The organism is Bradyrhizobium sp. ARR65, assembly GCF_000472385.1.
In the GTDB taxonomy this organism is placed as follows: domain Bacteria; phylum Pseudomonadota; class Alphaproteobacteria; order Rhizobiales; family Xanthobacteraceae; genus Bradyrhizobium.
The window spans coordinates 112,613-224,932 of sequence record NZ_AWZU01000005.1; the positions used below are offsets into that span (position 1 = coordinate 112,613).

At 63.4% G+C, this 112,320-nt stretch carries 104 protein-coding genes and 2 tRNA genes (2 of these 106 only partly in view); 43 read left to right on the forward strand and 63 right to left on the reverse strand.

What is annotated here, in order from left to right; all coding sequences use genetic code 11:
- From F758_RS0108360 to trxB, 3 genes are all read right to left on the reverse strand, one after another.
- Window positions 1-832: the 5' portion of a 4-hydroxy-tetrahydrodipicolinate synthase family protein gene (locus F758_RS0108360; protein ID WP_024507442.1), read on the reverse strand. 107 nt of this gene lie to the left of the window's left edge; only the first 832 of its 939 coding nucleotides appear in the window; it begins with the start codon at window positions 830-832; its stop codon lies beyond the left edge, outside the window.
- 480 nt (window positions 833-1,312) lie between these two features.
- Window positions 1,313-2,236 (reverse strand): LysR family transcriptional regulator, encoded by a 924-nt coding sequence (locus tag F758_RS0108365; protein WP_024507443.1) that lies wholly within the window; start codon window positions 2,234-2,236, stop codon window positions 1,313-1,315.
- Window positions 2,237-2,244: 8 nt separating this feature from the next.
- Entirely contained in the window at window positions 2,245-3,210 is a 966-nt protein-coding gene (gene trxB / locus F758_RS0108370) for a thioredoxin-disulfide reductase (protein ID WP_024507444.1), read from the reverse strand.
- Window positions 3,211-3,482: 272 nt separating this feature from the next.
- On the opposite strand from trxB, the gene F758_RS0108375 reads away from it, so the two are divergent.
- Complete coding sequence (locus F758_RS0108375) at window positions 3,483-3,962, forward strand: Lrp/AsnC family transcriptional regulator (protein ID WP_024507445.1); 480 nt, start codon at window positions 3,483-3,485, stop codon at window positions 3,960-3,962.
- Between the two features lie 54 nt (window positions 3,963-4,016).
- Here F758_RS0108375 and F758_RS0108380 read toward each other — a convergent pair whose 3' ends face one another.
- The 6 genes from F758_RS0108380 to F758_RS0108400 all read right to left on the reverse strand — a co-directional run bounded on the left by F758_RS0108380 (window position 4,017) and on the right by F758_RS0108400 (window position 10,025).
- Entirely contained in the window at window positions 4,017-4,421 is a 405-nt protein-coding gene (locus F758_RS0108380; RefSeq protein ID WP_024507446.1) for a DoxX family protein, read from the reverse strand.
- 182 nt (window positions 4,422-4,603) lie between these two features.
- A complete protein-coding gene (greA, locus tag F758_RS0108385; RefSeq protein ID WP_024507447.1) occupies window positions 4,604-5,077 on the reverse strand; it encodes a transcription elongation factor GreA in 474 nt (157 codons plus the stop codon).
- Between the two features lie 202 nt (window positions 5,078-5,279).
- A complete protein-coding gene (gene carB / locus F758_RS0108390) occupies window positions 5,280-8,744 on the reverse strand; it encodes a carbamoyl-phosphate synthase large subunit (protein ID WP_024507448.1) in 3,465 nt (1,154 codons plus the stop codon).
- 96 nt (window positions 8,745-8,840) lie between these two features.
- The gene (locus F758_RS49340) at window positions 8,841-9,008 is read right to left on the reverse strand and encodes a hypothetical protein (protein ID WP_198026446.1); all 168 of its coding nucleotides are present in this window, start codon (window positions 9,006-9,008) and stop codon (window positions 8,841-8,843) included.
- Window positions 9,009-9,172: 164 nt separating this feature from the next.
- A tRNA-His gene (locus tag F758_RS49345) sits at window positions 9,173-9,249 on the reverse strand.
- A 71-nt stretch (window positions 9,250-9,320) separates the two neighbouring features.
- Entirely contained in the window at window positions 9,321-10,025 is a 705-nt protein-coding gene (locus F758_RS0108400) for a class I SAM-dependent methyltransferase (protein WP_024507450.1), read from the reverse strand.
- 127 nt (window positions 10,026-10,152) lie between these two features.
- Between F758_RS0108400 and F758_RS0108405 the strand changes: the two genes are divergently transcribed.
- On the forward strand, window positions 10,153-10,680 hold the full coding sequence (locus F758_RS0108405; protein WP_024507451.1) for a Dps family protein: 528 nt from the start codon (window positions 10,153-10,155) through the stop codon (window positions 10,678-10,680).
- A 92-nt stretch (window positions 10,681-10,772) separates the two neighbouring features.
- Here F758_RS0108405 and F758_RS0108410 read toward each other — a convergent pair whose 3' ends face one another.
- A complete protein-coding gene (locus F758_RS0108410) occupies window positions 10,773-11,294 on the reverse strand; it encodes a cupin domain-containing protein (protein WP_024507452.1) in 522 nt (173 codons plus the stop codon).
- A 196-nt stretch (window positions 11,295-11,490) separates the two neighbouring features.
- Window positions 11,491-12,681 carry a glutamine-hydrolyzing carbamoyl-phosphate synthase small subunit gene (gene carA, locus F758_RS0108415; RefSeq protein WP_024507453.1) on the reverse strand — a complete coding sequence of 397 codons (1,191 nt, stop codon included), beginning with the start codon at window positions 12,679-12,681 and terminating at the stop codon, window positions 11,491-11,493.
- A gap of 243 nt (window positions 12,682-12,924) precedes the next feature.
- Here carA and F758_RS0108420 point away from each other — a divergent pair, with 243 nt between their 5' ends.
- Window positions 12,925-13,380, forward strand: a complete 456-nt coding sequence (locus F758_RS0108420) for a GatB/YqeY domain-containing protein (RefSeq protein WP_024507454.1) — start codon at window positions 12,925-12,927, stop codon at window positions 13,378-13,380.
- Between the two features lie 196 nt (window positions 13,381-13,576).
- Window positions 13,577-15,184: an acyl-CoA synthetase gene (locus tag F758_RS0108425; protein WP_024507455.1), complete on the forward strand. Its 1,608-nt coding sequence runs from the start codon at window positions 13,577-13,579 to the stop codon at window positions 15,182-15,184.
- A gap of 85 nt (window positions 15,185-15,269) precedes the next feature.
- Here F758_RS0108425 and F758_RS0108430 read toward each other — a convergent pair whose 3' ends face one another.
- The 4 genes from F758_RS0108430 to F758_RS0108445 are packed head-to-tail and all read right to left on the reverse strand — an operon-like array spanning window position 15,270 to window position 17,044.
- A complete protein-coding gene (locus F758_RS0108430) occupies window positions 15,270-15,782 on the reverse strand; it encodes an SRPBCC family protein (protein WP_024507456.1) in 513 nt (170 codons plus the stop codon).
- Window positions 15,783-15,784: 2 nt separating this feature from the next.
- Window positions 15,785-16,252 (reverse strand): SRPBCC family protein, encoded by a 468-nt coding sequence (locus F758_RS0108435; protein ID WP_024507457.1) that lies wholly within the window; start codon window positions 16,250-16,252, stop codon window positions 15,785-15,787.
- Window positions 16,249-16,737: an SRPBCC family protein gene (locus F758_RS0108440; protein WP_024507458.1), complete on the reverse strand. Its 489-nt coding sequence runs from the start codon at window positions 16,735-16,737 to the stop codon at window positions 16,249-16,251. The genes F758_RS0108435 and F758_RS0108440 overlap by 4 nt, the downstream gene beginning before the upstream one ends.
- Window positions 16,730-17,044 carry an ArsR/SmtB family transcription factor gene (locus F758_RS0108445; RefSeq protein WP_024507459.1) on the reverse strand — a complete coding sequence of 105 codons (315 nt, stop codon included), beginning with the start codon at window positions 17,042-17,044 and terminating at the stop codon, window positions 16,730-16,732. Before F758_RS0108445 ends, F758_RS0108440 begins: the two co-directional genes overlap by 8 nt.
- Before the next feature lie 120 nt (window positions 17,045-17,164).
- Between F758_RS0108445 and F758_RS0108450 the strand changes: the two genes are divergently transcribed.
- The 3 genes from F758_RS0108450 to F758_RS0108460 all read left to right on the forward strand — a co-directional run bounded on the left by F758_RS0108450 (window position 17,165) and on the right by F758_RS0108460 (window position 19,944).
- Window positions 17,165-18,622 (forward strand): LVIVD repeat-containing protein, encoded by a 1,458-nt coding sequence (locus F758_RS0108450; RefSeq protein WP_024507460.1) that lies wholly within the window; start codon window positions 17,165-17,167, stop codon window positions 18,620-18,622.
- Between the two features lie 11 nt (window positions 18,623-18,633).
- On the forward strand, window positions 18,634-19,185 hold the full coding sequence (locus F758_RS0108455; protein WP_024507461.1) for a hypothetical protein: 552 nt from the start codon (window positions 18,634-18,636) through the stop codon (window positions 19,183-19,185).
- Window positions 19,186-19,326: 141 nt separating this feature from the next.
- Complete coding sequence (locus F758_RS0108460; RefSeq protein ID WP_024507462.1) at window positions 19,327-19,944, forward strand: LysE family translocator; 618 nt, start codon at window positions 19,327-19,329, stop codon at window positions 19,942-19,944.
- A 158-nt stretch (window positions 19,945-20,102) separates the two neighbouring features.
- Here F758_RS0108460 and F758_RS0108465 read toward each other — a convergent pair whose 3' ends face one another.
- Entirely contained in the window at window positions 20,103-20,906 is an 804-nt protein-coding gene (locus F758_RS0108465; RefSeq protein WP_024507463.1) for an N-formylglutamate amidohydrolase, read from the reverse strand.
- A 394-nt stretch (window positions 20,907-21,300) separates the two neighbouring features.
- On the opposite strand from F758_RS0108465, the gene F758_RS0108470 reads away from it, so the two are divergent.
- The 4 genes from F758_RS0108470 (at window position 21,301) to F758_RS47415 (ending at window position 26,737) form a co-directional block, all read left to right on the forward strand.
- Window positions 21,301-21,699, forward strand: a complete 399-nt coding sequence (locus F758_RS0108470; RefSeq protein WP_024507464.1) for a gamma-glutamylcyclotransferase family protein — start codon at window positions 21,301-21,303, stop codon at window positions 21,697-21,699.
- 132 nt (window positions 21,700-21,831) lie between these two features.
- Window positions 21,832-23,820, forward strand: a complete 1,989-nt coding sequence (gene dnaG / locus F758_RS0108475) for a DNA primase (protein ID WP_024507465.1) — start codon at window positions 21,832-21,834, stop codon at window positions 23,818-23,820.
- Window positions 23,821-24,067: 247 nt separating this feature from the next.
- Window positions 24,068-26,203 (forward strand): RNA polymerase sigma factor RpoD, encoded by a 2,136-nt coding sequence (gene rpoD, locus F758_RS0108480; protein WP_024507466.1) that lies wholly within the window; start codon window positions 24,068-24,070, stop codon window positions 26,201-26,203.
- A 288-nt stretch (window positions 26,204-26,491) separates the two neighbouring features.
- On the forward strand, window positions 26,492-26,737 hold the full coding sequence (locus tag F758_RS47415) for a hypothetical protein (protein WP_084305167.1): 246 nt from the start codon (window positions 26,492-26,494) through the stop codon (window positions 26,735-26,737).
- Between the two features lie 157 nt (window positions 26,738-26,894).
- On the opposite strand, the gene F758_RS0108490 is transcribed toward F758_RS47415, so the two are convergent.
- Window positions 26,895-27,425, reverse strand: a complete 531-nt coding sequence (locus F758_RS0108490; RefSeq protein ID WP_024507467.1) for a hypothetical protein — start codon at window positions 27,423-27,425, stop codon at window positions 26,895-26,897.
- 353 nt (window positions 27,426-27,778) lie between these two features.
- Between F758_RS0108490 and F758_RS0108495 the strand changes: the two genes are divergently transcribed.
- Entirely contained in the window at window positions 27,779-28,165 is a 387-nt protein-coding gene (locus F758_RS0108495; protein WP_024507468.1) for a response regulator, read from the forward strand.
- A gap of 750 nt (window positions 28,166-28,915) precedes the next feature.
- Window positions 28,916-30,136, forward strand: a complete 1,221-nt coding sequence (locus tag F758_RS0108505) for a GGDEF domain-containing protein (RefSeq protein WP_024507469.1) — start codon at window positions 28,916-28,918, stop codon at window positions 30,134-30,136.
- Between the two features lie 95 nt (window positions 30,137-30,231).
- Here F758_RS0108505 and rpoH read toward each other — a convergent pair whose 3' ends face one another.
- Entirely contained in the window at window positions 30,232-31,131 is a 900-nt protein-coding gene (gene rpoH, locus F758_RS0108510; protein WP_024507470.1) for an RNA polymerase sigma factor RpoH, read from the reverse strand.
- A 216-nt stretch (window positions 31,132-31,347) separates the two neighbouring features.
- Window positions 31,348-32,361: an RluA family pseudouridine synthase gene (locus tag F758_RS0108515; RefSeq protein ID WP_024507471.1), complete on the reverse strand. Its 1,014-nt coding sequence runs from the start codon at window positions 32,359-32,361 to the stop codon at window positions 31,348-31,350.
- On the opposite strand from F758_RS0108515, the gene F758_RS0108520 reads away from it, so the two are divergent.
- Both F758_RS0108520 and F758_RS0108525 read left to right on the forward strand, forming a co-directional pair.
- On the forward strand, window positions 32,360-32,698 hold the full coding sequence (locus F758_RS0108520) for a hypothetical protein (protein ID WP_024507472.1): 339 nt from the start codon (window positions 32,360-32,362) through the stop codon (window positions 32,696-32,698). The genes F758_RS0108515 and F758_RS0108520 overlap by 2 nt on opposite strands.
- A gap of 237 nt (window positions 32,699-32,935) precedes the next feature.
- Window positions 32,936-33,010, forward strand: a tRNA-Glu gene (locus F758_RS0108525).
- Between the two features lie 674 nt (window positions 33,011-33,684).
- Here the strand turns inward: F758_RS0108525 and F758_RS0108530 are convergent.
- The gene (locus F758_RS0108530; protein ID WP_024507473.1) at window positions 33,685-34,620 is read right to left on the reverse strand and encodes a LysR family transcriptional regulator; all 936 of its coding nucleotides are present in this window, start codon (window positions 34,618-34,620) and stop codon (window positions 33,685-33,687) included.
- A gap of 108 nt (window positions 34,621-34,728) precedes the next feature.
- Between F758_RS0108530 and F758_RS0108535 the strand changes: the two genes are divergently transcribed.
- The gene (locus F758_RS0108535) at window positions 34,729-35,142 is read left to right on the forward strand and encodes a hypothetical protein (protein WP_024507474.1); all 414 of its coding nucleotides are present in this window, start codon (window positions 34,729-34,731) and stop codon (window positions 35,140-35,142) included.
- Window positions 35,143-35,346: 204 nt separating this feature from the next.
- Here F758_RS0108535 and F758_RS0108540 read toward each other — a convergent pair whose 3' ends face one another.
- Complete coding sequence (locus tag F758_RS0108540) at window positions 35,347-36,804, reverse strand: glycosyltransferase family 87 protein (protein ID WP_024507475.1); 1,458 nt, start codon at window positions 36,802-36,804, stop codon at window positions 35,347-35,349.
- A 663-nt stretch (window positions 36,805-37,467) separates the two neighbouring features.
- Between F758_RS0108540 and F758_RS49350 the strand changes: the two genes are divergently transcribed.
- Together F758_RS49350 and F758_RS0108555 are read left to right on the forward strand one after the other, a co-directional pair.
- Window positions 37,468-37,641: a hypothetical protein gene (locus F758_RS49350; RefSeq protein ID WP_157449910.1), complete on the forward strand. Its 174-nt coding sequence runs from the start codon at window positions 37,468-37,470 to the stop codon at window positions 37,639-37,641.
- Window positions 37,631-38,905, forward strand: coding sequence for a sensor domain-containing diguanylate cyclase (locus F758_RS0108555; protein ID WP_024507476.1), 1,275 nt, complete (start codon window positions 37,631-37,633; stop codon window positions 38,903-38,905). The genes F758_RS49350 and F758_RS0108555 overlap by 11 nt, the downstream gene beginning before the upstream one ends.
- A gap of 1,224 nt (window positions 38,906-40,129) precedes the next feature.
- Here the strand turns inward: F758_RS0108555 and F758_RS0108570 are convergent.
- The gene (locus F758_RS0108570; protein ID WP_024507478.1) at window positions 40,130-40,399 is read right to left on the reverse strand and encodes a hypothetical protein; all 270 of its coding nucleotides are present in this window, start codon (window positions 40,397-40,399) and stop codon (window positions 40,130-40,132) included.
- Window positions 40,400-40,593: 194 nt separating this feature from the next.
- On the opposite strand from F758_RS0108570, the gene F758_RS0108575 reads away from it, so the two are divergent.
- The gene (locus F758_RS0108575) at window positions 40,594-41,853 is read left to right on the forward strand and encodes a serine hydrolase domain-containing protein (RefSeq protein ID WP_024507479.1); all 1,260 of its coding nucleotides are present in this window, start codon (window positions 40,594-40,596) and stop codon (window positions 41,851-41,853) included.
- A gap of 40 nt (window positions 41,854-41,893) precedes the next feature.
- Here the strand turns inward: F758_RS0108575 and F758_RS0108580 are convergent, their stop codons facing one another.
- From F758_RS0108580 to F758_RS0108615, 8 genes are all read right to left on the reverse strand, one after another.
- The gene (locus tag F758_RS0108580) at window positions 41,894-42,478 is read right to left on the reverse strand and encodes a DUF6496 domain-containing protein (RefSeq protein ID WP_024507480.1); all 585 of its coding nucleotides are present in this window, start codon (window positions 42,476-42,478) and stop codon (window positions 41,894-41,896) included.
- A 92-nt stretch (window positions 42,479-42,570) separates the two neighbouring features.
- Window positions 42,571-43,200 carry a MarC family protein gene (locus tag F758_RS0108585; RefSeq protein ID WP_024507481.1) on the reverse strand — a complete coding sequence of 210 codons (630 nt, stop codon included), beginning with the start codon at window positions 43,198-43,200 and terminating at the stop codon, window positions 42,571-42,573.
- A gap of 37 nt (window positions 43,201-43,237) precedes the next feature.
- Complete coding sequence (locus tag F758_RS0108590; RefSeq protein ID WP_024507482.1) at window positions 43,238-43,708, reverse strand: NUDIX hydrolase; 471 nt, start codon at window positions 43,706-43,708, stop codon at window positions 43,238-43,240.
- Between the two features lie 9 nt (window positions 43,709-43,717).
- Entirely contained in the window at window positions 43,718-44,971 is a 1,254-nt protein-coding gene (locus F758_RS0108595; protein WP_024507483.1) for a DUF763 domain-containing protein, read from the reverse strand.
- 84 nt (window positions 44,972-45,055) lie between these two features.
- The gene (locus F758_RS0108600; RefSeq protein WP_024507484.1) at window positions 45,056-46,732 is read right to left on the reverse strand and encodes a GMC family oxidoreductase; all 1,677 of its coding nucleotides are present in this window, start codon (window positions 46,730-46,732) and stop codon (window positions 45,056-45,058) included.
- Window positions 46,719-47,369, reverse strand: a complete 651-nt coding sequence (locus F758_RS0108605; RefSeq protein ID WP_024507485.1) for a gluconate 2-dehydrogenase subunit 3 family protein — start codon at window positions 47,367-47,369, stop codon at window positions 46,719-46,721. Before F758_RS0108605 ends, F758_RS0108600 begins: the two co-directional genes overlap by 14 nt.
- A complete protein-coding gene (locus F758_RS0108610) occupies window positions 47,362-48,348 on the reverse strand; it encodes a hypothetical protein (RefSeq protein ID WP_035721335.1) in 987 nt (328 codons plus the stop codon). Before F758_RS0108610 ends, F758_RS0108605 begins: the two co-directional genes overlap by 8 nt.
- Window positions 48,345-49,373, reverse strand: a complete 1,029-nt coding sequence (locus F758_RS0108615) for an SDR family oxidoreductase (RefSeq protein ID WP_024507487.1) — start codon at window positions 49,371-49,373, stop codon at window positions 48,345-48,347. The genes F758_RS0108610 and F758_RS0108615 overlap by 4 nt, the downstream gene beginning before the upstream one ends.
- A 229-nt stretch (window positions 49,374-49,602) precedes the next feature.
- Between F758_RS0108615 and F758_RS0108620 the strand changes: the two genes are divergently transcribed.
- Window positions 49,603-50,100: a YciE/YciF ferroxidase family protein gene (locus F758_RS0108620; protein ID WP_024507488.1), complete on the forward strand. Its 498-nt coding sequence runs from the start codon at window positions 49,603-49,605 to the stop codon at window positions 50,098-50,100.
- Between the two features lie 51 nt (window positions 50,101-50,151).
- Here F758_RS0108620 and F758_RS0108625 read toward each other — a convergent pair whose 3' ends face one another.
- Window positions 50,152-51,489, reverse strand: coding sequence for an erythromycin esterase family protein (locus F758_RS0108625; protein ID WP_024507489.1), 1,338 nt, complete (start codon window positions 51,487-51,489; stop codon window positions 50,152-50,154).
- Window positions 51,490-51,877: 388 nt separating this feature from the next.
- Here F758_RS0108625 and F758_RS0108630 point away from each other — a divergent pair, with 388 nt between their 5' ends.
- The 5 genes from F758_RS0108630 (at window position 51,878) to F758_RS0108650 (ending at window position 55,656) form a co-directional block, all read left to right on the forward strand.
- The gene (locus tag F758_RS0108630) at window positions 51,878-52,762 is read left to right on the forward strand and encodes a class I SAM-dependent methyltransferase (protein ID WP_198026437.1); all 885 of its coding nucleotides are present in this window, start codon (window positions 51,878-51,880) and stop codon (window positions 52,760-52,762) included.
- A 111-nt stretch (window positions 52,763-52,873) separates the two neighbouring features.
- On the forward strand, window positions 52,874-53,317 hold the full coding sequence (locus F758_RS0108635) for a CBS domain-containing protein (RefSeq protein ID WP_024507491.1): 444 nt from the start codon (window positions 52,874-52,876) through the stop codon (window positions 53,315-53,317).
- Window positions 53,318-53,385: 68 nt separating this feature from the next.
- The gene (locus F758_RS0108640; RefSeq protein ID WP_024507492.1) at window positions 53,386-53,856 is read left to right on the forward strand and encodes a YbhB/YbcL family Raf kinase inhibitor-like protein; all 471 of its coding nucleotides are present in this window, start codon (window positions 53,386-53,388) and stop codon (window positions 53,854-53,856) included.
- 304 nt (window positions 53,857-54,160) lie between these two features.
- Window positions 54,161-54,697: an OsmC family peroxiredoxin gene (locus F758_RS43480; RefSeq protein ID WP_024507493.1), complete on the forward strand. Its 537-nt coding sequence runs from the start codon at window positions 54,161-54,163 to the stop codon at window positions 54,695-54,697.
- Window positions 54,698-54,777: 80 nt separating this feature from the next.
- Window positions 54,778-55,656 (forward strand): SDR family NAD(P)-dependent oxidoreductase, encoded by an 879-nt coding sequence (locus F758_RS0108650; protein ID WP_024507494.1) that lies wholly within the window; start codon window positions 54,778-54,780, stop codon window positions 55,654-55,656.
- A 5-nt stretch (window positions 55,657-55,661) separates the two neighbouring features.
- Here F758_RS0108650 and F758_RS46370 read toward each other — a convergent pair whose 3' ends face one another.
- Entirely contained in the window at window positions 55,662-56,450 is a 789-nt protein-coding gene (locus F758_RS46370; RefSeq protein ID WP_084305190.1) for a J domain-containing protein, read from the reverse strand.
- A 288-nt stretch (window positions 56,451-56,738) separates the two neighbouring features.
- Here F758_RS46370 and F758_RS0108660 point away from each other — a divergent pair, with 288 nt between their 5' ends.
- The 5 genes from F758_RS0108660 to F758_RS0108680 all read left to right on the forward strand — a co-directional run bounded on the left by F758_RS0108660 (window position 56,739) and on the right by F758_RS0108680 (window position 65,691).
- On the forward strand, window positions 56,739-57,137 hold the full coding sequence (locus tag F758_RS0108660) for a c-type cytochrome (RefSeq protein ID WP_024507496.1): 399 nt from the start codon (window positions 56,739-56,741) through the stop codon (window positions 57,135-57,137).
- A gap of 7 nt (window positions 57,138-57,144) precedes the next feature.
- Window positions 57,145-59,379, forward strand: a complete 2,235-nt coding sequence (locus F758_RS0108665; RefSeq protein WP_024507497.1) for a hypothetical protein — start codon at window positions 57,145-57,147, stop codon at window positions 59,377-59,379.
- Between the two features lie 132 nt (window positions 59,380-59,511).
- Window positions 59,512-62,226 (forward strand): M1 family metallopeptidase, encoded by a 2,715-nt coding sequence (locus F758_RS0108670; RefSeq protein ID WP_051386765.1) that lies wholly within the window; start codon window positions 59,512-59,514, stop codon window positions 62,224-62,226.
- A gap of 79 nt (window positions 62,227-62,305) precedes the next feature.
- Window positions 62,306-63,187, forward strand: coding sequence for a dihydrodipicolinate synthase family protein (locus F758_RS0108675; RefSeq protein ID WP_024507499.1), 882 nt, complete (start codon window positions 62,306-62,308; stop codon window positions 63,185-63,187).
- 176 nt (window positions 63,188-63,363) lie between these two features.
- Entirely contained in the window at window positions 63,364-65,691 is a 2,328-nt protein-coding gene (locus F758_RS0108680; RefSeq protein WP_024507500.1) for a xanthine dehydrogenase family protein molybdopterin-binding subunit, read from the forward strand.
- Between the two features lie 159 nt (window positions 65,692-65,850).
- Here the strand turns inward: F758_RS0108680 and F758_RS0108685 are convergent, their stop codons facing one another.
- From F758_RS0108685 to F758_RS0108700, 4 genes are read right to left on the reverse strand one after another with little or no spacing between them, the layout of a single operon-like run.
- Window positions 65,851-66,900 (reverse strand): HD-GYP domain-containing protein, encoded by a 1,050-nt coding sequence (locus tag F758_RS0108685; protein ID WP_024507501.1) that lies wholly within the window; start codon window positions 66,898-66,900, stop codon window positions 65,851-65,853.
- A 39-nt stretch (window positions 66,901-66,939) separates the two neighbouring features.
- The gene (locus tag F758_RS0108690) at window positions 66,940-67,164 is read right to left on the reverse strand and encodes a hypothetical protein (protein WP_024507502.1); all 225 of its coding nucleotides are present in this window, start codon (window positions 67,162-67,164) and stop codon (window positions 66,940-66,942) included.
- A gap of 42 nt (window positions 67,165-67,206) precedes the next feature.
- On the reverse strand, window positions 67,207-67,515 hold the full coding sequence (locus F758_RS0108695) for a PilZ domain-containing protein (RefSeq protein WP_024507503.1): 309 nt from the start codon (window positions 67,513-67,515) through the stop codon (window positions 67,207-67,209).
- Window positions 67,505-67,738 carry a hypothetical protein gene (locus F758_RS0108700; protein WP_024507504.1) on the reverse strand — a complete coding sequence of 78 codons (234 nt, stop codon included), beginning with the start codon at window positions 67,736-67,738 and terminating at the stop codon, window positions 67,505-67,507. The genes F758_RS0108695 and F758_RS0108700 overlap by 11 nt, the downstream gene beginning before the upstream one ends.
- A gap of 418 nt (window positions 67,739-68,156) precedes the next feature.
- Here F758_RS0108700 and F758_RS0108705 point away from each other — a divergent pair, with 418 nt between their 5' ends.
- Window positions 68,157-68,987, forward strand: coding sequence for a helix-turn-helix domain-containing protein (locus F758_RS0108705; RefSeq protein WP_245286443.1), 831 nt, complete (start codon window positions 68,157-68,159; stop codon window positions 68,985-68,987).
- A gap of 203 nt (window positions 68,988-69,190) precedes the next feature.
- Window positions 69,191-69,970 (forward strand): IclR family transcriptional regulator, encoded by a 780-nt coding sequence (locus tag F758_RS0108710; RefSeq protein ID WP_024507506.1) that lies wholly within the window; start codon window positions 69,191-69,193, stop codon window positions 69,968-69,970.
- A gap of 6 nt (window positions 69,971-69,976) precedes the next feature.
- Here the strand turns inward: F758_RS0108710 and F758_RS0108715 are convergent, their stop codons facing one another.
- From F758_RS0108715 to F758_RS0108755, 7 genes are all read right to left on the reverse strand, one after another.
- Window positions 69,977-70,741, reverse strand: a complete 765-nt coding sequence (locus tag F758_RS0108715; RefSeq protein WP_051386767.1) for an SDR family NAD(P)-dependent oxidoreductase — start codon at window positions 70,739-70,741, stop codon at window positions 69,977-69,979.
- Complete coding sequence (locus F758_RS0108720; RefSeq protein ID WP_084305177.1) at window positions 70,738-71,982, reverse strand: ABC transporter substrate-binding protein; 1,245 nt, start codon at window positions 71,980-71,982, stop codon at window positions 70,738-70,740. The genes F758_RS0108715 and F758_RS0108720 overlap by 4 nt, the downstream gene beginning before the upstream one ends.
- A 73-nt stretch (window positions 71,983-72,055) precedes the next feature.
- On the reverse strand, window positions 72,056-72,850 hold the full coding sequence (locus tag F758_RS0108725) for an acetoacetate decarboxylase family protein (RefSeq protein ID WP_198026438.1): 795 nt from the start codon (window positions 72,848-72,850) through the stop codon (window positions 72,056-72,058).
- Window positions 72,851-73,476: 626 nt separating this feature from the next.
- Window positions 73,477-74,172 (reverse strand): hypothetical protein, encoded by a 696-nt coding sequence (locus F758_RS0108735; RefSeq protein WP_024507510.1) that lies wholly within the window; start codon window positions 74,170-74,172, stop codon window positions 73,477-73,479.
- A 484-nt stretch (window positions 74,173-74,656) separates the two neighbouring features.
- Entirely contained in the window at window positions 74,657-74,911 is a 255-nt protein-coding gene (locus tag F758_RS0108745; protein WP_024507512.1) for a hypothetical protein, read from the reverse strand.
- A gap of 289 nt (window positions 74,912-75,200) precedes the next feature.
- Window positions 75,201-76,016, reverse strand: a complete 816-nt coding sequence (locus tag F758_RS0108750; RefSeq protein WP_024507513.1) for an MBL fold metallo-hydrolase — start codon at window positions 76,014-76,016, stop codon at window positions 75,201-75,203.
- A complete protein-coding gene (locus F758_RS0108755) occupies window positions 76,013-76,387 on the reverse strand; it encodes a Crp/Fnr family transcriptional regulator (RefSeq protein WP_024507514.1) in 375 nt (124 codons plus the stop codon). Before F758_RS0108755 ends, F758_RS0108750 begins: the two co-directional genes overlap by 4 nt.
- 275 nt (window positions 76,388-76,662) lie before the next feature.
- Here F758_RS0108755 and F758_RS0108765 point away from each other — a divergent pair, with 275 nt between their 5' ends.
- The 3 genes from F758_RS0108765 (at window position 76,663) to F758_RS50755 (ending at window position 79,658) form a co-directional block, all read left to right on the forward strand.
- Window positions 76,663-77,739, forward strand: coding sequence for a hypothetical protein (locus F758_RS0108765; RefSeq protein ID WP_024507515.1), 1,077 nt, complete (start codon window positions 76,663-76,665; stop codon window positions 77,737-77,739).
- A gap of 96 nt (window positions 77,740-77,835) precedes the next feature.
- Window positions 77,836-79,407 (forward strand): hypothetical protein, encoded by a 1,572-nt coding sequence (locus F758_RS0108770; protein WP_035721338.1) that lies wholly within the window; start codon window positions 77,836-77,838, stop codon window positions 79,405-79,407.
- A gap of 83 nt (window positions 79,408-79,490) precedes the next feature.
- Window positions 79,491-79,658 (forward strand): hypothetical protein, encoded by a 168-nt coding sequence (locus F758_RS50755; RefSeq protein ID WP_198026439.1) that lies wholly within the window; start codon window positions 79,491-79,493, stop codon window positions 79,656-79,658.
- A 171-nt stretch (window positions 79,659-79,829) separates the two neighbouring features.
- Here the strand turns inward: F758_RS50755 and F758_RS0108780 are convergent, their stop codons facing one another.
- The 6 genes from F758_RS0108780 to F758_RS0108805 form a co-directional block, all read right to left on the reverse strand.
- On the reverse strand, window positions 79,830-81,035 hold the full coding sequence (locus tag F758_RS0108780; protein ID WP_024507517.1) for a CaiB/BaiF CoA transferase family protein: 1,206 nt from the start codon (window positions 81,033-81,035) through the stop codon (window positions 79,830-79,832).
- A gap of 139 nt (window positions 81,036-81,174) precedes the next feature.
- Window positions 81,175-84,264 carry a bifunctional proline dehydrogenase/L-glutamate gamma-semialdehyde dehydrogenase PutA gene (putA, locus tag F758_RS0108785; protein WP_024507518.1) on the reverse strand — a complete coding sequence of 1,030 codons (3,090 nt, stop codon included), beginning with the start codon at window positions 84,262-84,264 and terminating at the stop codon, window positions 81,175-81,177.
- 139 nt (window positions 84,265-84,403) lie between these two features.
- Window positions 84,404-84,604, reverse strand: coding sequence for a cold-shock protein (locus F758_RS0108790; RefSeq protein ID WP_024507519.1), 201 nt, complete (start codon window positions 84,602-84,604; stop codon window positions 84,404-84,406).
- 266 nt (window positions 84,605-84,870) lie between these two features.
- Window positions 84,871-85,182, reverse strand: coding sequence for a SorB family sulfite dehydrogenase c-type cytochrome subunit (gene sorB, locus F758_RS0108795; RefSeq protein ID WP_024507520.1), 312 nt, complete (start codon window positions 85,180-85,182; stop codon window positions 84,871-84,873).
- Between the two features lie 12 nt (window positions 85,183-85,194).
- A complete protein-coding gene (gene sorA / locus F758_RS0108800) occupies window positions 85,195-86,394 on the reverse strand; it encodes a SorA family sulfite dehydrogenase catalytic subunit (protein WP_024507521.1) in 1,200 nt (399 codons plus the stop codon).
- A gap of 140 nt (window positions 86,395-86,534) precedes the next feature.
- Window positions 86,535-88,280: an adenylate/guanylate cyclase domain-containing protein gene (locus F758_RS0108805; RefSeq protein ID WP_051386770.1), complete on the reverse strand. Its 1,746-nt coding sequence runs from the start codon at window positions 88,278-88,280 to the stop codon at window positions 86,535-86,537.
- 205 nt (window positions 88,281-88,485) lie between these two features.
- On the opposite strand from F758_RS0108805, the gene F758_RS0108810 reads away from it, so the two are divergent.
- Window positions 88,486-90,066: a glycosyltransferase family 39 protein gene (locus F758_RS0108810; RefSeq protein WP_035721437.1), complete on the forward strand. Its 1,581-nt coding sequence runs from the start codon at window positions 88,486-88,488 to the stop codon at window positions 90,064-90,066.
- A gap of 152 nt (window positions 90,067-90,218) precedes the next feature.
- Here the strand turns inward: F758_RS0108810 and F758_RS0108815 are convergent, their stop codons facing one another.
- Both F758_RS0108815 and F758_RS0108820 read right to left on the reverse strand, forming a co-directional pair.
- Entirely contained in the window at window positions 90,219-91,247 is a 1,029-nt protein-coding gene (locus tag F758_RS0108815; protein ID WP_024507524.1) for a YcjF family protein, read from the reverse strand.
- Window positions 91,244-92,713 carry a YcjX family GTP-binding protein gene (locus F758_RS0108820; RefSeq protein ID WP_024507525.1) on the reverse strand — a complete coding sequence of 490 codons (1,470 nt, stop codon included), beginning with the start codon at window positions 92,711-92,713 and terminating at the stop codon, window positions 91,244-91,246. The genes F758_RS0108815 and F758_RS0108820 overlap by 4 nt, the downstream gene beginning before the upstream one ends.
- Window positions 92,714-92,895: 182 nt before the next feature.
- Here F758_RS0108820 and trhA point away from each other — a divergent pair, with 182 nt between their 5' ends.
- Both trhA and F758_RS0108830 read left to right on the forward strand, forming a co-directional pair.
- Window positions 92,896-93,591 carry a PAQR family membrane homeostasis protein TrhA gene (gene trhA / locus F758_RS0108825; RefSeq protein ID WP_024507526.1) on the forward strand — a complete coding sequence of 232 codons (696 nt, stop codon included), beginning with the start codon at window positions 92,896-92,898 and terminating at the stop codon, window positions 93,589-93,591.
- Between the two features lie 24 nt (window positions 93,592-93,615).
- Window positions 93,616-94,410: an SDR family oxidoreductase gene (locus tag F758_RS0108830; protein WP_024507527.1), complete on the forward strand. Its 795-nt coding sequence runs from the start codon at window positions 93,616-93,618 to the stop codon at window positions 94,408-94,410.
- 9 nt (window positions 94,411-94,419) lie between these two features.
- Here the strand turns inward: F758_RS0108830 and F758_RS43490 are convergent, their stop codons facing one another.
- Window positions 94,420-94,896, reverse strand: coding sequence for a MarR family winged helix-turn-helix transcriptional regulator (locus F758_RS43490; protein WP_035721440.1), 477 nt, complete (start codon window positions 94,894-94,896; stop codon window positions 94,420-94,422).
- Window positions 94,897-95,033: 137 nt separating this feature from the next.
- Here F758_RS43490 and F758_RS0108840 point away from each other — a divergent pair, with 137 nt between their 5' ends.
- Window positions 95,034-95,780: an SDR family NAD(P)-dependent oxidoreductase gene (locus tag F758_RS0108840; RefSeq protein ID WP_024507528.1), complete on the forward strand. Its 747-nt coding sequence runs from the start codon at window positions 95,034-95,036 to the stop codon at window positions 95,778-95,780.
- A 99-nt stretch (window positions 95,781-95,879) separates the two neighbouring features.
- Here F758_RS0108840 and mdlC read toward each other — a convergent pair whose 3' ends face one another.
- The 4 genes from mdlC to F758_RS0108860 all read right to left on the reverse strand — a co-directional run bounded on the left by mdlC (window position 95,880) and on the right by F758_RS0108860 (window position 100,746).
- Complete coding sequence (mdlC, locus tag F758_RS0108845; RefSeq protein ID WP_024507529.1) at window positions 95,880-97,505, reverse strand: benzoylformate decarboxylase; 1,626 nt, start codon at window positions 97,503-97,505, stop codon at window positions 95,880-95,882.
- Window positions 97,506-97,576: 71 nt separating this feature from the next.
- Window positions 97,577-98,431 carry an HTD2 family dehydratase gene (locus tag F758_RS0108850; protein WP_024507530.1) on the reverse strand — a complete coding sequence of 285 codons (855 nt, stop codon included), beginning with the start codon at window positions 98,429-98,431 and terminating at the stop codon, window positions 97,577-97,579.
- Window positions 98,428-99,558 carry a CaiB/BaiF CoA transferase family protein gene (locus F758_RS0108855; protein WP_024507531.1) on the reverse strand — a complete coding sequence of 377 codons (1,131 nt, stop codon included), beginning with the start codon at window positions 99,556-99,558 and terminating at the stop codon, window positions 98,428-98,430. The genes F758_RS0108850 and F758_RS0108855 overlap by 4 nt, the downstream gene beginning before the upstream one ends.
- 9 nt (window positions 99,559-99,567) lie before the next feature.
- Window positions 99,568-100,746: an acyl-CoA dehydrogenase family protein gene (locus tag F758_RS0108860; protein ID WP_024507532.1), complete on the reverse strand. Its 1,179-nt coding sequence runs from the start codon at window positions 100,744-100,746 to the stop codon at window positions 99,568-99,570.
- A gap of 97 nt (window positions 100,747-100,843) precedes the next feature.
- Between F758_RS0108860 and F758_RS0108865 the strand changes: the two genes are divergently transcribed.
- Complete coding sequence (locus F758_RS0108865) at window positions 100,844-101,767, forward strand: LysR substrate-binding domain-containing protein (RefSeq protein ID WP_024507533.1); 924 nt, start codon at window positions 100,844-100,846, stop codon at window positions 101,765-101,767.
- 213 nt (window positions 101,768-101,980) lie between these two features.
- Here the strand turns inward: F758_RS0108865 and F758_RS0108870 are convergent, their stop codons facing one another.
- The 4 genes from F758_RS0108870 to F758_RS0108885 all read right to left on the reverse strand — a co-directional run bounded on the left by F758_RS0108870 (window position 101,981) and on the right by F758_RS0108885 (window position 105,880).
- Window positions 101,981-102,571, reverse strand: a complete 591-nt coding sequence (locus tag F758_RS0108870; RefSeq protein ID WP_035721343.1) for a thiamine pyrophosphate-dependent enzyme — start codon at window positions 102,569-102,571, stop codon at window positions 101,981-101,983.
- Window positions 102,571-103,122 (reverse strand): phosphonopyruvate decarboxylase, encoded by a 552-nt coding sequence (locus F758_RS0108875; RefSeq protein WP_035721449.1) that lies wholly within the window; start codon window positions 103,120-103,122, stop codon window positions 102,571-102,573. Before F758_RS0108875 ends, F758_RS0108870 begins: the two co-directional genes overlap by 1 nt.
- Before the next feature lie 183 nt (window positions 103,123-103,305).
- Window positions 103,306-104,580 carry a cytochrome P450 gene (locus tag F758_RS0108880; RefSeq protein WP_024507536.1) on the reverse strand — a complete coding sequence of 425 codons (1,275 nt, stop codon included), beginning with the start codon at window positions 104,578-104,580 and terminating at the stop codon, window positions 103,306-103,308.
- A 28-nt stretch (window positions 104,581-104,608) separates the two neighbouring features.
- Window positions 104,609-105,880, reverse strand: coding sequence for a cytochrome P450 (locus F758_RS0108885; RefSeq protein ID WP_024507537.1), 1,272 nt, complete (start codon window positions 105,878-105,880; stop codon window positions 104,609-104,611).
- A 227-nt stretch (window positions 105,881-106,107) separates the two neighbouring features.
- On the opposite strand from F758_RS0108885, the gene F758_RS0108890 reads away from it, so the two are divergent.
- Window positions 106,108-107,280: an isovaleryl-CoA dehydrogenase gene (locus tag F758_RS0108890; RefSeq protein ID WP_024507538.1), complete on the forward strand. Its 1,173-nt coding sequence runs from the start codon at window positions 106,108-106,110 to the stop codon at window positions 107,278-107,280.
- Window positions 107,281-107,345: 65 nt separating this feature from the next.
- Here the strand turns inward: F758_RS0108890 and F758_RS0108895 are convergent, their stop codons facing one another.
- The 3 genes from F758_RS0108895 to F758_RS0108905 all read right to left on the reverse strand — a co-directional run bounded on the left by F758_RS0108895 (window position 107,346) and on the right by F758_RS0108905 (window position 110,187).
- Window positions 107,346-108,476, reverse strand: coding sequence for a patatin-like phospholipase family protein (locus tag F758_RS0108895; protein ID WP_024507539.1), 1,131 nt, complete (start codon window positions 108,474-108,476; stop codon window positions 107,346-107,348).
- A 273-nt stretch (window positions 108,477-108,749) separates the two neighbouring features.
- The gene (locus F758_RS0108900) at window positions 108,750-109,556 is read right to left on the reverse strand and encodes a DUF2927 domain-containing protein (RefSeq protein WP_024507540.1); all 807 of its coding nucleotides are present in this window, start codon (window positions 109,554-109,556) and stop codon (window positions 108,750-108,752) included.
- 64 nt (window positions 109,557-109,620) lie between these two features.
- Window positions 109,621-110,187, reverse strand: coding sequence for a L,D-transpeptidase (locus F758_RS0108905; protein WP_024507541.1), 567 nt, complete (start codon window positions 110,185-110,187; stop codon window positions 109,621-109,623).
- A 327-nt stretch (window positions 110,188-110,514) separates the two neighbouring features.
- Here F758_RS0108905 and F758_RS0108915 point away from each other — a divergent pair, with 327 nt between their 5' ends.
- Window positions 110,515-112,062, forward strand: coding sequence for an acetolactate synthase large subunit (locus tag F758_RS0108915; protein WP_024507542.1), 1,548 nt, complete (start codon window positions 110,515-110,517; stop codon window positions 112,060-112,062).
- Between the two features lie 146 nt (window positions 112,063-112,208).
- A protein-coding gene (locus F758_RS0108920) for a hypothetical protein (protein ID WP_024507543.1) crosses the window boundary here: on the forward strand, window positions 112,209-112,320 show its 5' end (the start). It continues 401 nt past the right edge of the window; only the first 112 of its 513 coding nucleotides appear in the window; the start codon lies at window positions 112,209-112,211; its stop codon lies beyond the right edge, outside the window.

Sequence of the window (112,320 nt, forward strand, 5' to 3'; positions counted from 1 at the left end):
GCGAACGCACCTCCGCGCTGTCGATCAGTCCCGTTCGCCACAGCCAATACTTGGCAGGCGCGGGACTAGGCTCTGCAAACAGCAGTCGGGTCAAGCCGGCCACATGCTCCCAGGCCGCGTTCGCCGCCTCGTGCCGGCCCGCCTTCAGTTCCGTACGCACGGCTGCAAAGCCTTCTGTCTCGACATGGGCAGAGAGCAGGATCGCGCCATCGGCGCCATCGCATAGCGCGTCGTGATATTGCGCATCCTCGCCGGTCAGCACCCGAAATCCGGCGGGCCTGTCGCGCAGCAGTGCGATCGATTGCGCGCGGTCGGCGCAACAGTCCTTGCACCCGACGATGTTGGGGTGTTCGGCAAGCGCGAGCAGCGTCTCGTTGGCAAGGCCGACTGCGGTCCGGTAGGGAATGTTGTAAAGCACGACGGGCCACGACGCGTGGTCGGCGAGCGCGGCAAAATGCTGCTGCAGCCCGCGCTGCGACGGCCGCAGGTAATAGGGGCTCGAGATCAGATAACCGTCGATCGGCCATGCTGCCGTCTCGTCGAGCCTGTCCAGCATCTCGGCTGTCGACGCGCCGGCGAGGCCGAGGCAGATGGGGAGATAGCGTCCCGTCTGCTCCAGAGCCGTCCGCACCTGATGCACGAGTTGCTCGAGTTCGCTTGGCGAGAGCAGCAGGCCTTCGCCCGAGGTCGCCGCCAGGATAAGTCCGTCCACCGGACCTGCAGCATAGTGCCGCACTATCCGGAAGAGCGAAGGCTGGTCGATCCCGCCATCGCGGAACGGCGTGATCAGGGGCAGCCAAAGGCCCTGCAAGCGGCTTCCCAGGTCGTTCATGGTCCATCTCCTTGAGGTTGAGTGCCGGAGACGGAGCAATAAAAAACCCCGCAGCTCGCGGCGGGGTTGTCGGATCGGTTTGGCGTTACGGTCTAGCGCGCGCGTCGATCAGAGCTCCCCGGACGGGAGAGCTTTTTTCGACTGCATATTTCTGCACGAATTTGCGACCATGCACGAATGATGAAGGCGACGTGTCCAACTGTCAACGGCGGCCAATTGCGTCACTGACATTGTCGTGTCAGTGAAATCGCCTCTCACGAAATCTTGTGCAAACGAAAAGAAGCCGGGCTCGAGCGAGCCCGGCTTGAGGTATTGGCCACGTGAGGCCGACACAATCACCTTCCAAGAGGGATTACTGAACGTTCGCGCCACTGGAGGAGGGGGACAAATGCGCAACGCGAATGCTCAGCGTAGAAACATTATGGTCCTCGCCACCGCCTCGCAGCAAGCATCCAGGTCGCATGTCAGACATGCGCAAAATCAGGACGGCCAGCGCTGCGCTTTGCTCACGACAAAGTCACGGAACACCTGCACCCGCGCCACCGTCTTCAGCTCTTCCGGATAGACAAAATAGGTGTCGAGCTGGATGGAATCGGACTCGCCGAACAGTTGTACGAGCCGATTGTTGTCTTCGACCAGATAATCTGGCAGCGCAGCGATCCCGAGCCCCTGCTGACAGGCGCGAACCAGACCGAGAATGTTGTTGACCTTGAAGAAGGCCTCGCGCGGCCCGCTTCCGTTGCGACCTGCTTCCACAAGCCAGTTGCGGTTTTGCAGATGCGGCGCGACCTGGCCGTCGGAGAGCGTGATGATCCGATGCGAGTCGAGATCATCGAGCGTGCGCGGCGTGCCGAACCGCTTCACATATTCCGGCGAGCAATAGGCATGGAAGCCGATCGAGAACAGCTTGCGCTGGATCAGGTCCGGCTGCGTCGGCTTGCGCGTGCGGATCGCGACATCCGCCTCGCGCATGGAGAGGTCCAGCTCCTCGTCGGTCACGATGAGCTGGATCCTGATCTCCGGATAGAGCGCGGTGAATTCGCCGAGCCGCGGTATCAGCCAGTTGATGCCGACGCCCGGCGTGGTCGTGATCTTCAGATCGCCGCTCGGGCGCTCGCGGCTGTCGGTGAGCTTGGCGCGCGCCGCCTGCAACTGCATGAAAACGTCATGCGCGGTGCGGAACAGAAGATCGCCCTGCTCGGTTAGAATGAGGCCGCGAGCATGACGATGGAACAGTGAGACCGAGAGCTCCTGTTCCAGCGCACTCACTTGTCGTGATACAGCCGACTGCGACAGTCCGAGCTGTTCGCCGGCATGCGTGAAGCTGCCCGCTTCCGCTGCTGCGTGAAACACCTTCAGCTTATCCCAGTCCATATCGCTAAATCCGTCTCGTGTCTTAGCCATGTTCGTCTTCATTCCGCCGCGGCGCGCTCGCTGGCCCGCAAGGCTAGAAAGCGTTCGGCTTCAAGGGCGGCCATACAGCCGAGGCCGGCGGCAGTGACCGCCTGCCGATAGGTTTCGTCGGCCACGTCGCCGGCGGCGAACAGGCCGGGCACGGACGTGGCGGTCGAGTTCGGCGCCACTTCAACGTAACCTGAGGGTTTCAGCTTGACCTGGCCCTGGACAAGTTCAGTCGCGGGCGCGTGGCCGATGGCGATGAACACGCCATCCGCGCGCAATTCGTTGTGCGCCCCGGTTTTCACGTTTTTCAACCTGATATGCGTGACCTTGGCGGGGTTTTCCTCGCCGCAGATCTCGTCGACGACGCTATCCCAGACCACCTTGATCTTGGGATGCTTGAACAACCGCTCCTGCAGGATGCGTTCGGCGCGGAAGTGATCGCGCCGGTGCACGATCGTGACCGTGGAGGCGAAATTGGTGAGGAACAGCGCCTCTTCGACCGCGGTGTTGCCGCCGCCGACCACCACCACGTCCTTGCCGCGATAGAAGAAACCGTCGCAGGTCGCACACGCCGAGACGCCAAAGCCCTTGAACTTCTCCTCCGACCGCAGGCCGAGCCAGCGGGCTTGCGCGCCGGTGGCCAGCACCACGGTCTCGGCGAGATAGACGTCGCCGCTGTCGCAGGTCAGGCGGAACGGCCGCCGTGCCGTCTCGAGCTTGGTGACGAGGTCGGTGACGATCTTGGTGCCGACATGGCGCGCCTGCTTCTCCATCTGCTCCATCAGCCAGGGGCCCTGGATGACGTCGGCGAAGCCCGGATAATTCTCGACATCGGTGGTGATGGTGAGCTGCCCGCCCGGCTGAATGCCCTGGATCAGCACCGGTTCCAGCATGGCGCGCGCCGCGTAGATCGCCGCCGTGTAGCCGGCCGGACCGGAGCCGATGATGACGACCTTGGCATGGATGGGCGCGGACATGAGGCGGATATCTCTTGCGATGCGGGGTTGATCAGCACTCGAGCGGAAGAGCGCCAGGAACGGCGTCGCGGCAGCGCCGAAAGTGTCAAATCCAAGTCTAGGACATCTGGCAAGCTATGCAAGAATTGCAATCCAACTCGGCGAATTTTCCCTTCACGAGGCCGAGATTGCGCAGTGCACGCGCAATAAAATTGCGCAAAGGGGCGAAGCTGCGCTACAGAGTGTTGCCGCCGGCGATGCCGGCTTTGCGAGTTCCAGGAACCCTAAATCCCGTGTCGAAGAACTTAGACGAGATCGACCTCAAAATCCTGAGCGAGATCCAGGCCGATGGCCGAATCACCAATGTCGAACTGGCCAAGCGCGTAGGCATTTCGCCGCCGCCCTGCTTGCGCCGTGTGCGCACGCTCGAGGAGGAGGGCTATATCCAAGGCTATCGCGGGCTGTTGGATCCGCGCAAGCTCGGCTTCGACGTCACCGTGTTTGCATCGGTGCACCTGTCGAGCCAGGCCGATGCCGATCTGAGGGCGTTCGAGGAGTTCGTGCGCGCCGAGCCCCTGGTTCGGGAATGCTGGATGCTGTCAGGCGAGGTCGATTTCATCCTGAAATGCGTCGCCCCCGACATGGCGACGTTTCAGAATTTCGTCACGCACCTGACGGCGGCACCGCATGTCCGCAACGTCAGGACCTCCTTGGTGCTGCACAATTCCAAGTACGACGCCGCTGTGCCGTTGGAGCTCAAGACGCGCGGCTGATGCCGCGCCGCCTGGAGGGCCGGCACGCGCTAGCATCGGCCCGGGGCGAGTGCGTCAGCTCTTCCTGCCCATCATCGCGTCGACGCTGATCGGGCCGCCACCCGCCGTCGCGAGATAAAGACAGCCGAAGCAGAGCGCTATCGCAAGACTCCCGCCGTTGATAATCGGATGGAGAACCGGCGAGCCGGTCTTGAACACGTGCCCGATGAAATAAGCGAAGGCCATTTCGCCGGACAGGATGAATGCGACGATCCGGGTGAACAGGCCGATTACCAGCAGGCCGCCAAGAATGAGCTCGATCCAGCCGGCGGTCTGGATCAGCGGCGGAATGTTCGCGAAGTAGGGGACGACGGGAAATTTGAAGATTTTGGCGACCCCGAATTGGAAGAGCAGCAGGCCGCTGATGAAGCGAAACAGGCTGAGCGCCTGCGGCTGCCACTTTGAAAAGATCTGGTCCATGTCAGTCATCCCCTGTTCGACACGCGCGAACTAAGCACTAGCGCAATCGCCGCCAGCGGTCATCGGGGTGCACATCGCGGCCCGCAAATTCGAGGCATGTGCCAAGTGCGGCGCAGCAAAAAAAGCCGCGTGCGGGACGCGGCTTTGTAGGCAAGCGTGGCGACGAGGCGATGACGCCCGGTCTAACGCCACTCGACTTTGGTGATCTCATAGGCCTTGGCGCCGCCAGGCGTGTTCACCTCGACGGAAGCACCTTTCGTCTTGCCGATCAGCGCGCGCGCGAGCGGCGAGGTGATGGAGATCTTGCCCTTCTTGGCGTCGGCTTCGACTTCGCCGACGATCTGCCACACCTGCTTCTTCTCGGTATCCTCGTCCACCAAGGTGACCGTGGCGCCGAATTTGATGGTGTCGCCGGAGAGTTTTGAAATGTCGATCACGTCGGCGCGCGCAAGCTTGTCCTCGAGCTCGGCGATGCGGCCCTCGTTGTGCGACTGCTCTTCCTTCGCGGCGTGATACTCCGCATTCTCCGACAAGTCGCCATGCGAACGGGCTTCGGCGATATGCTGGATGATGCGCGGACGGTCCACCGACTGGCGTTGCTTCAACTCGTTCGACAGCGCGGCATAGCCGACCGAAGTCATTGGAACCTTTTCCATCGTCTTTTCTGTCCTTCAGTCATGCGGGAACCATCGCAGGCCCGCATGAGACGCATTTTCATCAGAATGGCCCGTACCTGCGACGCGGCGCCGGACCCTTCCCCACTCCGAGCCGAAACAAAACAGCCGCATGGCCGGGAGGTTCCGGCCAAGTTCGCCTTTGCTACCAATTACTTAGCGGGACGCCCGACCCGGCCAGCAATCAGGTTTCGGAAAAATAGCTCTGCAGCGTGCGGACCTCAAGGTCCCCGTCGCGGTAGGCACGGACGCCCTGGGCCGCCGCTACGGCGCCTGAGAGAGTGGTGTAATAAGGCACTTTATGCAAGAGGGCAGCGCGCCGCAGCGAACGGCTGTCGGCCAGCGCTTGCGGCCCCTCCGTGGTGTTGAAGACGAGTTGGATGTCCCCATTGGTAATGGCGTCCACGATATGCGGCCGCCCCTCCAGCACCTTGTTCACCTTCTCGGCCGGAACGCCGCGGTCCGAAAGGTAGCGCTGGGTTCCGGAGGTCGCCATCACCTTAAAGCCGAGCGAGTGCAGCAGCCCCACCGCGTCCGTAATTCGGTGCTTGTCGCTGTCGCGCACCGAGACGAACACGGTGCCTTTGCGCGGCACGCGGGTTCCGCCGCCGAGCTGGCTCTTCGCGAACGCCACCTCGAAGGAGCGATCAAGGCCCATCACTTCGCCGGTGGAGCGCATCTCCGGCCCGAGCACGGTATCGACGCCGGGGAAGCGGGCGAAGGGGAAGACGGATTCCTTGACGCCGACATGCTTGAGCTCGCGCTTCTTCAGTTTGAAATCGGCGAGCTTCTCGCCGGCCATGATTCGGGCTGCGATCTTCGCCACCGGCGTGCCGATCACCTTGGCGACGAAGGGGACCGTGCGCGAGGCGCGCGGGTTGACCTCCAGCACATAGATCTCGCCGTCCTTGATCGCATATTGCACGTTCATCAGGCCGACCACGTCCAACCCAAGCGCGAGTTCGCGAGTTTGCCGCTCGAGCTCGGCGAGGGTCTTGGCATCGAGCGAGTGCGGCGGCAGCGAGCAGGCGGAATCGCCGGAGTGAATGCCAGCCTCCTCGATATGCTCCATGATGCCGACAACAAAGGTATCCTTGCCGTCGCTCAAGCAATCGACGTCGATCTCGGTGGCGTCGGACAGATAGCGGTCGAACAGCAGCGGGTTCTTGCCGAGGACGGTGTTGATTTGTCCGGTCTTGTCGTTCGGATAGCGCGCCTGAACATCGGCCGGCACGAGTTCCGGCAGCGTGCCGAGCAGATAATCGGAGAGCTGGCCCTCGTCGCGGATGATCTGCATGGCGCGGCCGCCGAGCACGTAGGAGGGGCGCACCACCAGCGGAAAGCCGAGATCGGCGGCGACGAGGCGGGCCTGCTCGACCGAATAGGCGATGCCGTTCTTCGGCTGTTTCAGATGCAGCTTGTCGAGCACGCGCTTGAAGCGGTCGCGGTCTTCGGCCAGGTCGATCGCATCCGGCGAGGTGCCGAGGATCGGCACTTCGGCGGCTTCGAGCGCCCGCGCCAGCTTGAGCGGCGTCTGGCCGCCGAACTGCACGATCACGCCGGCAAGCGTGCCGTTCTTGCGCTCGGTCGCGATGATCTCGAGCACGTCTTCCGAGGTCAGAGGCTCGAAATACAGGCGGTCCGCGGTATCGTAGTCGGTCGAGACCGTTTCCGGATTGCAGTTGATCATGATCGACTCGAAGCCAACATCATGCAGCGCGAAGCAGGCATGGCAGCAGCAATAGTCGAACTCGATGCCCTGGCCGATCCGGTTCGGACCGCCGCCGAGAATAACGACCTTCTTCTTGTCCGATGGCGCGCTTTCGTCCGTCGGCTGGCCCGCGAAAGGCGCCTCATAGGTCGAATACATATAGGCGGTAGGCGAGGCGAACTCGGCCGCGCAGGTGTCGATGCGCTTGAAAACGGGACGAACGTGAAGCGCATGACGTTTTGCTCTCACCTCGGCCTCGGTGGTCTCGCTCAAGACCGCAAGGCGCGCATCGGAAAAGCCCATCGACTTCAGCATGCGCATGGCATGGGCGTTATCAGGCAGGCCGTGCTTGCGGATCTTCTGCTCCATCTCGACGATGCCGCGCATCTCCGAGAGGAACCACGGGTCGATCTTGCAGGAATTGAAGATGTCCTCGTTGGACCATCCGAGCCGCATCGCCTGCGCCACCTGCAGGATGCGGTTCGGCGTCGGCGTGCCGAGCGCGGCGCGGATCGCGTTCTTGTCGTCGCCGCGGCCCAAGCCGCCGATCTCGATCTCGTCGAGGCCGGTGAGGCCGGTCTCGAGGCCGCGGAGCGCCTTCTGCAGACTCTCCTGAAAGGTGCGGCCGATCGCCATCACCTCGCCGACCGATTTCATCGAGGTCGTCAGCGTGGTGGAGGCACCCGGAAATTTCTCGAACGCAAAGCGCGGAATCTTGGTGACCACGTAATCGATGGTCGGCTCGAACGAGGCCGGCGTCGCGCCGCCGGTGATGTCGTTGGCAATCTCGTCGAGCGTGTAGCCGACCGCAAGCTTCGCGGCGACCTTGGCGATCGGAAAGCCCGTCGCCTTCGAGGCGAGCGCGGAGGAGCGCGACACCCGCGGATTCATCTCGATCACGACCATGCGCCCGTCGACCGGATTGACGCCGAACTGCACGTTGGAGCCGCCGGTCTCCACGCCGATCTCGCGCAGCACCGCGATCGCGGCATCGCGCATGATCTGATATTCCTTGTCGGTGAGCGTCAGCGCGGGCGCCACCGTGATGGAGTCGCCGGTGTGCACGCCCATCGGATCGAAGTTCTCGATCGAACAGACGATGATGCAATTGTCCTTCTTATCGCGCACCACCTCCATCTCGAACTCTTTCCACCCCAGAACGGATTCCTCGATCAGAACCTCGTTGGTGGGCGAGGCATCGAGGCCGCGCTCGATGATGTCGAGGAACTCTTCCTTGTTGTAGGCGATGCCGCCGCCAGTACCGCCCATGGTGAAGGAGGGGCGGATGATCGCCGGCAGTCCGACGTCGTTGAGTGCCATCAACGCTTCGGCCAGCGCCTGCTGCTGATAGCGCTTGCGCCGTTCACCCTCGCCGAGCGTCCATTGCCGCTCGAACTCTTCAAGCTCCGCCCCCGAAAGCTTTGCGCGGTCGGCGAGATATTTGTCGCGATCGGCCTTCTTGAGCGCGGAGGCGTTGGCCAGCCGCGATTTCGGCGTCTGCAGGCCGATCTTTTCCATCGCGTTACGGAAGAGCTGGCGGTCCTCCGCCTTGTCGATGGCATCGGCGGTGGCGCCGATCATTTCGACGTCGAATTTGGCGAGCGTGCCTTGCCGGCGCAGCGACAGCGCACAGTTGAGCGCGGTCTGGCCGCCCATGGTCGGCAGGAGCGCGAAGCCGCCGGGAATGACGTGGCGCTCCTTCTCGATGATCCTCGCGACGATGTCGGGCGTGATCGGCTCGATATAGGTCGCGTCCGCCAGTTCCGGATCCGTCATGATGGTGGCCGGATTGGAATTGACGAGGACGATCCGATAGCCTTCCTCCTTCAGCGCCTTGACCGCCTGTGTACCCGAATAGTCGAATTCGCAGGCCTGGCCGATCACGATCGGGCCGGCGCCAATGATCAGGATGGTGGATATGTCGGTTCGTTTGGGCATCAACTCTTTCGGGGCTTTGAATAGGCACAAAAAAAGGGCGCGCCTATCGCGCGTCCCTTACAGCCAAGGCGCGTGGTCGTCGCGCGCGGCTGGTCTTTAGACCAGTTTCTGCAGCCGCGAAAGGGCCTTGAGCCGCCTGTCAACCGGCAATTTGTAAAGTTTGAGCCGTTCCCGCCGCGAGCGCACGAGGAGGACCACCAGCGCGGCGCTGACGCTCAAGCCGCCGACCCAGCCGAGATCGGTCGGGCCGAGCAGCGAGAGCACGATGCCGCCGGCCGCCCCGGATGGAGCCCGCCTCCGCCCTTGGGCTGCGGCGAGGCAGCCTTCGCTCACTTCGCTACGACGGAGTAGGAACTGGCTCGCCCAGCCGAAGCTCGCGAAGCCAATGACTGGCTCGCCCAGCCGAAGCTTGCGAAGCGAGCGAAGGCTGGAGGCCCGGCCTGGATTTGAACCAGGATAAAGGACGATGCACCGCCCTCGCGTTGACGCGTTCCGCCACCGGGCCGAAGCGATCATCGCCGATCCAGCGGGAGCGGGCTACCCTAAGCGGATATTAACCCTAACTAATAGGCGTGATCAGGTCCGAGCCAAGGCGTGGTGCGCGACAAAGGTCATGCGCCAGGGGTTGTGGCCGATATTGTGGCCGGCGCGCGCGGCGGAAAACCCGCGTTTGGCGAGCTTGGCGATCATGTCGGCCTCGCCATAGCGCTGCAGTCCGACCCGTGAGCGCAATTGCCGATAGTCCGACAGCGCCGTCGCCAGCAGCCCGATCAGAGCATCCTTCAAGAAGCCGTGCCTGGCCGCAAAGCGCAACAGCGCGTAGATATCCATGGGCATGCCGACCTCGGGGCGGAGCACATCGCCGATGACCAGCCGCCCGGACGGTCTGAGCAGCTTGCGAACGACGTCGAGCGCGGAATCCAGCTCCTCCGGCGTCATGTACTGGACTACGGAATTCATCACCACCAGATCGACGGAATTTTCCGGCATTTTCCGCACGTCTTCCAGCGAGCGCACCCGGATCTTGGTGTTTGGGGCATAGCGCGCGATCAGCCGGCCACGCACGCCCGGCGCCGGCTCGGCGAGGATCAAGAGGCCACAGGCTTCCGCCACGTTGGCGGCGAACAGAGCCTCGCCGCAGGAATAGTCCAGCACCACCTGATCCTTCGCGGTGATGTAGCCGATGATGTCACGCGCAATCAGTTTAAAATGCAGGTCGCGATGCCGCTTGCTTGCATAAATCGTATGCGTGGAATCGTAATAATCGATCCAATCTTCCATGGCGTCTCGAAGTTCGGGAATGTGAGTTCCTGTCACGGAACCGGCGTATGCATAACGCGTTAACGGGTTCGCCGATCCGTGTCCATCGCCAGGTCCCAACAGGCAGGTCCTAACAGGAAGGTGTAACGTGAGCAAAGCCAAGCAAGATAGAATATCGCCCGATCTCGACACCCCCACCGACATGCCGAAGGAAGCGGTTGAGAAGATCTCGGCAGCCCTCAACACGCTGCTGGCCGACGCCTTCGCGCTTTACCTCAAGACCAAGAATTTCCACTGGCATGTCAGTGGCCGACATTTCCACGACTATCACGTCATGCTGGATGAGCAGTCGGACGCGATCTTCGCGACCACCGACCAGCTCGCCGAGCGCGTGCGCAAGCTCGGCGGCATCACGCTTCGCTCGATCGGCCAGGTCTCGAGGCTGCAGACCATCAAGGACAACAACGACGATTACGTGCCGCCGCGCGAGATGCTGCGCGAACTGATGGAAGACAACAAACACATCGCGGCCGCGATGCGCAAGGCGCACCAGCTATGCGACGAAAACGAGGATTCCGGCACCGCCGGCCTGCTCGAGACCTTCATCGACGAGACCGAGCGGCGCACCTGGTTCCTGTTCGAGGCCAGCCGCCAGGAAGGCAGCAACGCGGCCTAGGGCAGGGCGCCTGAGCGACGAAAGAAACCCGCGTCGTCCCGACCAAGCAAGCGCGGCGAGCGAGCGCAGAGCCGGGACGACGGCGGGCCTTGCTAGCGCCTCCACAGCCGCACCAGTGGTCCGTCTTTACCCATCACCGGATCCGTCTCCGGTACGCCCACTCGCGGGATCGTCTCCAACGCCTTCGCATGGTTCTCCGGTGTGGGACGGGTAATCTCCATTTTCTGTCCGGGCGGGTAGGCGCCGACCACGGAAAGGTCGCGGCTCGCCAGGATACATTGATGGCCCGTACCGGCCGGAAGGACCACGACATCGCCGACGGAGACCTCGATCTCCTTGCCGCGGTCGCCGCCGAAGCGCACCCGCGCATGTCCCTGCGCAACGCCCAGCGCCTCATGCGCAGTCGCGTGATAGTGCAGATATCCGAAGATGCCGTTGCGCCACATGTCGCCCCAGCGATTGGCCCCGAACAGCTCCTCGATGGCGCGCTCGGGCTCCGCTTTGACCACATCGACGGCATGCTTATAGATCAGGAACGGCAGGCGATTGTTCGGAACGAGCCCGTCATCCTGAAAGGCAATTGTGAGCGGCTCGATCTTTTCCTTGACGGCCATGGCTCGGCTCCCGCGAAAGACTCCTCGCGGCGTCAACCCGAAGTCGGGTGCCGATGTTCCACGGGACCAGTCGTAGGTTTCAGAATGCCGATTGTCTTGCACAGTCATTCCGGGGCGATGCCAACGGCATCGAACCCGGAATCTCGAGGTTCCGGGTTCGGTCCACCCAAGTCGGAGCGAAAGCCGGGAGCGTCCGTTACACCCGCTTCTTTTCCCGCATCAGATCGGCAAAACGCCGGAACAGGTAATGCGAATCCCGCGGGCCCGGCGAGGCCTCCGGGTGGTACTGCACGGAAAACACCGGCTTGCCCTCGAGCGCGATGCCGCAATTGGAGCCATCGAACAGCGAGATGTGGGTCTGCTTGGCGCCGGCGGGCAGCGTCGCCTGGTCCACGGCAAAGCCGTGGTTCATCGAGGTGATCTCGACCTTGCCGGTGGTCTCGTCCTTCACAGGGTGATTGGCGCCATGATGGCCCTGATGCATCTTCTTGGTCTTGGCGCCTACGGCCAGGCCCAGCATCTGATGGCCGAGGCAGATGCCGAAGGTCGGCGTGCCAGATTCGATCACCTTCTGAATAACCGGCACCGCATATTTGCCGGTCGCGGCGGGATCGCCGGGGCCGTTGGACAGGAACACGCCATCCGGCTTCATCGCCAGAATGTCTTCGGCCGATGTGGTGGCCGGCACCACCGTGACCTTGCAGCCGACACCCGCGAGCAGCCGCAGGATGTTGCGCTTGATGCCGTAATCGACGGCGACGACGTTGAACTCGGGATTCTCCTGCCGGCCAAAGCCTTCATTCCACACCCAGGGCGTCTCGTCCCAGGTGAAACGTTGGCCGCAGGTCACCATCGGCACCAGATCCATGCCCTCGAGCCCGGGCCATTCCCGTGCTTCTTCCTTGAGGCCATGCAGGTCGAACTTGCCGTCCTTTGCGTGCGCGATCACGGCATTGGGCATGCCCTTGCTGCGGATCAGTGAGGTAAGCGCACGGGTGTCGATCCCGGACAGGCCAATAATGCCGCGAGCCTTCAGCCACTGGTCGAGATGGCGGGTGGCGCGGTAGTTGGACGCATCGGTGATTGCGGTGCGCAGGATCACGCCGCGTGCGCCCGGCGTTGCCGCCATGTTCACCGTCTCGATGTCGTCCTCGTTGGTGCCGACATTGCCGATATGCGGGAAGGTGAAGGTGATGATCTGCCCGGCATAGGAGGGATCGGTGAGAATCTCCTCATAGCCGGTCATGGCGGTATTGAAGCAGACCTCGCCCACGGCGTGGCCCTCGGCGCCAAGGCCAAAGCCCTCCAGTACCGTGCCATCGGCGAGCACTAACAGCGCGGTCGGCTTGTGGTCCGGCCAGGCGGCATCGTTATCGATCGGGGTCATGATGCGCCCTACATAGTCCCCGCTTCCGCCGGCGTCAAAGCAAAGGGTGCCGATTCACATGCGTTTTCCGCATATTGGAGGGCCCAATGGCGGGTTTTGCGGGTGTGCCGCCGCCCATGGAACTTGGTTGTTTCGGAGAGGCGAACGGCCTAGATCAGGGACCCTGGAGCATGATCCGGAGAAGTGGATACCGGTTTTCCGAAAAGATCCCGCTCAATCGAAAAGCCTGAAGAGGACAAGCCGATGCTGCGCGACGACATCAACAACGCGGTGAAGGAGGCCATGAAGGCCAAAGACGAGCGCAAGCTCGGCACGTTGCGCATGGTCAATTCCAACATCAAGAACGCCGATATCGAGGCGCGCGGCCAGGGCAAGCCGCCATTGTCCGACGCCGAGCTGCTCTCGGTGCTGCAGAAGATGATCAAGCAGCGCCAGGAGGCGGTCGAGCTATACGACAAGGGCGGGCGCGCGGAGCTCGCGGCCCAGGAGCGCGAGGAGATCGCGGTCATCTCGGCCTATTTGCCGAAGCAGATGTCGGAGGAGGAGGTGAAAGCGGCGATTGCTGCCATCATCGCCGAGACCCATGCAGCCGGCATCAAGGACATGGGCAAGGTGATCGGCGCACTGAAGGCGAAATATGCCGGGCAGATGGATTTCGCCAAGGCAAGCGGCTTGGTCAAGGCGGCATTGACGGGCTAGCTGCAAAGTCCGTTCGTAAAGCTGGCGCCGGCGGTCTGCATCTCGATCGTCATGCCCGGGCTTGTCCCGGGCATCCACGTCTTTAAAACTGGCCGCAACGAAGAAAGACGTGGATGGCCGGGCCTTCGCCTCGCCGAAGGGGCTTCGGCCCCGCAGGCGGGAGGACCCCGGCCACGACGGAGGATACAGCCCTGCCATGCTCACACAAACATCCTCTTACGATGAGCTCTATCGCAACTTCCGCTGGGAGATCCCTGCGCAGTTCAACATCGCTACTGCCTGCTGCGACCGCTACGCCGACGGCTCCGGCCGGCTCGCGCTGATCTATGTCGACGAGGACGGCGTTGCGCAGCGCACGTCGTTTGACGAACTGCGCGGCCTTTCAAGCCGCTTTGCCAATGTCCTGAAAGCGGATAGCCTTGCGCGCGGCGACCGCATCGCGGTGTTTCTGTCGCAATCGCTGGAGCTGCCGGTCGCCCATCTTGCGGCGTTTCGCGCCGGGCTGATTTCGGTGCCGCTGTTCTCGCTGTTCGGCGAAGACGCGCTGCAATTTCGCCTGCACAATTCCGGCGCCAAAGTGGTGGTGACCGACGAAGCCGGCTTGCAGAAGATCGCTAGGATTCGCGACCGCCTGCCTGAGCTGAAAAACGTCTATGTCGCCGGCCGTGCCTCAGCCGGCGCCAAATCGTTCTGGGCTGAGATCGAGCGCGCCTCCGACCATTTCCCTACCGTCGACACCGCCGCCGACGATCCCGCCATCATCATCTACACCTCGGGCACGACGGGAAATCCGAAGGGCGCGCTGCACGCCCACCGCGTGCTGCTGGGACATCTGCCGAACGTCGAGATGGCGCATGATTTCTTCCCCAAGCCAGGCGACGTGATGTGGACGCCAGCCGACTGGGCCTGGATCGGCGGCCTGTTCGACGCGCTGTTTCCGGCCCTCTACCACGGCGTGCCCGTGGTTGGGCATCGGGCCAAGAAGTTCGAGCCGGAAGCGGCCATGGAGCTGATGGCCCGCTATGCGATCCGCAACGTCTTCCTGCCGCCGACTGCGTTGAAATTGCTGCGGCAGGCGGACGTGAAGCACGCGGGCGTGAAGCTGCGCAGCATTTTTTCCGGCGGCGAGTCGTTAGGGGCCGAGCTTCTCGACTGGGTGCGCGCCACCTTCGGCATCGAGGCCCATGAGATCTACGGCCAGACCGAATGCAACCTCGTGATCGGCAACAATGCAAAACTGTTTCCGATCATGCCGGGCTCGATGGGCAAGGCGACGCCCGGCTTCGACGTCCGCATCGTCGACGACAAGGGCAGGGAGCTGCCGCGCGGCGAGCGCGGCATCATTGGAGTACGCCAGCCGAACCCGGTGACCATGATCGAATATTGGCGCAATCCGGAGGCGACGGCGAAAAAATTTGCCGGCGGCTTGCTGCTCACCGGCGACCTTGGCCGCCAGGATGAGGACGGCTACTTCTGGTACATGAGCCGCGAGGACGACGTCATCACCAGCGCCGGCTATCGCATCGGGCCCTCGGAGATCGAGGATACGCTGCTCAAGCATCCGGCGGTGGCGCTCTCCGCTGTCGTCGGCATTCCCGATCCGATCCGCACCGAAGCGGTCAAGGCCTGGATCGTGTTGCGGCCGGGCTTCGCACCAAGTGAGCAGCTTGCGCGCGAGATTCAGGATTTCGTGAAGGTCAAACTCGCCGCTCACGAATATCCGCGCCACGTGCAATTCGCCGACAGCCTGCCGATGACCGCGACAGGCAAGGTGCTGCGGCGGGAGTTGCGGGTGAGGGGGTGAAGACGTTCGGAATCTCGAGGTTCCCCGATGCGCAATTGCGCATCTGAGGTTCGCGCTTACGCGTGCCCCAAAACGACGGTGCGAGCTACGGCGTCGCAATCCCCAGAGCCTTCAGCGCGTCCAGCATGCGTTGCGGCGGGGCCATCTTGATCACCAGCGGCTTGCCGGTCTCCAGGACGCTCTTCAGGCTGGAGAGGATCGCAGGCCAACCTTGGCGACCGCCGGACAGGATGTCCTCGCTCAGTGGACGGTCGTGCGACTGCAGCATCGTGAGCTTCACGACATCGTCGGCCGGTTCGATCTCGTAAGTCACGAGCGTCGGTCCCAGCTTTTCGATCAGTGCCGGCCAGTTGACGTTGAAGGTGACGGTCAGCTTGCGGTAGGGGACGCATTCGATCACCTCGCCCGAGATATGCAGCGAGCCGTCGGGCGCGCGCACGATGAAGGCGCCGCCGATCCGCAGGTCCACCTCGACCGCATTGCCGCCAAAATATTGGCGGCTGAACGCGGCACTCGTCAGCGCCTCCCAGACCTTCTCCGGCGTGGAGCCGATATAGATGGTGTAGACGATCGCCGGTTTGAACTGGGTGATATCGATCATCAGCCGACTCCCTCGATGCCGAGCGCGGAAAGTGGAATTGTCAGCGGTTCGCCCTGCTCCAGCAGGCTCTTGAGGTTGGACAGAATGGCCGGCCATCCCTTGGAGATGCCGTCGAGGAATTTGCTGCCTTCGGTGAAGCCTTCATGCGTGAGCGTCAGCTTCGTCACTTTGCCGTGGGGCTCGATCGTAAAGACGACTTTCGACGCCGGCTCCTTGCGCAGGTCTTCCTTGAGAACATGTTTGAACGTGTAGGCCAGCCGCCGCGGCCGATCGGCCTCGAGAATCTCGCCCTCATCGGTTGTTTGCCCATCCATGATCAGCGCAAAGGAGGAGCCCACCTTCCAGTCGGATCGTACTTCCGCGCCGAACCAGTAGCGCCGCGTGAACTCGCTGGAGGTCAGCGCGTCCCACAATTGTTCCGGCGTGGTCTCGATATAGGTGACGTAGACGAATTCTGGCTTGCTCATCGCACCGCTCCCGCCACCTTCTCCGGCACAACGGGCTGGTCCTCATACCAGGGTGCGTGCAGCACCTTGCCGCATTCGACATAGCTCTTTAGACTGGACAAAACCAGCGGCCAGCCCTTGCTCACTTTTTCGAGCACTTCGCTTCCGGGCTCGAACTGGTCATGTATCATTGTCAGCCTGACCTGATCCCGCTGGGGCTCCAATTCGAAGGTCACGCGCGAAGCCTTCCCGCCGTCCAAGTTGTCTTGCGCACGAAACGAATAAGACAGGCGCCTTGGAGGATCGCATTCGAGGACCTCGCCGGTGATGTCGTCTTTTTCATGCCGCACTAGCCGAAGCGCAAATGGAGAGCCGACCTTCCAGTCTGACTCGAGAAAATTTCCGTGCCAATAGCGCCTCGATGCTTCGGTGCTGGTCAGCGCTTCAAACACCTTCTCCGGCGTCGACGCGATATAGATGACATAGACGAATTGCGGTTTACTCATCGCGTTTCTCCAGTTGCCTTTTTAATTCGCTGAGCGCCGCGAGCTTGGCGCGCTCGAACTTCTTGATCCAGCGTTCGCCGATCTGATGGATCGGGACTGGGTTGAGGTAGTGCAGCTTCTCGCGGCCATGCCGAAGCGTGGTGACGAGATTCGCCTCCTCGAGGATCGCAAGGTGCTTGGTCACGGCCTGCCGCGTCATGTCGAGCCCTTCGCAGAGCTCGTTCAGCGTCTGTCCGTTTCTGGCGTGAAGCCTGTCGAGCAGCGACCGTCTCGAGGCGTCGGCCAGTGCCTTGAAGACCTCATCCATGGCTTGGATAATAGGCAACCAAATGGTTGCATGTCAAGAGCGTGTCTTTGGGCATGCATATGACCGTGTTAGGTTCCACGTCAGCCAACGAAGATTGGTTCGCAAAGGGTGGGTGGAAAGATGCCTCGCGTTGCCGTCGCACTGTGTTTCGCTGTTTCCTTCTTGATTTACTTCTTGGACGTCGCCGGTGTCGCGGCGGCGCAGCAGCAGGTGATCGGCGCGCCGCCGGAAGCCTCCAACATGCGGCTGGTCGGGTACAACGATCTGCAGGCGCGCAGCGCCTATCAGCCGACCATTCATCATCAGGGCGACCGCTGGATCGCCTATATCGGCCACCACGGCGGGACCGACGCCGTGCCCGACCCCGTCAATCCGATGACAGGCAAGGCCGAGCCCAACGGCACCTCGATCGTCGATGTCACCGACCCCGCGCATCCGAAATATCTGCACCACATTCCGGGGCAGGAGGGCAAATACGAATCCGGCGGCGCGCAGATGGTGCGGGTGTGCGACGGCAAGACCCTGCCGAAAGGCGATCCGAATGCGGTCTACATGCTGCGTGCGGTCGGCAGCGAAGGCCATGAGATCTGGAACGTCGCCGATCCTGCCAATCCCGTGCTGGTGACCCACATCGGTGAAGGTTTGAAGGACACTCACAAGAACTGGTGGGAATGCGACACCGGCATTGCCTACCTGGTCTCGGGCGCGCCGGGCTGGCGCGTGCGCCGCATGACGCAGGTCTATGATCTCTCCGATCCGGCGCACCCCGCGAAGATCAGGGATTTCGGCCTGGTAGGGCAGGAGCCGGGTTCGACCGGCCCGGTGCCGACTGAATTGCACGGCCCGATCTCGACCGGGCCGCAAGGCAACCGTGTCTATTTCGGCTACGGCACCGACAAGGGCGGCATCATGCAGATCGTCGACCGCGACAAGCTTCTGCATGGGCCGAAGGAGCCGACGCCGGAGAACCTGCGTTATCCCGAGATATCCCGCCTCACGATGAGCGCCTTCAACGGCGCGCACACGACCTTTCCGATGCCGGGCTTGCCGATCGGCGAATTCGCGCATGACAAGGACGGGCAGAGGCGCGACGTCGTCATGATCGTGGATGAGGCGATTCAGAACGAATGCGGCGAGCCACGGCAGATGGTTTGGTTTGCCGACGTCACCACCGAGACGCGGCCGATGATGATCTCGAGCTACACGGTGCGGGAGGCGAGCGGGAATTTCTGCGAACGCGGCGGCCGCTTCGGCTCGCATTCCTCCAACGAGAGCATGGCGCCGGTCTACTACAGGAAGCTCGCCTTTATCGCTTTCTTCAATGCAGGGGTGCGCGCGCTCGACATCCGCGATCCCTATCATCCCAGGGAGATCGGCTATTTCATCCCCTCGATTACGCCGGCCACCGACAAGCGCTGCGTCACCGTCGAGGGCGGCGAGCGCTGCAAGGTCGCGATCCAGACCAACAATGTCGAGACCGATGACCGCGGCTATATTTACGCGGTGGATCGCGCCAACACCGGCCTGCACATTCTGGAATTGACCGGTGAAGCGCGCGCGATCGCAGGCCTGCCGTGAAGGCAAAGGCCATGCGCCGCTTCTCTGCCATCGTGATCGCGGTACTGGCGTTTGGCGCACTGTCGGGCGTTGCCGCCTACCAGAAGATGCGGCCGCAAGCGGCCAGCGCCGGCGGGGATCATTGGCAGGAAGTCGCCTGGCCTTATCCGCGCGACGGCTGGCCCGCGGGCCGTGCCTTTCGCTGCGACGACTGCGGCAATGACATCGAGCTCTACGTCCGGCCGAAGATCGGCTTCTGCAATTGCGATACTGGCGTGGCCGACGATGACGAGGTCGACCGCGTCGCCGATCTCGATCTGATCAGCGAACGCTATGCTCCGCTCGCGCCGGGCAAGGTCATCCGCGTCGCCGACATGTCCGGGCGCTCGCGTGCCTATGATCTCGATATGGCCGGTGGCGTGCGCCATCGCGCGGTCGGTATCGCCGTGTCGCATCGCTGCGACGTGTTGGTTGCGGTGGTGCAGGGAAGGGCGCGCACGGACGAACTGCAGCACGCGGCCCTGCAGTTTCTGCAGACCGGCGAAATGAAGCACTGGATGATGGCCGCGTTGGGCGGAGGTTAGACCCGATCATCGCACCACGATCTCCGCCGTCGTCTCGGCTTTGCGCTCGCTTGGCCGGGACGACACCATTTATGTGGGGCTGGCTTCCGCTGTCCCTATGCTCGTGCATAATACCTCGGCCAACCATCTTTGAGTTCCGCCATGTCCCTTCAAGCCTATCTCGCTTTCGTCGCCGCCTGCATCGCGCTTGCGCTGCTGCCTGGTCCGATCGTCACGCTGATCATCGCCAACGGCCTTCGCCACGGCACCCGTGCGGCGCTGATCAACATCCTTGGTGCGCAGGCAGGGCTTGCGATCGTGATCGGCATCGTCGCCGTCGGGCTCACCTCGCTGATGGCGACCATGGGGTATTGGTTCGACTGGGTGCGCTTTGCCGGTGCCGCCTATCTCGTCTGGCTCGGCATCAAGCTGATCCGCTCTCCGGTCGAAGGCATTCACGCCGACGAGGCGCCGCCTCCGCCGCGCGGCGGCTTCTTCCTGCAGGGCCTTCTGGTGCTGCTCTCGAACCCGAAGGTGCTGATCTTCTTCGGCGCCTTCATTCCGCAATTCATGGACATGAACGGCGACCACGTCTCGCAGGTCGCGCTGCTCGGCGTCACCTTCATGGTGACCGCGGCGATGACGGATGCAACCTATGCGCTGCTCGCCGGCCGGGCCCGCAAGTTCTTTTCCGCACGCCGCACCCGCCTGCTCTCGCGCGTCTCGGGCGGCTTCATGATCGGCGGCGGCATCTGGCTCGCGCTGACGCGCGCGAAGTGAGCGAAGCTAAGGCTAGCGCGCGCCTGTGTTTAACCGTCATCCTGAGGCGCAGTCGCAAAGCGACGGCCTCGAAGGATGAACGGCCCCGCTGCGAGAGCCGGGCCGTCGCGCTTCGAGGCTCGCTTCGCGAGCACCTCAGCGTGACGGTGCGAACCATCTCAAGTCAGCCGGTCCGCGCGCAATTGCGCCTCGATCTCCGAAAGAATCCGCGCCAGTCGTTCCGCCCACTCACCCTGGCCGGATTGATCGGCGATCAGATCCTGGCGGATCTCGATGCCGGTGTTGACCAGGCCGCGCGCTTCGCCGTGCACGGGGATGGTGTAGTCGGTGAGGTCCGACACCGCGTAGGGCTCGTTATCACCGACCACGAGATCGCCTTCGGCGCGCAACGCTTTCAAGAGCAGCGGCGGCAGCGTGCGGTCGCGGTGATAGAGCGTGCCGATGTGCCAGGGCCGCGCCACGCCGGCATAGACGGGCGTGAAGCTGTGCAGCGACACCAGCACTGTCGGCCGGTGTTGATGCAGCCGCCGATCGATGATCGCATCGATGCGATGGTGATAGGGATCGAAAATCTCGCGCCGACGCATCTTTATCGCCTCGGACGGCAGCGCTTCATTGCCGGGAATGACGGTGGCCTCGGACAGCCGCGGGATCGAGCTCGCGACGCTTGGCGGACGGTTGCAGTCGATCACCAGCCGCGAATAGCGTTGCGCGACGAGATGCGCATCGATCAGCGTCGCGAGCCGCTCGGCCACGCCGGCAATGCCGATGTCCCAGGCGATGTGACGGACAAGCTCGCTCTCGGGCAGGCCGAGATCGCCAAGCCGCTTCGGCAACAGCCGTCCGTAATGGTCGCAGGTGAGTAGAAACGGTGAGGCGCCCGCGGCGTTATATTCGTGCACCGGCGGCGCGTCCTCATTTTCGAGGAGCAAGGATGTTGCGTCCGCAACGTCAGAAGCCATTGTTTGTTGCCTATCGAAGCAGCATATCGAGGTGGAGATGGGACGGTTATCCCGGGAGATGAGATCGTCCAAATCATGATGGTTGGTTTGACGATGCCGTTACTGATGATTCATCACAAGACTGAATCTCGGCATTGCGGCCCCGACGCTTCCGGAGCACACAAGATCATGCGTCGCCCGCACGATGGCCACGATCTGCCCGTATTCAGCGGCGCGCGTTGATTTCTCTCCTCGATTTCTCTCCTCGATTTCTCTCCTCGATTTCTCTTGCCGTCATTGGGGGGCAATGCGAAGCATTGAGCTCTGATGTGCAATTGCACATCTGAGAATCTCGAGATTCCGTGTTCGCTTACAAATGCGAGCGCCCGGGAATGACAGGTGCGAAAAAGATCCCATGCCCTCAGATCATCTCTTCGTCTACGGCACCTTGATGCGCGGCTTCGAGCACCCGATGGCAAGGCTGCTCGGCGCCAATGCCGACTTTCTCGGCGAAGCAAAATGCCAGGGCCGGCTTTACCTCGTGAAGCATTATCCGGGGCTGGTGCTCTCGGACGATGCCGCCGACATCGTGCACGGCGAACTGTTCCGCTTGCGCGAGCGCGACGCGCTGTTGCGCGAGTTCGATATGTACGAAGCCTGCGGCGAAGGTTTTCCCGAGCCCACCGAATATCTGCGGCAGATGATCCCGCTGACGCTCGCGGACGGCACCGCGAGCGAGGCGTGGACGTATATCTACAATTGGCCGGTCACCGACTTGCCGCGGATCGCGTCGGGGCGCTTTCTGGAGCACTAGCCGGACATGACGGATGTACCCTGTGAATAGCCCGGAAAAGCCGGATAAGCCTGACAATCCCCGCCTTTTCCAGTCCCGCCCCTATATGCCTAGCCGATTGGCACGCGGCCCGACTCAGCCCAGAATCACCTGATGCGCTTCACCCCCCAATTCCTTGACGAGATCCGCGCCCGGCTTCCGGTGTCGGAAGTCGTGGGCAAGCGCGTCAAGCTGAAGCGAGCTGGGCGGGAATGGAAGGGGCTGTCGCCGTTCCAGCAGGAGAAGACGCCCTCCTTTACGGTCAACGACCAAAAGGGATTTTACCACGACTTCTCCTCCGGCAAGCACGGCAACATTTTTGATTTCGTTATGGAGACCGAGGGCGTCGGCTTCGTCGAGGCGGTGGAGCGGCTGGCTGCGATGGCCGGTGTGCCGTTGCCCGCGGCAACCCCCGACGCCGAGCGGCATGAGCAGCGGCGCAAGACGCTCTATGACGTCATGGAGCTGGCGGCAAAATTTTTCGCGGACACGCTTGCCTCGCGAAACGGCGCCAAGGCGCGCGGCTATCTCGCTGACCGCGGCATCTCTCCGGGCACGCAAGTGCAGTTTCGCCTGGGCTACGCGCCGCCGGATCGCTTCGCGCTGAAGGAGCATCTGGGCGGCCACGGCATTCCCGTCGAGGACATGGTCGAAGCGGGGCTCCTGATCGGAGGCGAGGACATTCCCGTTCCTTACGACCGCTTCCGCGACCGCGTGATGTTTCCGATCACGGATTTGCGCGGACGCGTGATCGCCTTCGGCGGGCGCGCGCTGGAGAAGGACGTTCCGGCAAAATATCTGAACTCGCCGGAAACGCCGCTGTTTCACAAGGGCGACAATCTCTACAATCTCGCCACCGCGCGCGCGGCCGCGCACAAGGGCGCGCCGCTGGTCGTGGTCGAGGGCTATGTCGACGTCATCGCCATGGTCACCTCAGGTTTCGCGGGCACCGTCGCGCCGCTCGGCACCGCGCTCACCGAAAACCAGCTCGCGCTGCTCTGGAAGATGGCGGACGAGCCGATCCTCTGCTTCGACGGCGACAGGGCCGGGCAGAAGGCGGCCTGGCGCGCCGCCGACCTGGCGATGCCGCATCTGAAGCCCGGCAAGAGCCTGCGCTTTGCGTTGTTGCCGGAGGGGCAGGACCCCGACGATCTCGCCCGCGCGGGCGGCCGGGCGGCGATCGAAGAGGTGATTTCCGTGGCGCGCCCGCTCGCCGATGTCATCTGGTCGCGCGAGATCGAGGGCGGCAGTTTTTCAACGCCCGAGCGCCGCGCTGCGCTGGAGGCGCGGATCGGCGAACTCACGGGTGGCATCCGCGACGAGGTGGTGCGGCGCTACTATCGGCAGGATCTGTCGGAACGGATCGCGCGCGCATTTGCGCCCGAAACCATCCGCGGCTTTGGCGCGGGCGGGCGAGGCCGGCCGGGGCGCGAATCACCCCGCAGTTTCGGGCCGCGTTCCGGGGGTGGCGGCGGCCGTTTCGGCCGTGGCCCGGCTCCGGGGGCGGCCCTCCCGCGCGGGCCGTATCAGCCGGCAAGTCCCCAGCTCGCGGCCAGTCCCTTGCTGCGCGGCCAACGCGCGAGCCTGTCCCGCCGGGAGGCCTTGATCCTGCAATGCCTCATTAACCACCCCTGGCTTTTGCACGATCATCTCGAAGAGGTGGCGGCGCTGGAAATGGCCCACCCCGAAGCGCACAAATTGCGCGCCGGCATCATTGCGGCTTTCGCCAATGATCATCACCATTCGCCTGATCCCGACGAGCAGGCCGAGAAGATGCGCTCCGATCTGGAAGCGGCTGGATTTTTAGCGCTTCTTCAGAGGGTTGACCGGGCGATCACAACGGCTGCGGTGTGGGGCGCTCGCGAGGGGGCCGCGCGGGACGACGTTCTTTCCACCTGGCGCCAGCTCGTCTTCTTGCATCGGCAGTGGCATTCACTACTTAGGGAGCTGAAGGACGCCGAGCTGGCGTTAGGCGAGGAGGCCTCCGAGGCCAATCTGGCGTGGCTGCGTGACGTCAAGGCGCGGATGGCGGAGGTGGACGGGACCGAGGCCCTGATTGAGGGGTTCGGGCAGCTCTCAGGCCGGTTCCAGCGAAGCGTTTGATCGAAATTGGTTGCGGACGGCGGGGGCCGGAACCCGCAAAAAGACTCGCCAAATCCAAGGTTTGGCGGCAATAAACAGGGTTAAGCGAAGTTTAACGGCTGTAACGCCAGAACGGACGAGCCAGAAAAGAGGACCGCAGGGGTGGCGACAGCGTTTGCGCCGCCCTTTCTGCGTCAAGATTGTTTTTAACGGAATCAGGACGGGCGCCGCTCACGCATTTACGTGATGCGCCGTTGGAGAGCAATGAATGGCCACGAAGGCAAAGACGCTGCAAGTGAAGGACAAGGAAAAAGAGGACAAGGCAGCGGATACTCCTGAAAAGGATTCAGCCGACGCGCCCTCGCCGTTGCTCGATCTCTCCGACGCGGCGGTCAAGAAGATGATCAAGCAGGCCAAGAAGCGCGGCTTCGTGACCTTTGATCAGCTCAACGAAGTGCTCCCCTCCGACACCACCTCGCCCGAACAGATCGAGGACATCATGTCGATGCTCTCGGACATGGGCATCAACGTCACCGAGGCGGAAGACGTCGAGGGCGAGGAGGACAAGGACGAGGGCGACGACGAGACCGACAACGAGCTCGTCGAGGTCACGCAGAAGGCCGTCACCGAGGTCAAGAAGTCCGAACCCGGCGAGCGCACGGACGATCCCGTGCGCATGTATCTGCGCGAGATGGGCACGGTCGAGCTGCTGTCGCGCGAAGGCGAAATCGCCATCGCAAAACGTATCGAGGCCGGCCGCGAGGCGATGATCGCGGGCCTCTGCGAAAGCCCGCTCACCTTTCAGGCCATCATCATCTGGCGCGACGAGCTCAACGAAGGCAAGATCTTCCTCCGCGACATCATCGATCTCGAAGCGACCTATGCCGGGCCCGACGCCAAGAGCAATCCCGGCATCGTCGGCGCGCCGGTCGGGCCTGACGGCCAGCCGGTGGTCGAGGCCGAGGGCGCCGCGGTGAACGGCGAGGCTGCGCCGGCCCATGTCGCGCCGCCCGCGGCTCCGCCCGCGCCGACGCCGTTCCGTGCCGCGCCTGCGGCCGCCGGCGGGGGCGATGAGGAGAAGGATCCGGCGGAAGCCGCGGCCGAAGCCGACATGGACGACGACGAGTTCGAAAACCAGATGTCGCTCGCCGCGATCGAGGCCGAGCTGAAGCCGAAGGTGGTGGAGACCTTCGACAAGATCGCCGACAACTACAAGAAGCTGCGCAAGCTGCAGGAGCAGGACATTGCCAACCAGCTTCAGAACGACTCGCTCACGCCCTCGCAGGAGCGCAAGTACAAGAAGCTGAAGGATGAGATCATCGTCGAGGTGAAGTCGCTGCGGCTGAACCAGGCGCGCATCGATTCCCTCGTCGAGCAGCTCTATGACATCAACAAGAAGCTGGTCTCCTTCGAGAGCCGGCTGATGCGGCTCGCCGACAGCCATGGCGTGGCGCGCGACGACTTCCTGCGCAACTACCAGGGCTCGGAACTCGATCCGCGCTGGCTCAACCGTGTCTCGAAGCTCTCGGCCAAGGGCTGGAAGAATTTCGTCCACCACGAGAAGGACCGCATCAAGGATCTGCGCCACGAGATCCAGTCGCTGGCCGCGCTCACCGGGCTCGAAATCGGCGAGTTCCGCAAGATCGTGCACGGCGTGCAGAAGGGCGAGCGCGAGGCGCGCCAGGCCAAGAAGGAGATGGTGGAAGCCAACCTTCGCCTGGTGATCTCGATCGCCAAGAAATACACCAACCGCGGTCTGCAGTTCCTCGACCTGATCCAGGAAGGCAACATCGGCCTGATGAAGGCGGTCGACAAGTTCGAATACCGCCGCGGCTACAAGTTCTCGACCTACGCGACATGGTGGATCCGGCAGGCGATCACCCGCTCGATCGCCGACCAGGCGCGCACCATCCGCATCCCCGTGCACATGATCGAGACGATCAACAAGATCGTGCGCACCTCGCGCCAGATGCTCAACGAGATCGGCCGCGAGCCGACCCCGGAAGAACTCGCCGAAAAGCTCGGCATGCCGCTCGAGAAGGTGCGGAAAGTCCTGAAGATCGCCAAGGAACCGCTCTCGCTGGAGACGCCCGTCGGTGACGAGGAGGACTCCCATCTCGGCGATTTCATCGAGGACAAGAACGCGATTCTCCCGATCGACGCCGCGATCCAGTCCAACCTGCGCGAGACCACCACGCGCGTTTTGGCCTCGCTCACCCCGCGTGAAGAACGCGTGCTGCGCATGCGCTTCGGCATCGGCATGAACACCGATCACACGCTGGAAGAAGTCGGCCAGCAGTTCTCGGTCACCCGCGAACGCATCCGCCAGATCGAGGCGAAGGCGCTGCGGAAGCTGAAGCATCCGTCGCGGTCGCGGAAGCTGCGGAGCTTTTTGGATAATTGATCGCCCGGCTCGCATGCCCGCCGTAGCTTTAGCAAAGGCGGGACCCGGCAATCCATCAAAACAAAGGCGGCGGGCAAAACCCGCCGTTTTTTTTGCGTCGACAGCTTGTTGGGTCAGCCGACAGGGGAGCCCGCAATTTCGCGGGATCGATCACCCTCGACCATCATCGCTGCTCGCCAATGAACTAAGCAATGATGGTGAACATATATTCAAAAAAGTTCCTGGGTGGTTTCTGCAACTGCTGGCATCGGCATTCGTTTCCCCTTCCGTAACTGACGGAGGAGGAACATGAAGAAACTCTCTTACGTGCTGGCCGCATTGGCGACGATTGCGGTTGGAGCGCCGACCATAGCCAGTGCTACGGAGTTTGGCGTACACATCGGTGGCGACCGCGACTACTATGGCGACCGAGATTACCGAGGGCCGCGTGCTGAGTTCTATGAACATGACCGCGGCTGGCATCGCGGCTGGTACCACCATGATCGCGACCGGGACGTCATAATCCGGCGCCATTACTACTCGGATGACTACTAACTCCCAAATTGAAATGGCCCCGCACAGGGGCCATTTTTTTCGCATCGCTGCGGCTGTGCGATTTGTCGTGCATGCGGCTGGCCAATGCTCGCCTGTTGCAGGCTCGCGCGCAGCATCAAGCCGACTTGGTTCAAAGCGTCGGTTGAACCCGCCGACATCACGCGGCGGGCGCGAGTCCCTGCGCGAGCGGCGTCGTTCCGGCCGCCGCCTGCTGACTCGCGATCACCTCATGCCAGAGCGCGGCGATGCTCACCTGCGTCTCGGGCGTGACAAAGCAATGGCCTTCATTGTCGAAGCCGCAGAAGCGCACGTTCGGATCGCCGCGCAGCCGTATGAACGCGTCGTTGATTGCCTCCAGACAGGTCATCACCTGTCCCATGTTCTGCAGCTTGGTGTGATGCAGGATATCGATCAGGCGGAACGCCATCACCGGCGGCTCGCCGAAGACAACCCCGGGGCGGCCGAATTCGAAGAACACGTTGACCGCCGGCAGCATGCCGCGGACCTGCGCCAGGATCGCGGCCGCTTCCGCCTCGCTGCAGGCGGAGATATGCGCGGCCTGCACCGGCTGCGGCATCGGCGCTTCGGTGGCCAGCCCCAAGCTTGCGATCACCTCATGCTCGATCCATTGCCGGACTTCCTTCGGCGCGTTGCGGATCTGGTCGGTGGTCAGGGTGATTCCAATCATGTCGGCTCTCCTTACTCGGAGCATCCTAGGAGCGCGCGGCAGGACGGTATTGATGCGGATCAAGCGGCCCTGCGAGTGCCGATGCGGCCGCGCGCAACCTTGGCCGCCATTTCGGTGTGAAGAAGCAACGAACCCGCAAATCTCGCGCCCACGATCTTCCGGATTCCGGATCTGCGCCTGCCGGCGCGTCCCAGAATGACAGCGCGTGCCGGGCGCCTACATCCGAGCAATGATGATGCAGGAGTTCCGAACTTGCGATTTTTTCAGCAATTTTTCAGATGGAACCGAACCATCCAGCAGGTCCGGCCTTAACGTCAATTAGTTTTGAAACTGCAGTTTCCGGGAGGCGCAACGTGGGACAATCCAAGCCGCTTCGTTCAACCGCGCTCGTCGTCGAGGATGATCCCATGCAGCGGGAGATGCTTTGCGTGTTGTTGGAAGAATGCGACTACGACGTCATTCAATGCGAGAGCGCCGAGGCGGCCGAGCGGGTGCTGCAAAAGGCGCCCGGCGATCTGGCGCTGATGATGACGGACGTCAGTCTTGCCGGCCGCATGAGCGGCGTCGAGCTCGCCCATATTGCCAAGCAGCATCATCCGGGGCTCGACGTGGTCGTCACCTCAGGCCGGCCGCTGCCGCAGCCGCTGCCCGACGGCACCAAGTTCTGGCCCAAGCCCTGGGCTCCTCTCGACGTGCTGCGCGAGGCGACCATGGCGCAAGTGCTTGCGGAGAGGGAATAGTGCATAGTTAAGCTGCGTTTGGCGGCGTTCACGAGTGGATCAACTCGAACGCGCAGGCGAGGCATGATGTAACACGCGGCCGGCGTGAGACTCTGTGCGCCATCGCGTCCGTTGAATGCTGGGTCGGCCGCGTTCGCGGGTGACGACAGCTCGAGATATAAAAACAGCGGGCCAAGCCCGCCGATGTCTTCAAACAGTCATCCAAAAAATCTCCCGAACGCCCGGGCAGAGCCGCGACTCCACCCGGGCGCTGAAGGTTACTTCTTCTTGGCTTTTTTGGCCTTCTTCGCCTTCTTCGCCTTCTTCGCTTTCTTAGCCATAGTATCCTCGTAAGGGTTAGAATGGTTGAAACGCGATACGAGAGGCATGCTCGGCGGAGGGCCAGCCTCGCATCATCCTCGAAAACCAAACTCAACAGATTCGCGGGCCGCTGCCCCGCGCTGTCACGCCGCTGTCATCGCGTTATCCACAGCTCATATGCACTCGACGTGCTTTTTGCGAAAGTTCTCGTCGAAGCGTGCCGGCGCTTCTCGCCATCGCGAGAGATGGGCGCCCCGATGCAAGGGCCTCGTCAGGGTTAATGCTACACCAATCCGCTCTTCATCAATTTAAAACCACAGGGTGCATTCGGCCCTGGCGGTTGAGGGTCCGTTAAGCCGGCCCGTCGCATCTTGCCCGCAAGATAACGGGGCAAACCATGGGGCTGTTTGTGTACACAGGGGACAGAGCGATGCGCGTTCTGCTGCCGCGATGTTGAGCGTTCCGACGCTGTGGGTGACCATCGTCCTCAACTTTCTCGCCATGGCCCTGGTCTGGACTTACGTGGCGAGAAGCTACCCCAAATTCACCGCTGCCAGGTTCTGGGCTGCGGCCTCGCTCTCGGCCACCGTCGGCGCCGCCGTGAGCATGCTGCGAGGCACGATGGACCCGCTGCTTCCTTTGGTCGGAGGCGGCGGATTGATGATCCTCGCGATGTGCCTCGCCGTGATGGGCGTCAGGCGGTTTTACGACCTTAGCGTCAATTGGCCTGCCGCGGTGCTGGTGTTGGCGGCGAGCTGCGCGGGCCTTACCTTCTTTCTTGTCGTCGACGACAACATGGCGATGCGGATCGCCGTCTATTCGCTCGGACAGTCGATCCCGCTGGCCACGACGCTGCCACTGCTTCTCATGCGTCGGGAGGCGCGCGACAATCCCGGCGCGCGTCTGGCCGGCATCATCGGGTGCCTCATCATCGGCGTCCACGTCATTCGTTCGATCTGGGCGCTCTCGCCGGTTGCCGGCACGTTGACGGTGATCAATTTCAACGCACCTCAGGCGGCGCTGATCCTGGTCCAGGTGTTTCTGGCGATGGCGCTGAATTTTGGCTACCTGCTGATGGCGATGGATCGCTTGCGCAACGAGGTCGCCGACCTCGCGCTGATCGACGATCTGACCGGCGTCGCCAACCGGCGGCATCTGGTGCAGCGGCTGTCCGAGGAATGCGCGCGCTCCGAGCGCAGCGGCGAGCCGTTCGCGCTTCTGGTGATCGATCTCGACGGATTCAAATCCATCAATGACACCCACGGCCATGCCGCGGGTGATGCCTGCCTGCAGCACTTCACCCTGATGGCGCAGACCCGGTTGCGGCCTGGCGACCTCTTGGCCCGCACCGGCGGCGACGAGTTCTGCATCGTGCTGCCGTCATCGAGCTTGCGCGAGGGCATCATGATCGCGCGTCGGGTGCTCGACGTGTGCCGCCAGGATGCCGAGGGCTGTGTCGGCGCCGATATTCCGATCGCGGTCTCGATCGGGGTGGCGCAATGGACGCGCGAGATCGGCAGCTTCCCCGATCGTTTGATCGCGGCCGCCGACCAGGCGCTCTACGCGGCCAAGAAGGAGGGCAAGAACCGCTACGCGGCCAGCGCGCTCGCCCCGAGCCTGGTGCCGGAGCCCGAGGCGGTGGACATGAAGGCCGCGCGCAAGCCGGCCTGAACCAAAAAAGCCGGCGTTGCCGCCGGCTTTTTCGTCTCGTTTCGATCCGCCATGTTTCGCACCCGAAGGTGCGACGAGCCCTTTTGACTTTCGCGTCAGTGCGCGGCCTCGAGCGCGGCCGCCTCCTGGCGGGCGATTGCGCCCTTCACCGCCGATTGCACCTTCTCGAAGGCGCGCACCTCGATCTGGCGCACGCGCTCGCGCGATACGCCGAACTCGGCGGCGAGGTCTTCCAGCGTCATCGGCTCGTCCGCGAGCCGCCGCGCCTCGAAGATGCGGCGTTCGCGCGGATTGAGCACGCCGATTGCGCCGTTCAGCGCCTCGCGGCGGTGGTCGTATTCTTCGTGCTCGGCCATCATGGCTTCCTGGTTGGGCGTGGTGTCGACCAGCCAGTCCTGCCATTCGCCGGCCTCGCCATCGTCGCGGATCGGCGCGTTCAGCGAGGCATCGCCGCCCAGCCTGCGGTTCATGTCGATCACGTCCTGATCGGTCACGCCGAGGCGCTTGGCGATAGTCTTGACCTGGTCGGGGTGCAAATCACCCTCATCCAGGGCGGAAATCCTGCTCTTCGCCTTGCGCAGGTTGAAGAACAGCTTCTTCTGGTTCGCGGTGGTGCCCATTTTCACGAGCGACCAGGAACGCAGGATGTACTCTTGTATCGAGGCCTTGATCCACCACATTGCGTAAGTGGCGAGGCGGAAGCCCTTCTCGGGCTCGAACCGCTTCACCGCCTGCATCAGGCCCACATTGCCTTCCGAGACGACCTCGGATATCGGCAAGCCGTAGCCGCGATAGCCCATGGCGATCTTGGCCACGAGCCTGAGGTGGCTGGTGACGAGTTTATGCGCCGCGTCGCGATCGTCATGCTCGCGCCAACGCTTGGCGAGCATATATTCCTCTTGCGGCTCCAGCATGGGGAACCGACGGATCTCGGCGAGGTATCGTGAAAGTCCGGATTCTCCGTTGAGAACCGGTAACGTAGCTGCACGGGCCATCTAGCGCCCTCCAGATTGTTCAGGCCCCCGATAGCGGCGGGCCAGGCAGGTCACCGCTTGGTTAAAGCCAGTCACCTTGCGATGTTCCGCGTTGCTCATTCAACGCATTGCAACATTACAACGAAACGACCCCCTCAGGGAAGGATAGTGGGGGTCACGTCCCCGTGTGGCAGATATAACATATTGGGATAGCTTACGTTTTCTAAAGACCCTGCGTCATCTCGCCGCCTCGAGGGTACTTTCCAGGAGAAGCAAATCCTCCGGCAGCGGCGTTTCCCAGCGCAAAACTTGCCCCGTGCGGGGGTGCTCGAATACCAAGAGGTATGCATGGAGTGCCTGACGGCCAAGGCCGGCCAAGGCGGCTTGCGCCTCTGGTCCGAGCTGGCTCGCCTTGGTCTTGAAATGCGGGCCATAGACGGCGTCGCCCAGCAGGGGATGACCGATATGGGCAAGATGCACCCGGATCTGATGGGTCCGTCCGGTCTCGAGCTGGCAGGCCAACAGCGAGGCCACCGGCTTGCCGTCGCGGCCTGTAAAGGTCTTGCGCACCTCATAGTGGGTGACCGCCGCGCGGCCGCCGGCGCGGACCGCCATTTTCTCCCGGGCGTACGGATGGCGGTCGATCGCCGCCTCGACGGTGCCACGCGCCCGGTTGGGCACGCCCCAGACGAAGGCGAGATAGCCGCGCTCCATTTCATTGGTGCGGCCGTGATCGGCGAATTGCGCCGTCAGCGACTGATGGGCGAGATCGTTCTTGGCCACGACCATCAGGCCGGAGGTGTCCTTGTCCAGCCGGTGCACGATGCCGGGCCGGCGCACCCCGCCAATGCCCGAGAGGCTGGCCCCGCAATGGGCGATCAGCGCGTTCACCAGCGTGCCGGTCTCGTGGCCGGCGGCCGGGTGCACGACGAGCCCGGCCGGCTTGTCGATGACGATGATGTCGTCGTCTTCATAAATGATGCGAAGCGCGATGGTTTCGCCCTTGGGCGTGGGATCGGCGGGCTCCGGCACGTCGATTGTGATCGTGTCGCCCTCCTTCACGTGATAAGCGGGGTCGCGGATGGGGACGGCCCCGATCGCGACCTGCCCTTGCTGGATCAGCGCCTTCAGCCGGGACCGCGACAGGTCCGGCACGCGCTGCGCCAGCACGCGGTCGAGCCGGGCCGATCCCTCGTCGCCTGCGACGGTGACCTCGAGTTTTTGGGCGGTGTGAGCGATTGAGCCTTGCATGACCGATACGACTGAACTCCCCGGACAGACCCCCGAACAGGCCGCGCTGGTCGCACGGGTCAGGCGGATGATGCTGATCGCGGGGCTGACCACGGCGATCGCGATATCAGCCGTTCTGATCGCCATCGGCTACCGCCTTTTCCGCAGCGGGGGAAGCGTCACCACGACATCCGATGTGACGGCCGTCCTGCCCAAGGGCGCCCGAATCACCTCCACGGCGGTCGCCGGCGACCAGCTCGTGGTCACGCTCGACGTGGGCGGGACGACCGAAATCCGCACCTTCGACGCACGGACGCTGAAACCGACAGGCCGGCTGAAATTTGCCAATGAGCCGTAGGGGCGAGTGAGCCTGAACTTCGCGAGTAAGAGAAAACTCCGGCAAACCTTTGCCTCTGCGGTCTGATCAGCCGCCAGTTCCGTCGTCCCCGCGCAAACGGCTTGCCGTTTGTCGCTGGAAGTGCTCGCGAAACCGAGCCTCGAAGGATGAACGGCCCGGCTGCCTCCCTTTCCCGCCTGCTTTGATCCTCGCCGACCTTGCGGCCGACGCATTTCAAGGCTATTCCCTGAGCCCTCCGCTCCCATCGTCTAGCGGTTAGGACGTGGCCCTCTCAAGGCCAAAACAGGGGTTCGATTCCCCTTGGGAGCGCCAACAGCAAAGAACACTGTTGTAACTTCTATCAAATTTCTGGTTTTTGTCCCACTCCGGTTTCCGCTGCGACACGCCATGTGCCGCATACGTTCACGGGACACTGCTACCGCTGCATTTTGAGGGTAGATCATCCGCTAATGGGCGGAGGCGCCGCCAGCGATTGATCAGGGTTTCCCTTGTCCGAGCCGGGCGAGAGGCACCTATCAGCGGAGCCTCGCCGCAATGACTTCCGTACAACTTGCGTTTGTCCTCGCCGCACTCGTTAGCGCTGTCATTAATCCCTGGTCTTGTCTCGCCGCCATCGTGCTTGGCTTGGCTGTCGTCTGCATCTTCATTGTCAAGAGTTGAGCCGGAGCTTCGCCATCGCGGAGTCAGCCGTTTTTTTTTACTCGCCATCTTGGTGTAGCGCTGCACCTCCTCAATCGTCCGATGGCCGGTGATCGCCATGATCTCATGTGGGTCGGGCCAGCCTCGGCGAGCGCCGTCGCCATCAGGCTGATGCACGGAAAGTCGAGATCGTAGTTGGTAGTCTGCACGATCCCCGTCTGCAGATCGCTTACCGTGCCCTGGCGGAAGCCCAGGAGCCGGGGAAATCGTGGTCTGTCCCCGATTTCCCCCTCCCAAGCGGCTCCGTCCTACACGCCGACCGCGGAGCCCGGCTGACGGACGACGCTTCATCCCGCCTTGTCGCTGAACGCGGCGGGAAGCGTGGCGAGGAACGACATGACGCGCTGCGTGCGCAGGGGCGGGCGGCGGTTGGAGGTGCGCAGCATCCATAGGGGCTCCGCCGGCGCGCGCCAGGGCGCAAGCACTTCGACGAGCCGGCCGGTGCGCAGATCTTCATGGACGAGCCACGCCGGCCCCCAGCCGACGCCGAACCCATTCGCAATCAAAGCGAGCGAAGCGTGCGCGTCGTCGCAAATGTGCTTGGGCTTGGGCACGACGCGAACGGGTCCTTTGCCGCGCGGGTCGGCGAAGCGCCAGGTCAGGATCTGGCCGCTCGCGGGATTGCGGAAGCCGACGTGGTCATGCGCGGAAAGCTCGGATGGAGTCGCCGGCGCGCCGCGCGCGTTCAGATAGGCGGGCGAGGCGCAAGCGATCCAGGAGAACGTGCAAAGCCGCCGTGCCTGATGGCCGGGCACGCGGTCGAGGGGTCCTGAGCGGATCGCGACGTCGACGCCTTCCGCGGCGAGATTGAGAATCTCGTTGCGGAATTTGATCTCGATCTCGATTTCCGGCCGCTCCCGCAGGAACGCGGGCAGTCGCGGCAGGATGCAGGCGCGCGCGAACGAGGCGGGGGCGGTCACGCGCACCCGTCCGCCATCGTCGCGCGCGGCTTCGCCGAGCGCGGATTGGACACGGGCGAGACTTTCGGCCAGCGCGCGTCCCGCCGCCATCAGCCGGTCGCCCTCTTCGGTCAGCGCCAGCGAATGGGTGGAGCGATGCAAGAGCCGCATTCCGCGAGCCTGTTCGAGGCGGGCGACCGCCTTGGACATCGCCGAGGTGGTCGTCCCCGCCCGCCGCGCGGCTTCGGCGAAGGAGCCCGCCTCGACGACGCGGACGAAGGCGAGAAGACGCGAGAGGTCGGGAGGCAAGGCCGTTGTGGACATCCAGTCCACATAGTCATGGCGGTGTGGTCGCTACAAGAGCCGTTCCGGAGGGGGCAAATGGGGAGCGTCAGCGCGCAATCCGCGCCGCTAGAAACCGCGGGAAGTCCCATGAACCCCATCGAAATCACCCTGCAAGCCCTCGACGCCGCCGAGCGCGCGATTCCCCCCGGCCAGCCGGTCTATATGCTCAATCTGCTGCGCTACCGCGCGTATGCGCGTTACGAGGACGGCTTCGACGCTGCTCCCTGTTCGGGCCGCGAAGCCTTTCATGAACGCTATAGACCCGCGTTCCGGCGTCTCGCAGCCGGTAAGCCGCTCGTGCGGATGTTTTCCGGGCCGGTCCTGGCGAGCCTCGTTGGCCCGCAAGGCGAACGCTGGGACGAAGCGGCGATCAATGAATACGGCGATTTCGCCACCTTCCGCTCGATCGTCGACACCGAGACCTACCGGCGCGAAGCCGCCCCGCATCGGCACGCGGCGCTCAAGGATTTCCGGTTGTTCGCGCTCGCCAAGGCGATGTGAACGCATGGAGGCGGCGGCCTCTGCATTTCGCCTTAACGAAGCTTGACACAAGCAACGAGCCGGGGAATTGATCGTTCTACAATTCGGACAATCCAGAAAAGCTATTTGGGTTCAATCGCGCCTAGAGTTGTCTTTTGCCCGAATGCGCCTTGAAAGTGTTCAACTGGCGAAACCCTTCCAAGCTGAATACACCCTGCCGTTAGATCAAACCGCTACCATCAGCGAATGTCGGTAGGGCGGTCGCGAGTCCCCCATTGGAACTATTGCTGTCTCAGCCGTTCGGATCAGCGGCCCGACGCCCGGATCTAGAGTTTGCCAATCACAAAAATATCCATTGTGCTCCAATGGCGGGATTAGAATCACAACGAGTGGCAAACTCATTGAAATCGGAGAGTTTTCACCGTTCCCTTGGGAGCGCCATGCCGGATATGGCAACCCGGCCGGCTGGGCTGGGTTTTCCCTCCTAAAGCGCCGGTATAGCACGCCAAACCATAGTAAAAGGGCCAGGAAGGCAAACGGAACATGGCTGCCGACTGCGAGAAGCTGTGCGTAGGGCAGGGCGAGCAGCGCGGTTAGCGAGGCTAATTCAATCCCCTCCCAGCCATCACGCCAACTGCGTGCGAGCAGCGGGATAAAGGATAAAATCAGCAGCGGCGTGTCGTAAGACAATGAGTACGGCGTCACGAGCAGCGTCCCCGCGGCCAGAAGCGCCAATCGAAGATCAAGCCTGCCATCATCCTGCTTATGTGGCTCACGCTGCGAAAAAACCTGGATGATCACGCCCAGGACCGCAACACTCACGACTGCCTGCAAAAAGCCCGCGAGAGCAGCCGGCATTCCGGCTCCTTGCAGCGACACATAGGGGCCGACCACGAGTTGCTGTATCTGGTAGTAACCCTTGCCAATGAAACGGCCGAACAACTGGGTCATACGGAAGTAATCCGTCCAGATCGCAGCTCCCAGCCATATCGTCGAGAGGACGATCAAAGAAAGGACAGTCGTCGCTGCGGCCGCGATAGTGCGCCATCGACCGGATGCTATGAGCGCGAAAGGTATCAACAGCCCCATTTGTGGTTTGATTGCCAAAAGGCCGACACAAATTCCTGCCAGAACGGGACGCTTCGGCCAGAAATACGCTGCACCCAGAAAGAACACGGCAATGAGCGCGCCTGTTTGTCCGCAAAACAGATTGGCGCCGAGAAAGGGCAACGAGAACGCGATGAGTACCGCGCAAGCCTGCGTTCGCGGCCAGTTATGATCGCATGCAGGGTTGGCGCCAGCACCCAAGCCGGAGCGCTTCGCCAACAAAACGATCAACGCAAAATAGAAGGCCAGGGGAACGAGCGACCAAGCCAGGACCGCCTCGTTGTAGGTCGCACCGCCCAGCGGCCACAATGCAAATAGGGTGAAGGGCGGATATACGAACCAAGAGATGACGCCTGGCTCATTCGTTGACAGGATTCTATGCCACGTATCGGGCTCATAGATGCTGGCGATATCGCCCTGCCGCACGCGATGAGCCGCATTCCAAAAACAAATGAAGTCGCCGCCGAAGCGCGAGCCATCCGACAGGCCATGGAAATACATGATCAGATTAACGCTGGCCTGCATTGCGAGGCACATCGCAACCAATAGCAGGAATCTTTTCTGCAGCGGGCTCATCGGCTAGGGCTTGGCTGCTCGGGAAGCCTTAAGAGATCCCCGCATTGACGAGGCGTATCGGGGCCAGCCTTGATCTTCTTCAGCCGCGGCTCGCGGCGGCATTATGAGCGAAAGCCCGGAGACGACAGCAAGAGCGCCGACGAGCGGAACTTCTCTGCGCGCAATATGCATTGAGGCCTCGCGCTTTCTGCTTCTCACAGGCGATCCATTTGGCCATTTGTGATCGATCACGACTCATAGAAGAATTTCCATTTCGCATCGCTAAAAAGCTTAGTTAAAATTCGTGCTGACGCGCTCAGGATGACCGGATCGATCCATACGGCCCGCCCGTGGTGCCGTCCGACACGAGCGCCCCGTTTGTTGGAATCGGTCAGTAAGACGCGCTGCCTGGAGAGTTAAAAAGACCAGTCCTCGCCATGCGACGCCGCGCCTCGCTGCGCTCATGCGGACGACGCTTGTGCGCCGCTGCGATCGGCGCGCGATTGAGGCGCACTCCGCCAATCTTCCGCCTCCTGCCTTATTTCAACGCGCAACTCGGTTCCGGTGCTCGCATTGCTTGAGCAGGAGGCGGACGGCGTGCGCGGGGGCCCCGGTAAAGCAAAGCTTTACGAAAACCCGGCAGGATAGTTCCTAAGTCGCTGCGGCGACGATTTCCCGATTTCAGTGCAGGTTCGCGAAACGATCCCAATTCGTCATGCCGAGACGCTGCAGATGCAGCTCCTGTCGGGCGCCCAATACCGAGCGTTCGAGGGCAATTCGACGCATCGGCTGGTGAACGGCATTTCGCTCTGCTTGCGTTTGGTGCAATTGCCGTTGGTAATGGTCAATGAACAATGAGTGGGTAGGGAGCCTTCAACAGTTTGTTGACGGTATCTCGTCAAGCGTTGCGGTCATCGCCCCCTCGACTGATCGGGGATTTCCGATCACGGCGTGGAATGCAAATTTCATCGAAATGGTCGGGCGGCCGCGACTCGGCCGGGTCGGGCCGCCATACGTCGAGAGCTTGTTTCCGACCTACGCCCGGCGCGAACTGGTCTCGAAAATCGAACAGTGCTTCGCCACGCTGGAGCCCATGGAGCTGGAGCAGGCGTACGACTTCTCGGACAAGACGCACTGGTGGCGGCTGTCCTTGAAGCCATTCAGGGTCGATGCCATCGCGCAAGGCCAATATCAGGTGCTCCTGAGCGGGATCGACATCACCGCGAAGATGCGCCTCCTGAAGGACCTTGAAGTCAGCACCTCCCGTTTCCGCCTCGTCGTCGATGCCGCATATGATGCGATCATATCGATCGATCACGAGCAGCGCATCGTGCTGTTCAATTGCTCGGCTGAAATCCTGTTCGGATACAGCCGGGAGGAAATACTGGGAAAGTCGATCGAGATCCTGATCCCGGAAGCGAACCGCGCACATCACAGGACGCACGTCAATCGCTTCGCCACCTCGCCAATTCAATCGCGGCAGATGGAGGAGCGAAATCGGGTGTATGGGCGGCGGCGCGACGGAAGCACCGTGCCGCTGCAGATCGCAATATCGAAGATCAACAACGGCGGACTGGTCGAGTTCACTGCGATCGTGCGGGACATATCCGAGCAGGTGCGCCTGACGGAGCTGCTCGAGGAGCAGGCGACCACCGACGAACTGACCGGACTTCCGAACCGTCGCCAGCTCGGCGCCTTCGTCGAGGAGCTGGATTGCTTGAGGCGATCCTATGCCGCGCTGCTCGTGGACATCGATCATTTCAAGTCGATCAACGATCGCTTCGGTCATGATGTCGGGGACGAGGTGTTGAGGAGTCTGGCGAGCGTGCTCCGCTCGGCCGTTTCGCCGGATCAGCTCCTTGCAAGAATAGGCGGCGAAGAGTTCGTGTTCGTGCTCGAAGGCGCGTCCTCCGACGAGGCGCGAAGCTTTGCCGAGGAGGTGAGGGCGATGGTCCAGGCGCTACCCGTCCCGGCAATCGGCAACAAGCCGCTGACGGTGAGCATCGGCGTGGCGACCACGGGCTCGGAGGGGACGGATTTGTCCGCCGTCCTGAAGAGAGCGGACGATGCGCTCTATCGCGCCAAGGGGAACGGTCGAAATCGCGTCGAGATGGCGGCGTGAGGGCAGGGCGGCGGGGCGTTGGTTGAGAGGCTCTGGAGTGTGCTCCATCGAAGTTTAGAAGAGCTGAGTGGCTCGTGCCGGTGACGCGACGAGCCGAGCGCTCGGGGTAAGGTTCACGCTAGACTCAGGTGCGGCTTTGAGCATCGTGCGGGGCATTGGACCGATTCACCAGCGGGAAAGTCCTATAAGCCGCTCGATCGCGCCTTGTTTATGAGATACGACACGAACGCTGCGCAAGCCCCTAGCATGAACAGCGCGTCCGGTTCATCGACTTTCGCTGTCCCATCATCCATCAGTGCATGTCGTATTCCGCCCTGGTCATTCGTGTATCCGTAGAGTGAGGAAAAACCATTCCTCATCGCTGGATGAATCGCAATTTTCTGTTCCAACTTCCTGAGAGCCTTGGACAGAATATCCGCATTGGGCTCGAGAGTAACGCAGATAGCCTCGACGGCATGAATACTCTCCCGCACGCTATCAGGGAGAGCGCATCGAGCTCTGGTCCCGCGTGTCGCTGCGCTCACGCGGGCTACTCACCGTATATGCCGGCTGCTCTTTCCTCGAAACTGATTTGCCCGCCGAGCACGCTCCGCAAATCTCCGTCAATCCCTAGCATCAAAAATATTTCTGTTTTTCCGAATCCAAATCGCGTGTATGTTCTCGCCCGTTCCGTTTCGGTCAGAGGGGCGTGTCGCCATCGTCACGAAACGTGAGACGGAATGCGATGGACGCGGCAACATCGCGCGCGCTTTTCGATCGCAGGGCGGATTTCGTGAGCGATCGATGCGCGCAAGGCGAGCGATGCGCTGCGTACGGCGAAGCNGTGTGGTCCTGGCGCCCCGAGGCTGGCGCTAAGCCTTGCGGATGTCGCGCGGAGTCCAACCGGACAATGATGCGCCGATATCGCAAGGCGACGGTGACAACAAAGTCTGGCTCACCGGGGAGAGCGCGGAGTAAGCCGTAAAGCCATCGCGCAGGGAAGGCCGGTGTGATTCCGCCTGACCTGTGGTTACTCCCGTGTGCGCTTCTCGCGCAATTCTTGCACACGGGGCCGCGGGTGCGGCGGGCACCCGGCCTTCCCTGCGCCCTCTGGCTATTTCGAGGGCCAAGGTTTGCGAACAGAACTCGGGCGCAGAGCGCCGCGAGAATGCGGACGTGCATCTCATGCTGTTTGAAAATGAATCCGAGGGCTCTCCGCAATGGTCAACGCGAGGATTGCGTGACTTACGCGCCCTCCGCCGCGCATTCCGGGCAGGCATCGCCGATGCCCTCCAGCACCTCCATCATCGCGGCGACCGCCGCCTCCACCGAGACGCCCCCGGGCGGCTGCTCGCGCGCAATGACAAGTGCTCGCGCGCGGGCTTGCGGATCGGCGCGATCCTGCAGCCAGCCGTGCGCCTCGCATTCGCAGATGGCGTCGGCTTCGAGCAGCACGGAGACCGCCCAGCCCTGCAGCGTCCGGATCGCCTGCCGCCGCCCTTTTATCACCAGCATCAAGATCGCTCCCGCGCTCGGACGAATCCGCCGTCCCCTTCGCTCGCTCCGGCTGCTAGCACGGGGCGGGGATTCGCAAGTGGCGGAGCTCGCTTCTGTCCACGGTTCCGCCGCGCTATGCACAAGGGACTTCAAGGGTGAGGCGCGAAGGTCTAGACTGACAGTCGCACGGAGTCGGCCTGCAGGGGGATACCATGGGCTTGCTCACACGGCGTGACGCGCTGCTTGGGACGGCGGGGCTTGCGGGAGCAGGCTTGCTTCCGCTTCGGTCCAGCGCTGTCGCGTCGCCGCCTGAGGCGCCAGAACGCGCCGACATCGATCGCATCCTGCAGGCGAAGGTCGCTGCCGGTGAGATACCGGGTGTCGTTGCCATGGCCGCGAACGAGCGCTCGGTGCTTTATCAGGGCGCGTTCGGTTTCCGTAACATGGCCGATGGCGCGCGCATGTCGACCGGCACGATCTTCCGCATCGCTTCCATGGTGAAGCTCCTGACCTCGGTCGCGGCCCTGCAGCTCGTGGAGCAAGGCAAGCTTCGGCTTGATGAGCCGGCCGCCGACGTCGACCCCTCGCTCGCCGCCGAGCAGGTGCTCGCAGGGTTCGACGCGAAAGGCGCCCCGCGGCTGCGCCTCGCGCAAAAGCCGATCACGCTGCGTCAGCTGCTGTCGCACACCTCTGGCTTCAGCTACGTGCTGTGGGATCCGAACGTGGTGCGCTACCTGAAGGCCGCGCGACACCATCCGCATCTGCCGCGCAAGCCGCTGATGTTCGAGCCCGGCACGCGATGGGCCTATGGCAACAGCATCGATCATGTCGGCCGCATGGTGGAAATCGCCAGCGGCCAAAGCCTCGATCGCTATTTCCGCGACCACATCACGGGCCCGCTTGGTATGGACGACACGGCGTTCTCGCTGAGCGAGAAGCAGCGCGCGCGTGAGGCGAGCCTGCATGTGCGCGAGGCGGATGGCGCCCTGGTGCCGCAGCCGCTGGAAAGGCAGGCGATGCCGACGACATTTTCGGGTGGTGGCGGCATCTATTCCACGGCGCCGGATTATCTGAGGCTCACGCAAGCACTGCTCGCCGGCGGAAGCCTCGGCGGCGCACGCATCCTGCGCCCCGAAACCGTGGCGCTGATGGCGGTCAATCAGATCGGTAATCTGCAGGCGGGCGTCCTCAAGACCACCAATCCGGCGCTGTCCAACGACGTCGATTTCTTCCCCGGCACGCGTCTGCGCTGGGGCCTCGGGCACATGATCAATCTCGATCCCGTGCGCGAGGGCCGCCGGGCGGGCAGTCTCACCTGGGCCGGCCTGTTCAATACCTATTACTGGATCGACCCGACGATGCGGATCGCGGGCGTGATCATGACGCAGATCCTGCCCTTCGCCGATACGCAGGCGCTCGCGGCCTATCGGCACTTCGAGCGCGGCATTTATCGCGACTTCGGGCAGGCCTGAAGGACCGTGAACCAGACGCCGCGCCCGCGCGACCAGATTCCTACTTCCGCCGCGTGCGCCGCGTCGTCTTGCGCGTGCGCGTCCGTCTCGTCCGCGTCTGCGCAGCCTTCCTGGCGGCCGCCGAACGGCCCTTCGCGCCCTTGGTGCGGGCTGCCTTACGAGCGGCTTCCGAGCGGCCGCGTGCGCCCTTGGTCCGCACAGCTTTTCGCGCCGCGGCTGAGCGCGAGGCGGCACTGCGGCGGCCGGCGGCGCGCTTGGCCTGTTTCGACAGCGCGCTGCGCGATGCGGAGCTCCGCGGCTCGCGCTTCAGCACGCCCTTCACCGCGCGCGACACGCGTGGCTGGCGTTTGGTCTTGCGCCGTCCCTGGCCGGCCTCATAGGCGTATTTGGCGCTGCGGCGGGTGCTGGTTTTCGCCTTGCCCTTGCGGGGCGGCGGCAGGTCGACGCCGGCGCGGCGCGCTTCGGAGAGGCCGATGGCGATCGCCTGCTGCGGCGACCTGGCGCCATGCTCGCCTTCGCGAATCTTGTCCATCTCCTCGCGCACGAACTCGCCGGCCTGGGTGGTCGCCGATTTGCCCTCGCGCTTGTCCTGCTGGGCCTTCCTGATGGTCTGCTTTCGTGGCATCGCGCTGCTCCTTTCGATCTCAGCGAGACGATTGTCCTTAAAGGAACGCATTGACTCGCCAAATGATCCCGGCAGCGGGAACGCGGGCTTGTTCAATCGGCGAAATGAAAGGCGTCCTTGATGCCGTCCACCACGAACTGCGTCGCGAAGGCGGCAAGCAAAATCCCGAGCAGCCGGGCAAGCACGATGTTGCCCGTGCGCCCCAAGATCCGCGCAAGCTGGCCGGCCAGCAGAAAGGAGATCGCCGAGGCGATCGCAACAACAAGAATGATGAGCACCAAGGCGAGCAGCCATAGCGGATCGCCGCCGGTGCGGCTTGCGAGCAGGAGCGTCGCGGTGATCGCGCCGGGGCCTGCAATCAGTGGAATGGCGAGCGGGAAGGCCGCGAGATCGGCGACCTTCTCGCGCGCCGCGGTCTCGGCCTCACGGCTCTCCTGCCGCATGCGTTCGCCAAAGATCATCCGGGTGGCCACGCTGAACAGCAATATTCCGCCGGAAATCTGGAATGCCGACAGTCCGATCCGAAGCTGGGCCAGGAACCAGTTTCCGAGCAGCGCCGTCACGATCAAGATGACGCCGGCAATGAACGAGGCGCGGACCGCCAGCACGCGCTTCTGTGCGACGTCGAGACCTTGGGTGATGGCGATGAAGGCGGGCGCAAGTCCGATCGGATCGATGACCAGGGCCAGTGTCACGAAGGAGGACGTCACATAATTGAGCATGGATCGGCGACCCCCAGTGACATCAGGGCAAAGTCGCCTAGCGCTTCGTTTTGTTAGATTTGGTTTCGAGCCGGTCCAGCAATTCGCGCTGGGCCTCGTTGATCTTGCTTCGCGCGGTTGGCAGGTCGAACCATTCGGCGCGGTCGACTTCCGGAAATGTCTGCCGCTTGCCGCTGCGCGGCGGCCATTCGATGTCGAACGTGTTGCTGCGGATGGCATCGACATCCACATCGCAATCCGCGGCAAAGGCCGTGACGACCTTGCCACCGCGCTGGCGGATCTCGCCCAGGGATACCAGCGGCACGGAGAGCTCGATGCCGAGTTCCTCGCAGAATTCCCGGCGCGCCACCTGTTCGGGCTCCTCGTCCGCGCCGAATTCGCCTTTGGGGATCGACCACGCACCAAGATCCTTGTTGCGCCAGAACGGTCCGCCCGGATGCACCAGCAGCACTTCCAGCCGGCGGCCCTTGGTCCTGAAGGCGAGCACTCCTGCGCTTTTGGCCGGCACGACCGCTGCTCACCGGGACCGTTCGGTAGTCGTCGCAGCGGCAGCGATGTCGCGCTCCCAACCGAACACGGAACGGCCATCGAGCTCAGCCGACGCGGCGCGTTCGGTTGCGATGAAAGCTTCGAGGGAGGGGCCCCTTGCATTGCGCTCGAGCTGGCGCGCCTGGTCGTCAAGGCGCTTGATGGCACCGAGTTCCTCCTCGCGGCCGAGCCTGGCGCTCTGTACTGCAGATTTCAGCACGCGGATGGTCTCGTCGTAGACCTTGATCGGCACGGGGTAGGGATGCCGGTCCTTGCCGCCATGGGTGAGCGAGAAGCGCGCCGGATCCTGGAAGCGGTAGGGCGCGCCGTGCACGACTTCCGCCACCATCGCAAGCGAGCGCACGGTCCGTGCGCCGACTCCCGGTGTCAGCAGCAGCTCGGCGAAATCCTGCGGCCCTTGCTGCTCCGCGGCGGCGAGCGTCGCATGCAGGCGCCGCGCGAACACATCTTTCGGCCGCACATCGTGATGTGCCGGCATGATCAGATGCGGCAGCAGTGCTTGCCTCGGGGCAGTGTCGGTCAGCGCCTCGAACTCGGAGACGATCCGGTCGGGGCCGAGTTCGCTGAGCAGCTCGAGCTGCGCGCCGCGCGACATTTTCGCGCGATGATCGGTGAGATTGACGATCTCGCCCTGTCGGGGACCATCGATGGCGCTGTGCGGCTCGTCGACAAAATCCTGCAGCGCTTGCGAATGCCAGTGGTAGCGGCGCGCCTGCCGCTTGTCGCCGTTCATGCCCTGCTGCACCACGGTCCATTTGCCGTCATTGGTGACAAAGAAGCCGTGGAGATAGAGGTCAAACCCGTCCTGCACCGCCGCGCTGTCGACCTTTGCCACCAGGCGGCTGGCGCGGGTCAGCCTGGCGCCGTCGAAGCCGACGCGCTCGCCGAGCTGGCGCAGTTCGTCCGGCGTCTTGCGCGAGTGCTGGCCGCGCCCGCCGCAGACATGGATGCCGAGCTCGCTTTCGAGCGGCTTCAGTCCGCGCTTCAGCGCGCCGATCACGCTGGTGGTGATGCCCGAGGAGTGCCAGTCCATGCCCATGACCGCGCCGAACGACTGGAACCAGAAGGGATGTGCAAGCCGCTGCAGGAACTCGTCGCGCCCGTAGTGATGCACGATCGCCTGGGTGACGATGGCGCCGAGCTGCGCCATGCGGCTGGCCAGCCAGGGCGGAACGCGCCCGGTGTGGAGCGGAAGGTCGGCGCTGCCGGTGCGTCTGGCCATGGGCTTGCGAAGCTGCGTTGGACGATTCTGTTCGACTGCCATTCATCGCCTGTCGCGGTGGGCAGGGCAACTGTTTTGCGGCGCTCACAGCTCGCCGCGCCGTGCCATCTCCTTGATGCGGTCGCCGGTGCGGCAGGCGATTGCCTGAATGGTCAGCGAGGGATTGACCCCGCCGACCGTCGGGAACACCGAGCCGTCGCAGATCCACAGATTGCGGATGTCCCAGCTTCGGCAGTCGGCGTCGACGACGCTGGTTCTGGGATCGTCGCCCATGCGCGCGGTGCCGTTGAGATGGGCGGTATCGTCCTCCTGGTCCCAGATTTCGCGCGCGCCGACGGCCTCAAGCGCCTGGCGCATGAAAGCGAGCGCATGACGATTGAGCTTCTTGTCGTTGTCGCACCAGGAGTAGGTGACGCGCGGAACCGGCAGGCCAAAACGGTCCTTCTCGTCGGTCAGCGTCACGCGGTTGCGCTCCTGCGGCATATATTCCCCGACGATCTTGAGCCCGACCGTGTGGTTATAGCGCTGCATCTCGTCGACCAGCGCCTGGCCCCACAGCCCGCGCGCGGTGGCGAGCGTGTTGCTCCAGAGCACGGGCAGCGGACCCTGGCTCATATAGGCGTAGCCGCCGAAAAAATCCTTGCCGCGGTCTTCATAATTCCAGTGCTCGGTGAGGGCGAGCGACGGCGGCGCCTTGTAGGAGCGGACCTCCTCATCGACCACGCCCCACACCGCCTGGTTCGCCTGCACCATGAGGTTCTTGCCGACAAGTCCGGAGGAATTGGCAAGCCCCGCGGGAAAGCGCGGGGTGGCCGACATCAGGAGCAGGCGCGGCGTTTCAATCGCGTAGCCCGCAACCACCACATTCCTTGCCTTTTGAAAACGCCACTCCCCCTCGCGATAATAGTGCACGCCGCTGACGCGATCGCCGTTGAGCTCGATGCGGCCGACCATCGCGAGATCGCGGATTTCGGCGCCCGCGCGGATGGCCCTGGGTATCCAGACCAAGAGCGCACTCTGCTTGGCGTTGGTGGAACAGCCGATCACGCAGAAGCCGCGATAGACGCAGGGCGGCGAGGCGCCGCGCGGCGCGGAGAGCGTGGCGATCGGCGTCGGCGTCCAATGGATGCCGAGTGCTTCGGCGCCGCGCGCCAACAAGAGTGCCGGCGCGTTGAGTTCATGGGCGCGATAGGGATAGCGCGGCCGCTTCGGTCCCCAGGGATAGCTCACGGGACCCGCGATCTTCAGCGCCTGTTCGACCTGCTCGTAATAGTCCCACATCTCGCGCCAGTCGAGCGGCCAGTCCGCGCCGTAGCCGAGCAGCGAGCGCGACTTGAACCATTCGGGCCGAAACCGCAGCGAGACCATCGCGAAATGCACGGTCGACCCGCCGACGGACTGGCCGGAATTGTTGGAGCCGAGTTGCAGCGGATTTTCGCCGTCGACGATGCGCTCGTCGGTCCAGTAAAGCTTGGTCTGTGCTTCCTCGTCGGAGGCGAAATCTTCCAGCGGCCGCCAGAACGGTCCCGCATCGAAGCCGACCACCGAAAAGCCGGCCTCCGCAAGTTTGCAGGCAAGCGTGCCGCCGCCCGCGCCGGTGCCAACAATGGCAAAATCCACCTCGTCATTATCGGCATATTGCCGCATCGGCATCCAGGCATTGATGCGAAACACGTCCGGCGCGTGGCCGTTGCGCGCCCGCGGCGTGGTCGTCGGATCATCAGGAGCCAAGGCGTTGACGCGGGGCTCACCGGCCGACACGACGGTTCTCCCGCAAAGCTTGCGTCGCGCGGCCGGGCTTGGACTCCGCGGCCTCCCAGGGATCGCGGAAATCGGCGCGCAGCCGCACATAGCCGCGTGGGCTGGCCGGTCCGCCCCAGCCGATTTCGTTCCAGGCGGTCGGATGAGCGTAATAGGTCTTGACGATGTCGGGCAGGAGCCGTGCCTTGAAGAACAGTGCACAGGGCATATCGCGCCATGCGGCGTCATAGAGTTTGCCGTCCTGCATCTGGCGCAGGAGCGCATCCTGCTGGTCCGCGGCGAGCTCGGCAAACAAGGCGTCATGGAGAGCAGCGGCCTCCCTGTCGATCGCGAACAGCCCGCGCTTCCAGGCGTCTTGCGCCGGCGGCAATTGCGCATGGCGATAGCCATCATGCAAACCGCGCGAGAGCTTGCGATCGAGCAGTGCGGCGATCGGTACGGGCCGGGATCGCTCGGGCGGCTGCGGGATGATGCGATCACAGACGGCCAACAGCGTCGTCCATTCCGCGTCGGAGAAGAAGCTGTGCGCCGCTGGATCGATGCCAAGCCGCTCGTCGATTACCCGGCGGGTCATGTCGTTCCAGGACGGCGTGTTGCGTTTGGCGAGCACGTCATAGCCGGGATAGAGATCACGCATCTCTTGCCTCCTCGCGCAAGGAGAGGGCGGCCAGTCCCGCGAGCGCCAGGCCCGCAAAGCTCGGCGGTGCCGGCAGTGGAGGGCCGTTGAGTATGTTCTGTCGCCAGTTGCGCCAGCCGCCCATGTTGCGGTGAACGCCGTAGGCATGAAAGGCCACGCCCGCAAAGCCGATCGCCGCGGTCAGCCGCAGCCACCAGCGCGAGAAGACGCGGTGGGGACGCTTTGGACCGAACGCGACTTCGCTCATCACCAGCGCTGCTCCCGGCGGCAGCGTCACCGGAACGAACATGAAAGGATTGTGGTAGGCGCCGCGAAAATGCAGGAGACCGGCTTCGCCCACGGTGCCCAGCAGACCTGCAGCGGTGAGTGCGGCGGTCAGCCGGCCGATCGGAAGGTTGAGAAAACGCGGCCGCTGGCCGGAGCGCGCATCGCGCACGCGCTCGGCCATGAAGCCGAACAGGCCGGACAGCAGCAGTGCGCTGGGCGCGCCGAGCGGCGCGCCATAGAAGAGATTCTCCCAGCGCCATCCGCCCGGACGTTTGAGAACGTTGTAGAGATGAAAGCCGGTGCCGACCGCGCCGGTCAACAGCGCCGCGCCGTAGCTCGCGTCGCGCATGCGATGGGCTGTGGCACGCCGGTCCATGATGCCGTGACCGCTCGTCATGAGCGCGAGGCTCGATACGGCCAGCGGCACATACATCGCCGGATTGCAGAACGAGCCGCGGTAATGCTCGATGGCGCTGTCGGCGAGCACCGAAAACGCCAGCACGCCGGCCGCGCGATTGAGCCGCCGCGCCGCCGTGATGGCCGGCTTTTCCTTTAGGCGAAAAATGGTCCCTTGCCCGGCACGAGCCCTGCGGGACGATGCAGGACGGCTCCGCGGGGCCAGCAAGGCTGCTCCGCAGACCGCGGTGAACGCCGCGCCAACCCCTGCGGCAACCATATCGCTACCGATCTGGCGCCCTGAGGTGATGGTCATGCGCTCCTGCTCAATCGCCGCAATTGCGCCAGATCCCGCGGATCACGGCCGCGCTGGCTGCCCAGCAAGGTCGCAAGTCCCAGGGCTGCAATTGCCAGGAGGGCGGCGGCCCGTAACCAATGCGGATCGAAACTGCTGACGTTCTCGTTCGCTTGCGGATCGAAGCGGCCGTGTGCGCCGGTATCGCCGGGCGGCGGCGCGAACATATTGTCGGGTGTATCGGGGTCGCGCGGTTCGTCGGCGAGCTGGCCCGAATAGCCTTTGCGCGCGAGAATGTCGTCGACGACGTGCGGTGCGATCATGTTCCCGGCGATCGCCTTCAATGTCGGGGCGCCGATCCAGAGCTCGCGCGGTGCCTGGTGGGCCGCGCGCACGATCTCGCGCGCGATTGCCTCGGGCTGAAAGATCGGCGGCAGCGGCTGCGCTTTCCTGCTCATGCGGCTGCGTGCCCAGTCGAATTGCGGGGTATTGACGGCCGGGAGCTGAACCACGGTGAGCCTGATGCTGCTGCCCTCATGGATGAGTTCGGTGCGCAGGGAATCGGTAAAACCGCGCACCGCGAATTTCGCGGCGCAATAGGCGGATTGCAGCGGAATGGCGCGGTAGCCCAGCGCTGAGCCGACCTGGACGATTGTTCCATGACCGCGTCGCCGCATGCGCCTCAAGGCGGCAAGAGTTCCATGGACCTGTCCGAGATAGGTGACTTCGGTGACGCGACGAAATTCCTCCGGTGTGATTTCGTGCACCGGCGCAAAAATCGTCACCATCGCATTATTGATCCAAACATCGATGGGGCCCAGTTCACGCTCGATCTGATCGGCCGCCTGTTCGAGCGCGGCCGGATCGGCGACATCGACGCAGACTGCAAGAGCCCTTCGGCCGAGCCGCCGGATTTCGCCGGCGGCGCTGTCGAGCCGCTCTCGCCCCCTTGCCAGCAGCGCGACATCGGCGCCTTGCCGCGCGAATTCGAGCGCGATCGCGCGACCAACCCCTGCGCTTGCACCTGTTACGACGATGGTGGGCATTCACTTCTTTCCGAAGGACGTGACGCGCTGGTTTCGCGATCAAGTGGCTCGGTTATTCCGACAATCGCAAACGCGCCATCTTCGTTCCCCGTATTTTCTGCGAAGCAGAGCCGGCGCGGTCGTGTTGGGAACGCGGTCGTCCTCGCATCGTTGAAGCAGCGGAGGCCGCACAGATGTCGGCCTTGGCCTTCGCGGGAACGACGGTGCCAGGAAACGAAAGGTAATCGCCATGCAGATCACCAATTTCAAAGACATGTACATCGCGGAGCTTCAGGAACTGGTCAGCGTGGAACAGCAACTGGGCAAAGCCCTGGAGCGGATGGCCGGCGTGGCGTCGCATCCGTCATTGAAGGACGCATTCGAGAAGCATCGGCGGCAGACCGCGACGCAGTGTGATCGCCTCCGCTCGATCCTGCAAAAGCACAAGGCGGAGGCGGATGCGCACACCGATCAGGCGCTCCAGGCGATGATCAAGGAAACCGAGAAGATGATCGGTATGCTCAAGGGCGACGACCTGCGTGATGCCGGGCTGCTGGCTTCGGCGCAGAAGCTCGAGCATTACGAGATCGCCGCTTACGGCAGCGTGGCGGCGCTCGCGGGTCAGCTTGAGCTGCGCGACGATCAGCGCCTGCTGCACGAGAGCCTCGAAGAAGAGAAGCGCACCGATGAACTTCTGACCTCGCTCGCCAAGGGCGAGATCAACCAGGATGCGCTGGCCGCGGCGTAGTGCAGGTGTTGGTCATTGCAATCTTGGCCGTTGCAATGACGCGCATGAAGGTCACAATCCGAACGGATAGGTGTCGGCGCTTGCGGTAACATTCGGTGCTTCGAGCGGCGTCACCGCGCGCGTTTCCTCGAACCAGATGAAGGCGTCGAACTGGTCCGGCAGCACCGCTTCGAAATAGTGACTGAACAATTCGGTCTCCGGGCGGTAGACGACGCCGATCGCGCGCTCGAGCCGCGGGCCGGTCAGCGCCTCGCGCAGGTCGCGCCGGCCGGGCGGCCGCAGATCGGTGAGAGATCGCGCAAGCCCGGTGTGACGGAACAGCGATTCGTAGGAGTCCTCGCGCGCGGGCCGCACGGATTTGATTTCCATCTCGCCGTCCCAGTCGGAAGCCGCCGCCACCGTTCCGCGGTCCGTGCCAAAGCCGATCAGGCGCGCATCCTCGCCATAGGCGTCGCGGACAAGCTCGCCGATGTTGAACTCGCCGGCCCAGCCCATCGAAGTCGCCGATGCATTGCCGATATGGGAATTGTGCGCCCAGACCACAGCCTTTGCGCCCGCACCACGCCGCTGCATCGCGTATTGCAGCGTCTCGAACATGTGCCGGTCGCGCAGGTTCCACGACTCGGTCGAGCCGCGATACATCAATCGGTAATAGCGCTCGGCCGCGCGGACGACGCGCGCGTTCTGAGCGGCGCTGAAGAAGGCTTCCGGATCGCGCGCGACATAGGCCAGGCGATGCTCGAGCAGATCGTGCAGTTGCGCTGCGACGTCATCCTCGCAGGTGTCGCGGCCGGATAGCATGGCGAGCCCGTAAGCAGTGGGATCGGCCTGCCAAGGCGTGAGGCAGCCGTAACGCTGGCGCGCCGCGCGGGCGCGTTCGGGGTCGACCTTTTCGAGATAGTCGATGACAGCCGCAATGGAGCGGCGCAGGCTATAGACATCCAGGCCGCGAAATTCGACCCGCTTGTCCATCGCAAAAGCGTCATTGTGCTGATGCAGGAAATCCGCGAATTCGCGCACCTCGACGTTGCGCCACATCCAGGTCGGGAAACGTTCGAACGGCGGCTCGGCGCCGGATGCGGCTGGCAGTTGCCGGACATAGCGATCGATCGCCGCGGCGTCCGGCCAATCGGCCTCGACGGCGACAATGTTGAAGCCGTGATGTTCGATCAACTGCCGCGTGATGGCGGCGCGCGCCCGGTAGAACTCCGACGTGCCATGCGTTGCTTCGCCAAGCAGCACGAGCTTCGCGGCGGCGAAGCGGTCGAAATAGGAACCAAAATCGTCCCGCTCCGGCGCGGGCAGATGTTCGCCGGCGCCACGCAACAAGGCGATCAACTCGTGGTTTGCCTGCGCGCGAGCGCGCTCGGCCTCAGGGGAGAGGGCCATTGGGCGGGCTCCTTGCTCTCGGACGGCGTCCCCAGCAACGCAAACTCGTTGGGCATCCCGACGTTCCAGGCTACCGTCCTCGGCTGCGTCAATCCCCCAATCGTCAATCCCCCAATCATCGGCTGATCGCTCCGCAATGGTTTCGATCGTGAACCGCCCGGTCGGTGAGTTTGATCGTGATTTCACAGACATGGCCTGGGTGATAGCCCATTTGGGTGATGCCGGTTTCATCCGGTCTGGCTAGCCTTTGCGTCCTCGAAAATGGAGGGGAGGGTCGCGCGGGCGGCCCAAGGGTTGAAACATGATGATGGACACGCAAGTCGCGCGTTGTTCGTGTCTTCGCGATCGCCGCGATCATGCCCTCGCGTTGCTGGACGAAGTCTTGCAAATGTTCTCGACGGCGCCGGCGGCAAACGCGATGTCGTGCTTGGTATCAGGTCTTTGCGACCTGCGAGAGCGGCTGGATGCCGACAAGTGGAGGCTGCTCAGAAGCGAGTGGATGCATCATCCGCTGGCGCGGGTCGTTCATCAGGACCCCTTGACGAGCTGGTCTTACCGGAAGCCGCGGGGTTATCCGGGCGACGCGCGGCTGCTGGATTTTATCTATGGCGAGGCCAATATTGCGGCGCACGTCTCCAGCGCGACCAGGCTCGGCCGCGAGATCTACGGCTTCACCTCCGAAATGGCGTGCTCAGCCGCCATTCGTGAGCGCCGCGGCGTCATCGCAAAGCTGGTCGATCGCGTAGCCCACGAACGTGGACGCCAGATCTCAGTTCTCTCCATCGGTGCCGGACATCTGCGCGAGGCGGCGCAATCCCGAGCATTGGCCGAAGGCAACGTCGCGCGCTGGATGGCGGTGGATCAGGACAAGGAGGCCCTCGCATACCTTGCGCGCACGTTTGCCGAGTTACCGATCCGACGGGTTGGGGGCTCGGTCACCGGCCTGATCGCCGGCCAGCATGAACTTGGCAGCTTCGATGTCATCTATGCGGCGGGCCTGTATGATCATCTCTCCGATCGCGTGGCCAAACGCCTGACCGAAACAGCGTTCGCGATGCTCCGTCCCGGAGGCGAGCTCCTGTTTGCGAACTTTGCGCGCGGTATCCATGATGCCGGATACATGGAGACTTTCATGGATTGGCGGCTGCTTTTCCGTGACGAGAGCAAGGTCGAGGAAATCTGGTCGGACTTGCCGAGACAGGCAATTGCCTCGCGGCGGCTGTTCATGGATGCGAACCGGAACGTCATCTACGGGCTGGTGCAGAGGACCTGAGCGGCGGCTTCCCCTGTTCCGTTTAGGCGGCTTTCCATAGAAACCGGTCGGCCCACTCGCCGTTGATCCGCGAGGGCGAAATCGCGAGATGCAGGTTTCAGGAGCAGACAGATGCAAGTCCAAGATATTATGCAGCGAAAGGTGGCGATCGCCGATCCGAACATGACCATACGCGACGTGGCGCGCAAAATGCGCGCCGATAACATCGGTGCACTGCCTGTCGGAGAGAATGATCGATTGGTCGGCATGGTCACCGACCGCGACATCGTGATGCGGGCCGTCGCCGACAACCGCACGCCCGGCAACACGGTCGTCCGTGACGTGATGTCGGAAGGCGTGAGCTATTGCTTCGAGGATGACGATGCCGAAGCGGCGGCCCAGATCATGGCCAGGGATCAGATCCGCCGGTTGCCGGTGCTCAACCGCGACAAGAGGCTCGCCGGTGTGATCGCGCTCGCCGATCTCGGCCGCTCGGAAGGGCGCGTGGCGCAGGACGCTCTGCAGGGCATCTCCGAGGCCACCGACAAGGAACGCCGTTCCGGTCACGGCAGCTAGCGCGCCTCGTACGCCCTTCGCTCGGGGCGAGACCGCGGCCGATATCAGCAACCATCAGGAGGCTGGATATGACCTTCAGCTTGAAGAGTTCCGCGTTTCAGGATGGCGATCCCATTCCCCCAAAATACACGGCGGATGGCGAAAACCTCTCGCCGCCGTTGCAATGGTCGGATCCGCCGGCAGGCACCAAGAGCTTTGCTTTGATCGTGGAAGATCCGGATGCACCCTCGGGTACGTTCCGCCATTGGGGGCTCTACAATATCATGGGCGAACGGACTTTGTTGCCGGAGGGTGTCGACCGTGGCAGCGGTGCCAAGACGGAGCGTCTTGGCAAGGGCGTCAACGATTTCGGCGAGCCACGTTATTGCGGGCCCGCACCGCCGAAGGGACACGGGACGCACCATTACCATTTCAAGCTGGCAGCCCTGGATGTGGAAGCGCTTTCACGAGCGCCCAAGCTGGCTGTCACTGACATCTGGAAGGAAGCCGAGAAGCACATGCTCGGGCAGGCCGAGCTCATCGGCACCTACAGCCGCTGAGGTCGGGCTCGTCACGGGTTCCGTCCACCGTCGTCCGGGCTCACGTGCGTCCGCTCAAAGATTAAAACTACTATGGCAACGGAACGTTAGCGGTCATGCGGGGTTTTGCCGGTCAGTAAGCGGTCAATGGAAGAGCGAGCCAAAACCAAAGTGTCAACGGCGAGCCACGCCATTGATCAGCTTACAAGCCCCGTCAGATTACCTCGGTAACTGACGGGGTCCTTGTTTGGCCCGACCTGCGGCACATCGGCGCGTCACGCCACTTTTCGAAAGCCGCCTCCTCCAGGACCCCCAGGAGCAAACGATGGCGCATTTTCCGACGCACATGGATCCGGCTGAAGGCTCGCGCGAGATCATCGATCAGGAACTGAAACGGCACAGTGGGCCCGCGCGTCAGGATGGGCCCCGTTCCATGGTTGCGGAGCGCACGGCAGATGCGGAGTGGACAGGAGGGCTGCGCGATGGCCGCGGCTCCGTCAAGCTTGGCAGCCGCGCTTTCGAAGGCTCCTATTCCTTCGGCTCGCGCTTCGAGAAAGGCGAAGGCACGAATCCGGAAGAACTCATCGCGGCGGCGCATGCCGGCTGCTTCTCGATGGCACTGTCGGCCGGGCTGGAGCGTGCCGGCTTCAAGCCTGAAAGCATCCGCACGCACGCGAAGGCTTTGCTCGAGAAGGTAGGCGAAGGATTTGCCGTCACGGAGATCGCGCTTGATACCGATGTCGACGTGCGCGGCATCGACAAGGTGAGGTTCCGCGAGGAGGTCGAAAACGCCAGGCGCAACTGTCCGGTGTCGCGCGCGCTCGCGGGAACGAAGATCGTCGTGAACGCGCGGCACGTTTAGAGGACTCGCATCGTCAAAGCCGCCACGGAGCAGAGCTTGCCTTGGCGCGCATCTCAACCCATCCACCGCGGAGACGTATCATGGCCGGTCGGCTTGAGGGAAAAGTTGCTATTGTCACGGGTGCGGGGACCGGCATCGGTGAAGCGATCGCGCACAAATTTGCCAAGGAGGGCGCGAAACTCATCGTCGCGGGATTGCCCGACGATCCGATTGAGGATGTGGCGTATCACATCAAGATGCATGGCGGCCAGGCCGAGCCGTTTCTCGGCGACCTCGCGGACGAGACCGATGCCAAAGCCTGCGTCACCATGGCGGTCGACGTATTCGGCAAGTTAGACATCCTGATCAACAATGCCGGCGTATTTCCTGAAATCGCCGAGTGTCAGGACTACTCGATCGAGAGTTTCGATTACATCGTCCGCAACAATATCAGGTCGGCGTTCCTGATGACCAAATTCGCGCTGCCCCATCTGCAGCAATCGCGCGGGGTGGTGATCTCAACCGGCTCGGAAGCCGGCGAGGTCGGCGAGCCCACCGCGGCGGCCTATGGCGGTTCCAAGGGATTCCTGCACGCCTTCATGCGCGGCGTGGCTTACGAGCAGGGCAAATACGGTATTCGCGCGCTCTGCGTCTGCCCCGGACCCATCGACACCGCCTGGACCCGCAAGGAAACCGGTCCGATGGATGCACGCATGGAAAAGCAGACGTTGGCCGGCACCGTGCTCGGCCGGCGCGGCACGCCGGAAGAGATGGCCAACGTGTTCGCATTCGCCGCATCCGACGAGGCGAGTTTTGTGACCGGCGCGTTGCTGTTTGCTGACGGCGGCACCACCATTGCCAAGGGCGGCCCTGGCGAGATGACGCAAGACTTCGTCAAGGAGCAGCCGCCGCCGACCCTTGACCTCCGGCATTCGCATGACGGCTTGAAAGGCAAGCCGGTCTCCAATCGGATGCACTGAGCCCACTATGGCTGCGCGGAGGAGGGAAAGCCCTCCTGCCGCGACAGATCCGCTTCGGCTGCTTGGCGCGGAGGCTTCTTCCTTGCGCTGACCGGGCCGTGTACGGGCCGGTTCGTTTCGCGGCCGATGCCGGCAAAGGCGCGCCCGAACTGGCGCAAGCTTGCGACCGGACCGTTCGGATTGCCATTGCGATTGACTGCCTCCGCTGCCGCGCGGCGGGATTTCACGCCGGCCGGCGTGATATCGAGCGGCGGCCCGATGCTTGCGGCCGGCGCATCCGCGGCTGCGGCGGGTTCGGTTGCGGCCGTAGGCGCGACTATCAGGGCGACAAGCTCGGCCCGCGCAGACGCACTGGGTGATCCCGCTCCAGCGTTCGCTGCTGTGGGTACGGCGGTTGTAACGGCGGCGGTTTCGGTCGCCGCATTGCTCACCGGCGCAGCGGCCTGCGTCGACAGATTCAGGAGCAGCGCATAGCCGCCCAGCGTCGCCGCCGGGAGCGTGGTCAGCGCCATCACGATGGAGGCGAGCTTGTACATCCGGCTCGCCGCAGCATGCCTTGCGGCTTCGCGCTGCTCGCGCCGCGCGAGCTCGAGCAAATGGTCGTAAACGGCGCGCTGCTCGCTATCGCTGAGAATCTGGTTGGCGCGCACGATCGTGCGGAATTTCAAGCCGGCATCCGGATCGCCCGGATTGAGGTCGGGATGAGCTCCCTTGACGGCGCGACGGAAAGCGGCCCTCAATTCTTCGGCATCGTCGTTCGGAAGTGCGCCGAGCAGATCGTAAAGCGTCTCCATCCTTCGCTCGCGGTCGGTCTTCTCCTGCTCGAATCGGCGCCGCGAATTGTTCATAAGCAGGGGCAGGCGCCTGTCCGTAATAGTGTTTTTCCAGCCCGGCAAAAGAATGACTGAATTGTGCGGAAGCCGAACCATTCATGCCGCATCATCGCCCGCTTTTGCCGCCTATGCCGCTTTGGAACCGATCCGTTCAATTCGCGTTGCGAAAAACCGAGCCCGTGTTCACTCCTGGCCGAGGCTGGCCCGATGACCGAGCGACCTCTGCGGCTCCCGTTGCAGGCTTCATCCATGGGGCGCAAAGCCGTCCGTCCAGCGAAAGTTTTCGCTGCGACGGCTGCCGCATTGCTCGCCATGGGCGCAAGCGATGGCCGCGGTGCCGACGCTAGGAAAGGCGAGGCCGCTTTCACGCGCCAATGCGCGCTCTGTCACACCGTCGCAAAACACGAATCCAATCGCTTCGGCCCCAATCTGTTCGGCATCCTCAACCGCAGGGCCGGCAGTGTCAGCGGCTTCAAATATTCGCAGGCGTTCCAGTCGACGGCCCAGTGGGAGTGGAATGCCGAGACGCTCAAGGCCTGGATCTTGGGACCGGCTCATATGGTGCCCGGCACTACCATGGGCGTATTCCAGGGCGTAGCCGACCGGGACAGCGACGACATCATTGCTTATCTGGCCAGCCAAAAGTGAGGTGCGGATGCACTTGCGTTCGACGGTCGTCATCTGCTTCACGGCTGCGTTGCTCGCCGCAACTGCCGGCGCACGCTTGCATTCGCAGCCAGGCCCAGCCGGCATCGAGATCGGCGCCAATGATATCGGCGGCGTTGTCACCAGCCGGTTTGGCCCGGAAGCCGGCGTCTGGGTCATTGCTGAAACGCGGGACCTCGGCACAGGTTTTGCGAAGATCGTGGTCACCGATGATGCCGGCCGCTTCCTCATTCCGGACTTGCCGAAGGCGCATTACCAGCTCTGGGTGCGCGGCTATGGCCTGGTGGATTCAAAGAAGATCGCAGCAGATCCCGGGAGCCGGCACAGCCTCGCAGCCGACATCGCGCCCAATCTCGCTGCCGCCGCGCAATATTACCCGGCAATCTACTGGTTCTCGCTGTTGCGGATTCCCGATAACAGCAAATTCCCGGGTACGGGAGCCAACGGCAACGGCATTCCGGTGGAGTTCAAGACCCAGGATCAGTGGCTGGATGTGATCAAGACAAATGGCTGCGGCAATTGCCACCAGATCGGCAACTACGCGACGCGCACCATCCCGGAGCTGTTCAGCCATTCCGAGAACGCGATCGCGGCTTGGGCGCAGCGCCTGCAATCGGGGCCGGGCGGCACCACCATGGTGCGCACCATGGGCCGCCTGCTGACGCCGGACGGCGGCCATCTGGCTGCGCTGGCCGACTGGTCGGATCGCATCAAGAAGGGCGAACTGCCGAGCCAAAGCCCGCCGCGGCCGGTCGGCGTCGAACGCAATTTCGTCATCACCGTGCGCGACTGGCTCGATCCCAAGCATTATCTGCACGATCTTTCGGCCACCGACAAACGCGACCCGACGGTCAATGCCTTCGGTCCGCTCTATGGCGCGACCGAGCTTTCGGTCGACCAGATTCCGATTCTCGATCCGGTCCACAACGCGAAATCCGAGATCAAGATGCCGGTGCGCGATCCCGAGGATACGCCAAGCTCGGCGGAGGCCAATCCGGTGTTCGCGCCGTCACCCTATTGGGGCACCGAGCAGGTCTGGGACAGCCGCGCCAATGCGCACACCCCGACCATGGACCACGAGGGACGCGTCTATTTCACAGCGCAGATGCGCGCGCCCAACAATCAGCCTCGCTATTGCGGCAAGGAGTCCGCATTGGCTTCCGCGCAGCTTTATCCTCTCACCGTCCAGCACGAGGGCTTTTTCCAGAACGCAAGGCAGCTCACGGTTTACGATCCCAAAACTCAGAAATTCTCCTTCATCGACACCTGCTTCGGCACGCAGCATTTGAATTTCGCGGAAGATGCCGACGAGACGTTGTGGATGGGAACCAACACGTCGGGCAAGCTTGCGGTCATCGGCTGGGTCGATACCAAGAAATACTGGCAGACCGGCGATGCCGGCGCGGCGCAGGGCTGGACGCCGCTAATTGTCGATACCAACGGCAATGGCAAGCGCGACGAAGGCTACAACGAGCCGGGCCAACCCGTGGACCCGAAGAAGGACACGCGCGTGCCGTTCGGCATCTATGGCATCTCCTGGAGCCCGCTCGATGGCTCGATCTGGGGATCGAGCCTGCAACATCCCGGCTATATCATCCGGCTCGATCCCGGATCCGATCCGCCCGCGACCGCGCTCGCCGAGGTCTACAGGGTGCCGATGCCCGGCTACGGTATCCGCGGCATGGATATCGACCGCAAGGGCGTGGTCTGGGTACCGCTCGACAGCGGCCATATCGCAAGTTTCGATCGGCACAAATGCCGTGGACCCCTCAATGGACCTGGCGCCGAGCAAGGCAACAAATGCCCGGAAGGCTGGGATTTCTATCCGTTGCCGGGGCCGGCCTTCCAGGGCTCGTCGGGCGCCGTGGAGAATCCGTATTATCTTTGGGTCGATCAGCACAACATCCTGGGCTTGGGCGCGGACACGCCGATCGCGACCGGCAATCAGTCGGATTCGCTGCATGCGCTGGTCGGTGGCCGTATCGTCGAATTGCGCGTTCCTTATCCCATGGGCTTTTTCGCCAAGGGCATCGACGGCCGGATCGACGATCCGAATGCAGGCTGGAAAGCGCGTGGGCTATGGGTGACGTCAGGCAATCGCACGCCATTCCATATCGAGGCCATCGACGCGCCTGCCCCTGGTGCGCCCGGCAAGACCGCGCAGACCCGCTCGAGCCCACTGGTCGTTCATTTTCAGCTACGGCCCGATCCGCTGGCCCACTAAGTGTGACACTATTTGTTGGGCACGGAGTTGATGCTTTCGGCCGGAATCGTGTGCCTGTTGGCGCGACGCAACATCGGCTATTGTCGCAAACGGCCCAGCCTGAGATGCTGGTAACGTTGGGGCTCTCGGCTGATGACTATCGTCCTTTTCCAGAAAATCCTCTCCAATATGCGCCTCGTCAATGTGCGGCTTGGAGCGGCCGTGGCGGTCCTGGCCCTTGTGCTGCCGCTTGCGCTGCTCTCGCCAGCGCGCGCCGAAGCGACGTATTCCTTTGAGACGACGCCGGGCAAGCTGCCAAAGACCGTCGTTCCCACTCATTACGGCATCGACCTGAACCCCGATCCGCAGAAGCTGACGCTGTCAGGCACCGAACTCGTCGACATCGAGGTGCGCGAGCCCACGACTCGGGTCGTTCTGAATGCCGTCAATATGAGCCTGAGCGAGGTGACCATCGACGACAAGCTGCGTCCCGACGTCAGCCTCGATGCAGGCGCCGAGACGGCGACGCTGTCCTTGCGCGAGCCGCTTGCCGCCGGCATCCATCATCTGCACATCGCCTTTTCCGCCAAGATCAATCCGTTCGGGCGCGGGCTTTATTACGCGGATTATCCGACCGGCCAGGGAGTCAAACGGATGATCGCAACTCAGCTCGAGCCGGCTGATGCGAGGCGCATTTTCCCGTGCTGGGACGAGCCTGCCTTCAAGGCGACGTTTACGCTCACTGCGACCGTCCCGCAGAAATTTCTCGCCGTCGGCAACATGCCGGTCATGCGCGAACAAGTTGTCTCGACGGAGCTGAAACGCGTCGACTTTGCGCCGACGCCGAAGATGTCGAGCTATCTGTTCGTGTTCGCGGCCGGCGAACTCGAGCGGATCACGGCGGTTGTCGAGGGCGTCGCGGTCGGCGTGGTGACGACGTCGGGAAAAAGCGAGCAGGGGCGCTTTGCGCTGGAGAACGCGACAAAACTGCTTTCATTTTACAACGATTATTTCGGCATCAAATATCCGCTACCCAAGCTCGACCTGATCGCGGTGCCCGGCGGGTTTGGCGGCGCGATGGAAAATTGGGGCGGCATCACTTTTTTCGAAAGCCGGCTGCTGTTCGATCCCGCGACCAGCGCCGACAGCCTTCGCCGCGGCATCTTCAGCATCCTGGCGCATGAAATGGCGCACCAATGGTTCGGCGATCTCGTCACCATGGGCTGGTGGGACAATCTCTGGCTCAATGAGGGTTTTGCGAGCTGGATGCAGGAAAAGGCCGCCGAGCATTTCTATCCGCAGTGGAAGACCTGGTTCAACGGCTACGGCCAGAAGCAATATGCGATGGCGCTCGACGCGCGCCGCACGTCGCATCCCATCCAGCAAAAGGTCGGCGACGAGAGCGAGGCGATGACCGCCTTCGACGGCATCACCTACAGCAAGGGCCAGGCCTTCATCCGCATGCTGGAGAACTGGCTCGGCGAGACCGCGTTCCGCGACGGCATCCGGCGATACATGGCCGCGCACGCCTACGGCAATGCGACCACAGCGGATCTCTGGCAGGCGCTCGAGCTCGCCGCCGGCAAGCCGGTGTCGACGGTCGCCGCATCGTTTACGGAACAGGACGGCGTGCCGCTGGTGATCGCCGAAACAAACTGCAACGGCAGGGCCCAGCGGCTCACACTGCGGCAGGAGCGCTTCGTGATCGTGCCGACGCGATCCGCCGGCGCCGACAACGGGGCTCTGCCGCCGCGGCATTGGCAGATTCCGGTCGCGGTTGGTCCGATCGGCCGAGGGCCGCGCAGCAATCTCCTGCTCGACGGCAATGCTGAGATCACCGCCGGCAAATGCGGAACGCCGATCAAGGTCAATCTCGGCGATATCGGCTATTATCGCACCGAGTACGGATCGAAGGAGCTGTCCGCGCTGACGAAAGCGCTCAATGCGATGGCCCCGGAGGATCGCCTCAACTTTCTTGCCGATAGCTGGGCTCTCGTCCAGGCCGGTCGCGCCGAGCCGCCAACCTATCTCTCCTTGCTTGGCAGGATCGCGACCAACGACCAGCGCGCCATCTGGGACCAGGTGATCGGCGCGCTGGCGCAGCTTAATCGGCTTGCGCGCGATCGCGCCGAGCGGCCGGCGCTGCAGGCCTTTGCCCGAACGACCTTGCGTCCAGTCTTTGACCGCCTCGGCTGGGAGGGGTCGGGCTCGGCCGACGATGACGATACGCTGTTGCGCGCCAGCCTGATCAGGACGCTCGGCGAATTTGGTGATGCCGATGTCATCGCGGAAGCCAAGCGCAGGTTCGCGCGGTTCCTGCAGGATCCCGCCTCGCTGCCGGTTGCGCTGCGTGAGCCGGTCGCCCATGTGGTCGGCATATCGGCCGATCGGCCGACCTACGACACGCTGCTGTCGCTTGCGCGCAAGGCGACCTCGACCGACGAACGTCTGCGATATTATTACGCCGCGGCGAGCGCGCACGATCCGGTGCTCGCGCGCGATACGCTCAAATTGGCGCTGAACGGCGAATTGCCGACCACCATCATTCCCGGCATGATCAACGCGGTGGCTTCTTCCGGCGAGCAGCCCGAGCTTGCCTGGCATTTCGTGCAGAAGCATTACGATGCACTGTTCGCCAAGCTTGGCCCTTCCTTTCGCGATGAGTTCATTGCGCATCTGATGACCAATTTCAGCGACGGTGCCTATGCCGCCGAGCTTCTGCAATTCGCGCCGGCGCAGGCGAGCAGCGGCGGAAAGGTGACCACCGCTCGCGCCGTCGAGATGATCGCGATCTCCGCCGACCTGAAAGCGCGCGCGCTCCCGGCGGTGGACGCATGGATCAAGGAGCAGGCGAACGCGCGGCCGTGAGGCGGCGTGTCGCGATTGACTTCGATGGCGCAGCGGGCGAAGAGACGCCGGCGTTGTCAAGTTAAGGCTCCATCCCGCCATGTCCCACTTTCACGGTGTCTTTCCCTATCTCGTCACACCGATCGATGCCGACGGCAAGATCCGCAGCGGCGTGCTGGGACAACTCTGCGACGATCTCATCAAGGCGGGCGTGCATGGGCTGACGCCGCTCGGCTCCACCGGGGAGTTTGCCTATCTCGACAATGCGCAGCGCAGGGTCGTGGTGCAGGCCACGATCGAGGCCGCGCAGGGCCGCGTGCCGGTCGTTGCCGGCGTGGTCTCGACCGCGACCGCGGATGCGGTGGCGCAGGCGCGCAGTTATCAGGAGTGTGGGGCCGACGGCATCCTGGCGATCCTGGAAGCCTATTTTCCCTTGAGCGATGCGCAGGTGGAATCCTATTTCCGCAGCATTGCGGATGCAGTCGATATCCCGGTCGTGATCTACACCAATCCGCAATTCCAGCGCTCCGATCTGTCGCTCGACGTGATCGCGCGGCTTTCGAGCCATCCGCGCATCGGCTATATCAAGGACGCCTCCACCAATACCGGGCGGCTGTTGTCGATCATCAGCCGTTGCGGTGATGACATCCGCGTGTTCTCCGCATCGGCCCATATTCCGTCAGCGGTGATGCTGATCGGCGGAGTGGGCTGGATGGCGGGGCCGGCTTGCATCATCCCGCGGCAGAGCGTCGAACTCTATAACCTCTGCAAGGCAAAGCGCTGGGACGAGGCGATGGCGCTCCAGCGCAAGCTGTGGCGCGTCAACGAGGCCTTTGCACGCTACAACCTCGCTGCCTGCATCAAGGCGGGGCTCGCCATCCAGGGCTACGAGGTCGGCGATCCCGTCCCGCCGCAGGCCCCGCTCGCCGCGGACGCGCGCAAGGTCGTCGAAGCGGTGCTTCGTGAGTTGACGATTTCTTGAGCACCGTCATTCCGGGGCGACGCGGCAGCGTCGAACTCTGATGTGCTATTGCACGTCTGAGAATCTCGAGATTCCGGGTTCGCCCTATGCGCGCCCCGGAATGACGGCTGCGGTTGTCTCGTCCGTCAAATCCGCTAAAACCCGCCAACGTCACAAAAAGACTTGAGGTCGAACTGATGAATATTCTTCCCGGCAATTTACGTTTTGGCGCGGGCCAGCCGATCAAGCGTTTGGAAGACCAGAGACTGCTCACCGGGAAGGGACAGTTCATCGACGACAAGCCGGCCGACGGTGCGCTGTGGCTGCATGTGCTGCGCTCCCCGCACGCCCATGCCAAGATCGTTTCGATCGACACCAAGCCGGCCGCCGACATGCCCGGTGTTGAGGCAGTATTCACTGGCGAAGACCTGATCAGGGACGATATCGGCACGATTCCGACGCTCGCCATTTTCAAGCGGCCGGATGGCTCGCCCATGACCGTTCCGCCACGGCGCCTGCTTGCGCACGAAGTGGTGCGCTTTGCCGGCGAGCCCGTCGCCGCCGTGATCGCAAGCTCGCGTGCGCTGGCTCAGGAAGCGGCGGAAGCGATCGCGGTCGAGTACGAGGTTCTGCCGGCCGTGGTCGATCCGCTGGAGGCGCTCAAGCCCGGCGCGCCCCTGGTCTGGCCACAGGCGCCCGACAATGTCGTAGCCAGCATGAACTATGGCGATGCGACCAAGGTCGAGGAAGCTTTCGTCAAGGCGGCGCATAGGGTCTCGCTCGACCTCGTCAGCCAGCGCCTGGTGCCCTCCGCCATGGAGCCGCGCTCGACCATTGCCGAGGTCGACAAGAAATCGGGCCGGCTGACGCTATACGTGCAATCGCAGACGCCGGGTTCGACCCGCGACGTGCTCGCGGAAGCCGTGCTGAAACGGCCGAAGGATTCGGTGCGTGTGCTGGTCGGCGATATCGGCGGCGGCTTCGGTCAGAAGACCAATGTCTACCCCGAGGACGGCATTGTCGCTTACGCCGCAGTGAAGCTTGCCAGGAAAATCCGCTGGCGCGGCGACCGCACCGACGATTTCGTCGGCGGCACCCATGGCCGCGACCTCACCTCGACCGGCGAGTTCGCGCTCGACGAAAACGGCAGGGTGCTCGCCTATCGCGTGCGCTCGGTCGGCGGCACCGGGGCCTATATGTCGGGTACGGCGAACATCATTCCCCTGGTGCTCGGACCGTTCGTGCAGACCGGCGTTTACGACCTGCCGCTGGTGCACTTCGAGGTGAAGACCGTGATCACCAACACCGCGCCCGTCGGCGCCTATCGCGGCGCTGGCCGGCCCGAAGCGGTCTTCATTGTCGAGCGGCTGTTCGACGCGGCCGCGCGAAAAATCGGCATGGACCCGCGCGCGATCCGGAAAGCGAACTACATCAAGCCGTCGCAACTGCCCTATACGAACCCGGTGGGGCAGGTCTACGATTCCGGCGCTTTCGCCCATATGCTCGACCGCGCCGCCAAGCTCGCCGACTGGGACGGATTCAATGCGCGCAAGCGGGCGGCAAAGAAGAAAGGCCTGCTCTATGGCCGTGGGCTGACCAGCTATATCGAATGGACCGGTGGTCGGGCGCACACCGAGAAGGTTTCGCTGCATGCGACCGCGGAAGGGCGCGTGATCCTGCATTCCGGCACGATGGCGATGGGGCAGGGGCTGCAGACCACCTACACTCAGATGATCTCGGAGGCGCTCGGCATTCCCCTCGACAAGATCGACGTCGTGCAGGGCGATACCGATCTTGCCACCGGCTTCGGCAGCGTCGGTTCGCGCTCGCTGTTCGTCGGCGGCACGGCGGTCGCGGTCTCGGCCAATGACATGATCACCAAGGCGCGCGAGAAGGCTTCCAACCTGCTCGAGACCTCGGTCGAGGACATCGAGTATCGCGACGGCTTTCTTACGGTGGTCGGCACCGACCGCCGCATCAGCCTGTTCGATATCGCCAAGAAGGAGGCCGGCGCCCAGCTCTCCGTCGACAGCGAGGGTGAGGTCGATGGTCCGAGCTGGCCGAATGGCACGCATATCTGCGAGGTCGAGATCGATCCCGAGACCGGCGAGAGCCGCGTCGTGCGCTACACCACGGTCGACGACGTCGGCGTCGCCGTCAATCCGATGCTTGTGACGGGCCAGATCCATGGCGGCGTCGCGCAAGGCATCGGCCAGGCGCTTTATGAGGGTGTGGCCTACGATGCCGAAGGGCAGATGCTGACCGCGAGCTATCAGGACTATTGCATTCCGCGCGCGGCGGATATTCCGCCGATTACGGTAACGCTGGATGATTCCGCACCCTGCCGCACCAATCCGCTGGGCTCGAAAGGCTGCGGCGAATCGGGCGCGATCGGCGGCCCGCCCTGTGTCACCAACGGCGTGATGGATGCGTTAAGCGAACTCGGCATCACCCAGCTCAACACGCCGCTGACGCCGCAAAAGATCTGGAAGGCGATTCAAGACGCCAGGGCCGCGGGCGCTTAACTTTGCCTACGTCATTTCGGGGCGCGCGTAAGCGCGAACCCGGAATCCAGAGGTTGTGGTGGCGCAGGATCCCGGGTTCGCTCGCTTCGCGAGCGCCACGGAATTGCAGTGTCCTGTTGAACCCGCGCGAGAGCGAGTTGCAGGCGCCTCCGAAAATGATCACCTGTTCAGCGCCACGTCGCGGAAGGCGGCGACGAGCGGCTTCTCCAGCTTGCCGTGCATGCCCTGAAGAATGGCGAAGGCATCCTCGCGCGATGTCGGCGCCTTGTAGGGGCGGTGCTCGATCAGCGCGGAAAAGATGTCCGAAATCGTGAGGATGCGGACGAGGTCGCAAATGCTTCCGGCGCAGAGACCGTCGGGATAGCCGCTACCGTCGAGAAATTCGTGGTGGTGCCGCACCGCGTCGAGAATCTCTGCGGAGATCAGGCTGTTGCTCTTGAGCACGTCGTAACCGGCCACCGCGTGCGTTTCGACCAGTGCGCGTTCGGAAGCATCGAGACGCCCGGGCTTGTCGAGGACCGCGAGCGGGATTTTGGCCTTGCCGACATCGTGAAACATGGCGGCCGAAGACAGCCGCTCGATGTCGGCCTTGGGCACGCCAAGGCTCAGCCCGAAATCGACGGCGACGCCGGTGACCAGGAGGCAATGCTGATAGGTGCCCTCATGGTGGCGCCGTACCGCCACCAGCCAGTCGCTCAGGCCGTGTTCGGCGATCGAGTCCGCGATCGCGCTCCCGGCGCTCTTGGCGCTCGCGGCGTCGATCGGCATGCCGGTCGCCACCGCCGTGAACATCGAAGCCAGCGCCGCTTCGCCGATGGAAGCGGCCGCCTGCACGCCGCGCGCATCCGCGCTCGGTGCCGAGCCGCATGGCGCATGCTCGGCCAATTCCGCGAGCAGCCTTGCCTGATTGACCGGCCCGAGCAAGACGCGTGTCGCGCCAAGCGCGTAGGCTTGCGAGACGTGCAAATGCGCGGTCTCGTCGACAAGAAAGATGCGTCTGCGCACCTTGCTCAAGGCGTTGAGGATCTTCTTGAGCGCGCAGATGTTTTCGATGGTGCGCAGGTCGGCTCTGACCACAAGCGCCTGCACGTCGCCGCGCTGGACAGTTGCGCCTCCGAGCATTTCCGAGGTCACGGCAAACTTCGGCTCCAGCATGGTGCGGAGGGCGGTGAGCTTGGCCGGGCTGTCGGCGAGCAGGTGAACAGGCATCAGTGTCGCAGCCTCTAGCGGCGTACGAAAGCCATCGCCTCACTCCCACCACGAGCCATAGTCGTCCGGTTCGTTCAACCAGATCAGCGCCTCGCGCAATCCGAGGCGGACTATTCTCTCCTCCCCTGCAAGAGCTGCGTCGCCATCGGCGCGATAAAGGATGAAGTCGCCGCGATCGTCTCGAAACAAGGCTTCGCGGGCCTGGTTTGTGGAGAGAGCTTCGCCCTCAGGTCCGGCAATTGTCCGTGAAGAGATCAGTTGCATCGAAATCGCTCTTGGATCTAACAATCAAACCATTGGAATAAATCATTGCACTTTCGCCGCTTGCTGGCTGTGTTTGGCAGACTTGGCCTTGACGAACCGAACGCCGGCCATGGCGCCGTCGATCCACACCAGTTCGCAACGACGGAACGCCAGGCCTGTGGACGAGAGGAGCAGGAAGAACTCGCGGGCCCGGAGCACGTCAATCGAGCCCTCGACCTCGATCTTCGCACCGGTCGCGGAGACGTCGAGCAGGACGCAACTGCGCCGCCACGTGCCGTCGACGCCCATCAGGTTGACGGGGTGCTTGTGTTCCAGGCGCACGCGACTTGACTTTCGACTTTCACCCGTCATCGCTTGACCTCCTCGGTCGCGAGGGTGTCTCGAGTTTTTTGAGTGTCCTGGCTGACGAGGGCATCGGCGGCTCGAAGCGCATGGTGCATTGCGCTGCCGGCACGTAGAGTGTCTCGAACAGCGCCATGCCGAGCTCCAACACGCGCACGCGCCGTTCGGGCGAACCGCCTCGAGCGGCGGACGCAACCTCGGCAACGAGTTTGGCGGAAGCGACGGCGGCCATGGCCCGCAAATTCCACTGTGAAACATCAGGTCTCAGCAGCGGAATTTCACGATGCAAATCTTAATGGAATTTATTAAACCTACTGCATCCAGGTTGCGGGCTACCTCTGGAATCGCCTAAAAGCATATCGAAATTTGGCAGAGGAAATTTCGGGCGCGCTTTCGTTGCATGCAACGCGCGGGGCCTGTCCAAAGGATGGGCCAAGATTCACGACCATCATTCGTGATCACGGACGCGCGTATTTGAGGAGATCGGGAAGCCGAAGAGTATTTTATTACCGGCAGTCAGGGAGGACGCCGCCGCATTGCCAACGAGCATTTCGCAGTCGCCAAGCCTGGCACCAAAGGTCTTCCGGTTTTCCGATATCGATGAGTTTCGCAGTTGGATTCGAAACGTCGATGTGGATTTCACGCCGCTGGTGCGAAAGATCTCAGCCGAGCAGGTGATCCTCAATCTGCCCGGCTGGTCCATCAACTTCATAAAATCCTTTCCGCGGATCGTTGACGCGCGGCTCGCCCCCAATTGCACTGCCATCGGCGTGGCGATGGATGAGGGCATTCCGACTCGCTTCAACGGTGTTGAACAGGATCAGCCCTTCATCATGATCGGCAACAATGGGGCTGCCTACAATGCGGTCGAACATGTGGAGCGACAATTCGCGCTGATCGTCTTCACACCGCAGATCGAGGGGCGCGGCTGGCCGGAGGCCGGTCCAAACTTCAGGATCTTCGAAACGAGCGCCCCGGCGCAGCGGCGTTTGCGCACGCTGGTAGCGGAAATCCTCGCCGCGGCTCGCCGCTTCTCGGAGGCCGAACTGGCTGATGCCGCGCCCGGCATGCGGGAGTCCTTGGTCGGCAGCATCGATGCCGCATTCGCGGACGTGGTACCGGCACGCTGGGCATCACGGGCGAACTCGGTCCGCCAGTTCAAGATCTTTCAGGCGGTGCGGGAGGCGCTATCAGCCAATATTACGGGCCCGATCTACAGCCGGGATGTTGCAAGACAACTCGGCGTACCCGTGCGCACGATCCATGATGCGGTCTTGAGGTATCGGGGCATGAGCCTGCATCGTTACCTGCGCTTGCGACGGTTGTGGCTTGTGCGGCAGCGGCTCCGCGCCGGCACTCATAGCGTCAAGGCCGCCGCGCTCGCCTTGGGCTTCTGGCACCTCAGCGATTTCGCACACAGCTACCGCGTCCAGTTCGGCGAAACACCTTCGGAAACACTCGCACGAGCCCGCAACTCTTGAGCGGTATCTCCCAGCCCGAAAATCAGCTTGTACAGGACAACATCGATCGGCCGCGCCGGGTGGCGAACGTGAAAGCCGATGGAGGCGGCGCTCGTCGAGCGCATCCGGCGTATATTTAAATCGGGCGGCGCATCAGGTAAAGGCGAGAGCAGGGCTGCGCGATGCGCAGGGCCGCTTCAGAGTTGCCGATGCACACGACAGAGATGAAAAGAGCAAGCAAGATCGCGCAGCCGGGGGCTCCGGCGCTGGAGAAGGGACTCGACCTGTTGGAGGCGCTTGCCGCCGAGGCGAAGGGCTTGACCCAGAAGCAGCTTGCCGAACGGGTCGGCCGCTCGGTCGGCGAGATTTTCCGCATGCTGGCCGCCCTTGAGCGCCGCGGCTATGTCGCGCGTGATCCGGCGACGGCGGAATACACGCTGACGCTCAAGCTGTTTCGGATCGCCTCGCAATATCCGCCGACCGAACGGCTTTTGAAGGCGGCGCTTCCCGTCATGGAGCGATTGGCCGGCCGCGTGCAGCTCTCTTGTCATCTGGCCGTTCTGCACGGCGAGCAGTTCATGGTGATCGCGCGGATCGAGCCGGAATGGCTGATGGGCTGGTCGGTGAAAGTCGGCGCGGTCTTTCCACTCACCCAGCAATATGCCTCGGCCAAGGTGCTCGCCGCCTTCCAGTTGGAGGGGCGGCGCGAGGAACTGGCCGAGGTCATCGCCGCCAATGATCACATCAGTGCCAGGAAGGCGCTGGTGGCACTGGATCGCATATCCGCCGACGGCGGGAATTTTTCCAATGACGACGGCTATACCCGCATCCTGGCCTATAGCTGCCCGATCGTCGAGGCCTCCGGCCGCGCGGTGGCGGCGCTGACGGTACCCTTGGTGCGGCAAGACAAGATTCCGGCGAGCGAGGCTGCGACGATCGCTGGCGAGCTACGCGATGCCGCGCGGATCGTTTCGGAAAAGATCGGCGGCAGCCCGAAGGGGTGATTTAGGCTAACCGACTGTCATTCCTCCATCGACGACCCATGCCGCGCCGTTGACATGCGCAGCCGCATCGGAAGCCAAAAAAGCGACGACCTCGGCGATGTCCTCGGGACGTCCAAGGGGCGCCGATCCCGCCCGTCGCAAGCCGCCCATCGTGGCGCTGCTTTGGCGATCGAGCTCGCGGATCATCCGCGATTCGGTCGGGCCGGGGAGAACGGCATTCACCCGGATTTGCGTCCCCACCACCTCCAGCGCCGCCGTTCGCGTCAGCCCAAGCACGGCATGCTTGGAGGCGACATAGCCGGCAAGGTTGGCGCGGCCGCGGATCGCCGAGGTGGAGGCGGTGTTGACGATGGCACCGAGCCCGCGCGGAATCATCCGCGCCAGCACATGCTTCAGGCCAAGGAAGACACCTTTGACGTTGACCTGAAGCAGGCGATCGAACGTGTCATCGGGGTACACGTGCAGCGGCGCGACCACGCCTTCGATTCCCGCATTGTTGGCAAAGATGCCGATTGGTCCGAGCCGCGTCTCGACCGCATCGACAAAGCTTGCAGTCTCCATCGCGCTGGAGACATCCGCAACCAGCGCCATCGCCTTGCAGCTTTTGTCTTGCACAAGGCCCGCCGTGCGCGCGGCGGCGGTCTCGTCGATATCGACGATCGCAACCGCGCTGCAGCTCTCCGCCAGGCGTAGCGCGATCGCGCGGCCGATGTCGCCGCCGCCTCCGGTGACGAGCGCCACCGGCCGATCCACGTCGGGCGACAGGCTCATGATTTGAGGAAATCGCAGCCGCCTTCCTCGAGAGGCCGCCAGGCCTCGTCAGGCGCGATCGCCTTGACAAGCTTGTAGTAGTCCCAGGGATATTTCGATTCCTGCGGCTTCTTCACCTCGAACAGATACATGTTGTGCAATTTGCGGCCGTCGGCGCGAATCGTGCCCTTGCCGAACAGCGGATCGTCCGTCGGCAGTTTCTTCATCTGTTCCACGACCACCTTGCCGTCGTCGGAAGCCCCGAGTTGATCGACCGCTTTCAAGTAATGAAGCGTGGCCGCGTAAGCGCCCGCATGCAGCGCCGTCGGATATTTATCGTTGTTGCGCGGGGCAAAGCGCTTGGTCCATGCGCGCGTCCCTTCGTTCAGATCCCAATAGAAGGATTCGGTGAACTGCAGCCCTTGCGCCGTGTTCAGCCCGAGGGAATGCACGTCGCTGAGATAGAGCACGGTGGCGACCACGCGCTGACCGCCGCGCGAAATGCCGAATTCGACCGACTGCTTGATCGAATTGATGGTGTCGCCGCCTGCGTTGATCAGCGCGATGATCTCCGCCTTCGAGGCTTGCGCCTGCAGCAGGAAGGATGAGAAGTCCTGGGTGTTGATCGGCGTGCGCACGCCGCCGACAACGCTGCCGCCGAGCTTCTGCACCACAGTCTTGATGTCCTGCTCCATGGAGTGGCCGAAAGCGTAATCGGCCGTCAGCGTGAACCAGGTCTTGCCGCCCTCGGCGACGATCGCGCGCGCCGCACCGGTCGAGAGCGCGTAGGTGTCGTAGGTCCAGTGCACCAGATTGGGCGAGCAGGCCTTGCCGGTAAGATCCGAAGAGGAGGCGCCGGTGACAAGGATCGCCTTGTTCTTTTGCTGCGCGACGTTGCGCACGGCGAGCGCGACCGCGGAGTTCGGCACGTCGATGATCACGTCCACATTGTTGCGATCGATCCATTCGCGGGCGATGTTCGCGGCAAGATCGGCCTTGTTCATGTGATCGCCGCTGATCACCTCGATCGGCCGCTTGATCTTGTGCGGGCCGGCGAGAAAATCCTCGACCGCCATCTTCGCCGCCGCCAGCGAGCCCGGGCCGCTCACGTCGGCATAAAGGCTCGACATGTCCGTGAGCACACCGAGCCGCAGCGGGGTGGTATCATCCGCCCGCGCGGTGAGGCCGCCCATCGACAATGCAAGACCGCCGGCGCCGGCCAGAAAGTGCCGGCGGCTCAGCGGGAAAACCGCGTCCTTCATCAACTCCTCCCTGTTGTTCGGCTCGATTTTCGGCAAAGCCGATCGTTTGCCCGCACTTTCCTCGCGCGGATCGTTACGGAATCAAACGTTCGATCAGCCGGCGATCCTCGACCTCGAAGCCGCCGCCATAGACATCCGACACCATGAATTGCGCGCCCACAATCTCCGGCTTCAGATCGGCGATAGGATCGTAGTCGGAATGATGCAGCGTCATCACCGCGCGGCCCGGCTTTGGCGGTGAATATTTCAGCGGCGTGCGGCGATAGGCGATGTCGGCGTAGGCCGTCTCCAGCCGCTCGGGGTGCGGCAAGCGACGCACATGGATCTCGCCGCCGGGCTGCTCCGCGCCGTCGACGATGCGCACGACCGGCGCCGTAGGATCCGGCGTGAAGCTGAACGCGGCCAGCGGGATGCCGCGCCGCGTGACCGATCCGACGATCGAGCCGTCGGGCCGCTCGTCGAACGAGTAGTTCGCATCCTTCTTGGTGTAGCCGAAGACTTCGCGACCGGCGCAGATGCCCATTGGGTCGCTGCAATACATGAAGATGTGCGTCTCGGTGAACAGACCCTTGTAGCGGACGGGAACGGTGATCATCAGGTCGAACATCTGCCCAGCATGCAGCGCCAGAGAATGGCCGGGCGAGATCATGAAGCGGAAGGCGACGCGGTCGTTGACGATCTCGAAGGGCGTGTCCGAAAGCAGAGCCTGCACCTTCGACGGCGCGACGCGCGTCATGATCTCGAGTGTGCGCAAGGTGCAACCCCATTCCACCGGATAGGCCGGCGAATAGGGTGGATTGACGCCGCTGTTCGGCTTCAGCCGGTACTTGCCGAACATGTATTTCTTGGGATCGTCGAACTCCGTCATTGCAACTCTTTCCGTGGTCTTCGCTTGAGGCTCGTCGGATCGCGCCGGCTTGCGCATCGGCGTCATGCTGCCCGCTGGTCGTCCTGCTCGATTTTCATATATGCCGTTATAATTGCATATATGAAATCAAATTTCGAGCGCGAGTCAAGCGGCCCGGCCTCGCTGTCCGCATACGTCGATGGATTTTTACTCGTTCGGATTTCGGGGGAAGCAAGACGGCGCGTGGGTCGCCGAAGGTAGTGGCGTGCCTCGCGCTCGCCCCATGCTCGCCAGAGGCTTGATAGCGTCCGGTCGTTGGGGATCGTCGCGAGCCTCGACTAACTGGCGGACTCCATTTTGCTCGCCAGGCTCTCGGCTGCGCTCACTCGAGTCGCGTTCGTGCGGTCGAGTTCGATTGCCTATGCGGACAACTCGTCCATTGCCGCAAAGGCGCGGCCGATCTCTTCCGCATTGCAGGACTTGCTGATCAATCCGAGCGGCGCGGAATATCCGCCCGGGTGAGATCGATCGCCCCCACGCGGAACTCGAAGCCGCACCTATCCGCGGCGTCATCTGACAATGGAGATCAGCTTAGCAATTACAGGGGAGGCGCTGGCTGCCGCCGCGCGGCATTGACCGGACGCCGGTTATTGCTCCGGCGCGAGCCGGACGAACTGGCGGCCGCCATTCATTTCCTTGAGCTGGTTGACGTATTCCTCAGGACGTGTCCAGCGCACAGGCGTTTTCAGTCCCATGTATTCTGCGATGCTGCCGATAAACGCAGTGCAATTGGATATTTCGGCGCTCCAGACCGGTGAGTTCGCCTGCAATTGCTTGATGTAGGCGAAAACTTTTTTGGCGTCCGCCTCGTTCAAGTAGACCCGGTAACTGGCGGTCAGATATTGCGGATCAAGATCGCCGTAGCTTGCGCCGGTTTCGGAGGGGACCCACATCACGTAACCGAGCATGTAAGCGAGCGTGTCTCCCGCAGGGGTCAGACCCGCGACTTCAACCTCTCGCTGGCTTGTCTTCCCATACCAGACAAAGGCGTGTCCCCAACTCGCCGCCGTTCTGGCTCTGAAGTCCACGTAATACGGGCCCTTTGCCGAGCCCATTCGTCGAGCAGAACCTGGCGCCGGATTCGACAGAGTGGCTGCCTCACCGGAAGCAAGCGCATTCGCATCAGCGGTGCGCTTGGAGACCTCCCGGCTCTGGGAATTGAGGCGTTCCGAACCGGCACGCGCATCAGCCTCGTGCGCCGAAGCTGATTGGATGTTGCAGGGGAGCAGGACAGCGAGCATCAATCCCGCAAGCAGGCCTAACGTCTTCGCTTTATTTGCCACGCTTCGCCCCTCAACTCTCGGCAACAAGATTCGGCGAGACCTTAGGCCAAGTCGCGTATCAGTAGCGTGACACGACGGGGCCGGGGGCCTTGCCGATCGGCGCCTTCCCGATCGGGGCTTTGCCGATGGGCATCTTGCCGATTGGAGCAGGCTGAGGCGGGATGGGCTGCGGGTGCGGGAGGTCGGCAGCGCAAGCGGCGCTCACCATAGCAAGCGTTGCACCCGCGACAATCATGACTTTCACCACGACACTTCTCCTTTAGGTTAGAAGAAACAAGCAGTTAGCTGCTGAGTTTTCCCGTCGATACCGCGTAACCATGACCGCCGGAATACGTCCAGAGTGCGGCAAATGTGACGCGGTTCAGGAATAGGTCTGCAGTGCGGCAGATATGACACAGGTGGGAGCCGACGCTATTCAATCGGTGAAGCCGACGTCGCGACTGCTGCGGTTCTGTTGCGGGTCTTTCGCCCCCTTCGCGCGCATTCAGCGATACCCCTTTAGATGTCCAAGCATCGTGTTGCACGCTTCCTCCGCGCTCGCGAACGTATTGAACGGCGAGCCGCCGATCCTGATTGCGCCTCTGTTGAAGTCGAGCGGACGCCATGAGGCCGTATAGCCGGAGCGTCCCCGAAATCCGGGGCCAGCCGATTCGTCGTGGCTGATCACAAAGGAAAAGCCATCGCTATTGGCGCTCCATAATTCGATGCGCTCGATGGTACGGTTGAATTGCAAGGGCATGACCGAGCCTTCACCGGGAATCGAACTCGATTGAGCGTGACGCAGTTTTTCGGCGCGCGCGTTAACCTGCGATATGTCCCGGCGATCAGATTGTGGACGAGTGCCCGATGGAACCATCTGCATGCGCCCGCAGTTACGCGACGGGCCACATTCCCCCCTGCCCCGTGGCCCAGACACGGTCCCGTCTTGGTGATGCGAGACGGGGCCGTGTTTTTTTCATCGCCGTGCGGCGTTGTCGTTGCGAGAAACGAAAGCGACGATCGGTGACGGGGCAGGCTTGCCAAAAGCCTCAGCTATCATCCAGCTTGTTGAGGTCGCGCACCGACTGCATGATCGGTTCGAAATTGGCGCGTGCGTCCAGGGCATCGAACAATTGCGCGGTGTCGGACAAGAGCCCGTGGCTGCGCTGGATCGCGATGCGCACATCCTCCTGCGGCGTGTCGGAGAGCCGGCCGTGGCCGGACAGCAGGATCTTCGAGTTCAGGCCCTTGAGCCGCTCCAGCGACTGGATGTAGTCGGAGATCGAGCCCGAGCCGAATACGCCGCCCATCACGCCGCCGGGCATGAGAGTGTCGGCGGCGAACAGAAGGCCCTTGTCGGGGTCGAACAGGGATATGCAGGCCGAGGTGTGGCCCGGCGTATACAAGACGTCGAGGCGGAAATTGCCGAGATCGATCATGTTGCCTTCTTCGAGCCAGATGTCGATATCGATCGGCACGTTCGGCTCGTTGAACATCTTGCGCAGCATCGAGAAATCATCGCGCAGCGTGATCTTGTTGGCGGCCAGCCGGTGCGCGGCGATATAGGTGCGGCTGTTGTTGAAATGATAGGCCGCGCCGATGTGATCGAGATGCTCGTGGCTCAGCACCACCATGTCGATCTTGTCAGGTGTTACGCCGACATGGTTGAGGCAGGCCAGGAGATGCGGATAGTTCGAGGACAGCCCGACATCGATCATGATGGTCCGCTTGCTGCCGACGACGAGATAGCTGTTGGCTGCGCGGTTCTTGAAGCGGACCTGGTAGACGTCAGGGGCGGCCAGAATCAGCGTGCAGACCTCGTCTTCGAGCAGGATCTTGAACGGGTTGGGCCAGCGGTCGCTCATGCGTTTGCCGCAGCCCGGTAGGTGCGATCGTTGGACGCACGCAAGCGCTTGCTGAGCGCATCCATCACCATCAGCGCAAAGGCCGGCTGCTGGCTGACCAGATAGACGAAGCGGGCGTGATTGATGCGCATCACGCGCGTGTTGGGCGCCGCGACGACCGCACTTGCCGAACGGGCAGAGCCGTCGATGACGGCCATCTCGCCGAAGAACTCGCCCTTGCCGAGGGTGACGATCACGGTCTTCGTATCGCCCCTGATCTTGGCGATCTCGACCTGACCGTCGAGCACCACGAACAATTCGCGGCCCGTGGAGCCCTCTTCAAAGATGACGTCGCCGACGCCGAACTCGTGGATGCATTTCTCGATCGCCATGGCTCGCCGGCCTCCTGGCTCCCGTCCTGCAAGGCCATGTTAGTCCGGAATCAGAGGCGCGCAAACGACGCCTTGAGCGGGACGATCGCTTTGCCGCAGAGCAACATGGCCGAGATTGAGGCAGGCGCTGCCACAGCGCCTCCATGGTCTGGACCCAAATCCGCCCCGGATAATTCCCTAAAATTTCAGTAAGGCGGCCGCCGTTGGAGCGGCGGTAACGAATTGGCAAGCAATGAAAGTTAGCAAATGGTCAATCTTTGCGGGAGATTTTTGACGTGAGCGAACTTGAAGCGCGGCAGAACGGCGACGAATCCGGCTCCCTTGGCGCTGGGAGTCATGAGTCCGCTACTCCCCAGGAGCCCGCCACGATCGACTCCCCGCTGATTGCGCCCGATCACGAGGCGCCGAAGGCGGACGCCAAGATCGATCCGCCCAAGGCGGACGAGGCCAAGGTCGAGCCGCCGAAGATTGAGGCGGCAAAACCTGAAATGCCGAAGGCCGAGCCGTTCAAGGTCGAAGGTCTCGGCACTGAAGCTTCAAAGGCCGCCACTGCGGCGGAAGCGCCGCGCGTCTCGCGCGAGCTTCTGATCATGTCGCCGCGTGAGCGTAATTGGGAGCAAAGCGAGCATTCCTGGGAGAGCCAAACGGCCGAACCCAAGCGCGATACGGAAGCGCCCTCCAAAACATCGGGCATCCGCCGCTTCGCGGCGATCGCTGCGATGCTGGTGCTGGGGGTGATTGCCGGCGCGGCCGGCGGAGCCCTGGCCACCGTCGGCGTGGCGCACTTTACGCAAACGGCCCCGGCGCCGTCGCCAAATGCGGCGCTTGAGGCTTCGGTGGCACGGATCGATGCCGATATTGCGGCGCTCAAAGCTGGCCTGGAGCAGACCTCCAAGGCGAGCCAGAGCCAGTTCAACAAGACGAACGATCGGCTCGACCGTATCGAGAAGGCACAGGTTGAGCCCACTGCAAAGCTCGCCAAGCTCAGCGAGGCCATCGATAAGCTGCGCACGGCTCCCGCTGCCGGTCAGGTGGTGGCCTCCGCGACCCCGGCCGCTGCGAAAGAGGCCACCGGCTCGGTGACGGCGCCCGCGGGCGCGCAATCCTTGCCGATGCCGCAAGCCTCCCCCAATGCCGCCGCGCCCAAGAGCGAGGTCGCCCGGCTGCCGACAGTTGACGGCTGGGTGCTGCGCGAGGTTGGCCATGGCGGAGCGCTGATCGAGGGACGGAGTGGTCTTTACGAGGTCTATGCCGGCGATCCGGTGCCGGGGCTGGGCCGCATCGATGCGATCCGCCGCCAGGACGGCCGCTGGGTCGTGGTCACCTCGCGCGGCCTGATCGTGGCGCGGTAATCCGCCCTTCACAAATTGCTGTTGCGAAGGCGCTTCACTCCAACGTGAAGCGCCTTCGTCCTTGAATAGGCCCCTTGTTGCGGTGTTACTGCGGGCATGGGCCACCTTATCCGCTCGCTGCTGCTTCTCGCGCTTCTGCTTGGCGGCACGCCTGCCTCGCTAGCGGCCGACAATCCTCCGCTCGAGCGCGGGGCCGCGATCATCGATCCCTTCGCCTTGCGCGCGCTCGATGCCGGCCGCTTTGGCCTTGCGCGGATGCTGGCGCCCGCGCGCGTCGAAAGCGGCCCGCTCACCAATGCCGAACTGTTTACGCTGCCCGCAATGGGACCGGTGCGCAAGGCCTTGGATGACGAGTTCGACCGCTACGTCGCGCGTCACAAGGCCGAGCTTCCCAATGAGAGCATCGGCGTCGGACCATCGTTCGATTTTCAATTGTTCGATCGCGCGGCACTGACCTTGCCCGATACCCGCTTCGTGTTGTCCGGCATTGTCAACCGGATGGACCGCGCCTATGTCGATCCCGCCGGCTGCGGCGAGATCAGGCTGATCTACCGCTTGACGCAGACGAAAGCGGCCGAGATCGGTGAAGCCTTCGTTTCACCTCGCCTGCCGATGACGCTGAACCTCGTGCTCAAGGCGAAGCGGGATGGCCAGATCGATGCCAATGGTGCGGCGATGACCTGTGGCGAGATCGCCCGCCGCTGGCTTGCCACCGCTGATCTCCAGATCACGGGAGACGAGCTTGCGGCGACACTCACGGGAAAGGGCGGCGCGCTCGATTCCGTCATGCCGGAAAACATCCTGCGTATCGAGACCAATCTGCAGATCGCGCATGCGCCGAAATCGGCGGCGCGCGATTTCCGCACCGACTATCTGATGAAGGTGTTCGATTATGACGCCAAGACGCGCGCCTTCGAGGAAGCCCCGCTGGAGGACGAGATTGATCGCGCGCGGCTCCTGGCCGACAAGGATCTGCGACGCGAGTTCAAGGACTGGCTGCTGAACCCCGCGCATTTCGACGAGCTCGACCGCGGCACGGTGCTGATTCCGGACAAATTCCTGGCCAAGGGCGCAATCGCGCCGACACCGGTCGGCTTTGCGGTCTCGGAGCTGCAGCCGGCCTTCGGACTGGTCGCGGGCCAGGACGGCACGAGCGATCCGATCTTCAGCGAGGGCGATGTCGTCGGCGCGCTGCGAGACGCCGCCGAGCGCGGCATAAAGTTGCAGAACATTCGCTCGGTCGCGGGTTTCGAGCGCCGGCTGAACGACATCACCTGCGCCGGCTGTCACCAGACGCGTGGCATCGGCGGCTTCCATTTCCCCGGCGTCGACTGGATGGCGGCAAAGCCCTCCAACACCATCGTCGTGCCTGCCTCACCGCATTTCTTTGGCGACCAGGTCAGGCGGCGCGATATTCTCGCCGCGTTCGGCGACGGCAGAGAGCCCGATTTCTCCCGCGGCTTCTCCAGTCGCCCGCAACTACGTGGCTCAACCGAGCTCGCCGGCACCGAGTATGAAGACGGCTGGGGTGCGCACTGCTATGCGCAGTCCTCCAGGGCGAGCGAGAACGACCCCAGCTTCCGCTCCTGGAACTGCGCCGAAGGCCTCGCCTGCCAGGCGATGACCCCGGCAAGCCGGATGGGCATGTGCTTTGTGAACAACCGGTAAGCGCCAAGGCCGTTGAGCAGCAGACATCATTTCACGCTAAGCTGAGGCGCGGCGAAGTCGGGACCTGAGCTTGAGGCACGGCGATGAACGATGTAGGCAAGGATGACAGAGAGCGTAATCGTGTGATCGCAAAGAACGAGGCCGAGCGCCAGACCACCGGCGATATCAGGGTGAGCGGCTGGGCCCTCGCTTTTGCGATCATCGTCGGCTTGATCGCGCTTTTGATCGTCTGGGCCTGGCTCAACCGCTAGCGCATCCCCGATCAAGTTGCAGAGCCGGACGAGCACCTTCAACCAAGCCCGTCATTGCGAGGAGCGCAAGCGACGAAGCAATCCAGACTGTATCCGCGGTGAGAGTCTGGATGGCTTCGCCTGTCATCGGGCCGCGTCGCGCGGACCCGTCGGCTCGGAATGACGGCTCTCTCACGCGACCGCGCCCGACGCTCGCAGTTTTTCGATCGCCGCTTCATCATAGCCGGCCTTGTGTAGGATCTCCTCGCTATGCTCGCCGATTCCGGGCGGCTTGCGAGGCTGCACTTTCTTCTCGCCGTCGATCCAGATCGGGCTGCTCACGGTGAGCATAGTGTCATTCTCGAATGGCACCAGCACGCCATTGTCCAGCATCTGCCGATCGTTCGGAATGTCGTCGAGAATGCCGACCACGCCAAACACCAGGCCGTTGCCGTCGAGCAGCTTGCGCCACTCGGCCAGCGTCTTGGTCGCGAACACCTCATCAAAAATCCGGATCAATTCCACCGAGCGCGCATGGCGATCGGCCTTGGTCGCAAATCTCTCGTCCGTGACTAGATCGTCCCTGCCGAGACAGTGCGCCAGCGTCGGCCATTGCCGCTCCTCGTTCAAAAGCGAGAGAATGATCCAGCGGCCGTCCTTGCACTTGTAGTGATTGGTCACGGCGTTGAGCGCCTGCTCGCGCGGCCGCCGCCGGGAGAATTTGGCGCCGCAAAGCTTGGCCTGCGCCAGCACGCCGTTGGCCCAGACGCCGTTCGCCATCAGATTGGTGCTGACATGTCCGCCCTTGCCGGTGCGTTCGCGGCGGTAGAGCGCGGTGACGATCGCGCTATAGAACGCCATCGCGCAGGGGTGGTCGCCCATGCCCGCCACCGAGCGGGCGGGCGTCGTCTCTTCATCGGCGCGGACGAGATCCATCAGGCCCGAGCGCGCCCAATAGGCGTTGCTGTCAAAGCCGGGCTTATTGGCCTCCTCGCCTTTCTCGCCATAGCCGGTGAAGGAAGCATAGATCAGCCGATCATTGAGCGGCGCGAGCTTGTCGTAGGTCAGCCCAAGCTTTTCGCGCACATTGGGCGGAAAGTTCGTGATGAAGACATCGGCTTCCGCGACCAGGCGATACAGCACCGCCTGCGCCTCCGGCTTGCTGAGATCGAGCGCAATGCTCTTCTTGTTGCGGGCCTCGAGCATCCAGGCGAAATTGTGCTCGCTGTGCGGATAGCCCGGCAGATTCGGCAGGTTGCGATAGGGATCGCCCGAGACTGGCGGTTCGATCTTGATCACATCGGCACCGAAATCCGACAGCACGGTCGCGGCCGCGGGTGCCGCGATAAAGCTCGCGCAATCCAAAACTTTCAGCCCTTCGAAGATGCCTTTTTCCATGTCTGGCGTCGCTCCCGTTTCTTGCTGTTGTTCCCGCGCGATGGAATTATCGATGTTGGCTAGCGCAGATCAGATGTCATTTGACCGAGTTTGCTGCGGGATGCAACGGCGCTTTCACCCTGTGCGGAGAGAGGGCGAACTATTCCTCGCCGGAAAGCAGCGCGGCGTTGCCTCCGGCGGCGGCGGTGTTGATCGTCACCGTCTGCTCGGTGGCGAAGCGCGCGAGATAATGCGGCCCGCCCGCCTTGGGTCCGGTGCCGGACAGGCCGAAGCCGCCGAATGGCTGCACGCCAACGACGGCACCGATCATGTTGCGGTTGACGTAGACGTTGCCCACTGAGAGCGCGTCGATCACGCCTTCCACCGTGTCGTCGATGCGAGAGTGAATGCCGAGCGTCAAGCCATAGCCGCTCGCCCGGATCGCGCGCAGCACGTTCTGAAGCCGGTTGGCGCCAAAGCGGACGACATGCAGGATCGGCCCGAACACCTCCTCGGTGAGCTCCGAGGCATCGGCCAATTCGAAAATGTGCGGCGCGACGTAATTGCCTGGCGGCGCAGTTCCTGCAAAATGCATCCGCGCCTGTCTCTTCATGCGTGCGATATGCGCATCCAACCGCTGCTTGGCTTCGGCGTCGATGACCGGGCCGACATGGGTCGCGACATCGCGGACGTCACCGATTTTCAGCTCTCGCGCCGCACCGGCAATCATCTCGATCATGCGATCGGCGACGTCGTCCTGCAGGAACAACAGGCGCAAGGCCGAGCAGCGCTGGCCGGCGGAACGGAATGCGGAGGTGACGACGTCGTCAGCGACTTGCTCTGGCAGCGCGGTTGCATCCGCAATCATCGCATTGATGCCGCCGGTCTCGGCGATCAGCGGGACGATCGGCCCATCTATCGCGGCAAGCGCCCGGTTGATGGCGCGCGCCACCTCGGTCGAGCCGGTAAAGACGACGCCGGCAATGTCCGGGTGACCCACGAGCTTGGCGCCGATTGCGCCGTCGCCGGGCAAGAGCTGCAGGGCGGACGGGGGGACACCTGCCTCAAAGAGCAAACGGATCATCTGCGCCGCAATCAGCGGTGTTTGCTCGGCCGGCTTTGCGACCACGCTGTTGCCGGCCATCAGCGCCGCCGTGATTTGGCCGGTGAAGATCGCGAGCGGAAAATTCCAGGGCGAGATGGCGACGAACACGCCGCGGCCGCGCAGACGCAGCACATTGCTTTCGCCGGTCGGGCCCGGCATCGGCTGATCTTCGCCAAACAGCTTGCGGCCCTCGCTCGCATAGTAGCGGCAGAAGTCGGCGGCCTCGCGCACTTCGGAGAGGGCGTCGTCAAGTGTCTTGCCGCCCTCGCGCTGCAACAGCGCGATGAAGTGAGCCGCACGGCGCTCCAGGAGATCAGCGGCTTTCTCGAGGATTGCGGCACGCGCCCGCGCCGTCGTCGGGCTCCAGCGTGCAAAACCTGTGCGGGCGGCCGCGACTGCCTGGTCGACCTGAGCTTGTGAAGCTTCAATGAAGCTCCCGATCGATGTCTGGAGATCGATAGGGCTTACCACCGAACGCGCCGGACCGGCGGCCGCCGTGCCATCGATCAGAGGTGCCGCGTTGACCGGCGCGGCTTCGCCTGCGATCGCGGTGAGCAGTCCCTGCAGGGACGCGCGCTCGCCAAATTCGATTCCGCGCGAATTCTTCCGCTGCGGCAACAGCAGGTCGCGCGGCAAGGGAATGTTCGGATGCTGCGCTTTCTCAGGCGCGCCAATGATGTCGGCGGGCCTGCGTAGCAGGGTTTTCAGCGGGACCGCTTCGTCGGCCGCCAGCGCCACGAATGAGGAGTTGGCGCCGTTCTCCAAAAGACGTCGCACCAGGTAGGCGAGCAGATCGCGGTGGCTGCCGACCGGCGCATAGGTGCGGCAGGCGATGTCGGGGCGCTCCTCGCTCAAGCGCTCGTACAGCGCTTCGCCCATGCCATGCAAGCGCTGGAATTCGAAATCGCGGCTGTCGCCGGCGAGTTCGAGCACGGTCGCGACGGTCAGCGCATTATGTGTGGCGAATTGCGGGAACAGCCGCGGCCGCAAATCGAGCAGCTTTCGCACACAGGCGATGTAGTTGAGATCGGTCATCGCCTTGCGCGTAAAGACGGGATAGCCGGGCAGGCCGCGCTCCTGCGCGCGCTTGATCTCGGTGTCCCAATAGGCCCCCTTGACGAGCCGCACCATCATGCGTCGGCCAAGCGCACGCGCCAGCGCATCGATATGCTCGATGACGTCGGCGGCGCGCTTTTGATAGGCCTGGATCGCGAGCCCAAAACCGTCCCACCCGGAAAGCAAGGGATCGGAAAAGGTCGCGTCGATTACGTCGAGCGACAATTCCAGCCGGTCGGCCTCCTCGGCGTCGACGGTAAAATTCAGATCATGGGCCTTGGCCTGGCGCGCCAGCTCGATCAGCCGCGGCACCAGTTCGTCCATCACGCGTGCGCGGCCGATGGCCTCGAAACGCGGATGCAGCGCCGATAGCTTGACCGAAATGCCCGGGCGGTCGGGCAGGGGGCGGTTGCGCGCGGTGTGGCCAATGGCGTCGATTGCGCTTCGATAGGCGCCGAAATAGCGTTCCGCGTCAGCAGCGGTGCGTGCGCCTTCACCCAGCATATCGAAGGAATAGCGCGAGGGCCGCTCCGAATGCGGTTGCGTCCGCGCCAGCGCCGCTTCGATGGTTTCGCCCAACACAAAATGACTGCCCATCAGCCGCATCGCCTGCCGTGTGGCGGCGCGCACGGCAGGCAGCCCCAATCGCTTCGCCAGGCGCCCGATCGTTCCTTGCGGCGTCTCGCCCGGCTGGATCACGCGCGCCGACATGCCGAGCGCCCAGGCCGAGGCATTGACCAGGAAGGCGCTGGATTTGGTTTCGTGATGGATGAAGTCGCCTTCGCCCAGCTTGTCTTCGATGAACTGGTCGGCGGTGCGCGCGTCAGGCACGCGCAGCAATGCCTCGGCCAGCACCATCAGCGCCAGCCCCTCCTTGGTGGAGAGCGCGAACTCGCGCAGCAGGTCCTCGACGCCGCCCAGCCGATCGTCCTTGGTCCTGACGGCCTCGATCAGGCGCGTGGCGAGGCGGTCGATCCGACGCTCCTGCTCCGAATCCATACGCGCGATTGCGAGCAGTTGTCTCGCAATCGGGATATCGTCCGGCGCATAAGCGGCGGTGAACGGCGCAAGAGGTGCGGAATCGGTCATGGCGTGCGCAATTTTAGCACGCAACCGGACCTCGCAGGAAAAGCCGCTTTAGCGCAGGAACGCGATCCGTTCCCGCCAAATGCAATTCGAAAATCGGAAAATCGCCCGTGCAGCTCGGCTGGAGTGCGCGGCCGGGGAGCTAGACCTTCAGGTTCTCGGCCGAGGTTTTGCCGCGATTGGCAATCTCTTCGTATTCAATGCTCTGCCCTTCATTGAGCGTGGTCAGTCCAGCCTTGTGCACCGCCGAAATGTGAACGAACACGTCCTTTCCGCCAGTCGAGGGCTGGATAAATCCGTAGCCCTTGGTCGGGTTGAACCACTTGACCGTACCTTTAGCCATTACGTCGTCTCCGCGGGATCAAAAAAATCAAATAAGCCGACGGCCCCCGCAGGCCGTTGTCTCGGACCTGCAAGAATACGCGGATTATAGGTTTCATGGTAGCGTAAACAACGGCGAGATTGTTGCCGGAAATGTTCGATATCGAGGCGCATTTTAAGCATTTTGCCTGTTTCGCGGTCATTTCATGGACCGTATCGGCCGGGCTGAACTGCCGCCGATCGAGCGAAGCGCGCCCGCTTAGAGGAGCGGATGCGCATCGCCAGCCCTCAATAGGTCGCCGCAAGATAGTCGACGATCTTGCCGATGTCGGCATCGTCGATCGGGGCGCCATAGAGCTTGATCATCTTGGTCACTTCGGCCTGCCAGAAGTCTTTCTTCGATTTCACGTTGCGCGGCTGAGTGACGACATAGTCGGCGGAGTGACAGCCGGTGCAATTGTTCTTGACCACATCGAGGTTCGGGCCCGGTTTGAAGGCCGCGGTCTCTTCCGGCAGCTGATAGGAGACCGGCGCCGCGAAAGCCTCGACCAGACCAAGCGCAGCAATCGAAGTGAGCGTGAGGAGAAAAGAGCGCATCATGTTCATCGCTCCTCAAGCCACATTGACGCGAACGGTTTCGACGACGTTGCGCATGTAGCCGGCCGGATTCCATCGCGGCTCCATCGGCTGGGTTTCGCCTGCCGTGTTGGTGGCGCGCACCTTCAGCTCATAGCTGCCGGCGGCAAGTTTGATCGGCAGCCCCCATTCGCGGAAGGAATATTTGCCGAGATCCTCGCCCAGCTTGGCCGGAGTCCAGTTCTTGCCGCCGTCGGTCGAGACCGCGACTTCCTTGATGCCCTTGCCGCCGTCGAAGGCGATGCCCTTCAGCCTTGCGGTGCCGGCCTTCAGCTTGGCCCCATCGGCGACGCTGGTGATGAAGGAGCGCACGTCAAAGCGGTTGATCGGGATCGTCGCCTTCGGCGCGGTGCCCGGCTCGACGCAGGCGCAGGGCGTGTCCGGGATCCGATAGGCCGTCTTCATCCAGAAGCCGTCGAATTCGTTGTCGATGACAGTGATCTCGTTGAGGTGCTTGACCCAGTAGGTGCCGTAGTAACCGGGCACGACCAGCCGCAGCGGAAAGCCGTTGAGGAAGGGCAGGTCATCGCCGTTCATGCCATAGGCCAGCATCACCTCGCCGTCGCGGGCGTGATCGATGTCGAGCGCCTTGACGAAGTCGGGCGTCTTGTCGCTGACCGGCCCGTCCATGCCGTTCAGGGTGATCTGTTTCGCGCCCTGCTGGACGCCGGCCATATCCAGCACCGTCTTGAGCGGCACGCCGCGCCAGCGCGCATTGCCCATGGCGCCGTTGGCGAGTTGCCCGCCGGGGACGCGCGGATCGAAAAAGCCGCGGCTGTTGCCGGAGCATTGATTGACGGCGACGATCTCGACCGCCTTGAGCTTCCTGATGTCCTTGAGCGAGAGGTTGAGCGGCTTGTCGACCTTGCCCTTCACCTGCAAGGTGAACTTGTCCGGGTCGAGATCGAGCGGCAGGCCGGCCAGATGATAGCGCACGAAGAACGCGTTGTTCGGCGTGATCGGACCGTCATTGAAAACCGAGAACGGAGTCTCCAACTGCGGCGGCCGACTGGTCAGGCCGATCAACGGCCGCTTCTGCGGATATTTCACGAGCGGCCGTTCGCCATTCTCGAAGGGCAGGGTCACCGTATCGAGCGCGAAGGCTTTCGCCGCGCCCAATCCCGTCGCGAGGGCGGCGAGGCCGGCGCGCTTCATCAATTCTCGTCTGTCGAGCATTTTGTTGGCTTCCTCCGAAGCATTTTCTGTCGCCGGTCATCACCGGCGCATCATGTTTCACGGTCGCCTTGGGTGAAGTCAATTCATGCTTTGGCAGCGCTCGGCTGCTGCTGCGCTGCAGCGCAATCGCGTGATGCCGCTCAAGCAGCAATGGCGTCCAGGCTATCGACGAGAGCGAGCAGCGTCTTCGCATTTGCGACGACATGGACCGTCATAGGCTCGGCGCGTCCGCGAATGGCCACGTCCTGCCGCGGCAGGTCGTCGGCGGTCACGCTCGCGGTGGCGCACACTTCCTCCGAGACGAGGGCCTCGCAGGTGAGGCTCTTGGTCATGTCCTGCAGCCTTGCGGCAACATTGACGGCGTCGCCAAGCGCCGTGAACACCATGTGATCGCGGTAGCCGATATCCCCAACGATCACTTCACCACCGTGAATGCCGATGCCGAAGCGGATCGGCTCGCGCAGATCGTGCGCGAGAAACTGGTTCAATTCCTCGACATTGGTGGCGATAGCTGCCGCCGCCCGCAGCGCCTGGCGGCTCGCCGTCCCGGCATCCGTGGTAAGCCCGAACAGCGCCAGCATGCCGTCGCCGACGAACTGGTTCGGCTGCCCGCCGCAACTGATCACGGCCTGCGATACCGCGGCGAGAAACCGGTTGACGATAAAGACCGTGTCGAAAGGCAATCGGTGCTCGGCAAGCTGGGTCGAGCCGCGCATGTCCACGAACAGGCTGACGAGATAGCGCTCCTGCCCGATCCGCGCGGGGTAGGTGGCATGGGCGTTCGCCGAGATCGTGCTCGGGGTGAACAACTGGAAGAAGGAGAGGTCGGCGGTGGGGCGGAGCTGGCAGGCCAGGCGGATCGACGGGTCGGCCGTACCGACCCTGCTCAGCACGAAGGCTTCGCGTTGCGAAGGCTCGGGCAGGCTACTGCAATCGCCGATCACGCGGATGCGGCAGGTCGAGCAGCGCGCCCGGCCGCCGCAGACGCTCGCATGCGGCACGTTATGGCGCAGGCTCGCTTCCAACACGCTGAGGCCTTTCGGCACGCGGACGGTCTTGCCGTTGCCATAGGAGAGGGTGATCATGCCGCCACGTCGCTCGTGCAACTCGCGGGCGCCTCTTGCGAGCACGGAAAGCCCGATCAGGCCGAGATAGCCGAGCAGGGCGTAGTCCGTGACAGCGTCCAGCACATCCCCCTCTGCCGGCGTCCCCACCTTCCGCGCAGAGAGATTCTCGTCCTGCCATTCCGGGCTTGCGCTCTCTGCGATGATGGTCCGGCCCCCCTGATAGAATCCGAGCAGAGCCAGCGTCGGAACCAGCACGGCTGCGGCGAGCAGGAACGGCGCCGCCCAACTGTAGAATTTCTTCATGCGCAGCCAGAAGTGCAGACCGATGGACGCATGCGTCCAGGCGACGAGCAGAACGGTCGTGATCTGCAGGCCCTTGCCGGGATGTCCAACCCAGAAGGCATAAAGCTCCTGCGGATAGAGCTTCTCGTGGTCGAACAAGGTCCGGCCGAGCCGCACGCTGACGATATGACTCATGACCAGGAGCGGAATGCTCAGTCCGAGCGCGAGCTGCAGGGGCTCCATGGCCTTCCAGCGGAATTCCCGACGCTGGTATAGTGCCCAGATGCCGAGACCCATGTGCAACAGCGCGGCCGTATAGAACACCACGGCGACGGGGAGGAACCGCCAGAACAGCGTGTGATAGTAGACGCCGGTCTGCATCGCCTCGACCGAGATGTTGCCGAGCGCGTGGTTGAGGAAATGGCTGATCAGATAGGCGAACAGGATCAGCCCGCAGACGAGACGGACCTGGCGTGCGCCGATGCCGCGCAGCCAGTCCTGCAGCCTTTCCCGGTAGCTGATGGCCACGTGGTCCATGGAAGCATGACCCGCTTGCGCGACGTTTATTCCTTGCGGGGATACCGCTTCATGGGTCATCCCAGCAAGCCAGCCGACGGAACTTTACACCTCCCGAGCACCTCTGGGCGAAGGAATAGTGTATAGCCGCGGCGCGGGGCTTGCCGGCGTTGACACCCCCGATCCAGTCGTGGAAAAGCGCGCCGTGACAACTGCCCCGCCCGAGATGATCCGCGGCAAGCCGGATCCGGTTTCCCATCGGCCATTGCTGGTCGCCGCCGTCGTCATCGCCGCGATGACGGCCTTGCGCATCGCCTATGCCTGCCTGATCGATCTGCGCACCGACGAGGCCTATTACTGGACCTGGTCGAAGGAAAATGTGCTGTGCTTTCTCGATCACCCGCCGATGATCGCATGGTTCATCCGGCTGGGCACCGCGATGTTCGGCGACACCAATTTCGGCGTCCGCTTCGGCGGCATCCTGGCGATGCTGGTGACGCAGCTTTTGCTCGCCGATATCGCAAGGCGCGTGACGCATGACATTCGCGCGATCGTGCTCGCGCTGCTGCTGCCGGAGGCCGCGGTCTATTATGGGCTGTTGATGGCAAAGGTCGCGCCCGACGTCGCGCTGATCCCGTTCTCGGTCGCGATGGTCTGGGCACTGGTGCGGCTGGTGGAGAGCAATGATGCGCGCTGGTGGCTCGCCGCGGGGACATTTGGCGGCCTGTCGCTGCTATCGAAGTTCACCGTGGTGATGTTCGTGCCGGCCATCATCGCCTTCGTGCTGGTGCCGGACTGGCGGGCGCGTTGGCTGAAAAGCCCATATCCGTTGCTTGCGGCCCTGATCGCGCTCGCGCTGTTTTCGCCCGTCCTGATCTGGAACGTGCAGCATGACTTCGCCTCGTTCCGCTTCCAGCTCGTGCGGGCGACGGCCAACCACGACATCACGCTCCGCACAGTTGCCGACTATATCGGCCTGCAATTCGGGCAGGTCGGTTTCGTGGTGCTGCCGGTGGTGCTGTCGGGTCTCATTCTGACGGCGCGGCGCGGCTATCTCGGGCGCGAGCCGGTCGCGATCCTGCTGTCGACCGCGGTGATCGTGCCGTTCCTGTATTTTCTCTGGAAGTCGCTCACGCTTCGTGTCGGCGATACCTGGCCGATGTTCATGTGGCCGGTCGGCCTTGCCGCCGCCGCGATCAACATCGCGATGCTGCCGCGCGAAGGCTGGCCGGCCTGGATGATCAGATCGACGATCTGGTGGGCGAATACGGCGGTCGTGTCGGGTCTCGTGACGGTCGTCCTGGTCTTTCTCTACGCCGTCGCGAGCCCCTGGAATCTGATCGGCCGCGCCGATCCGATCGGCGGCGAAGCGGGCTACGGGCCGGTGGCGGCGCGGGTGCAGGCGCAATTGGACAAGACTGGCGCGACCTGGATCGCGACCACGGACTACCGCACCTATGCGATGATGCGCTGGTATTTCAATGGCCGGGTGCCGGTCATCCAGATCAACGAGCGCGGCCGCTTTCAGGGCTTTGCCGATCCCGGCATGGACAAGATCGAGGGCCACACCGGTCTTTATGTCGCGCGCGAGCCCGACAACAGGCTCCCGCTCTGGGACCTGACCACGGCCAAGCGCGAGCCGCTGGAGCGCGTCGATCGGGTCTGGCGTGGCAGCGTGATGGACACCTATTCGCTCGATAAGCTCACCGGCTGGACGCCAGAACTTAATCCGCCGCCCGACTCGCCCTTCTTCCGCTGGCGCGTGCTGGCGGGCGATATCTGGGTGCCCGACGCCGCAGTGGCCTAGGCTCCCAAGCCAGTCCCGTCATCCTGACGCACGAGCGTCAGCGAGCCTCGAAGGATAAATGGACCCGCTGCGACAGCCCGGCCGTCGCTCTTCGAGACGGCCGCTGCGCGGCCTCCTCAGGATAACGGTTTAACATTGCAACGCGGGTGCAATTATTCCTCGTCGTCCCGCTTGCGCAGGAGATCCTTCGCAAGATCAGCGAGCACTGGCCGCGGCAGCGCCGCGAAGGGCAATGGACGCGTCACCTCGATGGCGGCGAGACCCAGACGCGCGGTGAGCAGGCCGTTGAGCACGCCTTCGCCGAGCCGCTGCGACAGCCTTGCCGCGATGCCATGGCCGAGCACTTGTTGCACCAGGCTGTCGCTCGCCGCCATGCCGCCGGTAATCGCAAGGTGCGCGATGACGTGGCGCAAGAGTCTGATCATGCCGAGCGCGCCCGGCCGTCCGCCATAGAGCCGCGCCAATTGCCGGATCAGCCGCAAGGAGGCCACGAACACGAACAGCACGTCGATCACGGCACGCGGGCTGACGGCGGTGACGATCGATACGCGCTGCGCCGCCAAGGACACCAGGCGACGCGCCTCGCGGTCCAGCGGCGTCATCAATTCGCGTTCGGCGAGCCGGATCATGTCGGCGCCGTCGATGATATCGTCGACATGGCCTTGCAGCGCCAGGCGGGCGCGGGCGAGTTGCGGATTCTGGTGTGCGATCCTCAGGAGCTGTCGCACGACATCGCGGCTCTCGGCGCGCTCATCGCTGAGCAGCACCGAGGCCGCGCGGGCCTGCAGCTTTTCGATCGCGGCTAGCCGCATCAGGCCGACCGTTTCGCGCGCGGTGACGGCAGCAAGCGCGAGTGCCGCCGTGAAGGCAAAGACGAGGCCGACAATGCCGAGGCTTTCGCTGCGGGCGAACAGATCCTCCACCAACTGCGTGACGCCGAGCCCGAGCCCGAGCAGCACGAGTCCGGCGATTGCGGCCCAGAACAGCGCGCCCCAGCGGAAGCCGCGCCGCTCCAAGACCGGTGCTTCGATCGGCACCGGCAGCGACGCCGGCTCTGCTTCCGGGGTGATCTGGATGGTGCCGCGCGACGGCCGAGGCGCGTCCTTTTCATCGACCACGACAACGCCGGGATCGTCGAGCCGGAAGGTTTGCGGCTTGCGCGGTTGCTGGCGCTCGCTCATTGCAATCGATCTCCAATCAGAAACTGCAGCGCGCGGTCGAGGCGGATGTGAGGCAGCGCGGGCGCGCCATCGCCATCGCGCTCCAGCGGCGGCGGGCGGAAACGCAGGAAGCGGAAGTCCGATGCTTCGGCCGCCGTGCTGGAAAGTCCGCGAAAGGAGCCTTCGCCATCGAACAGCGCCTCGGGATCGGCGGGCAGGTCGCCGGGAAAGGTCGCGACTTCCGTCTCGCCGTCAAAGGTTTCACCGCCATCCGTCTCGCCGGGCAATGGGGTGCCGAGGATCGAGGGCAGTTTGTCGTGGCCGCGGGAGACCATGGCTTCGCGCGTGGCGCGGACCGCCGCCAGCGCCACGACGTCGATCGTGGCGCCGGTGCTCTCGGCCTTCGCGACCGCCCTGGCGACCGAGCGGCGCAGGATGGCCTCGAGTCTATCATGGCTCGAGTGGTGCAGATGGTCGGCCTTGGTGGCGGCAAACAGAATGCGGTCGATCCGCGGCCGGAACAGCGCTGATAAGAGGGTCGAGCGGCCGACCCTGAAGCAGTCGAGAATTCCGGCCAGTGCCGCCTCGAGATCGTGCAGCGCCTCAGGGCCGGAATTGAAGGCCGCGAGCGCATCGACCAGCACGATCTGGCGATCGAGCCGCGCAAAATGATCGCGGAAGAAGGGACGTACCACCACGTCCTTGTAGGCTTCGTAGCGGCGGACCATCATCGCCCACAGCGAGCCTTCCGGCGCCGCACCGTCTGGCGGCACGTCCAGCGGCGCAAAGGTGAGCGCCGGCGAACCCGCAAGATTGCCTGGCATCAGGAAACGCCCGGGCGGCAACAGGCTCATGGCAAACCGCTCGTCGCGGCAGGCGCGCAAATAGTCGGTGAAGAGTTTCGCCGCCACGAGCGTCGCCTGCTCGTCTTCCCGGCCGCTCGGCTCAAGCGTGGCGAGCTGCGCATGCCAGACGGCCGCGAGCGGCGCACGCGGCTTTTCCCGGGACAGCTCAAGGCTCTCTCGCGCCCATTGCTCGTAGCTCTTGTTGAGGAGCGGCAGATCCAAAAGCCATTCGCCGGGGTAATCGACAATATCGAGCGTCAGTGTCCGCTCTGCGCTGTTTTGTCGCTGATAGTCGATCACCAGACGGAGCTCGCTGATGTCGACGGTTGAGTTCGGCCAGCCGCGCTTCTCGATCAAGGTGTGCAAATGGCTCTCATAGGCAAAGCGCGGCACGGCATCATCAGGCTGCGGCGCGAGCTGGGCGCGGGCGATCCGCCCGGAGGCATAGGCCTCGAAGACAGGAAAGCGGCCGCCGCGTGTGAGCCCATGGATCAGTGCGGTGATGAACACGGTTTTTCCGGCACGTGACAAGCCGGTAACGCCGAGCCGTACGGTCGGGTTGAAGAGGTGCTCCCCATAGTCTAGCAACGCCCGCGCCGAGAGGCGGGCTTCCTCGACGATATCGGACAGGCTGAGGGCCATAAAGCGACGGAAACTCAGGGCAGGAGAACGGGCGGGAACGCTAGGGCAAAGGTGGCCATTGCATAGCCGAAATCAAGCTTCACACTGGCGCAGGTGAACCACGGTTAAGGTGGCTTGAACCCATCGTTCACCAGTCAACAACTAATTCTACCGCTCAACCAGAAGGTTTTTCGGACCAAGCCATGACGATGTTCAAGCTGAAGCAACTGGCCTCGACCTCCGTCCATGCGGCGGCGGGGGCGGTCGGCTGGGATTATGATCGCGCGGAACTGATCGCCGACGGCATCGTCCATGCCATTGGCATCATCCTAGGACTGATCGCCGCCACCGCGCTGGTGGTGTTGACCGCGGTCTATGCCACCGCGCTCGATATCGTCGGCGTGTCGATCTATGTCGCCGGCCTGCTCACCATGCTGGTGCTGTCGGCGACGTACAATCTCTGGCCGGTGTCGCGCGCCAAATGGGTGCTGCGGCGCTTCGATCACTCGGCGATTTACGTGCTGATCGCGGCGACCTACACGCCGTTCATCATGGAACTGGAGCCGAGCGTGTTCTCGGTTGCGCTTCTCGTCGGTGTCTGGTGCGTGGCGATCTTCGGCATCGTGCTCAAGCTCGGCTGGCCCGGCCGGTTCGACCGGCTCTCGATCGGCCTCTATCTCGCGCTCGGCTGGAGCGGGGCGATGCTCTATGATTGGGTGGTCGCGGCACTGCCGACGCTCGCGCTGCGGCTGGTGCTCGCTGGCGGCGCGCTCTATAGTCTTGGCGTGATCTTTCACGCTTGGCGGCGGCTGCGCTTCCAGAACGCGATCTGGCATTGTTTCGTGTTGCTCGGCGCGGCCTGCCATTATTCCGCGGTGCTGGATCTGATTCTAGCCTGACGGTTTTCCAAAGGGGGTCTGTCGATGCAGGTGGCCGGCAAGGTCGTGGTTGTCACGGGTGGCGCCAACGGCATCGGCAAGGCGTTGTGCGAGGCCTTTCACGGTGCCGGCGCGGCCAAGGTGGTGGTCACCGACATCGATGGCAGTGGCGCGCGGACGGTTGCCGCGGCGATCGGCGGTGCGGCGTTCCAATGCGATGTCGCGAAGGAAAAGGACATCCTGCACGTTATCGAGGAGACCGAGCGGCAATTCGGCCCGATCGCGCTGTTCTGTTCCAATGCCGGCATAGGCGGCGGCTTCGATCCGCTCTCCGTCAACGCCGGCGGCACGTCGGACGAGCCGTTCATGCGGAGCTGGGCAATCCATGTCATGGCCCATGTCTATGCCGCGCGGCACCTCATCCCACGCTACAAGGCGCGGGGCGGCGGCTATTTTCTCAACACGATTTCCGCCGCCGGCCTGCTGTCGCAAGTCGGCAGCCCCGCTTATTCCACCACCAAACATGCAGCGGTCGGCTTTGCCGAAAGTCTCGCGATTTCGCACCGGGCCGACGGCATCAAGGTCTCGATCCTCTGCCCGCAGGGCGTGGACACCAACATGCTGCGTTCGATCCCAAAGGGACCGCAATCCGGCGACGGCGATCTCTCGCCGGAACAGGTGGCCCGGGACACGCTCGCTGGGATCGGGCAGGAGACGTTCCTGATCCTCCCGCATCCGCAGGTGCTCGGCTACATGCGCAAGAAGACCGAGAATTACGACCGCTGGATCGCCGGCATGGCCAAGATCCAGGCCAAGATGCGGGAAGAGTACGGGAAGTAAGTCGCCCTTTCAGCCAACTGACTGCAGCGCCGCTGCGGCGTTGGCAGCGCGGTCGGCCTCCAAGGCGCGGGCATAAAGCATCAATCCCTCGCGCACGGTCCGCTGCTCGGCCTCGCTCAGCCGCGCCAGCGCGCCGGAGACCTGGCGACGGCCGAACGCATGCAGTGCGGCGAGTGTGCGACGCCCCTTGGCCGTCAGCGCGAGCGGCTTGAACCGCGCGTCATCAGGATCGTTCATTTGCTTGAGCTCACCCGACACGATGAGCTTGCGCACCATGCGGCTGACGCTTGATTTCTCCAGATGCAGAAAATCCGCGAGCTGCCCCGCGGTCATCGGTCCGCGGATGCCGATCTCCAGGATCGTATGCACCGCCGACGGCGGATGGTCCGTCGCCGCCACGGTGGTGTCCATGAAGCCGAGCTCGCGCACCATCTGCCGGGAGGCGGCACGAATATCGTCGATCAGAATGAGGTCGAGCGGGTTCATCTTGACTCCGGAAGTTGGTTGTATCATACAACTATAGGGCCTGCAACGGTGCAGGCAGCGGCGATGGTGGTCTGATGTCCGGTGTTGTGCGTGAAGCCTTGCCGACTGAGGGAATATTGGACAGGTCCGCAGGCCGCATGCGCGGAAAGGTCTGCCTGGTGACCGGCGGTGGCAGCGGGATCGGCCGCGCTACCGCGCTCAAGATGGCGGAAGAGGGCGCCGAGGCCGTCGTGATCGCCGGCCGGCGTGAAGCCGACATTGAGGACGCGGCAGGGGCATGCGAGCGGCTCGGCAGCCGGGCGCTCGCGCTAAGAACCGATGTCACGCGCGAGGACGATGTTGTGCGCCTGGTCGCGACGGCGCTCGAGCGCTACGGTCGGCTGGACGTCGCCTTCAACAATGCCGGTTTCCAGGAGCGTCGCGCGCCGATCGAGACGCAAGACAGCACCGTCTATGACCAGGTCTTCGACGGCAATGTGCGCTCGGTCTATCTGTGCCTGCGCCATCAGCTACCGGCGATGTTTGCCCGCGGCGCGGGACGCATCGTCATCAATGCTTCGGTGAGCGGTGTGCGCAATCCAAATTCCGGGTTTTCGCTCTATTCCGCCTCAAAGGCGGCGGTGATCTCGTTGACGCGTTCCGCCGCGATGGAGGCCGCGCCGCGCGGGGTGAGGATCAACGCCATCGCGCCGGGCCGCGTCGTCACCGACATGATGCTGCGCGCTGGCGTCGGCGACGTGGCGACGGTCGCGGCAGGGCTGCCGCTGCGGCGGATGGGTGAGCCTGAGGAAGTCGCCGAAGCCGTGGTCTGGCTGCTCTCGGATGCTGCGTCCTACGTGGTGGGCCATGTCCTCGCCGCCGACGGCGGTTTTCTGGCGTCGTAGGTCTAGGCACCGTCATTCCGGTGCGATGCAAGCATCGAACCTGGAATCTCGAGATTCCGGGTTCCGTCCCCTCGGACCGCCCCGGAATGAGGGAGAACACTAGCTCCGCCCCCTCTGCGCGTAGAGCGGCGGCACGGACGAATCCACGATCACCTCGACCAGGCTCACGCCATCATGCGCGAGCGCGCGTTTGAGCGCCGGCGCGAGTTCGGCGGCCTTCGTGACGCGCACCGCGTCGCAGCCATGCCCTTCGGCAACCTTGACGAAGTCGATCCCGGGCAGATCTAGGCCGGGCACGTTGCGCACCTGCATCACCTGGCTGAACGAGCGCATCGCGCCGTAGCCCGCATTGTTGATCACGACCACGGTGAGCGGCAGCTTGCGCTGCGCGGCCGTCCACAGCGCCTGGATCGAATACATCGCCGAGCCGTCGCCGATCAGGCAGACGGTGCGCCGCTCCGGCCGGCCAAGCGCCATGCCGACGGACGCCGGCAGGCTGTAGCCGAGCCCGCCGCTCGCCATGGTGTAGAAACTGTCCTGCCCGCGCATCGGCATGTGCTGATGCATCGCCGGCCGATGCGACGGCGCTTCCTCGACCAGTGCGGCATCTTCGCCCATCGCGGCCCGCAGTGTGTGCAGCAAGAATTCCACCGGGATCGGATCGGCCGCCGCCGGGGCCGGCGGCAGTTTGCGACCCTCGGGCGCGGCGCGTTTTGTCTCCGGCAGCAGTTCGAGCAGCATCGATAGCGCCGGCTTCATGGTCGCGACGATGCTGCTGCCGACCGGCATCACTGCGGCCGCATCGGGGTCGTCGGTGATCTGGAACATCGTGGTCGCACCGTCGAAGATCGAGGCGTGACCCTCGACGTGGAAGGTGAAGACCGGCGCGCCGATGACGACGACCAGATCGTAGCCGCGCAATGCTTCCGACAATTGGCTGGGCGAAGCCGGCAGAAAGCCCGCGAATTGCGGATGCCGCTCCGGAAAGGAGCAGCGCGCAGAGAACGGGCTGACCCAGACCGACGCCTTGGCCTTTTCCGCCACCTGCACCATCACCGCGACGGCCTCCGCGCGGTCGATCGCGGGACCGACGACGAGGGCGGGCCGGTCGCTGTTCGTCAGCGCCGCAGCAAGCGCGCGCATCGCTTCGGGCTCGGGCCCGATCTCGCGGCTGACGCTGCGGGCCTGCACCGGCTCTGCCGGATGCGTCCAGTCGTCGATCGGGATCGAGACGAAGGTCGGGCCGCAGGGCGGCTGCATCGCGACGTAATAGGCGCGGGCAATCGCGGCCGGAACATCTTCGGCGCGCGCCGGCTCGACGCTGAATTTCACATAGGGCCGCGGAAATTCGGACGCGCGCTCGGCATAGAGGAACGCCTGCAGCGGCAGGATCGAGCGCGCCTGCTGGCCCGCGGTGATCACGAGCGGTGTCTGGTTGCGATGGGCGGTGTAGATGTTGCCGAGCGCATTGCCAAGGCCGGCTGCGGAATGCAGGTTGACGAAGCCGGCATTGCGCGTTGCCTGCGCATAACCGTCCGCCATGCCGACCGCGCTCGCCTCCTGCAGTGCCAGCACATAATCGATATCGTCGGGCCAGTCGCTCAGGAACGGCAACTCGGTCGAGCCGGGATTGCCGAATACTTTCTTGATGCCGAAGGCGCGGAGCAGATCGAGCGTGGCGTGCTTGACGGTGAGGGAGGTGGTTTTGGCAGATTTCGCTGGCATGGTCGCTTTACCACTGACTCAGTCATTCCGGGTTCGCCTCTTTGAGGCGTCCCGGAATGACGGCGGACACACTACCACGTCGCGGTGCCCTTCATCGTCGGCTGGCCCGCATCATTCGCGGTCCACATCTCCATGCTCGCCCCGTTGTCGTTGGCGTTGATGGAGAACTCGCTGCCTTCGAATAGCGGCTGCACCCCGCGGTAGACGAACTTTTTCGGCGCCGTGCCGCCCCGCAGTTTTGCCGCCATTTCCACGATCAGCGCCGCCTGCAGTGGCCCATGGAAGATCAACCCGGGATAGCCCTCGACCTTGGTGACGTAGTCGCGATCGTAATGGATGCGATGGCCGTTGAAGGTGAGTGCCGAATAGCGGAACAGCAGCACCGGATCGGAGACATGGGTCTCGCGATGTTGCGCCGCCGGCGGCAGTGGCGCGGGTTTTGCGGGCGCTGCCGCAGGTGCGCCGCTCATCTCGCGATAGACGATGTCCTGCCGCTCGCGAATGGCAACGCCGCGCGGCGTCGTCACGGTGTGTTCGACCGAGACGAAACACAATTGTCCGGTCGAGCCGCTCTTCAACGTGACATCCGCGATCCGCGACGTGCGTGTCGCCTCATCGCCGACCCGCAAACTATCAAGAAACGTGAGTTCGCCGCCGGCCCACATCCGGCGCGGCAGCGGCACCGGCGGCAGAAAGCCGCCGCGGGCGGGGTGGCCGTCTGGGCCGAGTTGCGACATCGGAAACACCGGCTGCGCCAGGCACCAATGCACCGTAAGCGGCGCAGCGTCGCCAGCTTTCGGCTCGCCGATCTCCTGGAACAGCGTCGCACGCAGTCCCTTCACGAGCTGCGCGGTGACGATGTCGGATGCCTCCTGGGTGCGGCCGATCCATTGCCGGAGATGATCGAGATCGAGCTTTTCCGTCATGACGATTTTGCCCGGGCGCGAGGAGCTTCGGATGTGTCTTTACGTTCGCCGATGGCCGGCACCGCGCCGTAATGCCGCTCTTCACCGACAACGATCGCGGCAGGCGCGGGATAGGTGACGACGCCCTTCGGCGTCTCCACCTCGATGCGGCGCAGATGCGGATGCACGGTGAGGTCGGCCATGGTATTGACCTCGGCGAAGGCGATGTCGGTGTCCGACAGACGCTTGAGCAGCTCGTCGCGCATCATCCTGGCAAAGCTGTCGCCGACGGTCTTGTCGGTGAGCGCGCGATTGCGCACGCGCTCGACCATGTTGGCGAAGCGCGGATCGTTGGGCAGGTCGGGCTGTCCCAGCACCTCGGCACAGAGCTTCTTCCATTCGCGCTCGCTCTGGATCGAGATCAGGATGTCCTTGCCGTCCTTGGAACGGAACACGCCGTAAGGCGCGATCGAGGGATGGGCGAGGCCCATGCGCTTGGGCGGATTGCCGGCTTCCGAATTGAGCAGCGGCACGGTGAGCCAGTCCGCCATCACGTCGAACATCGAAATCCTGATATCGGCGCCTTGTCCCGTGCGTCCGCGCCCGATCAGTGCCTCCAGGATCGCGGCATGCGCGGTGGCGCCGGTTGCGATGTCGACAATGGAAAGCCCGACGCGCGAGGGGCCATCCGCGCCGCCGGTGATCGAGGCAAGCCCGCTTTCGGCCTGGATCAGGAGATCATAGGCCTTGCGGTGCGCATAGGGTCCGGTGTCGCCATAGCCGGTAATGGTGCAGAGAATCAGCTTTGGATAATCCTTGCGCAGGCGCTCAAGCGAAAAGCCGAGCTTGTCCATCGAACCCGGCTTGAGGTTCTGCAGCAGGATATCGGCGCCGGCGATCAACTCTTCGAGCTGTTCGCGTCCCTCCTTGGTGGCGAGATCGACCACCACGGACTGCTTGCCACGGTTGAGCCAGACGAAATAGCTGCTCTGGCCCTTTGCCGCCGCGTCATAGCCGCGGGCGAAATCGCCCTCGGGCCGTTCGATCTTGATCACTTCCGCGCCGGCATCCGCCAGGCGTGACGAGCAGAACGGGGCGGCAACCGCCTGTTCGACCGCGATGACTTTAATTCCCTCGAGCGGCAGCATCAGTAGGCCTCAGTAAGAGCGGGGCATGCCGAGCACATGCTCGGCAATGTAGGAGAGAATGAGATTGGTCGAGATCGGCGCCACCTGGTAGAGCCGCGTCTCGCGGAATTTGCGCTCGACGTCATATTCCTCCGCAAAGCCGAAGCCGCCATGGGTCTGGACGGCCGCATTCGCCGCCTCCCAGGAGGCATCGGCCGCCAACATCTTGGCCATGTTGGCCTCGGCGCCGCAATCGAGCCCGGCCTCATATTTGCGCGTAGCTTCCCTGACCATCAACTCCGCCGCGCGCATCGACGCATAGGCCTTCGCGATCGGAAACTGGATGCCTTGATTCTGGCCGATGGGCCGGCCGAACACCGCGCGCTCCTTGGCATAGTTGGTCGCCTTGGCGATGAACCATTTGGCGTCGCCGATACATTCTGATGCAATCAGGATGCGCTCGGCATTCATGCCGGAGAGGATATAGCGAAAACCCTTGCCTTCCTCGCCGATCAGATTCTCCGCCGGCACCTTCATGTCGGTGAAGAACACTTCCGTCGTGGAGTGGTTCATCATGGTGCGGATCGGACGGATCGTGAGCCCCGCCTTCTTGGCTTCCCGCATGTCGACGATGAACACCGACAGTCCGTCAGTGCGCTTCTTCACCTGGTCCTTCGGCGTGGTGCGCGCCAACAGGATCATCAGGTCGGAATGTTCGGCGCGGCTGGTCCAGATCTTTTGGCCGTTGACGATGTAGCTGTCGTTACCCTCGCGCCGTGCGAAGGTCTTCAGCGACGAGGTATCGGTGCCGCTGGTCGGTTCGGTGACGCCGAATGCCTGCAGGCGCAATTCGCCGCTGGCGATCTTGGGCAGCCATTTCGCCTTCTGCTCGGCGCTGCCGTGCCGCAGCAAAGTGCCCATGGTGTACATCTGGGCGTGGCAGCCGCCGCCGTTGCAGCCCGCGCGCTGGATCTCCTCCAGGATCGCCGCCGCGGCCGAGAGCTTCAAACCCGCTCCACCATACTCTTCCGGGATCAGCACCGAGAGATAGCCCGCCTGCGTCAGCGCGTCGACGAAGGCGGAAGGATAGGCCATCTCACGATCGAGCTTGCGCCAATATTCGCCGGGAAACTGCGCGCAGAGTTTCGCCACCTGCTCGCGGATGTCCGCATATTCGTCTTGTTGTTCGTGAGCTTGCTCTTGCGTCATTCGATTGATGGCGGCGGGCTTTTGGTTGTGAAACCGCCGCGAGCTCCCTATGCTGAATTGTTATAGCCTATGAAGTAGCATTCCAAGATTGGCAAGTATGGATTTCCGCCAGCTCAAGACCTTCAGTTGCGTGGCCGAGCTCGGCAGCCTCTCCAAGGCGTCCGACACGCTGCGGATAGCGCAGCCGGCGCTCAGCCGCCAGATCAAGCTTCTGGAGCATGAGCTGCGCGCAGAGCTGTTCACCCGAAATGGCCGGGGCATGGTGCTGACCGAAGCCGGCCGCCTGCTGCTGGCGCGCACCGCGGGGATCGTCCGCCAGATCGACCAGATCCGCGATGACATCCAGTCGCAGGCCGGCGCGCCGTCGGGCCGGGTCGTGCTGGGGCTTGTTCCCACGGTGAGCTGCGTGCTGTCGGCGCGGCTCGCGCGCCGCACGGTGGAACGCTACCCCGGCATTTCCCTCTGCATCGTGGAGAGCTACAGCGGTCATCTCATCGAGTGGCTGCATCGCGGCGAGATGGACCTTGCCGTGATCTACGGTCCCTCGGCCGACCTGCACCTCTCCATGCAAAATCTGGGACGCGACGCGGTCGTGGCGGTGGGGCCGCGCGGCTCCGGGTTGTCGCGCAAGAAGCAGGTCGAAATGGATTGGCTGCTGCGCCAGAAGCTCGTGCTGCCCAGTCATTCGCACGGGCTCCGCGCCCTGATCGAGCATGCCGCTGCAAAGAAGAAGCTGAAGCTCGACATCCAGGTGGAGGCGGATTCGTTTCGCGTTCTCACCAGCCTGGTTGAGGAGGGACTCGGTTTTGCGCTGCTGCCGCCATCGTCTGTACGGGACGAGGTTGCGGGCGGAAAGCTCGAAACCGCTGCGATTGCCAAGCTCGGTCCGATGCGCGAATTGATCATCGCGTCCCCCATCGACCATCCCGGCTCCGCCGCGATCGCAGCCGTCACCGCGCTGTTGCGCAGTGAAACGGAGGCATGCCGCGATGAAGGCCTGTGGGACATCAAACTGGCCTGACTAAAGTGAGCGCCCATCTCACCCGTCATGCTGAGGTGCGCGCGCAAGCGCGCCTCGAAGCATGAACGGCCCCGCTGCGAGGGACGGGCCCATCGCTCTTCAAGGCTCGTGGAGCCTGTCACCGGGGCCGCGCTTCGCGCGGCCCCGGTGGCGAGCACCTCAGGGCGACGGGAATGACTGCGGAGTTCGCTTCGGACGAACACGATGACGCCCTCAATTGACCGGCAGCCCCAAATGTCCGCGAAAGCGGTTCTTCAGGAACACGCCATCTCGCGGTGGCAACGCACGCGCGACATGCGCCGTACTGACGCGGATGCGCGCGAAGTGCGGACCATCGAAGTTCCGCAGCTTGCGACGCAATGCGGCGATCCCCTCGAAATCGGCAATGTCGCTGACCGAGTGAAAGCCGGCGCCGCCAGCGATCACCTCGAGCCGGGAACCGAGGCCGGAATGGCTCATCTGCATGCCGGTTTCGCCGAAATGGCCATTGTCGAGCACGATGATTGCGAGATTGCCGGGCTTCTTCGCCGCGATCGTCAAAAGGCTGCCGATCCCCATCAACTGCTCACCGTCGCCGGTGATCACGGCAACGGGCCGCTTGGGCTGCGCCAGCGCAAGCCCGAGCCCGATCATCGCAGCCCCGCCCATCGCGCCCCACAGATAGAAATTGGCGGCATTCTCGCCGGCATCGAACACGTCATAGGACGATGAGCCGAGGCCGCTGACGACCAGGAGATCGCTGCGATCCTCGAGCAGCGCCTTCACCGCCTCGCGGCGATCCAGGAGGTGAGGATTGGTCGTCATCACTTCGCCTCCGTCCACTTCTTGCGGCCGATCATACGCTGCGAGATCAACACGGCGATCTGCTGATCGCTGTCGAAGGCTAGGGAGGCCGCGGCGGAGGTCACCTCCTCGGCATCCTCGGGCCGCTCCAGCCGCAACACCGTCACGCCCATGATCTCCAGCGCCCCTCGCGTCGCCTTGCCCATGGGGATCTGCCACGGGTTGAACTCGGCCCATTCGCCGCGCATGGTCACGAAGGTGAGAAACGGCAGGCGGCAGCTCGCGAGCAGGGAGAGCATGTTGACGCAATTGCCGACCCCGCTCGACTGCATCAACAGCACCGCGCGATCGCCCCCGAGCCAGGCGCCGGCACAGAGCGCCACGCCTTCCTCCTCGGTCGTCAGCACCGTGGTGTTGATGGCGCTATCGCCATGCGACAACTGGATCAGCCGTGAATGCCCGGCATCGGGGACGTAGCAGACCTGCGATACACCGGCCGCCTTCAGCGCCTTGTAGATATCGAGCGGCCAGTCGCGGCTTGTTACATCGTCTGCTGTCGCAAGGTCGGCCATCATCTCCTCGGGGCTCGTTCGCATGCTGCCGAGGCTTAGAAGAAAAGCCGGCCCGCCTCTCTTCTTATCTGGTTCACCCTGTCATGCCCGAATTTTATAGCGAAGTCACCGCGAGTGCGATGCCACCTCTCCCTCCGGGAGAAGTAGAGGTGAAGAAGAGCTCGCGGCAATTTTGCAACAAATTTAGCCCGGGATGCGAACCGGAAGCGACTCGATCCCGCGCACGAAGCTGGAATAGACGCGCTTGGGCTCCCCGACCACCTCGATGCGTTCGAAGCGCTTGAGGATCTCTTCCCAGACGATGCGGAGTTGCAGCTCGGCGAGGCGCATGCCGACGCAGCGGTGGATGCCGAAGCCGAACGACAGATGCGTGCGCGGGCGTGGCCTGTCGATGATGAACTCGCCTGCCCGCTCGATCACCTCCTCGTCGCGATTGCCCGAGACGTACCACATCACGACGCGATCGCCTTTCTTGATCTTCTTGCCGCCAAGCTCGGTATCCTCAAGCGCGGTGCGCCGCATATGGGCGAGCGGCGTTTGCCACCGGATCACCTCCGGCACCATCGAGTCGATCAGCTCAGGGTTCGCGCGCAGCTTCTCGTATTCGCCGGGGTTCTCGTTCAGCGCCAGCACTGAAGCGCTCATGGTGTTGCGAGTGGTGTCGTTGCCGCCGACGATGAGCAGGATGATGTTGCCCATCAGATTGTCGGGGTCCATGTGCCGCGTGGCCTCGCTGTGCGCCATCATCGAGAGCAGGTCGTTGCGCGGCTCACTGTTCACGCGCTCATTCCAGAGCTTCGCAAAGTATGCGCGACACTCGTCCATCTCCTTGCGCCGCTGCTCGGGCGATTCGACGATGCCGCTCTTGGGCAGCGCGGTGGAGACGTCCGACCAGCGCGTCAGCTTGCGGCGTTCCTCGAACGGGAAATCGAACAGCGTGGCCAGCATCTGGGTGGTCAGCTCGATCGAGACCTTTTCGACCCAATTGAAGGTCTCGTTGCGCGGCAGGCTATCCAGCACCTTCGCAGAGCGCTGCCGGATCAGACCCGCAAGCTCGTCGAGATGCCCAGGCGTGAACATCGGCGACACGGTTTTGCGCTGTTCGGCGTGCTTCGGCTGGTCCATCGCGATGAAGCTTGGCCAGTCATAGCCGGGCGGAGCGTCCTTGATCGAAATGCCGCCCAGCCTGGCATCGGAGGAGAAGATGCCGTGATTGGTGTCGACATGCATGATGTCGTGATATCTGACCACCGACCAATAGGGCTCGATCGGCGCATTGGTGCAATAATGCACCGGCTCTTCCTTGCGCAGGCGCTCGAACCACGGCCACAGCGTGTCGCTCTGGAACAGGCGCGGCGCGCCCGGGTGAAAGTCCTTCAAGGGCGTCGAATAAGCCTCTTCGCGCGCCAGGCGCAGGCGCTCGGCCTTATCGACGTTGACGGGAGCCTGCACGTTCATCTTCAATTCCCGTTGTTGGTCAGTCCGATCACGCTGCGATGCGGACCGGAAGGGTCTCATAGCCCTTCACAAAACTCGAATAGACCCGCTTGGGTTCGTCCACCACTTCGATATTCTCGAAGCGCTTGAGAATTTCCTCCCAGATAATCTTGAGCTGCAATTCGGCAAGCCTCAAGCCGACGCAGCGGTGAATGCCGAATCCGAACGACAAATGCTGCCGCGGCCGCGCGCGGTCGATGATGAAGTCGTACGGGCGGTCGATCGCACCTTCGTCGCGATTGCCTGATACGTACCACATCACGACCTTGTCACCTTTTTTGATCTTCTTGCCGTGGAATTCGATGTTCTCGAGCGCGGTTCGCCGCATATGAGCGAGCGGCGTCTGCCAGCGGATCACCTCGGAGACGAAACTGTCGATCAGCGCCGGGTTGTCGCGCAGCTTGCGATACTGCTGCGGATACTGGTTCAGCGCATAGATCGAGCCCGACATGGTGTTGCGCGTGGTGTCGTTGCCGCCGACGATCAACAGGACGAGGTTGCCGAGGAAATTCTTCGGATCCATGTCGCGCGTAGCCTCGCTGTGGGCCATCATCGATAGCAGGTCGCTCCTCGGCGGCTGCTTGATGCGCTCCCTCCATAGCTCCGAAAAATAGTTTGCGCATTCCATCAGCTCGGCCTGGCGGGCGTCCTCGGTCTCGACCAGTCCGCCTGGCCCGGGAATGGTGGTCGCGATGTCGGACCAACGCGTCAATTTGCGGCGGTCGGCCCACGGGAAATCGAACAGCACCGCCAGCATTTGCGTGGTCAGTTCGATCGAGACCCGGTCGACCCAGTCGAACACCTCGCCGACCGGTAGATTGTCCAGGCATTCGGCGGAGCGCTTGCGGATATTGATAGCAAGCTCGTCCAGATGGGTTGGCGTGAACATCGGCGCCACGGTCTTGCGCTGCGCGCTGTGGCGGGGCGGATCCATCGCGATAAAGCTTTCGCGGCGCAGATCGGGCGCGACGTCGCGGATGGTGATGCCGCCGAGCGCCGATGCGGAGGAGAAGACCGCGTGATTGGTCTCGATATCCATGATGTCGTTGTACCTGGTCACCGACCAGTACGGGCCGAACATGCTGTCGTTGCAGTAATGCACAGGATCTTCGCGGCGCAGCCGGTCGAAATAGGGCCAGTGGGTGTCGGTCCGGAACAGCTCGGGGTCGCCGGGATCGAATTTGTCTAGCGGCAACGAAAGCGCGCGCTCGCGCGCCGCCTCCAGCCGCGTCTTATGCGCGAGATCGATCATCCCCTGCATGGCCGGCTCCCTCCTTTTGTCGACCGCCGATTCAAAGGGCGGTATTTTGAGCGAATTACAGCCCGTTGCAGGCCTTGGGGCAAGCTGCATTTGGCCGCATTCGGGTTGTGTTTAGACGCTGCTGATCGGTGCTCCCAGGCCATGGAATTTCCACCCGTGACAAGCGCCGATGGAGGGAATAAGCCTGTGGCAACGCTTGGCGAATTTTGCTGGGAGGCAGGCCGACCATGATCCCCAACGCTTATCGGACCTTCAACTTCGATCTCGGCGAAACCGCGGACGCCATCCGCGAGACCGTGCACGATTTCGCGAGCAATGAGATCGCCCCGCGCGCGGCCGAGATCGACAGAACCAACGAGTTTCCCCGCGATCTCTGGCCGAAATTGGGGGCGCTCGGCCTGCACGGCATCACGGTGGAAGAGGAATATGGCGGGTCAGGCCTCGGCTATCTCGAGCACTGCGTCGCGCTGGAGGAGATTTCGCGCGCATCCGCCTCGGTGGGACTTTCCTACGGCGCGCATTCCAACCTCTGCGTCAACCAGATCCGCCGCAACGGCAGCGAGGCGCAGAAGCGCAAATACCTACCGAAACTGATTTCCGGCGAGCATGTCGGCTCGCTCGCGATGTCCGAACCGAATGCCGGCTCGGACGTGGTGTCGATGACCACGCGCGCCGAGAAGAAGGGCGACCACTACGTGCTGAACGGCTCCAAGATGTGGATCACCAACGGTCCGATCGCGGAGACGCTGGTGGTCTATGCCAAGACGGATCCCAATGCCGGACCGCGCGGCATCACCGCCTTCATTATCGAGAAGGGCATGAAGGGATTTTCCACCGCGCAGAAGCTCGACAAGCTCGGCATGCGTGGCTCCGACACCGGCGAATTGGTGTTCGACAATTGCGAGGTGCCGGAGGAGAACGTACTCGGCGAGCTCGGCCGCGGCGTCAATGTGCTGATGTCGGGCCTCGACTATGAGCGCGCGGTGCTCGCCGCCGGGCCGATCGGCATCATGCAGGCCTGCATGGACGTGGTGCTGCCTTACGTGCACGAGCGCAAGCAGTTCGGCCAGCCGATCGGCACCTTCCAGCTCGTGCAGGGCAAGCTTGCCGATATGTACACCACGATGAATGCTTCGCGCGCCTATGTCTATGCGGTGGCAAAGGCCTGCGACCGCGGCGAGACGACGCGCGAGGACGCCGCTGGCGCCATTCTCTATGCCGCGGAGAAGGCCACTCAATGCGCGCTCGATGCGATCCAGTTGCTCGGCGGCAACGGCTATATCAACGATTATCCCACCGGGCGGCTGTTGCGCGATGCCAAGCTCTACGAGATCGGCGCGGGCACCAGCGAAATCAGGCGCATGCTGATCGGACGTGAACTGTTCGAAAAGACGGCGTGAGCGTGCTCTTATCCACTGGAGTCCCTTCCACTGGAGTCCCTTAGCTCGACGGCCGCTTGGTCAGTCTACGGCGGCGTGGCGGTCCATGCGTGGCCGCTTGCGGCCTTTTCGTAGCCGTATTGATAGAGCGCGCGCATATAGGCGGTATCAAATCCCGACGAATTGGATGTCGGGTAGTCCTGCTCAATATACGATAGATTGAAGCCGACGTGATTGCGCCGGGCGAATTCGTAAGTCGAAAAGACGATCGAGCGCGTTTGGGTCTTGGTGATCAGGCCGATGCTGCGCGAAGCGACATCGAGCGTGCCGTCTGGGACGACGGCAAAGTCTCGCTCGATCTTATTGTTGACGAGGATGTAGATCTTGAGGCGACGGTTTCTGGGCAGGGCGTGGCCCTGAAACAGCAGCGCGTCGGGCAGCGTCAGGACCGGGGCCGTGACGCCGCCGTCAACATGCATCTCCTGAAAACGCCTGCCTTGCGCCTCGGCTTCGATGAGAATCGGCGGAAACATCAGCGGGATGCTCGCGGATGCCGCCATCACGTCCCGAAACAGGTTCAGCGCCTCGGGCGAACCGATCTCGGCAATCTTCCCCATGTCCCAGATCGCGGTTCGCTGCGTATCGAGATCGGTGGTTACGACAAGCAACTGTCTGCCCTTGGTGTGCTCGCGCGCAACGGCAGCGAGCATGTCCGGCCCGACATAACGGGCGATCAGTTCGCGCAGGCGCGCATTGCCGAATAGGCCCGATCCGAACAGGGCCTGGAAGATCTTGGGACTTTCGAGAAGCGTTTCCGCGATCCCGCTGGTGTAGACCTCGCGCAATGTGTCATCATATTGCGGGCCGAGAAAGGCGAAGGGCGCGATCAGGGCACCCGTGCTGACGCCGGAGACGATGGTGAAGGTCGGGCGGGTGCCGGCCGCCGTCCAGCCGGCGAGGACACCTGCGCCGTAGGCGCCATCGGCGCCGCCGCCGGAGAGTGCCAGATAGGTTTCGGTGACGGCGGGATTCTCCTTGTCTGGGATGAATTTTGAGACCGGTTCATCGGTGTAGCGGCGCAAGCCGTCGATATCGAGCACATGGGAGGCGGCCGCCTCGGAGGCGGTGTAAGGGGTCCTCGGCAGCGATGCGCAGCCCATCAGGGTGAGTGCAAGGACAGAGGCGAACGCAGCCGACCGAACCAGGCGAAAACTCATTGTCGCTGCGTATCTCTGCGGGGCAGGGCGCCACGACCCATCGGGACCGACGCTGCCGAAAAGATTCCGGACTCGAATCAACTCTGACGGGGGCCGGGGCAGATTCGAGTCCGGCAGGTGCGGGGACTAATAGAACTATACTGTTTCGTTTTGATTAAGAAAGCAAGAGGGCTGCGCGCCTTATCTCGGCCACATTGTCGCGGTCGGCGAGGACGTTTTGGAGGCGTTTGCTGCCTGCGTTCAACGCGGTCTGCAGGCAGTACCCGGTCAGGATTATTCGGGCAGGTTGTTGACCCTGCTCACAAAGGCGCGCACGTCCGCGAGCGCGTCCGGCAGCACCGCCTTGACCTCTTCGATCGTCATGCCGGGCTTGATGCGCGGGTCGTAAAGCAGATTGAGAATGTACTGGTCGTAGACGTCGAAGAAGCCCATCGACACCTTGTCATTGAACATGGTCCAGGGCACCGAGCCAGTGTCGTTGATCGGTCCCAGCGCCTGCAATAGTTCCTCATAGGCGCAGTCGAGAAAGACGAAGTCGCCGTTGTCGACCGTAAGGATCACGTCCGAATGCTCGATTTCGTAGTTCTCGTTCTTGCGGAAACCGGAGAGGCATTGCGGATCGAGCGAGGTCTTGATCTCGTGCGCCCGCTCATTGCCGTAGAGGCTTGCGAGGGTGCGATAAAGGTCGCGGTCACGCACCAGGCGTACCTCGACCGACGCGCTCGTCCGGCTCGCGGTCATCGCGATATCGAGATGTTGAACGTGGGTGGCGATATCGGCAACGACCCTGGCCAGCTCCGCCTTGCGCTCGGCGCTGGCGCCTTCCGCGAACACCCGCACGGGCCCGGCATATCTGCGGATGCGATCGACGCGGCCGGCGAGCTGGAATTCGGCGCCGAACGCGGTCTTGAAAAATCCCTCGACGATCTCAGCGTCGCTGAAGCTCGTTCGCGCAGTACGCTTTTTCGCGGCGACGGTGGCGTTCTCGGCCGAACGCGCCGGCAGATCCGCTGCGGCGACGGACGCGATCGCGGTCAGGGCGGCGGCGAGGCGGCGCAAGCTGCGGGAGGAAACGCTCATGGCCCGGCCACGCTGCCGCAAGCGACGCCTGCACGCAAGGCAGGCCTCGCGGATCGCAGCGCGATCAGTTCTTGACGATGACCGTGGCGCCGACGGAGACGCGGTTATAGAGATCAACCACGTCCTCATTGGTCATGCGGAAGCAGCCGGAGGAGACCGCCTGGCCGATGGTTTCCGGCTCGTTGGAACCATGAATGCGGTAGAGCGTCGAGCCGAGATAGAGCGCGCGTGCGCCGAGCGGGTTCTCGATGCCGCCGACCATGTGACGCGGCAGGTCGGGCCGACGCGCCAGCATCTGCCGCGGCGGCGTCCAGCTCGGCCACTCCTTTTTCGCGGAGATGCGATGCACCCCGCCCCAACGGAAGCCGTCGCGGCCGACACCGATGCCGTAGCGCAGCGCCTGGCCGTCGCCCAGTATCAGATAAAGCCGCCGCTCGGGCGTGTTGATGATAATTGTGCCCGGCGCGTAGTGCGTCGGGTAGTATACGGTCTCGCGCGGGATTGCGCTGGCGCCTCCGCCGAAGAAATTCGGGCCGCCACCCATGATATCGCGTGAGTCGACCCACTGAGCCTGAGCATGACTGGTCGCCGCCAAGAGCAGCGCCGCAACGATTCCGACATGAATCCGCATCACTCGCCCCTTGAAAACTCCGTGCAGAAAAAACAGGCCATAATCGCGCGCCGTCCGCAAGCCACGGCCGCGTGAGAACGAAAATTTCGCAGATTGCCGTTAATTCGCACCAACAACGCGTCGGCGTGCACGCGCGTCCCGCGCTTGCACTGGGCGCGGTGAGGTCTTCTCCGCCTGACCCGTTTCTCCCAAGATTGCGTTAGTTAAAATGAGAATCAGTTCGCTGCCGTTGGGCTGCAATGTCAGCGCCCCCTTTGACGAAAGCTGCGAACAATGGTTGATCGTCGACGAGATCGGCAAGCGACCTTGCGAACGGGAGTGGAACGAATGAACGGTGCGGAAAGTCTGGTCAGAACCCTGGTGGCAGGCGGGGTCGACGTCTGTTTCACCAACCCGGGCACCTCCGAGATGCACTTCGTCGCCGCGCTCGACCGGGTCGAGGGCATGCGCTGCGTGCTCGGCCTGTTCGAGGGCGTGGTGACCGGCGCAGCCGACGGCTATTTCCGGATGAAGGGCAAGCCGGCCTCGACGCTGCTCCATCTCGGGCCCGGTCTCGCCAACGGCCTTGCCAATCTGCACAACGCCAAGAAGGCCCATTCCGGCATCGTCAACATCGTCGGCCAGCATGCGACCTATCACATCAGCTACAACGCGCCGCTGACCTCCGATATCGAAGGGTTGGCGCGGCCTATGTCGGCCTGGGTGCGCACCTCGCCGGACGCGAGATCGGTGGCGGCCGACGGCGCGGCGGCGATTGCCGCCGCCAAGAGCTCGCCGCCGCAGATCGCGACCCTGATCCTGCCCGCCGATACCGCCTGGAACGAGGCCGAGGGCATCGCGCAGGTGCCCGAGAGCAATCAGCGCGTCAGCTATTCGCCGCAGGCGGTGGAGCAGGCGGCCAGGATCCTGCACGGCGACGGCGCCCACACGCTTCTATTGGTGACCGGCAGTGCGCTCACCGAGCATGGCCTCGCGCTCGCCCAGCAGATATCGGGCAAGACCGGCTGCAAGGTGATGGGCCAGACCTATCACCCGCGCATGGCGCGCGGCCGCGGCCGCTTCTCGATTGACCGCATCCCTTACGTGATCGAGAGCGCGCTGCCGATCTTAAAGGATTTCAAGCACATCGTGCTGGTCGAGGCGAACGACCCCGTTGCCTTCTTCGCCTATCCGAACAAGCCGAGCATGCTCAAGCCCGAGGGCTGCGAGGTGCATCGCATGACGGCATGGGGCGAGAATTCGGTTGCGGCGCTGGAAGCGCTTGCCGCCGCGCTTCACGCCAGCCCGCATGACGTCAAGCCGCAGAAAGTCGCCGAGCTCATCAAGCCGACCGGCGCGCTGACGCTGACCTCGATCGCCCAGGCGATCGCCTGCGCGATTCCCGAAAACGCCATCGTGGTCGACGAATCCATCACCACCGGGCGCGGCTTCTTCCCGCCGACCGCGGCGTCCGCCCCGCACGACTGGCTGCAGAACATGGGCGGCTCGATCGGCTTTTCGACGCCGGTCGCCACTGGCGCCGCGGTGGCCTGCCCGGACCGCAAGGTGATCTGCATGGTCGGCGACGGCAGCGCCATGTACACCATTCAGTCCCTGTGGACCCAGGCGCGCGAGGGGCTGGATGTCGTCACCGTCGTGTTTGCCAACAAGATCTATCAGATCCTCCGTGGCGAGTTCGACGGCGTCGGCGCCGGCGAGCCCGGCAAGCGGGCGCAGGACATGCTCAAGCTCGACAGGCCGACGCTGGATTTTGTCGCGCTCGCCAAGGGCATGGGCGTTCCGGGCCGCGCGGTCACGACGGCGGACGAGTTCAACAAGGCATTGGAGGAAGCGGTGCGCGAGCCCGGACCGCGTCTGATCGAAGTGCAGATGTAGCGATGCCGGCCGCGAATTGCGGTCGACAACGACGAGAACGTCATTGCGAGCCCAAGCGAAGCAATCCAGAGTCTGACCGAGAACCCCGGATTGCTTTGGAGCTTTTGCTCCCAGCAATGACGAGGGTGCATTTGGTCGGAGCCTGAATGCAGCCCGAACTGGATAAGCTCGTCGCCGCGCTCGAGGAATTTTACGCGCAGGAGAAATTCCTGCTGGAAAAGGATGCGGGCGAGCGCGCGCTGACGCATCGGCTCGCCG

Excerpts from the sequence above, each read along its gene's own strand:
- F758_RS0108365 (WP_024507443.1), bottom strand. The coding sequence starts at position 2,236 with ATGGCTAAGACACGAGACGGATTTAGCGATATGGACTGGGATAAGCTG.
- trxB (WP_024507444.1), bottom strand. The coding sequence starts at position 3,210 with ATGTCCGCGCCCATCCATGCCAAGGTCGTCATCATCGGCTCCGGTCCG.
- F758_RS0108380 (WP_024507446.1), bottom strand. The coding sequence starts at position 4,421 with ATGGACCAGATCTTTTCAAAGTGGCAGCCGCAGGCGCTCAGCCTGTTT.
- greA (WP_024507447.1), bottom strand. The coding sequence starts at position 5,077 with ATGGAAAAGGTTCCAATGACTTCGGTCGGCTATGCCGCGCTGTCGAAC.
- carB (WP_024507448.1), bottom strand. The coding sequence starts at position 8,744 with ATGCCCAAACGAACCGACATATCCACCATCCTGATCATTGGCGCCGGC.
- F758_RS0108400 (WP_024507450.1), bottom strand. The coding sequence starts at position 10,025 with ATGGAAGATTGGATCGATTATTACGATTCCACGCATACGATTTATGCA.
- F758_RS0108410 (WP_024507452.1), bottom strand. The coding sequence starts at position 11,294 with ATGGCCGTCAAGGAAAAGATCGAGCCGCTCACAATTGCCTTTCAGGAT.
- carA (WP_024507453.1), bottom strand. The coding sequence starts at position 12,681 with ATGACCCCGATCGATAACGATGCCGCCTGGCCGGACCACAAGCCGACC.
- F758_RS0108420 (WP_024507454.1), top strand. The coding sequence starts at position 12,925 with ATGCTGCGCGACGACATCAACAACGCGGTGAAGGAGGCCATGAAGGCC.
- F758_RS0108425 (WP_024507455.1), top strand. The coding sequence starts at position 13,577 with ATGCTCACACAAACATCCTCTTACGATGAGCTCTATCGCAACTTCCGC.
- F758_RS0108435 (WP_024507457.1), bottom strand. The coding sequence starts at position 16,252 with ATGAGCAAGCCAGAATTCGTCTACGTCACCTATATCGAGACCACGCCG.
- F758_RS0108440 (WP_024507458.1), bottom strand. The coding sequence starts at position 16,737 with ATGAGTAAACCGCAATTCGTCTATGTCATCTATATCGCGTCGACGCCG.
- F758_RS0108445 (WP_024507459.1), bottom strand. The coding sequence starts at position 17,044 with ATGGATGAGGTCTTCAAGGCACTGGCCGACGCCTCGAGACGGTCGCTG.
- F758_RS0108450 (WP_024507460.1), top strand. The coding sequence starts at position 17,165 with ATGCCTCGCGTTGCCGTCGCACTGTGTTTCGCTGTTTCCTTCTTGATT.
- F758_RS0108455 (WP_024507461.1), top strand. The coding sequence starts at position 18,634 with ATGCGCCGCTTCTCTGCCATCGTGATCGCGGTACTGGCGTTTGGCGCA.
- F758_RS0108460 (WP_024507462.1), top strand. The coding sequence starts at position 19,327 with ATGTCCCTTCAAGCCTATCTCGCTTTCGTCGCCGCCTGCATCGCGCTT.
- F758_RS0108465 (WP_024507463.1), bottom strand. The coding sequence starts at position 20,906 with ATGGCTTCTGACGTTGCGGACGCAACATCCTTGCTCCTCGAAAATGAG.
- F758_RS0108470 (WP_024507464.1), top strand. The coding sequence starts at position 21,301 with ATGCCCTCAGATCATCTCTTCGTCTACGGCACCTTGATGCGCGGCTTC.
- dnaG (WP_024507465.1), top strand. The coding sequence starts at position 21,832 with ATGCGCTTCACCCCCCAATTCCTTGACGAGATCCGCGCCCGGCTTCCG.
- rpoD (WP_024507466.1), top strand. The coding sequence starts at position 24,068 with ATGGCCACGAAGGCAAAGACGCTGCAAGTGAAGGACAAGGAAAAAGAG.
- F758_RS47415 (WP_084305167.1), top strand. The coding sequence starts at position 26,492 with ATGAAGAAACTCTCTTACGTGCTGGCCGCATTGGCGACGATTGCGGTT.
- F758_RS0108490 (WP_024507467.1), bottom strand. The coding sequence starts at position 27,425 with ATGATTGGAATCACCCTGACCACCGACCAGATCCGCAACGCGCCGAAG.
- F758_RS0108505 (WP_024507469.1), top strand. The coding sequence starts at position 28,916 with ATGTTGAGCGTTCCGACGCTGTGGGTGACCATCGTCCTCAACTTTCTC.
- rpoH (WP_024507470.1), bottom strand. The coding sequence starts at position 31,131 with ATGGCCCGTGCAGCTACGTTACCGGTTCTCAACGGAGAATCCGGACTT.
- F758_RS0108520 (WP_024507472.1), top strand. The coding sequence starts at position 32,360 with ATGACCGATACGACTGAACTCCCCGGACAGACCCCCGAACAGGCCGCG.
- F758_RS0108515 (WP_024507471.1), bottom strand. The coding sequence starts at position 32,361 with ATGCAAGGCTCAATCGCTCACACCGCCCAAAAACTCGAGGTCACCGTC.
- F758_RS0108530 (WP_024507473.1), bottom strand. The coding sequence starts at position 34,620 with ATGTCCACAACGGCCTTGCCTCCCGACCTCTCGCGTCTTCTCGCCTTC.
- F758_RS0108535 (WP_024507474.1), top strand. The coding sequence starts at position 34,729 with ATGAACCCCATCGAAATCACCCTGCAAGCCCTCGACGCCGCCGAGCGC.
- F758_RS0108540 (WP_024507475.1), bottom strand. The coding sequence starts at position 36,804 with ATGAGCCCGCTGCAGAAAAGATTCCTGCTATTGGTTGCGATGTGCCTC.
- F758_RS0108555 (WP_024507476.1), top strand. The coding sequence starts at position 37,631 with ATGAACAATGAGTGGGTAGGGAGCCTTCAACAGTTTGTTGACGGTATC.
- F758_RS0108570 (WP_024507478.1), bottom strand. The coding sequence starts at position 40,399 with ATGCTGGTGATAAAAGGGCGGCGGCAGGCGATCCGGACGCTGCAGGGC.
- F758_RS0108575 (WP_024507479.1), top strand. The coding sequence starts at position 40,594 with ATGGGCTTGCTCACACGGCGTGACGCGCTGCTTGGGACGGCGGGGCTT.
- F758_RS0108580 (WP_024507480.1), bottom strand. The coding sequence starts at position 42,478 with ATGCCACGAAAGCAGACCATCAGGAAGGCCCAGCAGGACAAGCGCGAG.
- F758_RS0108585 (WP_024507481.1), bottom strand. The coding sequence starts at position 43,200 with ATGCTCAATTATGTGACGTCCTCCTTCGTGACACTGGCCCTGGTCATC.
- F758_RS0108595 (WP_024507483.1), bottom strand. The coding sequence starts at position 44,971 with ATGGCCAGACGCACCGGCAGCGCCGACCTTCCGCTCCACACCGGGCGC.
- F758_RS0108605 (WP_024507485.1), bottom strand. The coding sequence starts at position 47,369 with ATGCGTGATCTCTATCCCGGCTATGACGTGCTCGCCAAACGCAACACG.
- F758_RS0108610 (WP_035721335.1), bottom strand. The coding sequence starts at position 48,348 with ATGACCATCACCTCAGGGCGCCAGATCGGTAGCGATATGGTTGCCGCA.
- F758_RS0108615 (WP_024507487.1), bottom strand. The coding sequence starts at position 49,373 with ATGCCCACCATCGTCGTAACAGGTGCAAGCGCAGGGGTTGGTCGCGCG.
- F758_RS0108620 (WP_024507488.1), top strand. The coding sequence starts at position 49,603 with ATGCAGATCACCAATTTCAAAGACATGTACATCGCGGAGCTTCAGGAA.
- F758_RS0108625 (WP_024507489.1), bottom strand. The coding sequence starts at position 51,489 with ATGGCCCTCTCCCCTGAGGCCGAGCGCGCTCGCGCGCAGGCAAACCAC.
- F758_RS0108630 (WP_198026437.1), top strand. The coding sequence starts at position 51,878 with ATGTTCTCGACGGCGCCGGCGGCAAACGCGATGTCGTGCTTGGTATCA.
- F758_RS0108635 (WP_024507491.1), top strand. The coding sequence starts at position 52,874 with ATGCAAGTCCAAGATATTATGCAGCGAAAGGTGGCGATCGCCGATCCG.
- F758_RS0108640 (WP_024507492.1), top strand. The coding sequence starts at position 53,386 with ATGACCTTCAGCTTGAAGAGTTCCGCGTTTCAGGATGGCGATCCCATT.
- F758_RS43480 (WP_024507493.1), top strand. The coding sequence starts at position 54,161 with ATGGCGCATTTTCCGACGCACATGGATCCGGCTGAAGGCTCGCGCGAG.
- F758_RS0108650 (WP_024507494.1), top strand. The coding sequence starts at position 54,778 with ATGGCCGGTCGGCTTGAGGGAAAAGTTGCTATTGTCACGGGTGCGGGG.
- F758_RS46370 (WP_084305190.1), bottom strand. The coding sequence starts at position 56,450 with ATGGAGACGCTTTACGATCTGCTCGGCGCACTTCCGAACGACGATGCC.
- F758_RS0108660 (WP_024507496.1), top strand. The coding sequence starts at position 56,739 with ATGGGGCGCAAAGCCGTCCGTCCAGCGAAAGTTTTCGCTGCGACGGCT.
- F758_RS0108665 (WP_024507497.1), top strand. The coding sequence starts at position 57,145 with ATGCACTTGCGTTCGACGGTCGTCATCTGCTTCACGGCTGCGTTGCTC.
- F758_RS0108670 (WP_051386765.1), top strand. The coding sequence starts at position 59,512 with ATGACTATCGTCCTTTTCCAGAAAATCCTCTCCAATATGCGCCTCGTC.
- F758_RS0108675 (WP_024507499.1), top strand. The coding sequence starts at position 62,306 with ATGTCCCACTTTCACGGTGTCTTTCCCTATCTCGTCACACCGATCGAT.
- F758_RS0108680 (WP_024507500.1), top strand. The coding sequence starts at position 63,364 with ATGAATATTCTTCCCGGCAATTTACGTTTTGGCGCGGGCCAGCCGATC.
- F758_RS0108685 (WP_024507501.1), bottom strand. The coding sequence starts at position 66,900 with ATGCCTGTTCACCTGCTCGCCGACAGCCCGGCCAAGCTCACCGCCCTC.
- F758_RS0108690 (WP_024507502.1), bottom strand. The coding sequence starts at position 67,164 with ATGCAACTGATCTCTTCACGGACAATTGCCGGACCTGAGGGCGAAGCT.
- F758_RS0108695 (WP_024507503.1), bottom strand. The coding sequence starts at position 67,515 with ATGACGGGTGAAAGTCGAAAGTCAAGTCGCGTGCGCCTGGAACACAAG.
- F758_RS0108700 (WP_024507504.1), bottom strand. The coding sequence starts at position 67,738 with ATGGCCGCCGTCGCTTCCGCCAAACTCGTTGCCGAGGTTGCGTCCGCC.
- F758_RS0108710 (WP_024507506.1), top strand. The coding sequence starts at position 69,191 with ATGAAAAGAGCAAGCAAGATCGCGCAGCCGGGGGCTCCGGCGCTGGAG.
- F758_RS0108715 (WP_051386767.1), bottom strand. The coding sequence starts at position 70,741 with ATGAGCCTGTCGCCCGACGTGGATCGGCCGGTGGCGCTCGTCACCGGA.
- F758_RS0108720 (WP_084305177.1), bottom strand. The coding sequence starts at position 71,982 with ATGAAGGACGCGGTTTTCCCGCTGAGCCGCCGGCACTTTCTGGCCGGC.
- F758_RS0108725 (WP_198026438.1), bottom strand. The coding sequence starts at position 72,850 with ATGACGGAGTTCGACGATCCCAAGAAATACATGTTCGGCAAGTACCGG.
- F758_RS0108745 (WP_024507512.1), bottom strand. The coding sequence starts at position 74,911 with ATGCCCTTGCAATTCAACCGTACCATCGAGCGCATCGAATTATGGAGC.
- F758_RS0108750 (WP_024507513.1), bottom strand. The coding sequence starts at position 76,016 with ATGAGCGACCGCTGGCCCAACCCGTTCAAGATCCTGCTCGAAGACGAG.
- F758_RS0108755 (WP_024507514.1), bottom strand. The coding sequence starts at position 76,387 with ATGGCGATCGAGAAATGCATCCACGAGTTCGGCGTCGGCGACGTCATC.
- F758_RS0108770 (WP_035721338.1), top strand. The coding sequence starts at position 77,836 with ATGGGCCACCTTATCCGCTCGCTGCTGCTTCTCGCGCTTCTGCTTGGC.
- F758_RS50755 (WP_198026439.1), top strand. The coding sequence starts at position 79,491 with ATGAACGATGTAGGCAAGGATGACAGAGAGCGTAATCGTGTGATCGCA.
- F758_RS0108780 (WP_024507517.1), bottom strand. The coding sequence starts at position 81,035 with ATGGAAAAAGGCATCTTCGAAGGGCTGAAAGTTTTGGATTGCGCGAGC.
- putA (WP_024507518.1), bottom strand. The coding sequence starts at position 84,264 with ATGACCGATTCCGCACCTCTTGCGCCGTTCACCGCCGCTTATGCGCCG.
- F758_RS0108790 (WP_024507519.1), bottom strand. The coding sequence starts at position 84,604 with ATGGCTAAAGGTACGGTCAAGTGGTTCAACCCGACCAAGGGCTACGGA.
- sorB (WP_024507520.1), bottom strand. The coding sequence starts at position 85,182 with ATGATGCGCTCTTTTCTCCTCACGCTCACTTCGATTGCTGCGCTTGGT.
- sorA (WP_024507521.1), bottom strand. The coding sequence starts at position 86,394 with ATGCTCGACAGACGAGAATTGATGAAGCGCGCCGGCCTCGCCGCCCTC.
- F758_RS0108805 (WP_051386770.1), bottom strand. The coding sequence starts at position 88,280 with ATGGACCACGTGGCCATCAGCTACCGGGAAAGGCTGCAGGACTGGCTG.
- F758_RS0108810 (WP_035721437.1), top strand. The coding sequence starts at position 88,486 with ATGATCCGCGGCAAGCCGGATCCGGTTTCCCATCGGCCATTGCTGGTC.
- F758_RS0108815 (WP_024507524.1), bottom strand. The coding sequence starts at position 91,247 with ATGAGCGAGCGCCAGCAACCGCGCAAGCCGCAAACCTTCCGGCTCGAC.
- F758_RS0108820 (WP_024507525.1), bottom strand. The coding sequence starts at position 92,713 with ATGGCCCTCAGCCTGTCCGATATCGTCGAGGAAGCCCGCCTCTCGGCG.
- trhA (WP_024507526.1), top strand. The coding sequence starts at position 92,896 with ATGACGATGTTCAAGCTGAAGCAACTGGCCTCGACCTCCGTCCATGCG.
- F758_RS0108830 (WP_024507527.1), top strand. The coding sequence starts at position 93,616 with ATGCAGGTGGCCGGCAAGGTCGTGGTTGTCACGGGTGGCGCCAACGGC.
- F758_RS43490 (WP_035721440.1), bottom strand. The coding sequence starts at position 94,896 with ATGAACCCGCTCGACCTCATTCTGATCGACGATATTCGTGCCGCCTCC.
- F758_RS0108840 (WP_024507528.1), top strand. The coding sequence starts at position 95,034 with ATGCGCGGAAAGGTCTGCCTGGTGACCGGCGGTGGCAGCGGGATCGGC.
- mdlC (WP_024507529.1), bottom strand. The coding sequence starts at position 97,505 with ATGCCAGCGAAATCTGCCAAAACCACCTCCCTCACCGTCAAGCACGCC.
- F758_RS0108850 (WP_024507530.1), bottom strand. The coding sequence starts at position 98,431 with ATGACGGAAAAGCTCGATCTCGATCATCTCCGGCAATGGATCGGCCGC.
- F758_RS0108855 (WP_024507531.1), bottom strand. The coding sequence starts at position 99,558 with ATGCTGCCGCTCGAGGGAATTAAAGTCATCGCGGTCGAACAGGCGGTT.
- F758_RS0108860 (WP_024507532.1), bottom strand. The coding sequence starts at position 100,746 with ATGACGCAAGAGCAAGCTCACGAACAACAAGACGAATATGCGGACATC.
- F758_RS0108865 (WP_024507533.1), top strand. The coding sequence starts at position 100,844 with ATGGATTTCCGCCAGCTCAAGACCTTCAGTTGCGTGGCCGAGCTCGGC.
- F758_RS0108870 (WP_035721343.1), bottom strand. The coding sequence starts at position 102,571 with ATGACGACCAATCCTCACCTCCTGGATCGCCGCGAGGCGGTGAAGGCG.
- F758_RS0108875 (WP_035721449.1), bottom strand. The coding sequence starts at position 103,122 with ATGGCCGACCTTGCGACAGCAGACGATGTAACAAGCCGCGACTGGCCG.
- F758_RS0108880 (WP_024507536.1), bottom strand. The coding sequence starts at position 104,580 with ATGAACGTGCAGGCTCCCGTCAACGTCGATAAGGCCGAGCGCCTGCGC.
- F758_RS0108885 (WP_024507537.1), bottom strand. The coding sequence starts at position 105,880 with ATGCAGGGGATGATCGATCTCGCGCATAAGACGCGGCTGGAGGCGGCG.
- F758_RS0108890 (WP_024507538.1), top strand. The coding sequence starts at position 106,108 with ATGATCCCCAACGCTTATCGGACCTTCAACTTCGATCTCGGCGAAACC.
- F758_RS0108895 (WP_024507539.1), bottom strand. The coding sequence starts at position 108,476 with ATGAGTTTTCGCCTGGTTCGGTCGGCTGCGTTCGCCTCTGTCCTTGCA.
- F758_RS0108900 (WP_024507540.1), bottom strand. The coding sequence starts at position 109,556 with ATGAGCGTTTCCTCCCGCAGCTTGCGCCGCCTCGCCGCCGCCCTGACC.
- F758_RS0108905 (WP_024507541.1), bottom strand. The coding sequence starts at position 110,187 with ATGCGGATTCATGTCGGAATCGTTGCGGCGCTGCTCTTGGCGGCGACC.
- F758_RS0108915 (WP_024507542.1), top strand. The coding sequence starts at position 110,515 with ATGAACGGTGCGGAAAGTCTGGTCAGAACCCTGGTGGCAGGCGGGGTC.